At 57.5% G+C, this 104,159-nt stretch carries 94 protein-coding genes and 1 tRNA gene; 42 read left to right on the forward strand and 53 right to left on the reverse strand.

Annotated features, from left to right (window positions below; all coding sequences use genetic code 11):
- Nucleotides 1-445: 445 nt before the first annotated feature.
- The 4 genes from msrQ to clpB form a co-directional block, all read right to left on the reverse strand.
- Entirely contained in the window at nucleotides 446-1,057 is a 612-nt protein-coding gene (msrQ, locus tag WG622_RS15500) for a protein-methionine-sulfoxide reductase heme-binding subunit MsrQ (RefSeq protein WP_339404422.1), read from the reverse strand.
- Nucleotides 1,057-1,962 (reverse strand): protein-methionine-sulfoxide reductase catalytic subunit MsrP, encoded by a 906-nt coding sequence (gene msrP / locus WG622_RS15505; protein ID WP_339404423.1) that lies wholly within the window; start codon nucleotides 1,960-1,962, stop codon nucleotides 1,057-1,059. The genes msrQ and msrP overlap by 1 nt, the downstream gene beginning before the upstream one ends.
- A 111-nt stretch (nucleotides 1,963-2,073) precedes the next feature.
- Complete coding sequence (locus WG622_RS15510; protein WP_339404504.1) at nucleotides 2,074-3,543, reverse strand: FMN-binding glutamate synthase family protein; 1,470 nt, start codon at nucleotides 3,541-3,543, stop codon at nucleotides 2,074-2,076.
- A gap of 147 nt (nucleotides 3,544-3,690) precedes the next feature.
- Nucleotides 3,691-6,306: an ATP-dependent chaperone ClpB gene (gene clpB, locus WG622_RS15515; protein WP_339404424.1), complete on the reverse strand. Its 2,616-nt coding sequence runs from the start codon at nucleotides 6,304-6,306 to the stop codon at nucleotides 3,691-3,693.
- Between the two features lie 198 nt (nucleotides 6,307-6,504).
- Here clpB and WG622_RS15520 point away from each other — a divergent pair, with 198 nt between their 5' ends.
- Both WG622_RS15520 and pyrF read left to right on the forward strand, forming a co-directional pair.
- The gene (locus WG622_RS15520) at nucleotides 6,505-6,768 is read left to right on the forward strand and encodes a hypothetical protein (RefSeq protein ID WP_339404425.1); all 264 of its coding nucleotides are present in this window, start codon (nucleotides 6,505-6,507) and stop codon (nucleotides 6,766-6,768) included.
- Between the two features lie 75 nt (nucleotides 6,769-6,843).
- The gene (gene pyrF, locus WG622_RS15525; protein WP_339404426.1) at nucleotides 6,844-7,539 is read left to right on the forward strand and encodes an orotidine-5'-phosphate decarboxylase; all 696 of its coding nucleotides are present in this window, start codon (nucleotides 6,844-6,846) and stop codon (nucleotides 7,537-7,539) included.
- Here the strand turns inward: pyrF and WG622_RS15530 are convergent.
- Nucleotides 7,536-7,994 carry an NUDIX domain-containing protein gene (locus WG622_RS15530; RefSeq protein ID WP_339404427.1) on the reverse strand — a complete coding sequence of 153 codons (459 nt, stop codon included), beginning with the start codon at nucleotides 7,992-7,994 and terminating at the stop codon, nucleotides 7,536-7,538. The two genes, pyrF and WG622_RS15530, sit on opposite strands and share 4 nt — an antisense overlap.
- Between WG622_RS15530 and WG622_RS15535 the strand changes: the two genes are divergently transcribed.
- Nucleotides 7,993-9,246 carry a DNA polymerase IV gene (locus tag WG622_RS15535; RefSeq protein ID WP_339404428.1) on the forward strand — a complete coding sequence of 418 codons (1,254 nt, stop codon included), beginning with the start codon at nucleotides 7,993-7,995 and terminating at the stop codon, nucleotides 9,244-9,246. The genes WG622_RS15530 and WG622_RS15535 overlap by 2 nt on opposite strands.
- A gap of 60 nt (nucleotides 9,247-9,306) precedes the next feature.
- On the opposite strand, the gene WG622_RS15540 is transcribed toward WG622_RS15535, so the two are convergent.
- Nucleotides 9,307-10,167, reverse strand: a complete 861-nt coding sequence (locus WG622_RS15540) for an N-formylglutamate amidohydrolase (protein ID WP_339404429.1) — start codon at nucleotides 10,165-10,167, stop codon at nucleotides 9,307-9,309.
- A 150-nt stretch (nucleotides 10,168-10,317) separates the two neighbouring features.
- Between WG622_RS15540 and WG622_RS15545 the strand changes: the two genes are divergently transcribed.
- Nucleotides 10,318-10,392, forward strand: a tRNA-Val gene (locus WG622_RS15545).
- A gap of 77 nt (nucleotides 10,393-10,469) precedes the next feature.
- The gene (gene ykgO / locus WG622_RS15550) at nucleotides 10,470-10,595 is read left to right on the forward strand and encodes a type B 50S ribosomal protein L36 (protein ID WP_012177066.1); all 126 of its coding nucleotides are present in this window, start codon (nucleotides 10,470-10,472) and stop codon (nucleotides 10,593-10,595) included.
- Between the two features lie 75 nt (nucleotides 10,596-10,670).
- Here ykgO and WG622_RS15555 read toward each other — a convergent pair whose 3' ends face one another.
- The 9 genes from WG622_RS15555 to WG622_RS15595 form a co-directional block, all read right to left on the reverse strand.
- Nucleotides 10,671-11,660, reverse strand: a complete 990-nt coding sequence (locus tag WG622_RS15555) for a Hint domain-containing protein (protein WP_339404430.1) — start codon at nucleotides 11,658-11,660, stop codon at nucleotides 10,671-10,673.
- Between the two features lie 119 nt (nucleotides 11,661-11,779).
- Nucleotides 11,780-13,399, reverse strand: coding sequence for a peptidoglycan-binding protein (locus WG622_RS15560; protein WP_339404431.1), 1,620 nt, complete (start codon nucleotides 13,397-13,399; stop codon nucleotides 11,780-11,782).
- Nucleotides 13,400-13,507: 108 nt separating this feature from the next.
- Nucleotides 13,508-14,731, reverse strand: coding sequence for a phenylacetate--CoA ligase family protein (locus WG622_RS15565; RefSeq protein ID WP_339404432.1), 1,224 nt, complete (start codon nucleotides 14,729-14,731; stop codon nucleotides 13,508-13,510).
- A 41-nt stretch (nucleotides 14,732-14,772) separates the two neighbouring features.
- Nucleotides 14,773-15,597, reverse strand: a complete 825-nt coding sequence (locus WG622_RS15570; protein ID WP_209358089.1) for an ABC transporter ATP-binding protein — start codon at nucleotides 15,595-15,597, stop codon at nucleotides 14,773-14,775.
- A gap of 64 nt (nucleotides 15,598-15,661) precedes the next feature.
- Nucleotides 15,662-16,942 (reverse strand): ABC transporter substrate-binding protein, encoded by a 1,281-nt coding sequence (locus WG622_RS15575; protein WP_339404433.1) that lies wholly within the window; start codon nucleotides 16,940-16,942, stop codon nucleotides 15,662-15,664.
- A gap of 71 nt (nucleotides 16,943-17,013) precedes the next feature.
- Nucleotides 17,014-18,090, reverse strand: a complete 1,077-nt coding sequence (locus tag WG622_RS15580) for a branched-chain amino acid ABC transporter permease (protein ID WP_339404434.1) — start codon at nucleotides 18,088-18,090, stop codon at nucleotides 17,014-17,016.
- 2 nt (nucleotides 18,091-18,092) lie between these two features.
- Nucleotides 18,093-19,079 carry a branched-chain amino acid ABC transporter permease gene (locus WG622_RS15585; RefSeq protein WP_339404435.1) on the reverse strand — a complete coding sequence of 329 codons (987 nt, stop codon included), beginning with the start codon at nucleotides 19,077-19,079 and terminating at the stop codon, nucleotides 18,093-18,095.
- A gap of 89 nt (nucleotides 19,080-19,168) precedes the next feature.
- Nucleotides 19,169-19,987, reverse strand: coding sequence for an ABC transporter ATP-binding protein (locus tag WG622_RS15590; RefSeq protein WP_209358085.1), 819 nt, complete (start codon nucleotides 19,985-19,987; stop codon nucleotides 19,169-19,171).
- Between the two features lie 12 nt (nucleotides 19,988-19,999).
- Entirely contained in the window at nucleotides 20,000-21,973 is a 1,974-nt protein-coding gene (locus WG622_RS15595) for an AMP-binding protein (protein ID WP_339404436.1), read from the reverse strand.
- A gap of 195 nt (nucleotides 21,974-22,168) precedes the next feature.
- Between WG622_RS15595 and WG622_RS15600 the strand changes: the two genes are divergently transcribed.
- From WG622_RS15600 to WG622_RS15610, 3 genes are all read left to right on the forward strand, one after another.
- Entirely contained in the window at nucleotides 22,169-24,094 is a 1,926-nt protein-coding gene (locus tag WG622_RS15600) for a hybrid sensor histidine kinase/response regulator (protein ID WP_339404437.1), read from the forward strand.
- Complete coding sequence (locus tag WG622_RS15605; protein WP_339404438.1) at nucleotides 24,091-24,795, forward strand: response regulator transcription factor; 705 nt, start codon at nucleotides 24,091-24,093, stop codon at nucleotides 24,793-24,795. Before WG622_RS15600 ends, WG622_RS15605 begins: the two co-directional genes overlap by 4 nt.
- A gap of 354 nt (nucleotides 24,796-25,149) precedes the next feature.
- Nucleotides 25,150-25,395, forward strand: a complete 246-nt coding sequence (locus tag WG622_RS15610) for a WGR domain-containing protein (protein ID WP_209358083.1) — start codon at nucleotides 25,150-25,152, stop codon at nucleotides 25,393-25,395.
- A gap of 59 nt (nucleotides 25,396-25,454) precedes the next feature.
- Here WG622_RS15610 and fdhF read toward each other — a convergent pair whose 3' ends face one another.
- Nucleotides 25,455-28,229 (reverse strand): formate dehydrogenase subunit alpha, encoded by a 2,775-nt coding sequence (fdhF, locus tag WG622_RS15615; RefSeq protein WP_339404439.1) that lies wholly within the window; start codon nucleotides 28,227-28,229, stop codon nucleotides 25,455-25,457.
- Nucleotides 28,230-28,442: 213 nt separating this feature from the next.
- On the opposite strand from fdhF, the gene WG622_RS15620 reads away from it, so the two are divergent.
- Entirely contained in the window at nucleotides 28,443-29,102 is a 660-nt protein-coding gene (locus WG622_RS15620; protein ID WP_339404440.1) for a histidine phosphatase family protein, read from the forward strand.
- A gap of 7 nt (nucleotides 29,103-29,109) precedes the next feature.
- Here the strand turns inward: WG622_RS15620 and WG622_RS15625 are convergent, their stop codons facing one another.
- Together WG622_RS15625 and WG622_RS15630 are read right to left on the reverse strand one after the other, a co-directional pair.
- Complete coding sequence (locus WG622_RS15625; RefSeq protein WP_339404441.1) at nucleotides 29,110-29,292, reverse strand: zinc-finger domain-containing protein; 183 nt, start codon at nucleotides 29,290-29,292, stop codon at nucleotides 29,110-29,112.
- 121 nt (nucleotides 29,293-29,413) lie between these two features.
- Nucleotides 29,414-30,991, reverse strand: a complete 1,578-nt coding sequence (locus tag WG622_RS15630; protein WP_339404442.1) for a DUF5928 domain-containing protein — start codon at nucleotides 30,989-30,991, stop codon at nucleotides 29,414-29,416.
- Between the two features lie 144 nt (nucleotides 30,992-31,135).
- On the opposite strand from WG622_RS15630, the gene WG622_RS15635 reads away from it, so the two are divergent.
- Nucleotides 31,136-31,954: a sulfotransferase family protein gene (locus WG622_RS15635; protein WP_339404443.1), complete on the forward strand. Its 819-nt coding sequence runs from the start codon at nucleotides 31,136-31,138 to the stop codon at nucleotides 31,952-31,954.
- A gap of 165 nt (nucleotides 31,955-32,119) precedes the next feature.
- On the opposite strand, the gene WG622_RS15640 is transcribed toward WG622_RS15635, so the two are convergent.
- Nucleotides 32,120-33,106, reverse strand: a complete 987-nt coding sequence (locus WG622_RS15640; protein ID WP_339404444.1) for an adenosine kinase — start codon at nucleotides 33,104-33,106, stop codon at nucleotides 32,120-32,122.
- On the reverse strand, nucleotides 33,103-33,747 hold the full coding sequence (gene nth, locus WG622_RS15645) for an endonuclease III (protein WP_339404445.1): 645 nt from the start codon (nucleotides 33,745-33,747) through the stop codon (nucleotides 33,103-33,105). Before nth ends, WG622_RS15640 begins: the two co-directional genes overlap by 4 nt.
- A gap of 131 nt (nucleotides 33,748-33,878) precedes the next feature.
- Between nth and WG622_RS15650 the strand changes: the two genes are divergently transcribed.
- The 3 genes from WG622_RS15650 to WG622_RS15660 all read left to right on the forward strand — a co-directional run bounded on the left by WG622_RS15650 (nucleotide 33,879) and on the right by WG622_RS15660 (nucleotide 36,189).
- A complete protein-coding gene (locus WG622_RS15650; protein ID WP_339404446.1) occupies nucleotides 33,879-34,730 on the forward strand; it encodes a methylated-DNA--[protein]-cysteine S-methyltransferase in 852 nt (283 codons plus the stop codon).
- Nucleotides 34,731-34,847: 117 nt separating this feature from the next.
- Nucleotides 34,848-35,504, forward strand: coding sequence for a YiaD family glycine zipper/OmpA-like lipoprotein (locus WG622_RS15655; RefSeq protein WP_339404447.1), 657 nt, complete (start codon nucleotides 34,848-34,850; stop codon nucleotides 35,502-35,504).
- A gap of 145 nt (nucleotides 35,505-35,649) precedes the next feature.
- The gene (locus WG622_RS15660; protein WP_339404448.1) at nucleotides 35,650-36,189 is read left to right on the forward strand and encodes an NADPH-dependent FMN reductase; all 540 of its coding nucleotides are present in this window, start codon (nucleotides 35,650-35,652) and stop codon (nucleotides 36,187-36,189) included.
- Nucleotides 36,190-36,217: 28 nt separating this feature from the next.
- On the opposite strand, the gene WG622_RS15665 is transcribed toward WG622_RS15660, so the two are convergent.
- A complete protein-coding gene (locus WG622_RS15665; RefSeq protein WP_339404449.1) occupies nucleotides 36,218-37,252 on the reverse strand; it encodes an NAD(P)/FAD-dependent oxidoreductase in 1,035 nt (344 codons plus the stop codon).
- 71 nt (nucleotides 37,253-37,323) lie between these two features.
- Between WG622_RS15665 and mnmC2 the strand changes: the two genes are divergently transcribed.
- From mnmC2 to WG622_RS15680, 3 genes are read left to right on the forward strand one after another with little or no spacing between them, the layout of a single operon-like run.
- Nucleotides 37,324-37,995: a tRNA (5-methylaminomethyl-2-thiouridine)(34)-methyltransferase MnmC2 gene (gene mnmC2, locus WG622_RS15670; protein WP_339404450.1), complete on the forward strand. Its 672-nt coding sequence runs from the start codon at nucleotides 37,324-37,326 to the stop codon at nucleotides 37,993-37,995.
- 3 nt (nucleotides 37,996-37,998) lie between these two features.
- Entirely contained in the window at nucleotides 37,999-38,865 is an 867-nt protein-coding gene (locus tag WG622_RS15675; protein ID WP_339404451.1) for a DMT family transporter, read from the forward strand.
- Nucleotides 38,866-38,868: 3 nt separating this feature from the next.
- The gene (locus WG622_RS15680; protein ID WP_339404452.1) at nucleotides 38,869-39,609 is read left to right on the forward strand and encodes a sulfite exporter TauE/SafE family protein; all 741 of its coding nucleotides are present in this window, start codon (nucleotides 38,869-38,871) and stop codon (nucleotides 39,607-39,609) included.
- On the opposite strand, the gene WG622_RS15685 is transcribed toward WG622_RS15680, so the two are convergent.
- Nucleotides 39,606-41,549 carry a lytic transglycosylase domain-containing protein gene (locus WG622_RS15685; RefSeq protein ID WP_339404453.1) on the reverse strand — a complete coding sequence of 648 codons (1,944 nt, stop codon included), beginning with the start codon at nucleotides 41,547-41,549 and terminating at the stop codon, nucleotides 39,606-39,608. The two genes, WG622_RS15680 and WG622_RS15685, sit on opposite strands and share 4 nt — an antisense overlap.
- Before the next feature lie 186 nt (nucleotides 41,550-41,735).
- On the opposite strand from WG622_RS15685, the gene dapA reads away from it, so the two are divergent.
- Nucleotides 41,736-42,611, forward strand: a complete 876-nt coding sequence (gene dapA, locus WG622_RS15690; protein WP_339404454.1) for a 4-hydroxy-tetrahydrodipicolinate synthase — start codon at nucleotides 41,736-41,738, stop codon at nucleotides 42,609-42,611.
- Nucleotides 42,612-42,760: 149 nt separating this feature from the next.
- Here dapA and ubiB read toward each other — a convergent pair whose 3' ends face one another.
- Both ubiB and ubiE read right to left on the reverse strand, forming a co-directional pair.
- A complete protein-coding gene (gene ubiB, locus WG622_RS15695) occupies nucleotides 42,761-44,293 on the reverse strand; it encodes a 2-polyprenylphenol 6-hydroxylase (RefSeq protein ID WP_339404455.1) in 1,533 nt (510 codons plus the stop codon).
- Nucleotides 44,294-45,046: a bifunctional demethylmenaquinone methyltransferase/2-methoxy-6-polyprenyl-1,4-benzoquinol methylase UbiE gene (gene ubiE / locus WG622_RS15700; protein WP_339404456.1), complete on the reverse strand. Its 753-nt coding sequence runs from the start codon at nucleotides 45,044-45,046 to the stop codon at nucleotides 44,294-44,296.
- Nucleotides 45,047-45,184: 138 nt separating this feature from the next.
- Between ubiE and mutM the strand changes: the two genes are divergently transcribed.
- The 7 genes from mutM to gyrB all read left to right on the forward strand — a co-directional run bounded on the left by mutM (nucleotide 45,185) and on the right by gyrB (nucleotide 54,333).
- On the forward strand, nucleotides 45,185-46,036 hold the full coding sequence (mutM, locus tag WG622_RS15705; protein WP_339404457.1) for a bifunctional DNA-formamidopyrimidine glycosylase/DNA-(apurinic or apyrimidinic site) lyase: 852 nt from the start codon (nucleotides 45,185-45,187) through the stop codon (nucleotides 46,034-46,036).
- Nucleotides 46,037-46,099: 63 nt separating this feature from the next.
- Nucleotides 46,100-46,876, forward strand: coding sequence for an acryloyl-CoA hydratase (gene acuK, locus WG622_RS15710; protein WP_339404458.1), 777 nt, complete (start codon nucleotides 46,100-46,102; stop codon nucleotides 46,874-46,876).
- Nucleotides 46,877-47,174: 298 nt separating this feature from the next.
- The gene (rpsT, locus tag WG622_RS15715; RefSeq protein WP_209358063.1) at nucleotides 47,175-47,438 is read left to right on the forward strand and encodes a 30S ribosomal protein S20; all 264 of its coding nucleotides are present in this window, start codon (nucleotides 47,175-47,177) and stop codon (nucleotides 47,436-47,438) included.
- 503 nt (nucleotides 47,439-47,941) lie between these two features.
- On the forward strand, nucleotides 47,942-49,330 hold the full coding sequence (gene dnaA, locus WG622_RS15720) for a chromosomal replication initiator protein DnaA (RefSeq protein ID WP_339404459.1): 1,389 nt from the start codon (nucleotides 47,942-47,944) through the stop codon (nucleotides 49,328-49,330).
- Nucleotides 49,331-49,487: 157 nt separating this feature from the next.
- Nucleotides 49,488-50,606: a DNA polymerase III subunit beta gene (gene dnaN, locus WG622_RS15725; RefSeq protein ID WP_209358061.1), complete on the forward strand. Its 1,119-nt coding sequence runs from the start codon at nucleotides 49,488-49,490 to the stop codon at nucleotides 50,604-50,606.
- A gap of 61 nt (nucleotides 50,607-50,667) precedes the next feature.
- On the forward strand, nucleotides 50,668-51,771 hold the full coding sequence (gene recF, locus WG622_RS15730) for a DNA replication/repair protein RecF (RefSeq protein ID WP_339404460.1): 1,104 nt from the start codon (nucleotides 50,668-50,670) through the stop codon (nucleotides 51,769-51,771).
- Nucleotides 51,772-51,915: 144 nt separating this feature from the next.
- Entirely contained in the window at nucleotides 51,916-54,333 is a 2,418-nt protein-coding gene (gene gyrB, locus WG622_RS15735; protein ID WP_339404461.1) for a DNA topoisomerase (ATP-hydrolyzing) subunit B, read from the forward strand.
- Nucleotides 54,334-54,405: 72 nt separating this feature from the next.
- Here the strand turns inward: gyrB and WG622_RS15740 are convergent, their stop codons facing one another.
- The 7 genes from WG622_RS15740 to WG622_RS15770 all read right to left on the reverse strand — a co-directional run bounded on the left by WG622_RS15740 (nucleotide 54,406) and on the right by WG622_RS15770 (nucleotide 61,930).
- The gene (locus WG622_RS15740; protein ID WP_339404462.1) at nucleotides 54,406-54,732 is read right to left on the reverse strand and encodes a DUF3775 domain-containing protein; all 327 of its coding nucleotides are present in this window, start codon (nucleotides 54,730-54,732) and stop codon (nucleotides 54,406-54,408) included.
- Nucleotides 54,733-54,817: 85 nt separating this feature from the next.
- Nucleotides 54,818-56,101: a DNA recombination protein RmuC gene (locus WG622_RS15745; protein ID WP_339404463.1), complete on the reverse strand. Its 1,284-nt coding sequence runs from the start codon at nucleotides 56,099-56,101 to the stop codon at nucleotides 54,818-54,820.
- The gene (gene mutL, locus WG622_RS15750; RefSeq protein ID WP_339404464.1) at nucleotides 56,101-57,996 is read right to left on the reverse strand and encodes a DNA mismatch repair endonuclease MutL; all 1,896 of its coding nucleotides are present in this window, start codon (nucleotides 57,994-57,996) and stop codon (nucleotides 56,101-56,103) included. The genes WG622_RS15745 and mutL overlap by 1 nt, the downstream gene beginning before the upstream one ends.
- 48 nt (nucleotides 57,997-58,044) lie before the next feature.
- Nucleotides 58,045-58,971, reverse strand: coding sequence for a metal ABC transporter permease (locus WG622_RS15755; protein WP_339404465.1), 927 nt, complete (start codon nucleotides 58,969-58,971; stop codon nucleotides 58,045-58,047).
- Nucleotides 58,968-60,170, reverse strand: coding sequence for a metal ABC transporter permease (locus WG622_RS15760; RefSeq protein WP_339404466.1), 1,203 nt, complete (start codon nucleotides 60,168-60,170; stop codon nucleotides 58,968-58,970). The genes WG622_RS15755 and WG622_RS15760 overlap by 4 nt, the downstream gene beginning before the upstream one ends.
- On the reverse strand, nucleotides 60,170-60,973 hold the full coding sequence (locus tag WG622_RS15765) for a metal ABC transporter ATP-binding protein (protein WP_339404467.1): 804 nt from the start codon (nucleotides 60,971-60,973) through the stop codon (nucleotides 60,170-60,172). The genes WG622_RS15760 and WG622_RS15765 overlap by 1 nt, the downstream gene beginning before the upstream one ends.
- A 3-nt stretch (nucleotides 60,974-60,976) precedes the next feature.
- Nucleotides 60,977-61,930 (reverse strand): metal ABC transporter solute-binding protein, Zn/Mn family, encoded by a 954-nt coding sequence (locus WG622_RS15770; RefSeq protein ID WP_438839176.1) that lies wholly within the window; start codon nucleotides 61,928-61,930, stop codon nucleotides 60,977-60,979.
- Nucleotides 61,931-62,143: 213 nt separating this feature from the next.
- Here WG622_RS15770 and deoC point away from each other — a divergent pair, with 213 nt between their 5' ends.
- From deoC to WG622_RS15785, 3 genes are read left to right on the forward strand one after another with little or no spacing between them, the layout of a single operon-like run.
- A complete protein-coding gene (gene deoC, locus WG622_RS15775) occupies nucleotides 62,144-63,136 on the forward strand; it encodes a deoxyribose-phosphate aldolase (RefSeq protein WP_339404468.1) in 993 nt (330 codons plus the stop codon).
- Nucleotides 63,123-63,926: a polysaccharide lyase family 20 protein gene (locus WG622_RS15780; RefSeq protein ID WP_339404469.1), complete on the forward strand. Its 804-nt coding sequence runs from the start codon at nucleotides 63,123-63,125 to the stop codon at nucleotides 63,924-63,926. The genes deoC and WG622_RS15780 overlap by 14 nt, the downstream gene beginning before the upstream one ends.
- 3 nt (nucleotides 63,927-63,929) lie before the next feature.
- Nucleotides 63,930-66,284 carry an aldehyde dehydrogenase family protein gene (locus WG622_RS15785; protein ID WP_339404470.1) on the forward strand — a complete coding sequence of 785 codons (2,355 nt, stop codon included), beginning with the start codon at nucleotides 63,930-63,932 and terminating at the stop codon, nucleotides 66,282-66,284.
- A 58-nt stretch (nucleotides 66,285-66,342) separates the two neighbouring features.
- On the opposite strand, the gene WG622_RS15790 is transcribed toward WG622_RS15785, so the two are convergent.
- The 10 genes from WG622_RS15790 to WG622_RS15835 all read right to left on the reverse strand — a co-directional run bounded on the left by WG622_RS15790 (nucleotide 66,343) and on the right by WG622_RS15835 (nucleotide 77,123).
- Nucleotides 66,343-66,795 (reverse strand): MarR family winged helix-turn-helix transcriptional regulator, encoded by a 453-nt coding sequence (locus tag WG622_RS15790; RefSeq protein ID WP_339404471.1) that lies wholly within the window; start codon nucleotides 66,793-66,795, stop codon nucleotides 66,343-66,345.
- Nucleotides 66,782-67,927, reverse strand: a complete 1,146-nt coding sequence (locus WG622_RS15795) for an Acg family FMN-binding oxidoreductase (RefSeq protein WP_339404472.1) — start codon at nucleotides 67,925-67,927, stop codon at nucleotides 66,782-66,784. Before WG622_RS15795 ends, WG622_RS15790 begins: the two co-directional genes overlap by 14 nt.
- Nucleotides 67,928-68,066: 139 nt before the next feature.
- Nucleotides 68,067-69,362: a M16 family metallopeptidase gene (locus tag WG622_RS15800; RefSeq protein WP_339404473.1), complete on the reverse strand. Its 1,296-nt coding sequence runs from the start codon at nucleotides 69,360-69,362 to the stop codon at nucleotides 68,067-68,069.
- Nucleotides 69,359-70,696, reverse strand: a complete 1,338-nt coding sequence (locus WG622_RS15805) for a M16 family metallopeptidase (RefSeq protein WP_438839177.1) — start codon at nucleotides 70,694-70,696, stop codon at nucleotides 69,359-69,361. Before WG622_RS15805 ends, WG622_RS15800 begins: the two co-directional genes overlap by 4 nt.
- Nucleotides 70,697-70,778: 82 nt before the next feature.
- Nucleotides 70,779-71,297, reverse strand: coding sequence for a DUF3035 domain-containing protein (locus WG622_RS15810; RefSeq protein WP_245168781.1), 519 nt, complete (start codon nucleotides 71,295-71,297; stop codon nucleotides 70,779-70,781).
- A 51-nt stretch (nucleotides 71,298-71,348) separates the two neighbouring features.
- On the reverse strand, nucleotides 71,349-71,819 hold the full coding sequence (gene lspA, locus WG622_RS15815; RefSeq protein WP_339404474.1) for a signal peptidase II: 471 nt from the start codon (nucleotides 71,817-71,819) through the stop codon (nucleotides 71,349-71,351).
- Between the two features lie 28 nt (nucleotides 71,820-71,847).
- Nucleotides 71,848-73,437, reverse strand: coding sequence for a bifunctional phosphoribosylaminoimidazolecarboxamide formyltransferase/IMP cyclohydrolase (purH, locus tag WG622_RS15820; protein ID WP_339404475.1), 1,590 nt, complete (start codon nucleotides 73,435-73,437; stop codon nucleotides 71,848-71,850).
- Between the two features lie 16 nt (nucleotides 73,438-73,453).
- The gene (locus WG622_RS15825) at nucleotides 73,454-75,196 is read right to left on the reverse strand and encodes a heparinase II/III family protein (RefSeq protein WP_339404476.1); all 1,743 of its coding nucleotides are present in this window, start codon (nucleotides 75,194-75,196) and stop codon (nucleotides 73,454-73,456) included.
- A 139-nt stretch (nucleotides 75,197-75,335) separates the two neighbouring features.
- A complete protein-coding gene (locus WG622_RS15830; protein ID WP_339404477.1) occupies nucleotides 75,336-75,821 on the reverse strand; it encodes a flavodoxin family protein in 486 nt (161 codons plus the stop codon).
- Between the two features lie 33 nt (nucleotides 75,822-75,854).
- Nucleotides 75,855-77,123, reverse strand: a complete 1,269-nt coding sequence (locus tag WG622_RS15835; RefSeq protein WP_339404478.1) for an RsmB/NOP family class I SAM-dependent RNA methyltransferase — start codon at nucleotides 77,121-77,123, stop codon at nucleotides 75,855-75,857.
- A gap of 90 nt (nucleotides 77,124-77,213) precedes the next feature.
- Here WG622_RS15835 and WG622_RS15840 point away from each other — a divergent pair, with 90 nt between their 5' ends.
- Both WG622_RS15840 and WG622_RS15845 read left to right on the forward strand, forming a co-directional pair.
- Nucleotides 77,214-77,393, forward strand: coding sequence for a DUF1674 domain-containing protein (locus tag WG622_RS15840; RefSeq protein WP_339404479.1), 180 nt, complete (start codon nucleotides 77,214-77,216; stop codon nucleotides 77,391-77,393).
- 62 nt (nucleotides 77,394-77,455) lie between these two features.
- Complete coding sequence (locus WG622_RS15845; RefSeq protein ID WP_339404480.1) at nucleotides 77,456-77,839, forward strand: DUF983 domain-containing protein; 384 nt, start codon at nucleotides 77,456-77,458, stop codon at nucleotides 77,837-77,839.
- A 3-nt stretch (nucleotides 77,840-77,842) separates the two neighbouring features.
- On the opposite strand, the gene dapB is transcribed toward WG622_RS15845, so the two are convergent.
- The gene (gene dapB / locus WG622_RS15850) at nucleotides 77,843-78,652 is read right to left on the reverse strand and encodes a 4-hydroxy-tetrahydrodipicolinate reductase (protein WP_339404481.1); all 810 of its coding nucleotides are present in this window, start codon (nucleotides 78,650-78,652) and stop codon (nucleotides 77,843-77,845) included.
- An 83-nt stretch (nucleotides 78,653-78,735) separates the two neighbouring features.
- Between dapB and rbfA the strand changes: the two genes are divergently transcribed.
- The 8 genes from rbfA to WG622_RS15890 all read left to right on the forward strand — a co-directional run bounded on the left by rbfA (nucleotide 78,736) and on the right by WG622_RS15890 (nucleotide 84,351).
- A complete protein-coding gene (gene rbfA, locus WG622_RS15855) occupies nucleotides 78,736-79,128 on the forward strand; it encodes a 30S ribosome-binding factor RbfA (RefSeq protein ID WP_339404482.1) in 393 nt (130 codons plus the stop codon).
- A complete protein-coding gene (locus tag WG622_RS15860) occupies nucleotides 79,125-79,847 on the forward strand; it encodes a phosphodiester glycosidase family protein (RefSeq protein WP_339404483.1) in 723 nt (240 codons plus the stop codon). The genes rbfA and WG622_RS15860 overlap by 4 nt, the downstream gene beginning before the upstream one ends.
- Nucleotides 79,848-79,907: 60 nt before the next feature.
- Nucleotides 79,908-80,819: a tRNA pseudouridine(55) synthase TruB gene (gene truB / locus WG622_RS15865; protein ID WP_339404484.1), complete on the forward strand. Its 912-nt coding sequence runs from the start codon at nucleotides 79,908-79,910 to the stop codon at nucleotides 80,817-80,819.
- On the forward strand, nucleotides 80,816-81,325 hold the full coding sequence (locus WG622_RS15870; protein ID WP_339404485.1) for a DUF1643 domain-containing protein: 510 nt from the start codon (nucleotides 80,816-80,818) through the stop codon (nucleotides 81,323-81,325). Before truB ends, WG622_RS15870 begins: the two co-directional genes overlap by 4 nt.
- 24 nt (nucleotides 81,326-81,349) lie before the next feature.
- Entirely contained in the window at nucleotides 81,350-81,616 is a 267-nt protein-coding gene (locus tag WG622_RS15875; protein ID WP_339404486.1) for a DUF5665 domain-containing protein, read from the forward strand.
- Nucleotides 81,617-81,705: 89 nt separating this feature from the next.
- Entirely contained in the window at nucleotides 81,706-82,617 is a 912-nt protein-coding gene (locus WG622_RS15880) for a calcium-binding protein (protein WP_339404487.1), read from the forward strand.
- A gap of 125 nt (nucleotides 82,618-82,742) precedes the next feature.
- A complete protein-coding gene (gene rpsO, locus WG622_RS15885; RefSeq protein WP_209358031.1) occupies nucleotides 82,743-83,012 on the forward strand; it encodes a 30S ribosomal protein S15 in 270 nt (89 codons plus the stop codon).
- Between the two features lie 136 nt (nucleotides 83,013-83,148).
- A complete protein-coding gene (locus WG622_RS15890; protein ID WP_339404488.1) occupies nucleotides 83,149-84,351 on the forward strand; it encodes a GTP-binding protein in 1,203 nt (400 codons plus the stop codon).
- A 70-nt stretch (nucleotides 84,352-84,421) separates the two neighbouring features.
- Here the strand turns inward: WG622_RS15890 and WG622_RS15895 are convergent, their stop codons facing one another.
- Entirely contained in the window at nucleotides 84,422-86,029 is a 1,608-nt protein-coding gene (locus tag WG622_RS15895; protein ID WP_339404489.1) for a BCCT family transporter, read from the reverse strand.
- A 248-nt stretch (nucleotides 86,030-86,277) separates the two neighbouring features.
- Here WG622_RS15895 and WG622_RS15900 point away from each other — a divergent pair, with 248 nt between their 5' ends.
- On the forward strand, nucleotides 86,278-86,991 hold the full coding sequence (locus tag WG622_RS15900) for a sterol desaturase family protein (protein ID WP_209358028.1): 714 nt from the start codon (nucleotides 86,278-86,280) through the stop codon (nucleotides 86,989-86,991).
- 264 nt (nucleotides 86,992-87,255) lie between these two features.
- Entirely contained in the window at nucleotides 87,256-89,400 is a 2,145-nt protein-coding gene (pnp, locus tag WG622_RS15905; protein WP_339404490.1) for a polyribonucleotide nucleotidyltransferase, read from the forward strand.
- Nucleotides 89,401-89,467: 67 nt separating this feature from the next.
- Here the strand turns inward: pnp and WG622_RS15910 are convergent, their stop codons facing one another.
- Nucleotides 89,468-90,118 (reverse strand): peroxiredoxin, encoded by a 651-nt coding sequence (locus WG622_RS15910; RefSeq protein ID WP_339404491.1) that lies wholly within the window; start codon nucleotides 90,116-90,118, stop codon nucleotides 89,468-89,470.
- Nucleotides 90,119-90,234: 116 nt separating this feature from the next.
- Here WG622_RS15910 and WG622_RS15915 point away from each other — a divergent pair, with 116 nt between their 5' ends.
- Nucleotides 90,235-91,659: an aldehyde dehydrogenase family protein gene (locus WG622_RS15915; protein ID WP_339404492.1), complete on the forward strand. Its 1,425-nt coding sequence runs from the start codon at nucleotides 90,235-90,237 to the stop codon at nucleotides 91,657-91,659.
- 119 nt (nucleotides 91,660-91,778) lie between these two features.
- Here the strand turns inward: WG622_RS15915 and WG622_RS15920 are convergent, their stop codons facing one another.
- Together WG622_RS15920 and rarD are read right to left on the reverse strand one after the other, a co-directional pair.
- Entirely contained in the window at nucleotides 91,779-92,432 is a 654-nt protein-coding gene (locus WG622_RS15920; protein WP_339404493.1) for an RluA family pseudouridine synthase, read from the reverse strand.
- A gap of 31 nt (nucleotides 92,433-92,463) precedes the next feature.
- Nucleotides 92,464-93,363 carry an EamA family transporter RarD gene (rarD, locus tag WG622_RS15925; protein WP_339404494.1) on the reverse strand — a complete coding sequence of 300 codons (900 nt, stop codon included), beginning with the start codon at nucleotides 93,361-93,363 and terminating at the stop codon, nucleotides 92,464-92,466.
- A 133-nt stretch (nucleotides 93,364-93,496) separates the two neighbouring features.
- Between rarD and WG622_RS15930 the strand changes: the two genes are divergently transcribed.
- Nucleotides 93,497-93,811 (forward strand): hypothetical protein, encoded by a 315-nt coding sequence (locus WG622_RS15930; protein ID WP_339404495.1) that lies wholly within the window; start codon nucleotides 93,497-93,499, stop codon nucleotides 93,809-93,811.
- Here the strand turns inward: WG622_RS15930 and WG622_RS15935 are convergent.
- The 6 genes from WG622_RS15935 to WG622_RS15960 all read right to left on the reverse strand — a co-directional run bounded on the left by WG622_RS15935 (nucleotide 93,808) and on the right by WG622_RS15960 (nucleotide 101,903).
- Entirely contained in the window at nucleotides 93,808-96,261 is a 2,454-nt protein-coding gene (locus tag WG622_RS15935) for a GcvT family protein (protein WP_339404496.1), read from the reverse strand. The two genes, WG622_RS15930 and WG622_RS15935, sit on opposite strands and share 4 nt — an antisense overlap.
- Nucleotides 96,262-96,285: 24 nt before the next feature.
- Nucleotides 96,286-97,308 carry a GlxA family transcriptional regulator gene (locus WG622_RS15940; RefSeq protein ID WP_339404497.1) on the reverse strand — a complete coding sequence of 341 codons (1,023 nt, stop codon included), beginning with the start codon at nucleotides 97,306-97,308 and terminating at the stop codon, nucleotides 96,286-96,288.
- Nucleotides 97,301-98,182, reverse strand: a complete 882-nt coding sequence (locus WG622_RS15945; protein ID WP_339404498.1) for a homocysteine S-methyltransferase family protein — start codon at nucleotides 98,180-98,182, stop codon at nucleotides 97,301-97,303. Before WG622_RS15945 ends, WG622_RS15940 begins: the two co-directional genes overlap by 8 nt.
- 85 nt (nucleotides 98,183-98,267) lie before the next feature.
- Nucleotides 98,268-100,718: a GcvT family protein gene (locus WG622_RS15950; protein ID WP_339404499.1), complete on the reverse strand. Its 2,451-nt coding sequence runs from the start codon at nucleotides 100,716-100,718 to the stop codon at nucleotides 98,268-98,270.
- Nucleotides 100,719-100,755: 37 nt separating this feature from the next.
- On the reverse strand, nucleotides 100,756-101,325 hold the full coding sequence (locus WG622_RS15955) for a helix-turn-helix domain-containing protein (protein WP_339404500.1): 570 nt from the start codon (nucleotides 101,323-101,325) through the stop codon (nucleotides 100,756-100,758).
- A 119-nt stretch (nucleotides 101,326-101,444) separates the two neighbouring features.
- The gene (locus tag WG622_RS15960) at nucleotides 101,445-101,903 is read right to left on the reverse strand and encodes a free L-methionine (R)-S-oxide reductase MsrC (RefSeq protein WP_339404501.1); all 459 of its coding nucleotides are present in this window, start codon (nucleotides 101,901-101,903) and stop codon (nucleotides 101,445-101,447) included.
- 122 nt (nucleotides 101,904-102,025) lie between these two features.
- Between WG622_RS15960 and ggt the strand changes: the two genes are divergently transcribed.
- The gene (ggt, locus tag WG622_RS15965; protein ID WP_339404502.1) at nucleotides 102,026-103,603 is read left to right on the forward strand and encodes a gamma-glutamyltransferase; all 1,578 of its coding nucleotides are present in this window, start codon (nucleotides 102,026-102,028) and stop codon (nucleotides 103,601-103,603) included.
- 36 nt (nucleotides 103,604-103,639) lie between these two features.
- Here the strand turns inward: ggt and hspQ are convergent, their stop codons facing one another.
- Nucleotides 103,640-103,966: a heat shock protein HspQ gene (gene hspQ, locus WG622_RS15970; protein ID WP_339404503.1), complete on the reverse strand. Its 327-nt coding sequence runs from the start codon at nucleotides 103,964-103,966 to the stop codon at nucleotides 103,640-103,642.
- Nucleotides 103,967-104,159: the final 193 nt, after the last annotated feature.

Below are 104,159 nucleotides of genomic sequence, written 5' to 3' on the forward strand. Positions count from 1 at the left end.
TACAAACCAAACCGCCCGCATATCTCTTCGATATCATCACAATGTCAAAAAACGTGGCCAGCTAAAAAACCAACCGAAGAGACAAACAAGACCAGATGCGCCCTAACTTCCGGCGCGCCCCGCCTCAAATTCCCTAGATGACCAACCAACCAGCGTCGCTGCCCCGTCGGTGAAGCGGGTTCTATGCTTAGTCTCAGAGAGTCGCAACACCCTTTTTCAAACTTTCTGAAAAAAGTTCACCAAAAGGTATTAAGTTGAATAAATTCAGATGATTAAGGGCATGAAGAACATTCAAAATCTTCACCCCGGAACGAATACGGCCCGACAGAATTGCCGGGCCACATCGCATAACACCTATATATTGCGGCAAACCTTTACGACTCTACTAGAAAACCAGAACGTCCGAGTCGCCTCATTCTCAGAATCTTTGTGGGATTCGCCTGACTTACGCCTTTTGAACCCCCGCCATGCGCTTGCTGCTTTTTGGCAGGCGCATCGCCAAAAGCCCAACGATCAAGCCAAGATAAATCAAAGGTTCGAGCTGAAAGCCTTTCACAAGCCAGACGAAGTGCACACCCCCTAAAAGACAGGCCGCATAGGTCAGCTTATGGAGCCTGCGCCATGTCGGCCCCAGTTTGCGCACGGACCAGTTGTTCGACGTCACCGCCAGCGGGATCATCACGAGGAAACCAGCCATGCCAATCGTCAAATAAGGACGCTTCAGGATGTCCGCCCAGACTTGCGAGAGGATCTGAACATCCAGCACCAGCCAGACCAAGAGATGCGCGAAGACATAGAAGAACGCAATCACACCAATCGCGCGGCGGAATTTCATGAGGTTCAGCCCAACACGCTGACGCAATGGCGTGACCGCCAACCCTAGGATCAAAAGCTGCAGGGCACGTTCACCCAATGCATGCTCCATAACCTTGACCGGGTCTACGCCAAGGCCGCCAGTCAGACCTTGGTACAAAAGCCAAACAGGATAGGCAGCCCCAAGGACGTAGAGAACCCAGGTGGGGATCTTGCGCAGATATGTGTTGAGCGTATTGACCATCAGTAGAACTTCGCCAGATCCATGCCTTCATAAAGGCTCGCGACCTCGTCCTCATAGCCGTTGAACATCAGCGTTTCTTTGCGGCGCGCGAACAGGCCTCCGCCAATGGTGCGTTCAGACGCCTGAGACCAGCGCGGGTGATCCACATTCGGGTTCACGTTGGAATAGAAGCCATACTCGCGGGAATTGGCTTTGTTCCAGCTGGTCGGAGGCTCTTTATCGGTCAGAGTGATTTTCACCACGGATTTGATCGACTTAAAGCCGTATTTCCATGGCACCACCAAACGCATCGGTGCGCCGTTTTGGTTGGGGATGTCTTGGCCATAGATGCCTGTCGCCATAATGGTCAGCGGATGCATCGCCTCGTCCAGACGGAGGCCTTCCACATAGGGCCAATCGAGCGTGCGGAACCGTTGGCCCGGCATTTCCTCAGGACGGTAGAGCGTCTCAAAGGCCACGTATTTCGCGCCGGACTTCACTCCGGCCATGTTCAAAAGATCCGCCAGTTCAAAGCCGTTCCATGGCACCACCATCGACCAGGCCTCGACACAGCGGAACCGGTAGATGCGTTCTTCGACGGTCATCTGGGACATGATGTCCTCAAATGAATAATCGCCGGGATTGTCCACCATCCCATCAATCGTCACGGCCCAGGGCTTGGTGGTCAGCATATGCGCGTTCTTGGCCGGGTCATCCTTGCCCGTACCAAACTCATAGAAGTTGTTGTAGGTCGTGATGACCTCAAAGCTATCTGGTTCCAGCGTGGCAGCGCGCGCTTGCCCAGCGCCCAAGGTTGTTGCAAGACCGGCCCCCGCAATCCCCACCATAATCTGGCGGCGGTTCAGAAACGCCGCGTGGGGCGTGACGTCGTCATGGGTCAGGTCATTCTTCCAACGGTGGGCCATAGCTGTCTCCTCTTTCGTGTTGAGACTGATGTAGGCGGAGGTGTCGCGCAAGACAAAGCACGATGGGTCACGAAGAGGTGCAGGGATTGTAACAATGCAGGTTCTAAGGCGTTACCGAGCCAGCACGTCTCCCAAAGGTTCCGACTTTCCGGCGTCACCCACAATGCGCACGTGATGACGGCGTAACTTGCGCGGCTCACTAACGCCGACGGAGTGCGCAATGGTTTCGACATCGGAAATGATGCCTTCGGCATAACGCGCGACTTTCTTGTATTTGTCCTCAACAACCAGCCCCTTTTGGAACCTTGGATCATGGGTTGTGATCCCGGTCGGGCAGGTATTCTTGTTACATTTCAACGCCTGAATGCAGCCCAAAGAGAACATAAACCCACGCGCCGAGGTCACGAAATCAGCCCCTGCAGCCAGCGCCCAGGCGACGTCTCCGGGATTGACGAGCTTACCACTGGCAATCAGGCGAATGCGGTCTTGAAACCCATAGGCCTTGCGCAGATCTGCCAGCATGGGCAGAGCTTCTCGCACTGACATGCCAACCAGATCCATGAGCGGCATTGGGGCCGCGCCCGTGCCGCCCTCGCCGCCGTCAATCGTGATGAAATCAGGCACATCATCTGGTCGCGAGGCGAAAGCCTCAAACATCTCTTCCAAAACCACCCGAGACCCAGCCACCGTCTTTATGCCTACTGGCAGACCACCGACCTCTCTTAGATGCGCGACGAAATCCAAGAGCGCGCTAAATGAGTCGACTTCGCGGTGACGATTAGGGGACAGACTGGCCTGACCTTCCGGGATACCCCGAATTTTCGCGATTTCAGAATTGACCTTAGCCGCAGGCAGGATGCCACCCTTGCCGGGCTTCGCCCCCTGCGCAAGTTTCAGCTCGATCATCTTCACCTGAGACGTTGCGGCGACCTCTTTTAGGCGATCGTCAGATAGGTTCCCCTCAGCATCGCGCACCCCGTATTTTGCGGTTCCGATCTGATAGACGATGTCGCAATTGCCCTCGAGGTGAAACGGAGACATGCCGCCTTCTCCGGTATTCAGCCAGACACCCGCTTTGGCCGCGCCTTTGCTGAGCGCGGTTACGGCGGGCCGCGACAGTGCGCCATAGCTCATACCCGAAATGTTAAAGAACGACGGCGCTGCGTAGGGATGTCGCGCGGTCGGCCCAATCAACAGGGGTTCTGATTTGGCGAACTCATCGTCCAGTGGCGGGAATGGGGCGTTGGCAAAGATGGGCGTGCCGGGAACAGAGGTGTTTCGCGTTGACCCGAAGGCGATTGAATTCGACTTGCCCGAACTCGCCCGTCCAATCCACTCTCGTTGCGCGCGGTTGAACGGCATTTCCTCGCGATCCATGGCAAAGAAATACTGGCGAAAGAACTCGCCCAGTTCGGAAAAAATGTGACGGAAGCGTCCGATGACAGGATAGTTCCGCCGGATTGCGTCCTGTGTCTGAGAGCGGTCGATGATGAACAGGATCACCGCGACCAAGGCCAGCAGTCCCACGGCCCAGACAAACATAAGGCCGAGAAATTCCACGACATAAAAGGCGCGTTCCATGGACATCGCAACTCTCTCCAACTGACAAAACTAAGGTCACTGTGAGAGATGCCACCCCGACGAGCAAGTCACGATGGGCGCAAGCGCGCGAGCAATTTCGTGAGCTTTGTTGCAAAAACGGCGGACCGAAGCCCGCCGTTTCGAGTGTTAGTGTACGACCGCATCATCCGGTCTGGGTGACCCCGAGGATCCAACCCGATCCCCGATCATCAAACCCTCGGGGCTTGCGGTCACTGGGATCGTCTCGCCGTCTTTTACGTCTCCCGCCAGCAGCATTTCCGCCAGTGGGTTTTGCAAAGCACGCTGGATCACGCGTTTCAGAGGCCGCGCGCCAAAGACCGGATCATAACCTTCATCCGCCAACCATTTGCGCGCATCCTCATCCAGAGAGATCTCGATCTTGCGAGCCGCCAGACGTTTGATCAGACGCGCGAGCTGGATATCGACGATGCCGTCCATATCCGCGCGACCCAGGCGATCAAAGATGATGGTTTCATCCAGCCGGTTCAGGAACTCGGGCCGGAAATGGGCGCGCACCGCATCCATCACATCACGCTTGGCCTGAGAAGCGTCTGCACCATCGGGCAATTGGCTCAATGCCTGTGCGCCGAGGTTAGACGTCAGGATGATCAGCGTCTGTTTGAAATCAACGGTTCGGCCCTGACCATCTGTCAAAACACCATCATCGAGCACCTGCAGCAGCACATTGAAGACATCCGGATGCGCCTTTTCGACCTCGTCAAACAACACCACCTGATATGGCCTGCGCCGCACCGCTTCGGTCAACACGCCGCCTTCGTCATAGCCGACGTAACCCGGAGGCGCGCCGATCAGGCGGGCGACCGCATGTTTCTCCATGAATTCAGACATGTCGATGCGAACCATGGCGCTGTCGTCATCAAAGAGGAATTCCGCGACGGCTTTGGTCAATTCCGTCTTGCCGACGCCGGTTGGGCCAAGGAAGAGGAAAGAGCCCAAGGGGCGGTTTTCATCGTTTAGCCCAGCGCGCGCCCGACGCACAGCGTTTGAAACGGCGCGGACCGCCGGGCTCTGCCCGATGACGCGCCGGTGCAGATCATCTTCCATGCGCAAGAGCTTCTCACGCTCGCCTTCCAGCATCTTGGACGTTGGTATTCCGGTCCAGCGCTCGACCACGGCCGCGATCTGTTCAGGGCGCACGGCTTCTTCGACGATCAGATCGTCCTCAGCCTCTTCGGCCTCCGACAGTTGTTTTTCCAAGGCTGGGATCACGCCGTAAGACAGCTCTCCGGCCTTTGCCAGATTGCCGTCGCGCTTTGCGATTTCCAGATCGGCGCGCGCCTGGTCCAATTGTTCTTTCAGATCCCGAGCCGAGGCCAGCTTGTCCCGACCTGCCTGCCACTTCGCGGTCAGCTCGGCAGAGCGATCCTGCAGATCCGCAAGATCTTTTTCCAATTTGCCCAAACGATCCTTGGACGCAGCATCATCCTCGCGCCGTAAGGCCTCGGCCTCGATCTGCATTTGCAGGATCTGACGGTCCAAAGCATCAAGTTCCTCTGGTTTTGAGTCCACTTCCATCCGCAAACGGCTCGCGGCCTCATCCACCAGGTCGATGGCTTTGTCCGGTAAGAACCGGTCGGTGATATAGCGATGGCTCAGGGTCGAGGCCGACACCAACGCGCTGTCAGAAATCCGCACCCCGTGATGCAGCTCGTATTTCTCTTTGATGCCGCGCAGGATCGAGATCGTGTCTTCGACTGTCGGTTCCTCAACCACCAAAGGCTGGAACCGCCGTGCGAGGGCCGCGTCTTTTTCCACGTGTTTGCGGTACTCATCTAATGTGGTCGCGCCCACGCAGTGCAACTCTCCGCGCGCCAAGGCCGGTTTGATCAGGTTCGCCGCATCCATCGCACCATCGGTTTTGCCGGCCCCAACAAGCATATGCATCTCGTCGATAAAGAGGATCACATCGCCCGCGGCCTCGGTGACTTCGGTCAGAACGGCCTTCAAACGTTCCTCAAACTCACCACGATATTTCGCACCGGCAATCAAAGCGCCCATATCCAGCGCCAAGAGTTGTTTGTTGCGCAGCGACTCCGGCACGTCGCCATTGACGATCCGCAGTGCAAGCCCTTCGGCAATCGCGGTCTTACCCACGCCCGGTTCCCCAATCAGAACTGGATTGTTCTTGGTCCGGCGGCTGAGGATCTGCATAGACCGGCGGATTTCATCATCTCGGCCAATGATCGGGTCAATCTTGCCCTCGCGCGCACGTTCCGTCAGATCCTGCGCGTATTTCTTAAGCGCGTCATAACCCTCTTCGGCCGTCGCAGAATCCGCTGTGCGCCCTTTGCGAATGTCATTGATCGCGCCATTCAACGCCTGCGCGTTCACCGCGCCCGCTTCCAAAGCCTCGCGCGCCTTGGACTTCACCAAGGCCAAAGCCATCAGAATGCGCTCCACGGGAACAAAACTATCGCCTGCCTTCTTGGCAACCTTCTCGGCCTCATCCAGAACCCGCACCGAAGCATTGTCCATATAGGCCTGCCCCGCATCGCCCGAGACCCGCGCGATCTTGCTTACTGCCAGATCCACAGCCTCTACTACGCGGTTCGGTGCCCCGCCCGCGCGTTTGATCAGATTGGACGCAAGCCCCTGATCATCATCCATCAATGCTTTGAGCAAATGTTCGGGCATCAACCGTTGGTGATTTTCCCGCATCGCAATGGTCTGCGCCGCCTGAATGAATCCGCGCGACCGCTCCGTGAACTTGTTCAAGTCCATGGTTCTCTCCTTCTCTAAAGCGCCCCAGGTCGGTCTGGCGCCCGCTTTGCGGCACGCCCCAGTCTTGGGCCTCTCTCTTAATTTGGCAATTGTCTGTTACAATTCAAGAATACCCTGCCCCATAGTGGCATATTTTTCGCCGCTAGGGGTTTGTTAATGATGGCCTGCCATACCGATCTGTAAGGTACGGAGAATTTTATGAAAGTTGTTCGCGTGGATCTGCTGGAGCGAGAGATCACCCCATGCGGGCGCTGCATTGGCAAAGCGCGTATCTGCTTGTCAACGGGCGAGAACATCGTAGTGGACTGCACCTTTCCCTTCGCGGGCGTTGGGGGATTGCATGGGCTCAATAGCCTGTTTGCGCGCGCCGCCATTCGTCAGATGAAACGCCTGCCCGAATTCGCCGGAACCTCCTTAGAAATCGCCAAACACGCGATGCCTCGGGCGATGGAATGGGCCTGACAGGGTTGCCCCCACGCGCTGAGGCTCTTAGAGAGAGACAATTTTGTCCACACGCCAGATCCCGGAGCCCTACCCATGTCAGATGACCGCCTCATCGTCGCCCTCGATGTCCCAAACGCCCTGCAGGGGTTGAAACTGGCTGAACAGATCGGCGAAGCGGTGTCTTTCTATAAAATAGGCTTGGGCATGCTGACGGGCGGAGGCCTTGCGCTCGCCAACGAGCTGAAGACAGAGCACGGCAAACGCATCTTTCTGGACATGAAGCTTTTTGACATCGGCGCGACCGTGGAAAACGCGGTGCGTGGCCTGGCGCAGTTTGATCTGGATTTTCTGACGGTGCATGGGGACCCCTATGTGGTGAAAGCTGCCAAAGAAGGTGCTGCAGGCAAAGGCCTCAAGATCCTTGCGGTCACCATTCTGACGTCGCTGGATCGTCAGGATCTGGATGGGGCCTTGATCAAAGACGGAGAGATCCGCGATCTGGTACAGGAACGCGCGGGCAAAGCCTTTGAGGCGGGTGCAGATGGTGTGATTGCTAGCCCACAAGAGGCCGCTTTGATCCGGGCATTGCCTGAGGCCGAAGGCAAACTGATCGTGACGCCCGGCGTGCGTCCAACAGGCGCGGCGCTCGGCGATCAAAAACGTGTCGCGACGCCTGCAAATGCGATCAAAGACGGCGCAGACCATATCGTCGTGGGCCGCCCTGTCTGGCAAGCCGCCAACCCGAAAGGCGCAGCACAAGCGATCATTGACGAACTCAGCGCGCTCTAAAGGCCCGCAATCCAATCCGCCAAGCGCTGCTGAAACTGCGGCACGGCCATCTCATGAGACAAATATGCATCGGGCGTCATCCGCCCGAGCGCTTTGCCTTCGTCCTGCAAAGAAATGGAAGCGGCACGCTCAACCGGCACGGATGCCACAAAGAACCAAACGTTTTTGCCGCGCGAATTGACGTACTGACGCGCCCATAGCAAATCGCTTGGCTCCAACTCCAAGCCGCTTTCCTCTGTCGCTTCACGCGCCGCACATTCCCAAGGGCTCTCGTCCCCCTCGCGACCTCCTCCCAAAACATCCCAATGTCCCGGCCATGGAATCGTCGGAATATCATCCCGCAGCAAGCAAATGATCTCGCTCCCGACAAAAACTGCCACCTTGGCCCCGACAAAGCGGATGTGCGCGCCCGCCTCAAATGCTATGCTGGGGATCTCATCACCCGAGTGAACCATGCCTGCCCTCTGCCGCGATTGCCTCTCTGACGTCTCCGATGCCCGCCGCTGCCCAAACTGCGGCAGTATGCGGATCGTGCGCCATGAGGAACTCTATGATCTTAGCATCGCTCATATGGATTGTGATGCCTTCTACGCAAGTGTGGAAAAACGGGACAACCCGGAACTGGCCGACAAACCTGTCATTATCGGAGGCGGCAAACGCGGCGTTGTCTCCACCGCCTGCTATGTCTCGCGCATCCGAGGCGTGAGATCGGCGATGCCGATGTTCAAAGCGCTGGATCTTTGCCCGGACGCCGTGGTCGTGAAACCCCGCATGTCGGTTTACGCAGAGGTCAGCCGCCAGGTGCGCGCCCTCATGGATGAGCTCACACCGGCGGTTGAACCCCTGTCGCTGGACGAAGCCTTCATTGACCTGACCGGCACCGAAAAACTCCACGGAGCCCCGCCCGCCGTCATGCTCGCCCGCCTCGTCAAACGAATGAAGGACGAGCTAGGCATCACAGGCTCCATCGGCCTCAGCCACAACAAGTTCCTCGCCAAGGTCGCCTCTGACCTCGACAAGCCCCAGGGCTTTGCCATCATCGGAGCGGCTGAAACAGCGGATTTCCTGCATGACAAACCCGTACGTTTGATCTGGGGCGTCGGCCCAGCGGCCCAAGCGGGCCTCGAAAGCGCGGGGATCCACACATTCTCAGATCTCCTGCGTTGGGATCAACGCGAACTCACAGACCGGTTCGGCTCTATGGGCTTTCGCCTCTGGCACCTCGCGCGCGGCGAAGACCGGCGCAAAATCACCGCCCGCGCGCCGGTGAAAAGCATCAGCAAAGAAACCACTTTCTTTGAAGACACGTCCGATCTTGATATCCTAGACGGTCACCTATGGCGATTGGCCGAACAGGTTGCAGACCGCGCCAAGGCAAAATCCAAAGCAGGCCGCGTTGTGACGCTTAAACTCAAACGCAAAGACTTTACTCTGATCAGTCGCCGCCAAAGCCTGCGCGATGCCACGCAAATGACCGACACGATCTACACAACGGCGCGCGCCCTTTTCGACACTTGCGCACGCAAAGGCCCGTTCCGGCTCATCGGCGTTGGCATCTCAGATATCGTCGAGGACTCTGCTGCCGACCTAAGCGCAGATCTACTCGACCCAAAGGCCGCCCAACGCCGCGAAGCTGAACGCGCAACCGACAAAATCCGCGCGCGATTTGGCAACGACGCAATCCTCAAAGGCCGCGCGATGCGTTAAGCCTTTCTCTTGTCAAAAATATCCTGGGGTGAGCGACGCATGACGCGAGGGGCAAAGCCCCTATTCTGCCGCCAATTGCTGTGAAGGCCGCCCAATAGCAACTACATCAGAAATGACCCGAGACAATCGTTCCCGCACCTCATCAAACCCGCCATGCGGCTCAATCAGCTGTTCATCCATATAGATCGACCTATCAATTTCGATCTGAATCGCATGTTGATTGCGTCCCAAGCGCCCATAGTGCTGGGTCACATAAGCGCCGGCAAACGGGGCATTGCGAGCCACGACAAAGCCAGCCGCAGCAAAAGCCGCCTCAACTTGCTCTACGATCTCGCCACTCGCCGAGGTACCAAAGCGATCCCCAAGCACGATCTCTGGCCGCGTTCCGCTCTTGTCGCGCAAACTGTCCAAAGCCTCTCGCGGCATGGAGTGACAATCCAACAAGATCGCCTGACAGAAATTCGCAAGCGCGTCATTCAGCAAAGATTGCAACGTCTTATGGTAGGGACGCCAATAGGTTTCTAAGCGGCTTTCCGCCTCATCCAGCCCGATTTTGCCGCGATAGATCGCACGTCCATTGGACACCACCCGTGGAATCACCCCGAGTCCAGAGGCCACACGTGGATTGTTCCCAATGCCCCTCACACCGGTGATCAAGGCTGGATCAAGCTCATCTGCACTGCGATTGTAATCGACAAAGGCACGCGGCACCCCGGCGCGCAACAGAGGCGCTCCAAACTTGGGCGCAGCGTCAAAAAGCCTGTCTACAAAGGCGTCTTCCGAGCTTCGGATCGCATGCGCGTTCAAAATCGAGCGTCGCAGGAGCGCATCAGGATAGGCGTTGCCGCTATGGGGCGACGCGAACACCACAGATGAGGTGCAAGGATCTGGGCGATCCAGCATATAGGCCTGACTGCTCATGGACTCTCCTGTTCCATGCATAAGATAGCGCGAAAAAGATATTTTTCGAAAGCCCTTGATCCCCCCTGCGACTCCTTTTATAGACGCCTCCACCAGCGCGGACTTCCGCGCTCCTTTTTCTTGAGGAGCAGGGATTTGCAAAGGTTTCATGGGCGATTAGCTCAGCGGTAGAGCACTTCGTTGACATCGAAGGGGTCACTAGTTCGATCCTAGTATCGCCCACCATGAATTCATCGCTTGGATCAAGGTCCAGGTAGCCCGCTAACCAGGCGCATGTCGCGCCGCGAAATGAGGAGAAGGCCATGAAGGTCAAGAACTCGCTCCGCTCGCTCAAGCAGCGTCACCGCGACTGCCGTGTTGTGCGCCGTAAGGGCCGCGTTTATGTGATCAACAAAACGCAACGCCGGTTCAAAGCACGTCAGGGCTAAGCCCAAAACGGACTTGCTTCGTAAAAAAGGCCGCTCTTTTGGGCGGCTTTTTTGATTCTGGGATTCCGGTTCCTGCTAGGCTTTCCCGGCCTGTGCAACGATCGGGCGATTGTTCTTCATATGCCGCGCCATCAATTTATTCGTCCGCTTGCGAGACGGAATTGGGCGTGCCGGCATCGTATAGACTTCGCCGCCACCGACATGCGGGAACAGGGAAATAAGCTCTTTAACAGCCTCCGCCCCGAGGGATTTCATAATGCCTGGCCCGATCAAAAGGCTTTCCGTCTCGGCGCCCTCGGCAAGGATGATTTCATGATCATCAAAGACCAGATGAAAATAGCCGACATCAGTCAGAGAAGAGTCCACAAAGACCCCCGGAACCTCCAACAGCTTGGCCGCTGCAACCAAAACCTCGGCCTGCCCGAACATGCGCTGCGCGATGGCTGATTTGATCACCATGCGATGCTGCCGAGACACCAAAAGATCCCGAGTCGGCATGCCGCCACCAAGCGCCCCGGCGACAATGCGGATAGGACGCAGATGCGGACTTCGCACCTGTCGTTTTTGCGAAACAGTGGTCGACATCACCCCGCGCAAGGTCAGAACACGCCCATCGGCGGCGCAAATCTTGTCGCCTTCTTCCAAATCTTGAACAGCGCGCGGTCCGTTCGGAGTCGCAACCCGTGTTCCTGCAACCAGACACGCAGGACCTAGCAGATCTACATCCAGAGACCCCGAGCCTGTGACGTAGGTCGTAGACACGAGCGAAGACTCTTTAAGCACAGTGCCGTCCGTCGGCGTGAACACTTCGCGCCCGTCTGCCAGATACAGCGTGGTACCTGTCACCGTCGTTTGGCCGCCGCCCGGCAGGCGCACTGTGATTGTATCGCCCGGATAGGCTCGGATCACATCGCTGCCATCGATGCTATCGCCGCCCTCACGACCGATGTCGCCATCATCATCGGCATCGATCATGTCAAACGTATAGACATGCAACGTGTTCCCCGCTGGAGGCGGAGAAAACGCGTCAATCAGCCAGAACTGATCGGTATAGGACGCTGGCATAGCTGCTCTCTTGCTCAACCGGCCCAGATTTGCGGGCTCTTTGTCTAATTAGAACAGCGAATACCACGCCCGGACGGAAAAATCGAGGCGTGGCAGCAAGTTACAACCAACGGGAGAACTCAACCTCCGAGCAATAACCTTACCATTGTGGCTTGGTCGATATAGCCAGTCACGTTCAACCCACGTGCCTTTTGAAAGCGCCGGATTGCGCGGCGGGTTGAAGCATCGAACTCTCCGTCCACTGTCCCAGGATCCAATCCCAAACCAGAGAGTCTCCCTTCGATCAGCAGGCGGGTGGCCGAATTGCGCGCTACGGCGTTTTCGGTCGCGCCAAATTGCGCGCGCAGCTGTTCCGAACGGGCTTCTTCTTCCAGCTCTGCAATCCGAGTTTTCGCAGTCTCTGCAAAGGCCCCGTCGGGGTAGTCCGCAAGGAAATCCTCATAGGCTTGAATCGTATTATCCGCCTCAGCACGATCCCAAGCGGCGCGTTCCCGACCGCTCAGCTCGGCACGCCGTTCGGCTTCAAAATCCGCAATACCGTCGCGGGCGATATCGGCGAAGATTCCGTCAGGATAGCGATCCAGATACAGGCGGTAGTCTTCTTCCAGACCGGTGATGCCGGTTGCATTCCAATAGGCACGGTCCCGCGCCTCTTCGACCAGACGACGACGGCGGGCTTCTTCTTCAAGCTCGGCTGCGCGACGGGCTGCGACTTCCGTCAACAATGACAGTTGGTCGCGATCAAGAAACCCATGCGGCTCGAGGCGATTGTCTTCTTGCCACGCCACGATAGCGCGCCGCGTCGCAGGGCCAAAGACGCCATCAATGCCGCGCGGGTCATAACCCAACAGCGCCAGAGACCGTTGGATTTCTTGGCGCTTAGACCGGTTCAACCGCAGATCCGTCTCAGCCTGTTTGATGGCCGCCTCGCGGTCTTGCTCAGTCCCGATGATCGCCTGCGCGGCTTGATCCGCAAACAGACCGTCGGGATAGCGATTGAGATAGGCGTCATAGGCCTCTGGTGTGCCGATGTCGCGCACAGCGCTCCAATAGGCCAGCTCACCGATATCCTCAGGCGGCTCGCTTTCGGCCACCGTAAAGGCCGTTGTGCTGGAGACGTACCCGTCGACCGTAGCGCCAGATGAGGCCAGTTCTGCCGTCGTCGATCCTGGCCTTAAAAGCGCGTTGATCGCCCGTTGCACCTGACGAGATGTTCCGGACACAGAGGTCACGCCCTGCGGTAAATTCAGCGCACCAAGGCCGTTTTCAAGGTCAACCAATCCATCCAGCGGGCGCGGGCTGGGAATGGTCGCCAGAACGGCGCTGCCGGCAGAGGATCCAAGCGCGCGGTCCAACAGATAGAAGGGCAGAGCCTTGCTTCCCAGATCATAGCGATCCGGCGTGCGCCCGCCTTGCGACATGATCCACGTGCGCTCATCATCATGGACGATATGCCCCCGCAACAGGATAATCGTACGCCCCGGTTCTCCTTGGGTTGCGGCCTCCAGTGCAAAGACGGCCGCGCGCATCCGTGACAGGGTCGGGTTGTCGAGCCGGTCGACCTCGAAGCCTTCGGAAATCAGGCGCGACCGGATCGCATTGATCCGCCCGTCACTCGGCAGATCGGTCAGATGTTTGTAATTGCTCAGATCCACGATCAAAGCGCGATCTTTGGCACTGGCGGCAGAGGCCAGCAACGCGGTAACCATCGCGGCAACGGCCGCCCACTTCATACGCATAAATAGAACTCCTTACATGCGTTTGCATGCATCCCCAGACACAGTCTGCGCCAGAATCGGGCGTTTGGGAAGGTTCTTACGACGTCAGCTCAGGGGGAAAATCGCGGATCAACTGTCGTAGCTGCGTTGGTCTTCGATCACCAGACCATCGTTAGGCAGGCTGCCCGGCGCCACCAATTCGACCTTGCCGCGCAGTTTCAAAACGCTGGCGATACTGTCCTCATAGGCACCTGCGTCCTGCGCCTCGGTCTCTATCTGGACTGTCATGATGTCTTTCTCGTCCGCGCGGCTCGCGATGACGCGCGCACGGCGGACGTCTTCGTGTTTCGCGACCAAAGCGGCCACCTGTTCGGGGCGCACGAACATGCCTTTGATCTTGGTGGTTTGATCCGCACGACCCATCCAGCCCTTGATGCGCATATTGGTGCGGCCACAGGGGCTTTGGCCCTCAAGCACGGCGGACATGTCGCCAGTGGCAAAACGAATGAGCGGATAATCTGGGTTCAATGTGGTCACGACGACCTCGCCGACCTCACCCGGAGCCACCGGATTGCCGGTGCCGGGGGTGACGATCTCGACGATCACGCCTTCATCAACAATCATGCCCTCCATCGCGTCGGACTCGTAGGCGATATTGCCAAGATCCGCCGTGGCATAGCATTGGAGGCAGGTAATGCCTCGATCCGCATACTCCTGACGCAAACTTGGGAAAAGCGCCCCACCCCCGACAGCGGCTTTCGTGATCCCAAGCGACACGCCCAATTCAGCAGCCTTGTCCAGAATGACCTTCAGGTAATCTGGCGTCCCCGCATAAGCCGTTACGCCCATCGCTGCCGCGGCTGAGACCTGCAGTTCCGTCTGACCCGTTCCAGCTGGAAGAACCGTCGCCCCAACAGCCCGCGCGCCGTTTTCAAAGATCATGCCAGCGGGCGTGAGATGATAGCCGAAACAGTTCTGCACCACGTCCATCTCAGTCACGCCGCAGGCATGCAAAAACCGCCCCATCCGCCACCAATCGCGTGTCATTCCGCCCGGTTCATAAATTGGGCCCGGAGACTGAAAGATATGCGCGAACTCGGTCACAGGAATGGCGTTGAACCCACCCAACGGCGGCTTCTCACTCTGCGCTTGCACCAGATCCGACTTGCGCAGGATCGGCAGCTTAGAGAGCGCCTTCGCATCCGTCACATTCGCCGGGTTCACCTCTGCAAACCGCGCCGCATAGCCCGACAAAACCTTAGCCCGCGCAATCTGTTGCGGCAGCGCCATGGCCAAATCATTGGCGCGCTGATCGGCGGTTCTGGTCTCTAGGGCATCGAAGTAGCGGCTCATGGTGTCTCCTGTCGCTCGTGGGTTGGGGTGAAACGCGGGGCTTAGCTCAGCCAGCGTTTGCGGCGACGATACGAGCGCACATCGCGGAAGGACTTGCGGCCTTCGTCTGACATGCCGAGGTAGAATTCTTTGACGTCCGGGTTCTCGCGCAGCTCGGCGGCGGGGCCGTCCATCACGACGCGACCGGATTCCAGAATGTAGCCGTAGTGCGCAAAGCGCAGCGCCACATTGGTGTTCTGTTCGGCCAAAAGGAAGGTCACGCCTTCATTTTCATTGACCGACTTCACGATCTCAAAGATCTGCTCCACCAGTTGCGGCGCAAGGCCCATCGAAGGCTCGTCCAAGAGGATCGTCTCAGGCCGGCTCATCAAGGCGCGGCCCAGCGCGAGCATCTGCTGCTCGCCGCCCGAGGTATAGCCCGCTTGGCTCTTACGGCGCTCTTTGAGGCGGGGAAAATATGTATAAACCATCTCAAGATCCTGCTGGATCTCGGCCCCAGAGGCGCTGCGTGTATAGGCACCGGTCATGAGGTTTTCTTCGACTGTGAGGTGTTCAAAACAGTGACGGCCTTCCATCACCTGAATGACCCCGCGCTTGACCAAAGCCGCCGGATCCAGATCCTGAATACGGTCACCGCGATAGGTGATCTGGCCTTTGGTGACTTCACCGCGCTCGGAATGCAGCAGGTTAGAGACCGCCTTAAGCGTCGTCGTCTTGCCCGCACCATTGCCGCCCAGCAAAGCGGTGATGCCGCCCTTGGGGACGCTCAGGCTCACGCCTTTGAGCACGAGGATCACGTGGTTGTAGATCACTTCGATGTTGTTGACCTCAAGCAGGGTCTCATCTTGTGGGGCCGCATCCAGCATGAGTTTGAATTCCTTAATAGGTTGGATGCCCCGGCCCGCATTTGGCAGGCCGGAGCAATGTCACTTAGCTGCAGTTAGACGCGATGTTGTTCTCAGCCGCGTAGGCCGCGCTGTCTGCTTCGACCAGCGCGCCGATCACTTCGCCGTCTGTCGCCGCAAAGTCAGAGATCAGAGACCAAGTCTTGGACCCAGCATCCCACTGCGCAACGCCCACAAGGCCTTCGCCGCCGTGGTTCTCACAGGAGACGTCGAAGGAAGGGCCGAAGTTAGGCATGCCCAAAGCCGCCATCTTCTCTTCGGTGATCGAGAGCGCTTCCATACCGTCGCGCATCATGCCCGGGGTGATGTCTGCCACGCCGTGGATGCCCTGTGCGGTCTTGATCGCCTCGGCTGCGAGCATCGCGGCATAGAGACCACGGTTGTAAAGCACGTTGCCAACTTGATCGCCTGCACCTGCCGCTTTGCCCGCATCAACGACGTATTTGTTGATGTCGTCAAAAACCGGGAAGTCACGACCCACGTTGTGGAAGGCCAGCGCCTTATAGCCGTTGGACTTGTCGCCCGCTGGCAGCACGTCATGCTCTGCACCGGACCACCAGATGCCGATGAAGTTCTCCATTGGGAAACGGATGTTCGCCGCTTCTTGGATCGCCACCTGGTTCATCACGCCCCAGCCCCACATCAGGACAAAGTCAGGACGGTCACGACGGATTTGCAGCCACTGGGACTTCTGTTCCTGACCTGGGTGATCCACTGGCAGGAGGCTCAGCTCGTAGCCATGCTTGGCAGACAGCTCTTCCAGAGTACGGATCGGCTCTTTGCCGTAAGCAGAGTTGTGATAGACCAGCGCGATTTTCTTGCCGGACAAGTCACCGCCGTTTTCCGCGAGCAGATAGTTGATCGCGCCGGACGCGCCGTTCCAGTAGTTGCCAGGGTAGTTGAAGGTGTGGCTGAACACGTCGCCGTTCGCGGCAGATGTCCGGCCATAACCCATAGTGTGCATTGGAATGTCATCCGCGGTGGTCTTTGGGATCAGCTGATAGGTGATACCGGTAGACAGCGGTTGATAGACCAGAGCGCCTTCGCCCTTGGTGGACTCATAGCATTCAACGCCTTTTTCGGTGTTGTAGCCGGTTTCGCATTCAATCACACGCACAGGCACGCCGCCGATGCCACCGTCACGCTCGTTGAGCAGGGTGAAGTAATCTTCATAGCCATCCGCGAACGGGATGCCACCCGCTGCGTAAGGGCCGGTCCGGTAGCTGAGCGACGGGATCACAAGATCCGCCAGAACCGGGCTTGCCGCCATCACGGCGCCGACTGCCAATGTTGCTAGTTTCTTCATAGGGTGTCTCCTCCCATTGGTTGACCCATGATTAGGTGGCGGGTTGGCCCGCCTTGTCAGCTTGGCCCCTCTTAGTGAGGGAAGGGCCAGAGCCGTAGTTTCTCCTTGGCGACGCGCCAGAGTTGCGCGAGGCCATGGGGTTCCGCGATCAGGAAGATCACAATCAGTGCTCCGATGATCAGGAATTCGAGATGCGCTGCGAGGTCGGTTGGCCAGCCCAGACCGCCCACAAGCACGTTTTTCAAAAGGACGGGCAGCAGGACAAGGAAAGCCGCGCCAGCAAAGCTGCCGAAGATGGATCCAAGGCCACCGATGATAATCATAAAGAGGACAAGGAAGCTTTTGTTGATGCCAAAGACTTCGCCCACCTCAACCGCGCCCAGATAGACCGAGAAGAACAGCGCGCCCGAGACACCGACAAAGAAGCCCGAGACCGCAAAGGCCGAGATCTTGGCTTTCAGCGGGTTCACCCCGATGATTTCCGCCGCAATATCCATGTCGCGGATTGCCATCCAGGTCCGGCCTATTGTGCCGCGTGTCAGATTGCGGGCGATCAGAGCCAGCACGGTCAGGAACACGAGGCAGAAGAGGTATTTCGCCCAGGCGTCCGCATTTGGACCGGTGATGGTGATGTCAAAGAGGCTGCGCTCCGGCGAGTTGATCTGACCCGAGGCCGAGTAATTGTAGAACCATGGCACGCGGTTAAAGAGCCACACGAGGAAGAACTGCGCAGCCAGCGTCGCCACCGCGAGGTAGAAGCCTTTGATCCGCAGGGATGGCAAGCCAAAGAGGACACAGACAAAGGCCGTGATCCCGCCCGAGATGATGATGTGGAAGAACAGGTTGATCTCGGGAAATCCGGTCATCAGCTTGTAGCATGCATAGGCGCCCACAGCCATGAACCCGCCGGTCCCTAGGCTGACCTGACCGCAGTAACCCACGAGAATGTTCAGACCGATTGCCGCAATCGCATAGATCAGGAACGGCAGAAAGATCGCGTTGACCCAGTAGTCGTTGATCAGGAAGGGAATGACCGCAAAGGCTGCGAACATCACCGCGTAATACCGATAGCGATCAAACTTGATCGGAAAGGTCTGGTTGTCGTCTTTATAGGTGGTTTTGAAGTCACCGGCTTCACGATAGAACATGCTCAGACCCTCTCGATGATTTTTTCGCCAAACAGGCCCTGCGGCCTAAAGACGAGGAACAAAAGCGCCAGTACATAGGCGAACCAGTTCTCAGTTGCGCCGCCCACCAGAGGGCCGACGAGGAATTCAAACATCTTTTCACCGACACCGATAATCAGACCGCCCACGATGGCTCCGGGGATCGAGGTGAAGCCGCCGAGCATCAGAACCGGAAGGGCTTTGAGGGCAATCAGTGACAGCGAAAACTGCACGCCGGATTTGGTGCCCCACATGATGCCTGCAACCAGCGCGACGAACCCTGCAAGAGTCCAGACCATGACCCAGATGAAGTTCAGCGAAATGCCCACGGACAGCGCGGCTTGGTGATCATCCGCCACGGCGCGCATGGCGCGGCCCTGTTTGGTGTATTGCGCGAAAATGATCAGCGAGATCACAAGGAGCGCTGCAATGACCGTCGCCACAAGATCGAGGTTGTCGATAAAGAAGCCATAGCCGAACCAGCCATAGGTGGTCTCATCAATCAACAGGTTGATGCCTTGAGGCAGACCCACGTCGAGTTTCTTAATGTCAGAGCCCCACATCAGGTCGCCAAATCCTTCGAGGAAATAGGCCAGACCGATGGTCGCCATGAAAAGGATGATTGGTTCCTGACCCACCAGATGGCGGAAGATGAACTTTTGCACGCACCAGGCAAAAGCTGCCATGACTGCGACGGTGAAAGCGATGCCAAACACCGCTGGCAAATGCCAGCCAAAGTGGTGGATATGCGTACCAAAAATCGCGTTGATCAGATGGCTAAAGGGTACACGGCCCTCCATGATCCCAACCAAGGTCATCGCGGCAAAAAGCGCCATGACACCCTGGGCATAGTTAAAGATGCCCGAGGCTTTGTAGATCAAGACAAATCCCAGCGCGACAAGAGCATAAAGCACCCCGGCCATCAGGCCATTGAGGAAGACTTCCATGCCAAAGATAAAGGTATCAGGCATAAGCGCCTCCCTTTGAGGTCAAGTGTTCGAATTCTTTGAAAGAATTCGGCGCGGAGTTTTTGAAAAACTCCGTTTGGCGGGGGGTGAAATCAGTCATGTGACACCCCCAGATAAGCGTCGATAACCGCCTGATTGCTTCGCACTTCATCAGGCGTGCCGTCACCGATCTTTTTGCCGTAGTCCATCACAACCACACGGTCGCTCAGATCCATAACCACGCCCATGTCATGCTCGATCAGGGCAATCGTGGTGCCAAATTCGTCGTTCACATCGAGGATAAAGCGGCTCATGTCCTCTTTTTCTTCGACGTTCATCCCGGCCATAGGCTCGTCCAGCAGCAGTATCGAAGGTTCCGCCGCCAAGGCGCGCGCAAGTTCGACGCGCTTTTTCAGACCATAGGGCAAGCGGCCAACGGGCGTTTTGCGGATGGATTGGATCTCGAGGAAATCGATGATCTTTTCCACGACCTCGCGGTTCGCGACCTCTTCGGCCTCGGCCTTGCCCTTCCAGATCGCTTGCGCAAAGAGGCCCGCTTTCATGTGGTTCAAACGACCGGTCATGATGTTGTCGAGAACGGTCATGCCCTCAAACAACGCAATGTTCTGGAAGGTCCGAGCAATGCCCTGTTGTGCCACCTGATAAGGCTTCATCGGCGGACGCAGCGCGCCTTTATAGTAAACGTCGCCTTCCTGCGGGTTATAGAACCCCGAGATCACGTTCAGCATCGAGGACTTCCCTGCCCCGTTCGGTCCAATGATCGCGCGGATTTCGCCCTCACGGATATCAAAGGAAATGTCCTTGATCGCCACCACGCCGCCAAAGCGCAGGGTGATGTTTTTCATCTCCATCACCACACCGCCAATGGTACGGCCGTCCTCGGTGACGTAGCTGTCGGAATTGTCTAGCATCTCTGTCTTTCCTTATTCCGCAGCCACTTTTTGCGCCGCCGTCGGCACCACTGCCGCATCGCGCAATTGTAAGGTCGCGCTGATTGCGCCCTTGCGGCCGTCCTCATAGGTCACTTCCGTGGTCGTCGAGACCTCAGAGCTGCCGTCATAGAGCGCGGTGACCAGGTCGTTGAACTTGTCCGCCACGATCACACGGCGCACCTTGCGGGTGCGGGTCATTTCACCGTCGTCGGCGTCGAGTTCCTTATGCAACACGAGGAAGCGGTGGATCTGACAGCCCGAGAGCATCGGGTCTTCGGCGACAGATTTATTCACGGTTTCAACATGTTGCTGGATCGTATCCAGAACCTTCGGGTGGCCCGCCAGTTCCTGATACGACGCGTAAGCGATGTTGTTGCGCTCGGCCCAGTTGCCGACCGCTGTCAGGTCGATGTTGATGAAGGCCACACAGCGATCCTTGCCATTTCCAAACAACACGGCTTCCAGAATGTCTGGGTAGAACTTGAGTTTGTTCTCGACATATTTCGGGGCAAACATTGCACCATCGGCCATCTGACCCACGTCTTTCGCACGGTCGATGATCCGCAAATGCCCCGTCTTTTCTTCAAAGAAACCTGCGTCACCTGTCGCAACCCAGCCCTCGCTATCTTTGGTCGAGGCCGTGGAGTCTGCGTTCTTGTAGTACTCCACAAAAACACCTGGCGAGCGGTAAAAGATCTCGCCCTTGTCGTCGATCTTGATCTCAACATCAGGTGCTGGCACGCCGACCGTGTCTGCGCGGACCTCGCCATCGGGCTGTAGAGTGATGAACACCGAGGCTTCGGTCTGGCCATAAAGCTGTTTCAGGTTAATGCCCAAGGAGCGATAGAATTCGAAAATCTCCGGTCCAATCGCCTCGCCCGCGGTATAACCCACACGCACGCGGCCAAAGCCCAGCGTATCCTTCAAGGGGCCATACACCAGCGCATTGCCGATGGCATACTGCAGCCGATCCATCGCGCCAACGGATTCACCATCCAGAATTTTGCCGCCAACCTTCTTGGCGTGCTCCATATAGCGTTTAAACAGCCAGCGTTTGAACCGACCTGCGTCTTCCATGCGGATCATGACGTTGGTTAGCTGGTTTTCGAACACACGCGGCGGGGCGAAATAATATGTCGGGCCGATCTCGCGCAGATCGGTCATCATCGTGTCGGCACTTTCCGGGCAGTTCGTGCAGAACCCGCTCCAATAGGCCTGACCAATCGAGAAGATAAAGTCGCCAACCCATGCCATCGGCAGATAGGCGAGAATTTCCTCGTCCGGGCCGAGTTTATCGAACTCGCAGGCGTTTTTCGCGCTCTCAATGATATTTCGATTGCTCAGCACCACGCCCTTAGGCTTGCCGGTGGTGCCCGAAGTATAAAGCATCACGCAGGTGCTGTCGTAAGTCAGCTTTTCGCTACGCGCTTTCAATTCAGCGGCATGTTTCGATTTCGCGGCGCGGCCTTGTTCCTGCAGCTTGCTGAACTGATGCAGCTTGCCGTGGTCGTATTTCCGCATGCCGCGTGGATCCAGATAGACCATCTGATCAAAGTCGCTCAGTTGGTCCTGAACATCGATGACTTTGTCGACCTGCTCTTGATCCTCGGCCACGACGTATTTCGCACCGCAATGGCCCAGGACATAGGCCATCTCTTCGGCAGCGGAGTCCTGATAGACCGGAACCGGCACGGCGCCCACTGACTGAGCGGCTACCATGGTCCAATAGAAATATGGGCGATTGCGTCCGATGATCGCGATGAAATCGCCCTCGGCCACGCCCATCTCGAGAAACCCAAGCGCAAGCGCTTCGATCTCGTCAGCGGTTTCCGCCCAGGTCCAGCTTTGCCAGATCCCGAATTCTTTTTCACGATAGGCCGGTTTGTCGCCGAATTGCGCGACATTACGGTTCAAGAGCGCCGGGATCGAAGCCAATCCCTGCGTCGCTTGCGACAGCTGTGTCAAATTTTTTCCTCCCTGAGCCTGCTTGCGCAGGTCCACCGCCCTGAAAGCGATTCCTCACATCCATTAGGCGATAGGGAAAACTAAACCGTCAACTTTTTCCTGAACATTTCTCAATCCTTACGAATTGTAACAGTCGACATTATTCCCTTTTCGACCCAACCGTCCCGATGCTAGCCCTAGGAGAGGAGACGGATCATGACACCTCGATCAGGACTATCGCAAACCGTTATTCAGGCCATGACAATAGCCGGTCTGAACCTGATCAAACAGGCTCTGTCGATCTATGACAGCGAGTTGCGCCTTGTGGTGGCCAACGAGCGTTTTCGCGAGATGTTTGAGATCCCCGATCACCTGATGCGCCCCGGCGCGAGCTTTGAGGAAACCATTCGTGTCATCGCGACACGCGGCGAATATGGCGATGTGGAGGACATCGAAACGCTGGTAAAAGAACGCGTCGAACGCGCACTTGCGTTTGAGCCACATTACATGGAACGCGAGCGCGAAGACGGGCGCTGGATCAGCGTCGAAGGCTCTCCCTTGCCCGATGGCGGATGGGTGGCCGTCTATACTGACATCACGAACGTAAAGCGGCAGGAAGAATTGTTGCGCGGCAGGTCCGAGGAACTCTCGGAGACATTGCTCAAATACTCCGAAGATCTGGCCAGCGCGAACCGCAAGCTTGAAAGCACGGTCATTGCTTTGGAAGAAGCCAAACGGCTGGTATCAGATTCTGAGGCCCGCATGCGCCTGACCACTGAAATGATGCCCGCCCATATCGCGCATGTAGGGCCCGACTATCGCTATACCTATTCAAACAGGCGACTGTCGTCAGTCATGCCCGGGCGGCCGCGCAATATCGTGGGCACGTTGATCAATGAAACGCTCGGCGCATCTGCTTACGCGCGTCTTGAGCCGCATCTGGAGACGGCTTTTGGCGGAGAACCGTCGGTCTTTGAATTCACCGATCAAGACAGCCAACGCCGCATCCGCGTCGCCCTAACCCCTGACGGAGAAGCGGCCGAGCGGCGGGGTGTCTACATCCTCTCCATGGACATTACCCAAGAAGCCCAGACCCGTGCCGCACTGCAACAAACACGTCGCCGCGAATTGGCGGCGCAGATGACCAGCGGTTTGGCGCATGATTTCTCAAACCTGCTGACCATCATTCTCGGCACCCAAAGCAAGCTGGAGAAGATGGACCTTGATGGGGCCGCCCGCGAGCTTGTGGACACGACGTTGACGGCGGCACGGCGCGGCGGCACGCTGCTCAATCAACTGGCCGATATGACAGGGCAACGCGCCCCGAAACTCGCGCGCCATCAGATCCGCGATCTTTTGCTGAACCTTCAATCTTTGGCGAAACCTGCGCTTGATGGGCAGGTCAGCCTGATGGTTAAGAACTATGTGCCCAACCGCGCGCTTTTGCTGGATGCGGGCGTGGTACAAGACAGCCTGTTGAACCTCATTCTGAATTCGCGCGACGCGCTGAATGGTGTTGGGCAAATAACCCTGACCGTTGATGTAGTGCAGGACATCTGGCTCAGGCTCGAAGTCCGCGACGACGGACCCGGGTTTAGCGAAGAGGCCTTGGCCAAAGGGCTAGATCCGTTCTTCACCACTAAAGGGTCCGAGGGCTCAGGCCTTGGCCTTCCGATGGTCTATGACATGGCCAAATTGATGGGCGGAGACGTGCGCCTGTCAAACACCGGCGAAGGCGCCGCCGTCTCGATCCGCCTACCCTTGCGGTGGGCGCGCGGGGCCGAGGCCCCGGGGCTCGTGCTCTTGGTCGAAGACAACCCCGATCTGCGCGGCGCAATCCGCGAGATGTTGACCGAACAGGGCCACACTGTAATCGAAACCGCTGTTGTCGAAGAGGCCTTGGCCCTGTTGGAGAACGTCCCAGATATCTCGCTGGTTTTGTCCGATATCAAACTAGAAGGCGTGGCGACCGGCGTGGATCTGGCACGCAACGTCAATGGATCTTTGCCCTTGTTCTTGATGACCAGCCTGCCCGAAGATGATCCCCTATACCTGCGCGCCGCCGCCCTAGCGCCTGTGCTGCGCAAACCTTTCGTCGCCAAGGATCTGGCCAGCTTTTTGAATGCCGAGGACTCAGAATGAGCGCCCCATTGATTACAATTCTGGATGATGAGGCTGGTGTGCGTCAGGTCCTTTCGGACGCTTTGGAAGAGGCCGGCTTTCAAACCATGGGCTTTGGCCGTGCAACCGAGTTTGAAGCCGCCTTGCGACGGGTGACGCCCGATGTGTGCCTCGTTGATCTAAGCTTGCCTGACAAAGACGGACTGACGCTCGTGCATCGGCTGGCGCTGGAGCTGGGGGCGGCTGTCATTATCATTTCTGGCCGTGCGCAGGTTCAGGATCGGGTTACCGGATTAGAGCTGGGGGCCGATGACTATATCACCAAGCCTTTCGACCCTGCCGAAGTGGTGGCCCGCGTACGCGCACGCCTGCGCAAGGACCGCGCACAACCCCTCAACAGCTCGAACACAGCGAAGTTTAACGGCTGGACCGCGCATTTTGATCGCTATGTGCTGGAAGATCAGCACGGGGATGAAACCACCTTTAGTCACGCAGAAGGCGAGGTGCTGCGGTTGTTTCTGGACAGCCCCAAGCGATTGATCAACCGCGCGCAGATGCAGGAAACCTTGGGCGGGGCTGCGGGTGAAAGCTTTGATCGGGCGATGGATGTGCGGATCAGCCGATTGCGCACGAAGTTGCAAGAAGACCCGAAAAATCCGCGACTTATCAAGACGATCTATGGGGCCGGCTATATCTTTCTGGGCGATGTGTCTTGGGTTTGACCGTCAGAATTACGCAATATAAGCGGTAGGAAATGCCCCACACCCACAATATATAGACAACTCGCCCTAAACGGGATATGTTTGAGGCAGGAGTTTCAGATACCATCTCTTCCTGGGTATCACTTCAGGGTTTTGCAGCGTTTCATCAGTGACCTGACTGAGAAGCGCGCGTGCAATTCACATCACACTCCCACTCCCCCGTGTGCGGGTCAGACGCCACGGGGGCTCTTTTTGGAAAGTCCGCCCTTGCCGAAGCGCACCACAATCAGCAGTGAAGATGTCTATATTTAGGCGGCAACCCTACCAGCACAACTATTTGTTGATTCGCACGTAAACACATGCCATAAACAACCTATGGCAGAGTGCTTCCTGTATAGACACCTCCCCTCAAGCCCGCCGCGTTTCTATCGCGTCGAGATCGCTTATGATCTTTTTGATGATGTTGCCGTGATCTGCGAATGGGGTGTCGTCGGTGGGCTAAAACACAGGACATCCCAAAGCTTTGCCAACCTTCGCGAAGCCTCTCAACTGGCCGACGGGCTTCGCGAAGACGCGGTTCAGCGGGGATATCAGGAAGACGCTCTTAGCTGGCAAATGTAGGTAACTGCCGCCAGAGGGGGGTGCCTCCGGCGGGAGTATTTTCGGCAAGATGAAACCAGTTATTCCGCTGCGATTTGCTGGTCGATTTTCTCGACTTTGACGGCGGAGAACTTGAACTCTGGAATTTTGCCATAGGGGTCGATGGCCGGGTTGGTGAGCACGTTGGCGGCGGCTTCGACATAGGCGAAGGGCACAAAGACCATATCCTCGGCAATCGCGCGGTCGGCGCGGGCCATGATCTCGATGGAGCCGCGGCGCGTTGAGAGCCGCAGCATCTCGCCCGGCTGAATACCTAATCGGCGCAGCGTCTTGGGGTGCAGCGAGCAGTTCGCCTCTGGTTCAACGTGATCGAGCACCTGCGAGCGGCGGGTCATCGAGCCTGTGTGCCAATGTTCAAGCTGACGGCCCGTGGTCATGATCATCGGGAAGTCCGCATCCGGCGCCTCATCCGGTGGAATCACGGCGGCAGGGGTGAACTTGGCGCGGCCCTCTTCACGGGGGAAGCCATCGCCAAAGACAATCGCCTGACCGGGATCTTCGGGGGAGAGCGATGGGTAGGTGACGGTTTCAGTTTCCAGACGCTCCCAGGTGATATTATCCAAGGATTTCATATTGAGCTTCATCTCGGCAAAGACTTCGGAGACGTCTTTGTAGTCCCAAGGCAGGCCAATGCGCTGGCCGAGCTCAACTGTGATCGCCCAATCCTCGCGCGCCTCGCCCGGAGGAGTCACCGCCGGACGCACCCGTTGCACCTGACGGTTGGTGTTGGAAACCGTGCCGTTTTTCTCATAAAGCGCAGAAGCTGGCAGGATGATATCGGCATAGTTGGCCGTTTCCGTCAGGAAGATATCCTGCACGATCATCAGATCGAGTTTCGCGAAAGCGTCGCGTGCGTGTTCCACATCGGGGTCCGACATCGCGGGGTTTTCACCTTGGATATACATGCCCTTGATGTTGCCCGCGTAGACCTGATCGACGATCTCGGTGACGGTTAGGCCTTTCTCGTTGGAGAAATCTCCGCCACCCCAAACATCGGTGAAGCTGCGCCGCACATCGTCGCTGGTCACCGTCTGGTAGTCCGGCAGGAACATCGGGATGAGGCCCGCATCAGAGGCGCCCTGCACGTTGTTCTGGCCACGTAGCGGGTGCAGACCTGCGCCCGGTTTGCCAACGTTGCCGGTCATCAGCGCAAGGCTGATCAGGCAGCGCGAGTTATCGGTGCCGTGGATATGCTGGGAAACACCCATACCCCAGAAGATGATGCCTGCCTTGGCATTCGCGAAGGTGCGCGCCACGCGGCGGATCTGTTCGGGATCAATGCCCGAGATCTTCTCCATCGCCTCAGGCGTGAAGTCCTTGAGATGGGCTTTCTCAGCCTCCCAGTTCTCGGTCCAGCGGTGGATGTATTGGCTGTCGTAGAGTTCCTCTTCGACGATCACATTCATGATCGAATTGAGCATCGCCACATCGGCACCGGGGCGGAACTGCAGCATTTCATCCGCAAAACGCCGCAGTCCGACGCCGCGCGGATCCATGACGATCAGCTTGCCGCCGCGTTTGGTGAACTGTTTGAAGTAGGTCGCGGCAACAGGGTGGTTCTCGATTGGGTTGGCGCCGATGACGATGGCCACATCCGAGTTCTTGACCTCATTAAAGGTCGCGGTCACAGCACCCGAGCCGACGTTCTCGATCAAGGCCGCCACAGACGATGCGTGACAAAGTCGCGTGCAGTGGTCGACGTTGTTATGCTTGAACCCCTGACGGATGAACTTCTGGAAAAGGTATGCCTCTTCGTTGGTGCATTTGGCCGAGCCAAAACCTGCGACGGACTTAGGATCCTCATCGCGCAGCTTGATCAGGCCCTTGGCGGCCAGATCCATTGCCTCTTCCCAAGTGGCTTCGCGGAAGTGGGTCGAAAGATCGCCGGGGTCTACGTTCAGCCCCTTGGCCGGTGCGTCATCGCGGCGGATCAGCGGCACGGTCAGGCGGTGTTTATGGTGGATATAGTCAAAGCCAAAGCGGCCTTTCACGCAAAGGCGGCCTTCGTTGGCAGGGCCATTGATGCCCTCGACGTATTTAACCTTGTTGTCTTTGACCTTGAGCGAAACTTTACAGCCAACGCCACAAAACGGGCAGACGGATTCGGTTTCCGTGTCAAAATCCTTGCGGTCGCCGACTTGGTTCTCGTCGACCACAGTGGCTGGCATCAGAGCGCCGGTTGGGCAGGCTTGCACGCATTCGCCGCAAGCCACGCAGGTCGAGTCGCCCATCGGGTCGGCAATGTCAAAAGTCGGATAAGCATCATGCCCACGACCGGCCATTCCAATCACGTCATTGACCTGCACTTCACGGCAGGCCCGCACGCAGAGGCCACAAGAGATACAGGCATCCAGGTTCACGCTCATCGCGACATGAGAGTCGTCCAAGAGCGGAATGCGGCCCTCTTCCAGTTTTGGAAAGCGCGACTCGGAAACGCCATTCAGGTCCGCCATATCCCAGAGGTGGCTGGATTTATCGTGGCTTTCTTCACGCGACGGCTGATCCGCGACCAACATCTCCACCACCATCTTACGCGCGCTTTCCGCCCGCGCGGTGTTGGTGTGAACGACCATGCCCTCAGAGGGTTCACGAATACAAGACGCCGCCAGCACACGCTCGCCTTCGATCTCGACCATACAGGCGCGGCAGTTGCCGTCGGGGCGATAGCCCGGCTGAGGCTTGTGACACAGATGCGGGATCACCAGACCGCGGCCATTCGCGATCTCCCAGATCGTGAGGCCTTTGTCAGCCTCAACTTCCTGGCCATCCAATGTGAACTTAATACGCTCGGACATGCTGGGTCTCCTTAGATTCCACGACACAGTAGCCCAAAATCCGTATCTGCCTAGGAGCTTTAACCGACAGCCGAGATGCGTTTTGCGCCAACGGGGAATTTCAATTCCACCACAGGTTTCCGATACACACGCAACCGCCTTTACAGAAAATTCACTTTTCGCAGCCTCTGGCCTGCCCTACAAGTCTGTCTTCTAAAAGAAAGCGGGGCAAAGATGAGCCAGATGATGTTGGTGCGCCATGGGCAGGCGAACTCGGGTGCACGGGATGAAGAAAGCTATGATCGGTTGTCGGATCTTGGGCATCAACAGGCGGCTTGGCTGGGCGCCTATCTGCGAGACACAGGTCAGCATTTTACGCGGGTTTATTGTGGGTCGATGCGGCGCCATCAAGAAACCGCGCAGGGCATGGGGGCTGAGCAATATGGATCGCTGCAGATCGACGCGCGCCTTAACGAGTTCCCATATTTCTCTTTGGCGCAGGCCTATGAGCGTCAAACAAGCGAGCCAATCCCAATGACGCGCGAAGGCTTCGCGATGCAGCTGGAGCGCGTGCTGGCGGCATGGGCGGCAGACGAGCTAGAAGATATTGCCGAGCCTTTCGCGGATTTTGCCGCGCGGGTGGATGCGGTGATTCAGGATATAGCGAGCGGTGACGGCCCGGCTTTGGTTGTAACATCCGGTGGTTTGATCAGCACGGTATTGCGGACCACATTGGCGTTGAACACCCCCGCATGGGCACAGATGTGTCTGGCGATCCACAATACGTCGCTACACCATTGGCAGGCTTTCATGGGGCGGCAATTGTTGACGCAATTCAATAGCGTCCCCCATCTAGACACACCAGAGAGACGCCACGCTTTAACGCATCTGTAAGGGTGGCTTAGGCCAGTTTGTCCGCAAAGTCGCGATGCACATATTTGCGACCGCAGTAAGGGCAGACCACATAGCCAACTTCGCGCGGGATCGTCAGATAGACGCGCGGATGACCCAAGGCACCTTCTCCACCGTCACAAGCCACACGATAGCTGTCCACGATGATGGTTTCGGGCGCGTCAGTGGTCATCGTCTAGATCCTTTGGCTGGCTTTGATCGCTTCGGTCGTTTCGCGCGGACTATGGGGCAAGCGGGCAGCGCTCGCAAGAGCGCGTTAAGTTCTGCCCTGCGGCTTTTGGTCAGACCTGTGATTAGTCGGCAAACATATGCGGCGTTGCTGCGATATCGCGCGCCTGATCTTGCGAGACCGACAAGAAGGCCTGCAAAGGGTCCAAGAAGTCGTCAAACTCGTCCTGTTCGCGGATGTAGTGGTAATTTTCAAATCGCGCATCGCGAATGGCGTCGCTTTCGTCGTCGATCCCACGACGAATGGTTGGTAGGATCCGCTCAAACGTATCCTTGGGCGTGCTTTCCCCAGCCAGTCCGATGCGCGCGGCATGGCCTTTGAGGTAGTCGTCACTGTAGTTGCATTGAATTTCCAAAGCCCGCGTTGTCGAGCGATCCGCATAGAAGTCTTTCAAAAGCTCAAGGCCTTGCGGATCCATACAGATGATCATCCGGTTGGTTTGGAAATAATCAAACATCATCCGCAACAACGCGCGGCGATGGCGGTGACGTTTTGCAACCGTGCTTTGGATGCCGCCAAGATCGGGCAGCTCGGTGTCCTCTTCTTGGAACAGGAATTCCACAGCGGGCACATTGGTGACCTGTTTGATCTTGGCCAGAACGCGTTTGGCCACATGCCACTTCTTGCACACCACGATCATCAGCTCGCGGTCGCGGCCCAGCGTGGTTTCGACCTCCCAGAAACGGTTGCCATAGCGACGGCTGATCCGGCCACGTTCGGTGACGAATTTGAAAAGGCCGGGGCCCTCGTCAGAAATCTCAAAGGACACGCCTTTGGCCGCATACAAATCGCCGAGCCTTGCTTTCAGTTCGTCCGCTTCGGGGCTGATCTTGCGCGCGAAAAGGAAGTTCTGATTGATCAGCATGTCATAGTGATCGTTGTAGAACACCAGCGGCATGCCGTAATCAGTAAACATCAAAAACGTCAGAGTGCGGCTTTCGATTTCCTCAGCAGGCACCACAAGGCGAATGAGCGTTTGAAAGAAGGTCTCGTCTGGGATCCAAGTGAATTTGAAAAACCGCACCAGATCGCGCCGCTCGCGCACCAAATCCATCAGCTTTTCCATGGTCGGACGCCGCAAACACCACCATTGGCTGCCGATATGCACCTGAATATCCTTGGGAATTTCCCGAGACATGCCGAAACGCTTTTGCAGGTTATAAAGCCGATAGAACAGATCTTTGCGCCCACGCTCATTGACGAAATGGCGATAGATCAGACGGTCTTCTTTCATACCCGTCTTGATCCAGTCGCTTTCGAAAAAGTCGTGGCTTTCGATGAAATCGGCGTCCTGTTCGGCCAGAAATTCTTGGATATACTCCGAGGTTTTGATCGGCATGCAATCGCCAGACAGCATGTAGAAATGCGTGGCCTTCGGGAAGGCATCCAGCGCGGCACGCACCGCGCGCAGCGTGGCCTCGACCAGAGACCATTCGCCCCAACCGCACTTCACACGACGCCTCACCAAAACGACGTTTGGATTGTCTGCCAACTGAGATTGTATCTCGCGAAAACCTGCGGGATCCGCGCTTTTGTCGTAGTGGATGGAAATACAATCACCAGTTGCGGTGAGCCGCATAGCTTGTTCCACAACAGCGCCAGGGTCTTTGTGACAAAGCAAAATAAATGCAATTTTTGCCATTGTAGAAACTCTTGCCCCGTATACCGCTCGATCATTATTCTTAACGCCCAGTATATCAAAACGAGCGATTTGCGAAATTTGTTTTTTACTCTTCCCGGATTTGCCCTAAAAATAATCACAAAATACTAAGAGAGGCCAAAGCAGATGGGATTTCCCGGCGTCTGGATGACGGAAAGTCAAAGCGTGGTGTACCGCGTTGTGCCGAAATGCGCCTGCTCGACCATCGGGCAGATCATGTATTATTCCGACAACGGCGACTATTTTGACGGCGACATCCACGATGCAACCGCAGGGATGCACAAGTGGGCACTGGATGACAGCAAACCGCTGATTACCGATGCCGTGAAAGCGGGTGAAACCTATGCGTTTACCTGCGTGCGCAACCCCTATACGCGGATCCTCAGTTCGTTCTTTGACAAGATCTGCGGCATCCAGCGCAACGGGCGACGCTATCGCGGCAATATGGTGCCGATGCTGATCCAGAAATACGGGATTGATGTTGGCGGCGAGGATGGCACCGAAGACTTTGACCAGATCAAAAGCTTCCGCCGTTTTCTGTTATTTGCCCGCGACACTATTCGCTTTCGCCGCCCAATGGATCCCGACATTCACTGGTCAGCGACGTCTGGCCATGTTTCGACCTTCATTCAGAATGGCGGTCGCTACAATAAGATCTTTTGGACTGAGAGCTTTAACGACGGGATGCAGGATGTGCTGGATCACATCGAGGTGCCCAACGCAATCAAGCTGAAGGACGTGCCGCGGTTTAATGAATCCGAGGGCCACGGCCCCAAACGCGCGCATCCGGTTGAGGAGTATTTCGACGATCTCTCAATGCATCTGATGTATGAGATCTACAAACGCGACTTCAAACTCTTCAAATATGATTTCGAGAATCCGGCCAATAAGATGCCCATCGGGGAAATCGATCTGGATGAAGTGCACGCGAAGCTCGGTGACTAGAGCCCAGTTTTCGCCACCAGATTTCTCTAATGGCCTAAAGGCTTTGTTAACTAGAATCGCTGTTAAGTCGGCCTTGCGCATCGTCCAGGGGGTCGTGCGCATACTCAAAGTGTCTTGCTGGGGAACGGGTTCGACGGGGGCCGATACGTCCCCCAGCAAGAGCTTTTAGAGCAGGCCTTCTTTGCGGAACAAGGCCTTCAGATCTGCCTCGGGACGCGCACCAAAGTGGCTGATGACTTCGGCAGCCGCGACACAGCCCATACGGCCCGCTTTCGCCAAAGGTTGGCCGGTCGCATAGCCATATAGGAACCCTGCCGCGAACAGATCGCCAGCGCCTGTGGCATCCACAGGGACAATTGTGCGGACAGGTGCCGTCGCGGTCTCGCCGCCTTCGACCATGATCACGTCTTCGCCGGAACGTGTGCAAACGATCAAACCAGTCTCTTGGGCCGCTTGATCCAGCGCTTCTTGGAGGTCTTCGGTCTGATAGAGCGACTTCCACTCGTGGTCATTGCCGATCACATAGTCCAGCTCTTTCACAAGGCGACGGAAGTCATCGCGGTGACGGTCTACGCAGAACGGGTCAGACAGGGAAATCCCAGCCTTGCCACCACCTGTTTTGCAAAGCTCTGCAGCCCGTTCAAACGCCTGCTTGCCCTGTGGCTTGTCGTAAAGATAGCCCTCAAGGAACAGAAGCTTCGCATTGCCAGCCACATCCTCGGATACGTCCTCTGGTCCAACCTCGGATGAAATCCCCAAGTAGGTGTTCATCGAGCGCTCGCCATCCGGCGAAACAAAAATCATCGAGCGAGAGGTCGGCAGTTCACCGCCCGCAACAGGCGCGTTCGGGAAGTCCGTGCCACCTGCGACCATTTCGGATTGGTAAAACTTGCCCAGTGCATCGTCATTCACGCGCCCGATAAAGGCAGTGGTCAGGCCCAGCGCCCCAAGGCCCGCGAGCGTATTTGCGACAGAGCCACCCGGCGCCTGCACGCGGTTGGTCATCCCGCCATACAGCACTTCGCCGCGTTCTTTCTCGACCAGCTGCATAATGCCTTTTTGGATGCCCATGAGGTCCAGAAAGCTATCGTCACATTGGCTGATGACATCAACAATCGCATTACCGATGCCGACGACTTGATATTGGGTCATAAGTTTTTGTCCTCAAATAGGCAGAGATCTCGAATCAGGCAGGTGCCGCACAGGGGTTTACGCGCTTTGCAGGTGTAGCGTCCATGCAGGATCATCCAATGATGCGCATGTTGTTGGAAATCGGTCGGGATATGGTCTTCGATGGCGCGTTCGACAGAAACGACGTCCTTGCCGGGGCACACACCTGACCGGTTTCCAAAGCGATAGATATGCGTGTCCACCGCCTGCGCGGGGTATTGCCACCACATGTTCAACACCACATTGGCGGTCTTGCGCCCAACACCCGGCAGGCTCTCTAAAGCAGCGCGAGAATTGGGGACAATTCCATCGTACTCATCAACCAGAATACGGCTCAGCTTCATCACGTTCTTCGCTTTATTGCGGTAAAGACCGATGGTTTTGATATGTTCAATCAGCTGCTCTTCGCCTAGGTCCAACATCTTTTGCGGCGTGTCGGCGATGGGAAAGAGGTTCTTTGTCGCCTTGTTCACTCCAACGTCTGTCGCCTGCGCGGACAGGGCCACTGCGACCACCAAAGTATAGGCATTGACGTGATCAAGCTCTCCTTTGGGCTCGGCTTCGGCGGCTTCAAATCGGGTAAAGATCTCGCGGATCGTGTGGTAATCAAGTTGCTTGGCCATGGGCTGGGTTTAGCCCGTATGGCACCTGCGTCAAACCCTTCCTGAGAAAAACCGCAACAAACGGGTCGTTTGAGCAAGGCATGCGGCTTAAGTTACCCTAACGAAGAACGCCCGAAGGAAGCGATGAGCACATGAGCGATATGGAACAAAGCTACCACTATGGCGTAATGCGCCGGGCAATCGAGATGATCGATCAGGGGCAGGACGCGCTTTCCCTCGAAGACCTGGCCGCAGCGCAAGGCATGAGCCCCGCGCACTTCCAGCGTCAGTTTTCCAAATGGGCGGGTATTTCGCCGAAACGGTTCCAACAATATCTCACGCTCGGGCATGCGAAATCGCTTTTGCACGAGCGCTTTACCACATTGGACACTGCCCATTCGCTTGGTCTTTCGGGCACCGGGCGACTGCACGACCTGTTCCTCAGATGGGAAGCCATGAGCCCCGGCGAATACGCCCAAAAAGGCGCGGGCCTTGTGATCTCTTACGGCTGGTTTGATGGTCCCTTTGGCGAAACTCTTGTCATGGGGACACCTAAAGGCATTTGCGGCGTGGCTTTCGCCTCCGAAACCGGTCGAGGCAACACATACGCCGATTTGACCTCCCGCTGGCCCAACGCTGAGTTTATCGAAGATCCAGACATGCTGTCACCCTGGATCGCCAATGTCTTTGGTACGTCAGACGGTGAAACCCCGTTGCTGCTGATTGGCACGCCTTTGCAGATTAAGGTTTGGGAGGCGTTGATGCGCATCCCCTCAGGACAGGTCACAACCTATTCCGAGATCGCGCATGCCGTGGGCTCGCCTAAGGCAGTGCGGGCTGTTGGAACGGCGATTGGGAAAAACCCGATCAGTTGGATCATCCCCTGTCACCGCGCGCTTCGTAAATCTGGCGGTCTTGGCGGCTATCATTGGGGCCTACCGGTCAAACGCGCCATGCTGGCCTATGAGGCCGCCCAGTCCGAAAGCCTTGCTCAGGCCTCCTGAACACGGTGTTTTGAGCAAAGCCTTGCCGAATTCCCCCTTGTGAACCATGGCAGGAAGCCTCAGACTCGCTTTAGCAGTAAACCCATCACGACTAAGCGAACCGAAAGGGGCATGAAGATGGCTCGAGCAAGATTTTCACTGGCATTGGCCGCTGGCGCAGCATTGACGCTCAGCGCTTGTACAGATCCTCAATACGCGGGCATTGAACGCGACAACACGCGTCAGGGAGCGACTATCGGCGCGATCCTCGGCGGCGCTATCGGAGCAATTACCGCAGACGACAAAGTGGGTGGCACCGTGCGGGGTGCTGCGATTGGCGCGGGCATCGGCGCAATTGCAGGCGATATTCTGGACCGCCAAGAAGCAGACCTGCGCCGCGATCTGGACAATTCTGACGTCGACATCACCAACACGGGTGACCGCCTGATCGTGACGATGCCGAACAACATTCTTTTTGCCACCGACAGCTACACCGTACGCGCCGATTTGCAGCGTGACCTGCGGTCTGTCGCAAGCAACCTCTTGGCCTATCCGAACTCTACCATTCAGGTCATCGGCCACACCGACAACGAAGGTGACGCGACCTATAACCAGACCCTGTCTGAGCGCCGCGCAAACGCGGTCGCAGATGTGCTAATGGCCGAGGGCGTCCCATTCGGCCGGATCGACGCGATTGGCCGCGGAGAAAGCCAGCCGGTGACATCGAACCTCACACCAGAGGGCCGCGCGCAGAACCGCCGCGTTGAGATCGTGATCCTGCCGACTGCAGGCTAAGGTCGAAACACTTCGAAACCCCGCGTAGAGGCCATCTGCGCGGGGTTTTTCTGTGCGTGATCAGCTTGACTCCTGTGCGCAATCGCCAGTTGCCCCGCTGGTTTGTCGCTATACCTTAGCCCCAACGCACAGACTGGAGGCCATCATGGCAACGAAGATATTGGGCATTTCGGGTTCCCTTCGCAAAGACTCGGTCAACAGCAAGCTCATCCGGGAAGCCGCGCGTTTGTACGGCGAGTGTGAGTTTCTGGAAGCCGACCTCAATATCCCGCTCTACGACGGAGACCTTGAGGACGAGCACGGTCTGCCAGACGTGGTTGAGACACTGGTGTCTCAAATTGCCGACGCTGAAGCGGTCATTATCTCGACGCCTGAATACAACGGCGGCATAACCGGCGTTCTGAAAAACGCGCTCGATTGGGTGAGCCGCGCAAAACCGTCCCCTTGGGCGGGTAAACCTGTGGCGGTCATGAGTGCTGCTGCTGGCCGCGCCGGAGGCGTGCGCGCGCAAACCATGCTGCGTACCTGTATGACACCTTTCAGCGTGCGCATCGCAGCAGCGCCGGAAGTCGGTATTGCCTCGGCGGGATCAGAATTTGACGATGAAGGTCGTTTGGTGTCAGAGCGATATCAGGCGTCGGTGGAACGCCTCATGCAGGCTTTGAAAGTCGAAATCACAGGATAATTTGAGTATTTCTGGCAAGATGAATAGGTCAGAGTGAGGCTTCAGGGCGGAAGCCTTCTGGGATCTTGTCGCGGCTTTCCAGGATCAAATCCGCCATCACCTCGCCTGCTTTTGGTGCCATTCCAAAGCCGATTTTAAAGCCACCGTTGGCGATGAAGTCACCCGCGCGCGTAGGATGGTTCCCGAGCATGGGCGCTCGACTTTTTGCACGCGGGCGCACGCCGGCCCAGCGCGTGAGGATTGGTGCATCTCTTAGAGCGGGCACTGCGTCTATCGCGCGCTGATAGATCTCGTCCAACTGCGTATCTGTCGCGTTTGGATCCTCAAAGTTACGCTCAGAGGTCGAGCCGATCGCAACTGTCCCATCCGCATGAGGGATCACATGCAACGCATCTGCATAGAGCTGAGGCATCCCAGCGCGATTGAGCTCTAGCAAGATCGCTTGCCCTTTGACCCCATTGCCGATTGGGCGCTCCGTTTCCTCTGAAAGTTCAAGCAGCCCACGCCAGCCCGTCGCCCAGACAATGTGACCCCTGGGCGCTCCATCCGCAGTGATCTCTACACCTTTTGCCCCAAGAGCCGCTGCAAGCGCCGTGCAGGCCTGACGCGGATGAATGCGGGCTGAGAGTGTGTCGTGAATGACAAGGTCTGTGGGGCTTTGGGGGCACCAACCTTCGAAATCGGCCGCAAGTTTGATCTCCCAAATGGCCTTGCCGCGCCAGAGATCCGCCGCCTCTTGTTGGCGCTTGAGCGCAAGATCGTGAGCACGCTGATCGGCGATGGGTTGCAGACGACCTGATCTTGCATAGCCGGGGGACTGTCCACTCACCCCGGCGACCTCGGCCCAGTAGTCCTCTGCCATGATCAGGCTTTGAAACTGGAACTCTTTCTTGTCGTTCCAATTCTCTGGCGTGTGAGGGGCCAGCGCGCCGACAATACCACCAGAGGAGCCAGTGGCGACACCATTTGGATCGATCACCTGCACCTTGGCGCCACGTTTGACGCAAGACCAGGCGACCGAAAGCCCAAAGATCCCAGCCCCATAGACCGTCACATCCACCATTGCCAAATCACCCCAAGCTGCGTCACAGTTGCGCGTCGGACCACGCGTCCCTCTCTTTAAGGCAATCCGCAATGAGCAACCAGAGTGCAGAGCTGATCTGGCGCGATGGCACGATCCCCGTGTCGACGCGGTTTGATGACCCCTATTTCAGTTTGGAAAACGGGTTGAATGAAACGCGCCATGTGTTTCTGGATGGCAATGATCTGCCCGCACGGTTTGTCGATGGGTTTCATATCGCAGAGTTGGGTTTTGGCTCTGGCTTGAACCTTTTGGCTGTTTGGCAGGCTTGGGAGGCAGCGGGGATGGAGACACCGCTAAGCTTCACAAGCTTTGAAGCCTTTCCAATGAGCGCAACAGAGATGCGCCGCGCGCATGAGGCCTTTCCCGAGCTCGCGCCCTTTGCCGCGCGGCTCTCTGCGGCTTGGGAAAAGGATCCGACGCTGGCGAAGCTCGATGGGATTGAGGCACGCGTGATCCTGGGTGATGCGCGCGAGACCTTGGCGCAGCAAGATTGGCAGGCGGATGCGTGGTTTTTAGACGGGTTTTCGCCTGCCAAGAATCCAGAACTTTGGGATGTAGACCTGATGCAAACTGTCGGGGATCTCACAAAAACTGGCGGAACCTGCGCGACCTATACGGCGGCGGGTTTTGTGCGACGGGGGCTTGAAGATGCTGGCTTTGCGATCGAGCGCGTTCCGGGGTTTGGGCGCAAGCGGCACATGACCGTCGGCGTGAAAGGATAAACCATGGCACAAGCGTCCAACCGTCTTGGTATTCTTCTCATGTGCCTGACGACCTTCGTCTTTGCCATGCAGGACGGGATTTCGCGGTTTCTGGCGGAAGAATACAACCTCTATCTCGTGATCATGATCCGCTATTGGTTCTTTGCCGCCTTCGTTCTGGTGTTGGCTCAGCGCAGCGGAGGTATCCGCAAGATGGCCCGCACGAAGTTCCCCCTGACGCAAATCTTTCGCGGCGCGCTTTTGGCCGCCGAGATTATCGTGACCGTCTTGGCCTTTACCCTGCTCGGCCTCACCGAGACCCATGCGATCTTTGTCTGCTATCCTCTGATGATCGCCGCCCTGTCTGGTCCAATTCTGGGCGAAAAGGTCGGCTGGCGCAGATGGGCGGCGATTGGCGCGGGCCTCGTGGGCGTTCTCATCATTCTGCAACCCGGCGTGGGTGTATTCTCTCCACTTGCTACGGTGCCTTTGCTGGGTGCTGCCATGTTCGCGGTTTATGGGCTGGCGACGCGGTATGTCGCGCGCGAAGACGATGCGATGACGAGCTTTTTCTATACAGGCGTTGTGGGCTGCGTTGTGATGACGGCGATTGGAGTGTTTCACTGGGAAGTCATGACAGGAACGCATCTGATCTGGATGGGCATCCTCTGTTGCAGCGGCGTCTTTGGACATTGGCTTTTGATCAAGACCTATGAGGTGGCCGAAGCCAGTGCGGTGCAACCCTTTGCCTATCTGCAGCTGCCCTTTGCGGCGTCCCTCGGGATCCTCGTCTTCGGGGAAACCCTTCGCATCAACGTCGCGGTGGGTGCAGCGATTGTCGTGGGCGCTGGGTTGTTTACGCTTTGGCGCGAGCGGGTGTCGTCGGAATAATCCATGGACCCAATGATCCTCATAACAGTCGGTCTTGGCGCCTTTGTGGGTGGCTTTATCAGCGGCTTTGCGGGGTTTGGCTTTGCGCTTGTGGTGTCAGGCATCTGGTTCGCCGCGCTCCCGGCCTATCTGGTGCCGCCATTGGTCGTTCTGAGCGCTACCGCAGGGCAACTGACGGGACTTGCGAAACTGGCGAAACATATCTCTTGGCCCAAGGCCTGGCCTTTGATCTGGGCGGGTATTCTCGGCATTCCTATCGGTACAGCCCTTGTCGCCTACGGTGCGCCCGAAAGGGTCAAACTCATCGTGGGTGTTTTCTTGATCGCCTATACGCTCTGGCAATTCATGGCGCGGCGCTCGGTGCCGCAAATTCGCGTAACAGGGCTGATCTGGGATCGTATCATTGGATTTCTCGGTGGCATTCTCGGTGGGCTTGCTGGCCTGTCCGGAGCCCTGCCAGTTGTGTGGTATCAGATGCGAGGCCTGCACCCCGCCGAACAGCGCGCACGCTATCAGCCCTACAACCTTGCGATCTTGGCGCTGTCTACGGTGTCGATGCTCGCCTTTGAGCAACTGACATCTGAAGTTCTGCGCCTGTCACTGGTCTCGATGCCGATTGTGATCCTCGGAGCCCTTGCGGGCGTCTGGATGTATGATCGCGTCACAGCCAAAGGGTTCAAACGCGCGGTGCTGACACTCTTGCTGTTCTCGGGGATCATGATCCTCGTGCAATCGCTGGGTTAATTCGCCAGAGTGCTGCCGCGAATTTCCTCAGAAAATGGGATCGGCAGAGGATCTTTCCCCAACCGAGCGCGATAGATCGGCAAGCTTTCGGACACGCGCATCACGTAGTTCCGCGTCTCTGTGAACGGGATATGTTCAATCCAGTCGATCATATCTGGCCCGCCCGCGCGGCGAGGGTCACCGAGCCGCGCCATCCAGGCTTCGGGCCGACGTGGGCCCGCGTTATAGCCCGCGGCCATCATGATCACATTCCCCTGAAATTCCTCGCTGAGCCCATCCAGATAGGCCGCCCCAAGGGTCACATTATAGGCCGGATCACTCAGCAGTTTAGACCGGGAATACCCCACGCCCAACGCGCCTGCGACGAGCTTTGCTGTACCGGGCAAGATCTGCATCAACCCATAGGCATTTGCGTGGGAGACAACTGAAGGATCAAACTCGCTTTCGCGGCGGGCGATGGCGAGCGCCAGCTCTTTTGGAACAGGAAGATCCGTGCGATTGGCCAGAGGGTGCAGCGGGTAATAGGGCGCGTGGATTTCTATGCCTTGGCTGGCAAAATACTTACCAAGCTTCACCGCGATATGAGGGTCATTCAACTCAATCGCCATCGCGCCCAACTGCGCCATTCCAAGGACATCCTGTGTTTCAGCCAGATGCAGCCAAAACCTCTCGGCAAGAGCTCCTTCGCCAGATGCCAAGAACATCTTTGCAGCCTCGTGCACCGTTGAGCGCGCAAAGGCAGCCCCACGCCAGTTCGGGACATTTGATTGCCCTGACAGGGAATGATCGACCGGCAGTCCCGCCTTTTCGGCCGCCAAAAGCCCGTAGAATGTGGTTTGATAGGCTCCGCCTCCGGCATAGGCCCGTTGCGCCGCAGCTTGATCGCCCATGGCTTCATAGGCACGGCCGATCCAATACCCTGCGCGGCCAAGGGAAATCGGGGTCTGCACAGCCTGTTCAAAGAAAACGAAATGTTGAAGCGCCAGCCAGTGTTCGTCGAGATACCTGAGGGCGATATATCCCGCGAGCCATTCAAGTTGTGCAAAGTCACTGCCGCCAATCAACCCATGCTGAGCGGCAATATTATAGGCTTGCGCAGCGCGCCCTTCCCGCATTTCAGACCGCGCGAGTGCCAGACGCCGCTTGGCCCAGGCCTCGGGATTGCCCAAGGTTCTCGCCTCGCTCCGCGAGAGGATCAATTCGGCGGCCCCTGCATCTCGGTCTTTTCGCATGCGCCACAGAAACCGCTCGTAGGCCAACCCCGGATCGTCGGAGAGGCTTGAGGGCACCGCGTTGATCAATACATCTACGCCCGTACGGTTCTCGCGCAGCGCAAGCCGCGCGGCACCCAGCTTGCGCCAACCATCTGGTACAAGCGGGTACATCCGCTGAGAGTTTTCCCGCCAGCCTTTCCAAAGCATCGCATCTAGGCGGTCCACATGGCGCGATTTCAGGACATCGCCATAGCGCGCGAGATAGGCCACATGTTCCTCGTCGCTCATGGCGCGTTCCAACCAAGCCTGCGTGATTGTCGCATTGGCTTCGTCGCGCAACCCTCGCGCCTTCAACGCATCAGCTAGTAGAAGCGCGCCTTCAGCGGTTTGCGCTCCGGTTTCGGCAAAGACCTGATAGATCGCATCGGCGGGCGCATCGGCGAAATTGGGTTCCTGTTTACGACGCAACAAGGGCAACCCTGGCCAATCCCCATTGCGGCGCAGGAAACTCTGTGCATCGCGCCAAGTGCCGTCGCCCGCGCGCAAACGGTGCCATTCGACGATATCCTGAACCACAGGACCATAACTGCGAGATTGCCGCGCAGCTTCGCTCCAGTTTTGAGACTGGATAGCCCGCATCACAGGCGAAATATCCACCGCCTGCTGTGCCCAAGCTGCACTGCTGACGATGAAAACCAAAAATACTGCCCAAATCCGCTGCATCATCTCTTGCGTTTTCCACCTCGCTGCGGGTTATAGGGCAAACATAGATGCGGATTGCTCATGGTCCAATGAGTAACTTGGCAACCTCGCCACTTCCGGCTAGGGTCCGCGCGAAATTCAACCTGGGTCGGCGACTTCCGGCCTGTCACTTGGGCGTCCTGCCCAGATCGCACAACAAAGGAGCGTGTTATGTTCAAAGGGTCTATGCCTGCACTCATCACGCCGTTCAAGAACGGCGAGCTGGATTTGGATACGCTCAAGAAGCTGGTTGAGTGGCATATTAGCGAAGGCTCTCATGGTTTGGTTCCGGTTGGGACGACGGGTGAAAGCCCGACATTGACCCATGAAGAGCACGAGACCGTGATCGAAGAGGTCGTCAAAGTGGTGGCGGGCCGTATTCCTGTGATCGCGGGCGCTGGGTCAAACAACACCGTTGAAGCCGTACGCTTTATGCAATTCGCAGAAAAAGCCGGCGCGGATGCGGGCCTTGTTGTGACGCCTTACTACAACAAGCCAACGCAACGCGGATTGCTGGCGCACTACCGCGAGCTGCATGACTGCTGCGATCTGCCGATCGTGATCTACAATATTCCAGGCCGCTCGATCATCGATATGACGCCTGAGACCATGGGTGAGCTTGCGAAACTGCCTCGGATTGTGGGCGTGAAAGACGCCACTGGAGATGTTGCCCGCGTAAGCGACCAACGCGAGATGTGCGGTGCGGACTTCATTCAGCTCTCTGGCGAAGATGGCTCGGCACTTGGCTTCAACGCACATGGTGGTGTGGGCTGTATCTCTGTTACAGCCAACGTCGCGCCGCGTCTTTGCGCAGAGTTCCAAGAGGCCACTCTGGCAGGTGACTACAGCAAGGCGCTGGAACTGCAGGACCGATTGATGCCTCTGCACCGTGCGATCTTTGTAGAGCCCGGTCTGGTTGGTGCGAAATACGGTATGTCTCAGCTGGGTCTGTGCTCGGATGAGGTGCGCTCTCCGCTGACAGGGTTGCTGGACAGCACCAAGGCGCAGATTGATGCGGCCATGCGTCATGCGGGGCTGATCAACTGATCTGATTTCTTTTTGCTAAAAAACGCCCCGGCCATTGGTCGGCGCTTTTTGTAGCGATGCCTGGATTTAAGTATTTCTGGCAAGATGAAACCAGCCGTGCAACGCGGCGGGCACGCAGTGTTGCCAAATGCGGAATGGTTGACCCGCCGCTAGAGCAGGGTCACCGCGAGGTACACGGCTCCAATCCCAAGGCCCGCGCCGAGCACCATGCTGCTGGCGACAATGGGCCAGATGCGACGGCGTGGTTCTGGTTCTTCGGAAATCTGTTTGATCAGCGCAGATTCAACGAGGCCTGGCAAACGCGGGCCGAAACGTGACAATACCTGCGCCGTTTTCCAAAGATCACGAGCAAGCGCTTTGGGGCCAACAGAGTCGCGGATGTAGTCGCCGACGACCGGTTTGGCGACGTCCCAGATGTTGACGCTTGGATCCAGCGAACGGGCGACGCCTTCGACGACAACCATTGTGCGTTGTAGAAGGATCAGCTCGGTGCGGGTTTCCATGCCGAAGCGTTCGGTGACTTCAAAGAGGTAGTTCAGCAGGCGCCCCATCGAAATCTGAGTGGCGTCCATGCCAAAGATCGGCTCGCCGACGGCACGCAGGGCGCGGGCGAATTCGTCGACGTCTTGATCGGCGGGCACGTAGCCTGCCTCGAAATGGACTTCGGCGACGCGTTTATAGTCGCGTTGGATGAATCCAAAGAGGATCTCGGCGTAGACCCGACGGGTGTATTCGTCGATATGGCCCATAATGCCAAAGTCATAGGCGATGATATCGCCATTCGCGGCCACCTTAAGGTTACCTTGGTGCATGTCCGCGTGGAAATAGCCATCACGCAGCGCGTGGCTAAGGAAGAGCTGCAATACGCGTGCCCCAAGGGCGTGCAGGTCGTGTCCTGCAGCGCGCAGAGCGTCGTTGTCGCCCATGGCCGCGCCTTCGGCCCAGCTCATGGTCATGACGCGGCGGGCGGAATGGTCCCATTTGATGGTTGGGACTTGGAAGCCTGCATCATTCACGGTGTTTGAAGCAAACTCGCTGGCGGATGCACTTTCTAGGCGGAGGTCCAGTTCGCCGGTGACGACTCCGTCGAAATGTTCAATCACATCATGCGGGCGCAGACGCCGAGAGAAAGGAGCTACGAATTCGATGAAATCTGCCGCGAAGTAGAAAGCATCCACGTCCTTGCGGAAGGCGCGTTCGATGCCGGGGCGCAGCACTTTGACTGCGACGACCTCGCCGGTGTCAGCAAGTTTGGCTTTGTGAACCTGCGCAATCGAGGCAGCCGCGACGGGCTCTGAGAATTCCGAGAAGATCTCATCAGGCGCGACGCCAAGTTCTGATTCAATCGCGGCTTTCGCCTCGGCGACGGAAAACGGCGGCAAGCGATCCTGCAGGACCCGCAGTTGCGTCGCCATTTCAGAGCCGACCACATCTGGACGCGTGCTAAGAACCTGACCGAATTTGATATAGGCCGGCCCCAAGGCGGTCAGGGCCCGCACAACAGGCGGCATATTCGGGTCACCCTTGATGCCAATCCAGCGAAACGGCCAGACCAAAGTGCGCGCCAGAATGCGCAAGGGTTTGGGCGCCTCAAAGGCTTCGAGCACCACGCCCATTGCACCTGTACGTTCAAGCGTTGCGCCGGTTCGGATCAGGCGCCAGATATTGTGAGGTCCGCGCACTTAGAGTTTCCAACCCGAATGCAGCGCCGCGATGCCCATTGTCAGATTGCGGTATTTCGCGTTCTCAAACCCGGCCTTGCGTAGCATGGCAAGGAAGGTGTCCTGATCTGGGAACTTGCGGATGCTTTCCACCAGGTATTGATAGCTGTCGCGGTCATTTGCGATGGCCTGACCCATGCGAGGAATGACGTTGAAGGAATACAAGTCGTAGGCCTTCTGCATCATGTCATTCGGGATCTGGCTGAACTCCAACACCATCAGACGGCCACCGGGTTTCAACACGCGGTAGGCCTCGTTCAGGGCCTCTTGCGGGCGGGTCACGTTTCGGATGCCAAAGCTGATCGTGTAGACATCAAAGGTGTTGTCCTCAAACGGCAGCGCCATGGCATCGCCCACAACCCAATCCAGCTGATCCGCCATTTTGTCTGCTTCGGCGCGCTTGCGGCCCTCGACCAGCATTGGTTCGGTCAAGTCGCAAACCGTGGCATGCCCCGCACCTGCGCGATCCAGAAACCGGAACGAAATGTCCCCTGTGCCGCCCGCTACATCCAAAAGCTTTTGCCCCGGGCGTGGTGCCAGCCAATCCATCATCGCGTCTTTCCAGATGCGGTGGATGCCCATGCTCATGACGTCGTTCATGATGTCGTATTTTGAGGCAACCGAGCCAAAAACGCCCTGCACACGCCCGGCCTTTTCGGCTTCTGGCACGGTTTCAAACCCGAAATGCGTGGTGGTTTGGTCAGCTTGGCTCATGTCGCGGCCCCTCAGAAATTCCCTGCCTTACATATAGAGCCAAAGCCGCGCTTACAATGCGATCTATTGGCTCGGTGGACGCGGGCTTTGCCTGTCCTATCTGAGCCGCTAAGAAGAGCCAAAGAAGGAGCGGATCCCATGCCTGAATTGCCCGAAGTTGAAACCGTCCGCCGAGGGCTTGAACCCGCGATGACGGGGGCTGTGATTGCAAAAGCTTCGGTAAACCGCCCAGACCTGCGTTGGCCGTTCCCAGAAAACATGGCGGGGCGGCTGACCGGGCAAAAGGTTTTGGGGCTGAGGCGCCGGTCGAAATACATCCTTATGGACCTTGCCAGCGGAGAGACCTTGCTGGTGCATCTGGGCATGTCAGGACGCATGACGGTCTCTGGCGACCCACTGGGGCAATTTGCGCATAACCATCCTCAGACTGAGAAACACGATCACGTGGTCTTTGACATGGACAATGGAGCTCGGGTTACGTTCAATGACCCGCGTCGCTTTGGAGCTATGGATCTGCTGGAGACTGCAACAGCTGATGCCCATAAGTTGCTTTGCGATATTGGCCCCGAACCTTTGGGTAATGATTTCAATGAGGACTACCTGGTCGAGCAGCTCAAGTCCCGCAAAACGCCGATTAAATCGGCGCTCTTGGATCAGAAAATCGTCGCTGGCCTGGGCAATATCTATGTATGCGAGGCGCTTTATCGTGCTGGCATTTCCCCCAAACGCCACGTCAACAAAATTTCCGCGCCTCGGATCGCCGCTTTGGTGCCAATCATTCGTGAGGTGCTGTCAGAGGCCATCGAAGCAGGCGGCTCCAGCTTGCGTGATTTCCGCCAAGCCGATGGAGAACTTGGATATTTTCAGCACAGCTTTGATGTCTATGGGCGCGAGGGCGAACCCTGCAAAACGCCTGATTGTGACAAGGTGATTCTGAGAATCACGCAGTCTGGACGCTCATCTTTCTACTGTGCGCAATGCCAAAGATAACTTGATCCCCCCTTCCGACATGGTAAGGAATCGAGCTTACTTGGAACAACAGAAAGCGGATCCATGGCTTTTGAGACGATCATCGTCGAAGTTGAAGACCACGTAGCTCTTATCAAACTGAATCGCCCTGATGCATTGAACGCTCTGAACTCAGAGCTGCTGAAGGAATTGGGCCAAGCTCTGTCTGAGGCCGATCAGAATGACAAAGTCCGCTGCATTGTAATCACAGGCTCGGAGAAGGCCTTTGCCGCCGGTGCCGACATTAAAGAAATGAGCGAGAAGACATTCGTTGAAATGTTCCTCTCTGACTTTTTTGGCGACCACGGTGATGCGATCACTAAGATCCGCAAGCCGATCATCGCGGCCGTCTCTGGCTACGCGCTTGGTGGCGGCTGCGAACTGGCGATGATGTGCGACTTTATTATTGCGTCGGACACCGCGAAATTCGGCCAGCCCGAGATCAATTTGGGCGTTATCGCGGGCCTAGGCGGCACGCAGCGCCTGACGCGCTATGTCGGCAAATCTAAATCCATGGACATGCATCTGACCGGACGCTTCATGGATGCTGACGAAGCCGAACGTTCGGGTCTCGTGTCTCGTGTTGTGCCGGGCAAGAAGTTGATGGACGAAGCCATGGGCGCGGCGCAGAAGATCGCCGAGAAATCCATGCTGAGTGCGATTGCCGCGAAAGAAGCCGTAAACCGCGCCTATGAGACAACCCTGACCGAAGGCCTGCTTTATGAGCGCCGCCTGTTCCATTCGCTCTTTGCGACGGAAGATCAGAAGGAAGGCATGGCCGCCTTTGCAGAAAAGCGTCAGGCTCAGTTCCGCGACAAGTAAATTGTCCGAACCTGTTCTAGGCCGTCCGTTTCGGGCGGCCTTTTTCATGGGCGCACGTCAGCGGTGCAATTTTTTTGAGCATTGGGATTCGATCGGAACGATTCGCTTTGCTGCAGGTGCAAAATCCTCGCTTGGATTTTTGCTATTCCATTCACCAGTAAAACTCTGTAAAGACCGCCGTCATACATGCGCGTGATGCCCGCTTAGGCAAGAATCGGACCCGGGAAACCGGGCAGACCCGTTGTCTTTGGTCTCACGCAGAATAGAGAAACGAACACGAAATAAAGGTCTGAGATTCATGGCAAACTCACCACAGTCCAAAAAGCGCGCACGTCAGAATGAACGCCGTGCTCTGGTCAACCAATCCCGTCGCTCCCGCATCCGCACCTTTCTGCGCAAAGTAGAGGAAGCGATTGCGTCTGGCGATCACGCCGCAGCCGCAGAAGCCCTCAAGGCAGCTCAACCAGAAGTAATGCGCGGTGTGAACAAAGGTATCTTCCACAAGAACACGGCATCCCGCAAAATCTCTCGTCTTGCGGCACGGGTCAAAGCTCTGGGCTAAACCCTTATCAAACAGTAAAAAAAGGCGCCTCCCCTATGTGGTTGGCGCCTTTTTTTATGAAAATTTGATCTCACTGAGAGAGATTCTTTTCGACCATTTCATGAGTCAAGTTCGAAGATCAGTTGCGACTCTCATTCCGAAATTGCTAGCTTCATAAGTGCGATTCATATCGCCGCTTCGGGGGGCGGACAGCATTCGGGAAAACCGAATACCGACAACCAAGCTCAACCAAAGGTTGTAGTGCATCTTTCTGTGTGCAAACATGGTGATGTTCTTGAAGAATCTGGTTGAGGGCTTGCGTGTCCGATCCTTTTTTGAACGCACAAAGGTGCGCAAGAAACTTACGCTGTGAGGGTGGGGACTTTCACGGAATGGGACGTATTGTTTTTGCAAGGTGCTGACTGCTCAGCATCCAGCCAAGGTGTGAGTGCGGAATTGGGTTGCGAAACTGGCAGGTTCGACTCTTTCGGGGTCGATTGAATTGGACGCGGAATCGGGGACAAATGACACTAGATCAACTGGGGGCTTTCCAACGTGAAATGTTGGAAACGGTCGGGCAAAATAACTACAAGGCGTGGATCGAACCGCTTGAGTTTGCTGATATTCAGGACGGCGTAGCAACGTTCAACGTTCCGACGAACTTTATCGGCAACTATGTGTCCCAGAATTTTGGCGACCTTCTTATTCACAAACTGACCTCTCTGGGCGAAACCGTTCAGCGCGTGCATTTCCGGGTCGCGAATTCCGCCGCAGCGCCACGGGTAACTTCTCCGTCCATCGAGACCGCAGCGCCTGTCTCAGAAACAGTGCGCCCTTCTCCACAAACGCGCCTTGAAACCTCTAAGGCCGAGCTGCCGGGCGCCCCGCTTGATGCGCGCTTCACCTTTGACAGCTTTGTGGTTGGCAAACCGAACGAGCTGGCCAATGCCGCCGCCCGCCGTGTCGCTGAAGGTGGTCCTGTCAGCTTCAATCCGCTGTTCCTCTATGGCGGCGTTGGCCTTGGTAAGACCCACCTCATGCACGCGATTGCATGGGAGTTGCAAAACCGTCGTCCAGACCTGAATGTCCTTTACCTATCTGCTGAACAATTCATGTATCGCTTTGTTCAGGCCCTGCGTGATCGCAAGATGATGGACTTCAAAGAGCTGTTCCGCTCTGTAGACGTTCTAATGGTCGACGATGTGCAGTTCATCGCGGGCAAGGACTCCACCCAAGAAGAATTCTTCCACACGTTCAATGCTTTGGTGGATCAGAACAAACAGATCATTATCTCTGCCGACCGCGCTCCTGGCGAAATCAAAGGCATGGAAGACCGCATTCGCTCTCGCCTGCAATGTGGCTTGGTGGTGGATTTGCACCCGACCGACTATGAGCTGCGTCTGGGCATCCTGCAAAGCAAGGTCGAGCAGTACCGTAGCCAATATCCAGATCTGGTTCTTGCCGATGGCGTACTGGAATTCCTCGCGCATCGCATTTCCACCAACGTGCGCGTGCTTGAAGGTGCTCTGACCCGTCTGTTTGCATTTGCCTCCCTCGTAGGTCGCGAAATCACGATGGAATTGACGCAGGATTGTCTGTCCGACGTGCTTCGTGCCTCTGAGCGTAAGATCAGTGTCGAGGAAATCCAGCGCCGGGTGGCTGAACACTACAACATCCGCCTGTCCGACATGATCGGCCCCAAACGTCTGCGCAACTTTGCGCGCCCGCGTCAGGTTGCCATGTTCCTTTGCAAACAGCTGACCAGCCGCTCCTTGCCAGAAATCGGGCGTCGTTTTGGCGGACGGGATCACACCACCGTCATGCACGGGGTGCGCCGTATCGAAGAGCTGCGTAGCTCGGACGGTCAAATCGCCGAGGATCTCGAACTTCTCCGCCGCGCCTTAGAAGCATAAAGGCGGGGCACTCCCCACCTTACAGCGGGCTTTTGGGCCCGCTTTTTCTTTGGGTGCTTGACGGCCCCGTAAATACAGCCGAAAAAACCAAAAAGAGCTTGAGCCTAAGGGTGAACAGGCTAGTCTGTCACCCCCGGCTACTTCGGAGGACGAAGGGATGAAAATCAGCATTGAACGTGGCACCCTGCTTAAGGCCGTGTCTCAGGCGCAATCGGTGGTCGAACGCCGCAACACCATCCCGATCCTAGCCAATGTGCTGATCGAAGCGGATGGCGCGAATGTGTCCTTCCGCGCGACAGACCTTGATATCGAAGTGGTCGACAAAGCGGCCGCGATGGTTGAACGCGCGGGTGCAACGACCGTTTCTGCAAGCACTCTGCATGAGATCGTACGCAAGCTGCCGGATGGCGCGTTGGTGACTCTGTCTGACGACGGGACCGCTGGGAGGCTGACCGTCGAAGCAGGTCGGTCGAACTTCTCTTTGGCGACGCTGCCGAAAGAGGATTTTCCGGTCATGGCGACCTCGGAATATGCCTGCAACTTTACGGCCAAGGCGGCGAATCTACGTCGCTTGTTTGATAAATCGAAGTTCGCGATTTCGACGGAAGAGACCCGCTATTATCTGAATGGCGTCTATATGCATGTCTCTGATGCGGATGGCGGTCAGGTGTTGCGCTGTGTGGCCACAGACGGTCACCGTCTGGCGCGGATTGATTCTGATCTTCCGGATGGCGCGAGCGATATGCCGGGCGTGATTGTGCCGCGCAAAACCGTTGGCGAGCTGCGCAAGCTCTTGGACGACGATGATATGGATATCGCGGTGAGCGTCAGCGACACCAAAGTTCGCTTTGCAACGCCAGATATTACGCTGACCTCTAAAGTCATCGACGGCACCTTCCCTGACTACACACGCGTTATTCCAGCGGGCAACACGCGTCGTCTAGAAGTGGATGCTGCAGAATTCGCACAGGCTGTGGATCGTGTGGCCACCGTTTCTTCAGAGCGGTCTCGCGCGGTGAAACTGGCATTGGATGAGGACCGTTTGGTTCTGTCCGTCAACGCGCCTGATTCCGGTGCTGCGGAAGAAGAGCTTGCGGTGGCCTATGGCGATGAGCGTCTAGAGATTGGCTTTAACGCGAAATACCTGCTGGAGATTGCCAGCCAAGTGGATCGCGAGAACGCTGTCTTTATGTTCAACTCCGCAGGTGATCCGACATTGATGCGTGAAGGCAATGACACCACGGCCGTTTACGTCGTGATGCCGATGCGCGTGTGAGGCAGGGCGGAATTTTCCAAAAATTCCGCGCCGTTTTCTTTGAAAGAAAACGAGGCCGGTCATGACACAGCTTGCGCTGACCAATCTGAAACTCAGTCATTTTCGCAGCCATAAGGCCAGCGAAATAAGCTGTGACGCGCGTCCAGTCGCGATCTATGGGCCCAATGGCGCGGGCAAAACCAATATCCTAGAGGCCGTATCACTTTTCTCGCCCGGTCGGGGTATCCGCCGCGCCTCGGCGCAGGACATGATGCGCCGTCCCGAGGCTTTGGGATGGAAACTCAGCGGCATTCTGACGTCATCTGAAGGCACTCAGGAAATTGAGACGTGGTCGGAAAGCGGCGCGGCCCGTCAGGTTAAAATCAACGACAAAACGGCCCCACAGACCAAACTCGGCGCGCTCTGTCGTGTGATATGGCTTATTCCCGCAATGGATCGATTATGGATCGAAGGCGCGGAAGGAAGACGACGGTTTTTGGACCGAACAGCATTGTCTTTCTTTCCAGACCATGCCGAAGCGTCACTGACCTATGAAAAGACCATGCGGGAACGCAACCGGCTTTTGAAAGAACAGATTCGCGATGCACATTGGTACAAGGCGCTCGAGGATCAAATGGCGAAATGCGCCACTCAGATCCATGCCAATCGCCTGGCCACACTCGCGCAACTCACTGAGGCGCAACGGAAAACCTCGACCGCCTTCCCCATTGCCGACCTGGACCTACTGCAAAGCGAAGGCGAGAGCCCGACCTCTGAGGACGCTTTTCGCGAGGCCTTTGCAGAAAGCCGCAGTCGAGACCTGATCGCCGGTCGTACGCTGGTCGGCCCGCATCGCTCTGACCTTTCTGCGACCTATATCGCCAAGAATGTTCCCGCATCAGATTGCTCGACAGGCGAGCAAAAAGCGCTCTTGATCTCGTTGATCCTCGCCAATGCGCGCGCGCTTGCCGACACGCTTGGCACCCCGCCGATCCTGCTCTTGGACGAAGTCGCCGCCCATCTGGACGCGGATCGGCGCGCTGCGCTTTATGATGAGTTGATTGACTTAAAGGCTCAGGCCTGGATGACCGGAACCGAAGACCACCTATTTGATGCGCTCGGCGACCGTGCGCAGTATCTTACAGTGTCAGAGGACGACGGGATTTCCGCCCTGTCAAAGGCCTGATTTCATCTTGCCAAAAATACTCAAATTCGCTCGGTTCCCGTGCTCGCGACACGACCGGGATTCCGCCCAAAAAAACACGTCAATTGCGTGACACTCCCCTCCAAAACGGCTATAAATTGGGCAAGAAATAAGGGGTCTCATCACATGAGCGACGACGCGCAAAACACCGAGCAATACGGCGCGGATTCTATTAAAGTTCTCAAAGGCTTAGAGGCGGTTCGCAAGCGCCCTGGCATGTATATCGGTGACACCGATGATGGCTCGGGGCTTCACCATATGGTCTATGAGGTCGTGGACAACGGCATCGACGAGGCTCTGGCAGGTCACGCCGACTATGTGACCGTGAAAATTCACGCGGATAGCTCTGTGTCAGTCAGCGACAACGGGCGTGGTATTCCAGTCGACATCCACCCCGAAGAGGGCGTCTCGGCGGCCGAGGTCATCATGACCCAGCTGCACGCGGGCGGTAAATTTGACAGCAACTCCTATAAGGTCTCCGGCGGCCTGCACGGCGTGGGTGTGTCTGTTGTGAACGCGCTTTCGGATTGGCTGGAACTGCGCGTCTGGCGCAATGGGAAAGAGCACATTGCTCGGTTTGAACGTGGTGAAACCGCCAAGCATCTTGAGGTTGTCGGCGACGCGGGTGACCACACGGGGACCGAAGTGCGGTTCCTGGCCTCGACGGACACCTTCAGCAATCTGGAATATTCCTTTGAGACGCTGGAAAAACGTCTGCGCGAGCTGGCCTTCCTGAATTCCGGCGTCCGCATCATCCTTGAGGACGAACGCCCCGCCGAGCCACTGAAAACCGAGCTTTTCTATGACGGCGGCGTTAAGGAATTCGTCAAATATCTCGATCGGTCAAAAACCGCCATGATGCCCGAGCCGATCTATGTGCGCGGCGAAAAGGACGACATCGGTGTCGAAGTCGCCATGTGGTGGAACGACAGCTACCACGAAAATGTGCTGCCCTTTACCAACAACATCCCGCAGCGGGATGGCGGCACCCATATTGCGGGCTTTCGTGGGGCTCTGACGCGGACCCTGACCAAATACGCGCAGGAAAGCGGGATCGCGAAAAAGGAAAAGATCAACTTCACCGGTGACGACGCCCGCGAAGGTCTAACCTGCGTGCTCTCGGTCAAAGTGCCTGACCCGAAATTCAGTTCTCAGACCAAAGACAAGCTCGTCTCATCCGAGGTCCGCCCCGCCGTCGAAGGCTTGATGAACGAGAAGCTGACCGAGTGGTTTGAGGAGAACCCGAATGAAGCCAAGATGATCGTGTCTAAGATCATCGAAGCCGCTATGGCCCGCGAAGCCGCCCGTAAGGCGCGCGAGCTGACTCGCCGCAAAACCGCGCTGGATGTGAACTTCTTGGCAGGCAAGCTTAAGGATTGTTCGGAAAAAGACCCGTCCAAGACCGAAGTCTTCTTGGTGGAGGGGGATTCTGCTGGTGGATCCGCCCAAACCGGTCGGGACCGGGGTACGCAGGCCGTCCTGCCTCTGCGCGGGAAAATCCTGAACGTCGAACGCGCGCGGTTTGACCGTATGCTGTCGTCTCAGGAAATCGGCAACCTTGTGATGGCGCTTGGCACCGGAATCGGGCGCGACGAATTCGACGCAAGCAAGCTGCGCTACCACAAGATCGTCATCATGACCGATGCGGACGTCGACGGTGCGCACATTCGGACGCTCTTGCTGACCTTCTTCTATCGTCAGATGCCAGAGCTGATTGAACGTGGGCATCTCTATATCGCTCAGCCGCCGCTTTATAAAGTGAGCCGCGGCAAGTCCGAAGTTTACCTCAAGGACCAAGCCGCGCTGGATGATTATCTCGTAGAACAGGGCGTCGAAGGCGCGATCCTGAAGCTGGGATCGGGCGCGGATATGGTCGGCGCTGATCTGGCGCGCGTTGTGACCGAGGCACGTCAGCTCAAGCGCGTTCTTGATGCCTTCCCGACTCACTACCCTCGCCACATTCTGGAACAGGCTGCCGTCGCGGGTGCCTTTGTGCCGGGCGCGGTAGACGCAGACCTCCAAGGCGTCGCCGATAAGGTGGCCAAACGTCTGGACCAGATCGCGTTGGAATATGAGCGCGGCTGGCAGGGTCGGATCACACAGGATCACGGCATCCGACTGGCGCGTATCCTGCGTGGTGTCGAGGAAGTCCGTACGCTGGATGGCCCAATGCTGCGTTCTGGCGAGGCCCGCAAGACCGGCAGCTTTACCGAGAGCCTGCAAGAGGTTTACGGCGTCGCAGCCACTTTGGTGCGCAAAGACCGCACACAGGTCATTCACGGGCCGCTGGATCTCTTGCAAGCGATCCTCACCGAAGGCGAACGTGGTCTGACATTGCAACGCTACAAGGGTCTGGGCGAAATGAACCCGGATCAGCTCTGGGAAACCACGCTGGATCCGGATGCGCGTACGCTGTTGCAGGTCAAGGTCGAGGATATGGCCGAGGCCGATGATCTCTTTACCAAGCTGATGGGCGATGTGGTGGAGCCACGACGCGAATTCATCCAGAAGAATGCGCTGAGTGTCGAGAACCTGGATTTCTAAAAGATGATGGGCCCCGCTTGGGGCCTTTCATATTTTATGGGCGCTCGGCGAAGTGCGCTTGCAGGACTGCTGTTACCCTCGTCGGATCAGCGAGTCTTCAGCGTCAATCAAAGAAATGCCAAGCGCTTCCATGCCGTTTTCCAGATGATCCGACAAATGGGGTGTGCCAATCAAATAGTCGACCGTCGGAGTCGTGGCGTGCTCCTTTGCCGACTGAATGGCCTGTGCAAGGTCCTCTGGCTCAAAGCTCTCACGGCCGATCCACATCACCGCGACCAAACTCGTCAGTTCTTCTTCGTTCAGGCGATCAAAAAAACCGCGTAGCTCGCCCTCGGCCCGGTCCAATTCACGGCCCATCAGAACGATCTGAGCGACTTTCCTCGGTGTAATCTCAAGCATGAGAATCTCCTTCCATGAGGAAAGAGTGTCACCGCGCGCCGCAGATGGGCTTTGACTTGCATCAATTTAAGGCAAAAACACTAGGCTACTCACCCGGCTGTTTGGCCAGCGGAACCACGTTATCAGCCTCAGGCGCCAGTTCCTCGAAATCAAAGTTATCGAGTTTATGCGCCCTTTTGCTGGCCCGAGAGCTGGCGGTCAGGATCCCGGCAACGTCCTCGCCCGCCTGCCGAAGATGGGTTTCCAGCTTTCCGGCGCGTTCGCCAACAATCTCAACATCGCGATGCAGGTTTTTCAGAGCCTTACGGATCTCCCCCGCCTGCTCACGCATCCGAGCGTCCTTCAGGATTGCGCGCATTGTATTCAACGTCGCCATGCAGGTGGTCGGCGAGACAATCCAGACCCGCGCCTCAAACCCCTCTCGGACAAGATCAGGAAACTTTGCGTGCAGCTCGGCGTAAATAGCCTCCGAGGGCAGGAACATCAGCGCGCCATCTGCGGTCTCGCCTTCGATGATGTATTTCTCTGAGATATCCTTGATGTGCTTCCTCACAGAGGTCTTAAACATCTGGATCCCAGCCTTGAGCTCAGCCTCAGACGTCGACGCCAGCATCGCCTCATAGGCCTCAAGCGGGAACTTGCTGTCGATCACAATCGGGCCCGGCGGGTTTGGCAAATGGATCAAACAGTCCGCCCGTTTGCCGTTACTGAGCGTGACTTGCAGCGCATAGCTGTCTGTAGGTAGCGCCTTGCCGACGATGTCATTGAGCTGGATTTCTCCAAAGGCACCACGGGTCTGTTTGTTGCTAAGGATATCCTGCAGGCTTAGCACGTCGCCCGAGAGCTTGGTGATATTCTCTTGTGCTTTATCGATGGTCGCGAGCCGCTCCTGAAGCTGGGTCAGACTGGTGGCAGTCTGTTTCGCATTGCCCATCAGGCTCTGGTTCAGCTTTTCCTGCAAATCCGCCAGCGATTGGTTGGTCCGCAGCTGCATATTCGCGAGGTTTTCCTGCAGCTTTAACTGTTGCGCGCCAAGATTATCAGCCATCTGCTGCTGCATCTTGGCCAAATTCTCGCCCGTACCACGCTGCACTTTGGCGAGGTTTTCATGCATATTGATCTGCACCTCGCCAAGCCGTTGCTCGACCAATGTACCAATCTGCCCCTGAGACTGCGCAAGCGTCGCCATATTGCCGTCCAGCTGCGCCTGCCCGGTCGCCAGTTGATCCACACGCTGCGCCATCATGGCGACTTGATCTGCGGATCGGGAGGACGCGCGCAGAACCGACCAGAGCATTAAGATGATCACACCCAGAACGACGGCTCCGACCATCACATAGGTCTGCATTTGCGGGTCAGAAAAATCCATCACGTCCGTCCAAACAGCCGTTCAATATCGGCCAGTTTCAATTCCACATAAGTCGGGCGGCCATGGTTGCATTGGCCAGAATGCGGCGTTGCTTCCATTTCACGCAAAAGCGCATTCATCTCTTCGCCCCGCATCCGGCGACCAGATCGGATCGACCCGTGACAGGCCACGCGACTTAGAATTGCTTCGATCTTGGCCTGCACCAACAGGCTTTCGCCCTGATCATCCAACTCATCCAGAATATCGAGCACCATCGCGCGGGCATTGACTTCGCCCAGAATGGCTGGAGTTTCTCGCACGGCGATCGCGCTTCCACCAAAGGGCTCAAGCGTCAGGCCGAAATTTGATAGTTCTTCGGAGACCGCAAGGATCCGTGCGCAGTCGCCTTCTGACAGATCAATGATCTCGGGGATTAAAAGCGCCTGCGCCGCCACGCCATTTTCCGCCATCTGGCGTTTCAGCCTTTCATAGACCAGCCGTTCGTGCGCCGCATGCTGGTCCACGATGACCATGCCGTCGGCCGTCTGCGCGATGATATAATTCTCATGCACCTGCCCACGTGCCGCACCCAATGGTTGAGCCTCGGCACTCTCTTCAGTCCCTTGCGGTTCCTCATCGAGCGCATCAACCCGGCCCGCAACAGGCGCCTCCATCAACCCCGCGCCGGGGGCGCTGTCCCAAGCCGTGGGCGCCTCGGCCAGACCCGGCGCTTGCGCGTGGTAGGCTGCCGTCCGTGCTCCCAAAGACGGACGGTCCATCTGGTAAACCCGCGCACCACCGCCTGCAGGGATCGGCTCGGGACGCATCGCGCCCAAAGTCGCCCCCGCCACCGTCGTTGAGGCGCGATGCCCCGCCTCGGCCAGAGCATGCCGCAGAGCCGAAACGATCAGCCCCCGCGCCAGACCCGGATCACGGAACCGAACCTCGGATTTCGCCGGATGCACGTTCACATCCACAAGCTGCGGGTCGCAATCGATAAACAAAGCCGCCGCCGGATGACGATCTCGGCTGAGGAAATCGAAATAGGCCCCGCGCAGAGCGCCCACGAGCAGCTTGTCCTTCACAGGCCGCCCATTCACGAACAGGTATTGCGCCACAGACGAGCCCCTCGAATAGGTCGGCAGCGCTGCATATCCGATCAATCGCAGCCCTTCGCGCTCTGCATCAATCCGCAGCGCGTTCTCGGCAAACTCCGCCCCCAAAATCCGCGCCAAACGGCCATGCAGCGCGTCAAACAGATCTCCGTTTTCGGGATCCGCGCGAAACGAAACACGCCCGTCGCCGCCGCCCGTCACATCGCGCAAGGTAAATCCGACGAAAGGTTCCGCCATCGCCAAGCGTTTGACGACATCGCTGATCGCCTGAGATTCCGCGCGATCCGAGCGCATGAATTTCAGCCGCGCCGGTGTCGCGTAAAACAAGTCGCGCAACTCGACGATCGTGCCTCCGCCCAAGGCCGCGGGCCTCACCGCAGACATCTCGCCGCCCGCAACGGAGATGGAGAACGCACCCTGCCCTGCAACCCGCGAAGTGATTGTCAGACGCCCGACCGCACCGAGGGACGGCAGTGCCTCACCGCGAAACCCGAAGGTGTGGATATCCAGCAAATCCGAGCCATCGATTTTCGACGTGGCATGGCGGCTCATGGCCAAGGGCAATTGCGCCTCAGAGATACCGCAGCCGTCGTCCGTGGCGCGGATCAGCGTTTTGCCGCCATCAGCAATCGCCACCTCGATCCGGCGCGCACCCGCATCAATCGCGTTCTCGACCAGTTCTTTCACCGCGGAAGCCGGGCGCTCTACCACTTCGCCCGCCGCGATCCGGTTGATCGCGCCATCGTCCAATTGACGAATAACCGGTAGATTTTCGCTTATTTTGCGGTCTTCTTGTAGCATACCGCCAAATCTAGCACGCCCAGCCGCGATTCTGCCAGCCCTTCCGAGTTAGGCGACAGGGGCTCCGCTGCGCGTACGGCAGGGGCCGAAGACAGCCGCCAACCCCAGTAAAATACCGGAAACCGTCGCGATCATTCCAGCGGCGGAGACCGCGTTGGCCGCGCCGAACCAAAGTGGGCCATAGCCAGCGAAAACATATCCCAGAACGGCAGAAAGCACCGCGAAAACCACGCTCCAAAACACTTGCCGCTCCAGGCTATTCGTCATCATACGCGCCGCAGCCGGAGGGCAAATAAACATCGCGATCACAATGATCGAGCCGACCGCATCAAAGGCCGCAACCGCTGCAATCGCCGAAACCACAACCAACCCCAATCCCACCGTGCCGGTCGGCACGCCGACGGCTTCAGCGAAGCCTGCATCGAAGGTCGAGATCTTTAGTGGTCTCCACAGAACCCAAGTGAATAGCCCAACGACCAGCAGAGTAATCGCCATCCGCAAAAGCTCGTCAGGCAGACCTGCCAAAGCGACCGGATCCCAGAGGCTCTGCCAGCCCGTCGCGTCTAGCCAGATCAAGCTTTCCAGATTGCCATAAAGTGCGTGTTCAACGTCCAGATGTACCGAGGACGTATCGCTTTGCTCCAAGAGCAAGACACCACCCGCAAACATCGCCGTAAACACAACACCCATCGCCGCGCCCGGTTCAATACGGCCAAGGCGGCGAATGGCTTCGATCAAGCCGACAGCGACCAAGGCCGCAAGCGCTGCGCCTATCATCATGGGCCAGGCGGACACCACGCCAGTCACCAGGAAAGCGACGACGATCCCAGGCAGGACGACGTGGCTTATGGCGTCTCCGATCAGGGCCTGTTTTCGCAGGACCAGAAAGTTCCCGGGCAAGGCACAGGCGACAGCCGCCAAGACCCCGATCACGAGGGGGGGCAAACTGAGGGGGACGAACTCTGCGCCGCTCATGCCAGGGCCTCGGGTGGGGCAAGTTTGGCGTCGACCTCTGCGATTTGGTCGACCGTCAGCACAGTTTCCAAGGCGCGCATGCCGTCATAGAGCGCCGCCGCGCCCTCCATCGCCTGATCAGCACGCACAATCTCCCAACGCTTTTCGTCAAGCAGCGCCTTCGCGGCGCGGGCACGGCCTGCTTCGGTGGCGACACCGTCAGCGGACACAAGACCTGCGCGTTGCAATATCCGAGACGTGTAACGTTCGTAGATGGGTTGCCCCTGCGCCAGCGCCAAAAGCCCTTGGCGCAGATGCACCCGCGCCTGAAAGCGACGGTGGCGCAATACGGCGGCGAGCACCCCCCGGTTGGGCGCAAGTAGCAACGAGACGACGAAACCCGCGAAACTGACCAAGACGATGATCGGCCCCGTCGGCATCGAAGGAACGACGGCGGACCATGCCGCCCCGAGATAGGCCGCAAGCCCCCCAGCAGCGCCGGAAATAACCACCATCGTGTCGGTGCGGTCAGTCCAAAACCGCGCGGTCACCGGCGGAATAATCAGCATTGCAACGATCAGGATCAGACCGACGATTTTTAACCCGATCACGGTCACGGCCATGGCCAAACCCATGATGGCAAGGTCGATCTGGGCCACATTGCGCCCCGTTGCAGCGGCGTATTCGGGATCAAACGCCACCAGAGTCATTGGCCGCCGTAACGCTACAACCAAGGCCAAAGTCACCGCGCCTCCGAGGGCGATCACCATGGCTTCGTTCCACAGCATGCCGGCGGTCGAGCCCAACAAGAAGCCTTCGAGCCCGGCCTGACGGCCAGAGGACATGGTCTGAATAACCGTCAGCAAGACGATCCCAAAGCCGAAAAACACTGAAAGCACCGCGCCGATGGCCGCGTCTTCTGCCAAACGGGTGCGACGCGTCAGCCAGTTCACACAAAGCAGCCCGATCCCGGCTGAAACAGCGGATCCAAGAAGCAAGCCGATCAGATTTCGGCCGTCCCCTCCAAGGGCGACCATAAGCATGAAGGCCAAGCCGACTCCGGGCAGGGTCGCATGGCTGATTGCATCGCTGACCAATGCGCGTTTGCGCAGAAACAGGAATGTCCCTGTGACCCCAGCCGCCACGCCCAAACAGGCCGCGCCAAGCATGACAAGCGTGGCGTTATAGCCCAGCTGTAGCGTCACCGCCTGCCAGAACATCAGCCCGCGGCCAGTTCCAGCTGGTCGATCTGCGCCATCGCAAGACGGCCGCCATAGGTTTTATTAAGATTTTCCGCGGTGAAGGTGGTCTCGACCGGGCCTTCTGCCACTTTGCGTGTGTTGATCAGGAAAATGTCGTCAAAATATTCCGTCACAGTCGCCAGATCGTGGTGCACGGCGACCACGGTTTTGCCCTCTTCACGCAGGGATTTCAGTACGGCGATGATGGCGCGTTCTGTGGCGGCGTCTACACCGGCAAAGGGCTCGTCCAGCATATAGAGATCAGCATTCTGCGACAAAGCGCGCGCCAGAAACACCCGCTGTTGCTGGCCTCCGGAGAGCTGGCCAATCTGGCGATCGGCGAAATCTTGCATGCCAACACGGTCCAGACAGGCCAAAGCCCTTTCCCGATGATGGGCACGGACACGCCCCAAAAGGCCAAGCTCGCGCTGCAAGCCCATCAGCACCACGTCAATCACACGGGTCGGGAAATCCCAATCCACAGAGGCGCGCTGAGGCACATAGGCAATCCGGTGACGCTGGGATTTCAGCGATTTCCCATGCACCAAAGCCTGCCCCGCCAAAGGCGAAATGATGCCAAGGGCCGCCTTAAGCAATGTGGATTTGCCGGCCCCATTGGGACCGACAATGGCCGTCATACGACCTTTGCTCAGAGTCATGTCGACCGAAAAGACAGCTGGCTTTTCGCCATAGGACACGGTCAAACCCCGCACAGCCAATGGGCTGATGGTTGGATCTTCTGCCTGAGACCGCCCGTCCAAAGAAGCCAGCGTCATTGCCATCGTTTAAGACCCCGCACTCAACTTGTTGTTCATGCCACGCAAAGGTGCATTACCGCCAAGCGCGTTGGTGATCACCGTCGCGTTGTGATCGATCATTCCAATGTAGGTACCCTCATAGGTGCCATCCTCACCCATAGCATCCGAGAAAAGCTCGCCGCCGATAGAGACCTTGTGCCCCTTGGCCGCAGCACCTTCAATGACGGCACGCATGGAACGATCCGACACAGAGGTCTCGACAAAGACCGCGCGGATGTCGCGGGTTACCAGAAGGTCAACCAATTCAGAGATGCGGTTCAAACCGGCCTCGGACTCGGTCGAAATGCCCTGGATACCAAGGACTTCGAACCCGTAGGCCTCACCAAAGTAGCCGAAAGCGTCATGGGCAGACAAAAGGACGCGCGACTGTTCCGGCACGGATGCCAAAGCCGATTTCGCATAGCCCGAGAGACGATCAATCTCTGCGAGGTGCTCTTGCGCATTGGCTGCAAAAACATCCGCGCTTTCAGGTTGCGTTGCCGTCAAAGCGCTTTGCACTTGCTCTACAATCAGTGCCCAGATGTCCGGGTTCATCCAGACATGCGGGTCAAACTTGTCGTCATAGTCATCATGGCCGCGCAGCAGGGATGTATCCAGTCCAGCGGCGACCTCAACAACGTTACGTTTCGCGGAAAGATCGGTGAAGAAATCTTCCATCTGCGCTTCAAGATAGAGACCGTGCCAAAGCACCAGATCCGCGCGAGTCATTGCAACGATATCGGTGCGGGTCTGGCGATAGGCATGCGGGTCCACGCCCGGCCCCATCAGGCCCTTGACCTCGACAAGATCGCCCCCGACTTGACGTGCCGCATCAGCGATCATGCCAGTGGTCGCAACCACATTCAAACGATCCATCGCAAAGGATGGAGCAGCCAAAATGGCCATTACAAAAGACAAGAGAACACGACGATAGAATCGCATTGGGTTTCCTTCGATTTCAAATTGAATATGAGAACCATTCTCAACTCTGTCAATGTTATTGAGAATTATTCGCAATTAAGTCAAGCAACTTGAGAACCATTCTCAAATAAATTTTGACTTTTTGGTCAAATTAGAAGCTGTACCAAGCGTCACACCGCTTGAACTCTTAAAACACGCATGAGACGGTAGTTCGGAATTTGCGAAGGACGAGTCATGGAAACTACGACCATCGAGGCAGCGACGCATCAACTGCCTCAGGCGATCGAGCCGCGCAATCCGGGCATGGATCTGGATTTGGATTGGGTGCGCGCCGTACAGGTAAATACCTCGGCCGTAGAACGGCGCGCGGCGACTTTGCCGGGACGGCGCTCGGTTAAGAAAGACTATCAGGCGGCTTGGCTGTGTCGCGCGATTTCCTTGATCGACCTAACCACCCTGTCTGGTGACGATACCGAAGGCCGGGTCAAACGCCTTTGCGCCAAAGCCAAACAACCGGTGAACCCTGCCCTTTTGGCCGATCTCGACCTTCCCGACCTCACAACCGGCGCGATTTGTGTTTACCACGACATGATCGAAACCGCGGTTCAAGCTCTGGAAGGCACCGGCATACCTGTGGCTGCTGTATCGACCGGCTTTCCTGCGGGCTTATCGCCGTTCCACCTGCGAGTCGAAGAAATCCGCCAATCCGTGGCCGCTGGGGCCTCCGAAATCGACATCGTTATTACTCGCCGTCATGTACTGCAAGGCAATTGGCAGGCACTTTATGATGAAATGAAAGCTTTCCGCGAAGCCTGCGGCGACGCTCATGTCAAAGCCATCCTCGCAACTGGAGAACTGGGCACCCTTCGCAACGTCGCCCGCGCCTCGTTGGTGTGCATGATGGCGGGCGCTGATTTCATCAAGACCTCGACCGGCAAAGAGAGCGTCAACGCCACCCTACCCGTCTCGCTGACCATGATCCGCGCGATCCGCGATTACTATGACCGCACCGGTTATCGCGTGGGGTACAAACCCGCGGGCGGGATTTCCAAGGCCAAAGATGCGCTGGTCTATCTGGCCCTGATGAAAGACGAACTTGGCGATCGCTGGTTGCAGCCTGATCTGTTCCGTTTTGGAGCCTCGTCGCTGCTGGGTGATATCGAACGTCAACTCGAACATCACCTGACAGGCCGCTATTCCGCGGGGTACCGCCATGCCATGGGGTAAACGCATCGCATGGGTGCTGTCCCTTGCTCTGGCCACGACGCTTGTCACAACGGATGCAGACGCCCGACGTCTGTCCGGCGAGCGGTCGCTTAGCAAAACTAAATGGGGTTATCAGATCGTGAAATCCCCGGTGCGCGCAGGTAAGCGCGCGCAGCGTTTCGAAGTGCGCCCCGGCGATTGCGCCAGCGAAGGCAGCTGGAGCGATTGCAAAAACGACAGAGAGCGCAGCGAAATTCGCCTGAAGCAGGTCTGGCGCTATGGGTCAACGCAATGGATCGGCTTTTCGGTCTACGTGCCACAGGATTTCAAAACGAGCAGTAAGGTCAACACGACGGTCGGTCAGATCCACCAACGTGGTGGGCCCTCGGGAACGGCAGGGGGGCTTCCGTCGTTCCCTCCGCTGATGCAGCTCGAAATGCGGGGCAATTCCTATGTCGCGGGCGTTCACATCCTGACGGGCAGCGCTGACAATGTGCGCGACAACGTCAAGAAATTCACGCTGGCGAACATAAACACGATGCGCGGGAAGTGGACGGATGTGATGATCCATCTGGATACGGACAACGACCGCGAAGTTCTGGAAGTCTATGTGAACGGAACCCGCAAGGCGGCGATCAAAGACTTCATCAATTTTGTACCCCGAGAGTTCTACTTCAAATATGGGATCTACCGGTCTTTCGTAAGCCGTCATAGCGGACCGATGCCGACACAGGTCCTATATATCGACGAGGTGAAACTCGGGAAAAGTGCAGACAAAGTACGCGTCAACGACGCCCGGCCAATGGATTGAGACATGACCGTAAAAGAGATTTTTGACACGATGGACTATGGCCCCGCCCCCGAAAGCGCTGGTGATGCGCTGGCCTGGCTTGTGGACCAAGGGGCCTCGTTCGGCCACTTCATCAACGGCGAATTCACCGCACCGACGGCTGACTTTGAATCTAAGAACCCAGCCAATGGCGAAGTCCTCGCCCACCTCAGCCAAGCCACGCAAGCCGATGTAGACTCTGCTGTTATGGCGGCGCGTGCTGCCTTTCCGGATTGGTCCGGTATGTCGAGCCATCACCGCGCACGCTATCTCTATGCCATTGCGCGCCTCTTGCAGAAACACAGCCGCCTCTTTGCGGTTCTGGAAACGCTCGACAACGGCAAGCCAATCCGCGAGAGCCGCGACATCGACATCCCACTGGTGCAACGGCATTTCTACTACCACGCAGGCATGGCCCAACTGATGGCCAGCGAATTACCTGATCGCGAGGCGCTTGGCGTGTGTGGCCAGATCATCCCCTGGAACTTCCCGCTGTTAATGCTGGCCTGGAAAGTTGCGCCAGCGCTGGCGATGGGCAACACCGTGGTGTTGAAACCTGCCGAATATACGTCCCTGACGGCTATCCTCTTCGCAGACATCTGCCGCCAGGCGGGCCTGCCCAAAGGCGTCGTTAATATCGTCACCGGAGACGGTTCTGTTGGTGAAAAGATCGTCACCCATGAGGATATCGACAAAATCGCCTTCACCGGCTCCACCTCTGTCGGCCGCAAAATCCGCGAAGCGACCGCAGGAAGCGGCAAGGCCCTAACGCTAGAGCTGGGCGGCAAATCCCCATATATCGTCTTTGACGACGCCGACATCGACAGCGCCATCGAAGGGCTGGTGGATGCGATCTGGTTCAACCAGGGCCAAGTCTGCTGCGCCGGATCGCGCCTTTTGGTGCAAGAAGGCATCGCAGATCGCTTCTACGCCAAGCTCAAGGCCCGCATGGCCAACCTGCGCATCGGAGACCCGCTGGACAAATGCATCGACGTCGGTGCCATCGTTGATCCAGTGCAGCTAGACACAATCACCTCCATGGTCGCCGCCAACACAGCGGGCGAAACCTATCACGCGCCGTGCGATGTGCCAGAAGACGGCTGTTTCTATCCGCCAACCCTGATCACCGGCCTCGCGCCCTCTGACCTATTGATGCAAGAGGAAATCTTCGGGCCCGTGCTCTGCTCAATGACCTTCCGCACACCTGCAGAGGCCGTCGAGATCGCGAATAACACACGCTATGGCCTCGCCGCGACGGTCTGGACCGAGAACGTGAACCTCGCCCTCGACATCGCCCCAAAACTGGCGGCCGGTGTGGTTTGGGTCAATGCGACCAATCTCTTTGATGCGGCGGCAGGCTTTGGCGGCATCCGCGAAAGCGGCTTTGGCCGCGAAGGCGGTTGGGAAGGGCTTATGGCCTATACCAAGCCAAAAGCCGAAACCGAGGCTTTGGACAAAATCGAAGCCTTCCCGGGTGACACAAGCGAAATCGGGTCTATCGATCCCCTGGACCGCACACCAAAGCTCTATATCGGTGGCAAGCAGGCACGTCCTGACGGTGGCTATTCGCAGAACATCTATGGACCGGATGGCCAGCTTTTGGGCCAATCCCCAATCGCCAATCGCAAAGATGTGCGCAATGCTGTCGAGGCAGCAGCAGGCGCAAAAGCATGGTCTAAGACCACAGGCCATCTGCGCGCGCAAATCCTCTACTACATCGCGGAAAACCTCGCTGCGCGATCTGAGGAATTTGCCGCGCGGATCGACAGCCTAACCGGCGGTAACTCCGGAGCCGTTGAAGTCGACGTCGCGATCTCGCGTCTCTTCACCTATGCCGCTTGGGCCGATAAGTTCGACGGCCAAGCCCATAATGTGCCAATCCGAGGCGTTGCCCTTGCCATGCGCGAACCCGTCGGCGTGATCGGAGCCATCTGCCCCGATGACACCCCGCTTCTGGGCCTTGTCTCGCTCATGGCACCGGCCATCGCGATGGGCAACAGGCTGGTTCTTGCGGCCTCAGAGGCCTTCCCCCTGGTCGCGCTGGACTTCTATCAGATCCTCGAGACATCTGACGTCCCTGCCGGAGTTGTAAACATTCTCACAGGGCCACATGCGGACCTCGCAGGCCCAATGGCGGATCATCTGAATTTGGATGCAATCTGGAGCTTCTCGTCTTCTGACTTGTCCGGATCCATCGAAGCCAAAAGTGCTGCCAACCTGAAACGGACCTGGGTGAACAATGGCCAGGACCGCGACTGGCTGGGCGATGCGGGCGAAGGGCGCGAATTCCTAGAGGCCGCGACCGAGGTCAAAAATATCTGGGTACCTTACGGCGAATAGGCGCCCCGTTTCATCTTGCCCTAAATACTCAAACAAACCCGGCCCAAGGCCGGGTTTTTCAATCGCGTGCCGCGTCCATATAGCCGCGCAGACGCTGTAAAAATGGCAGGGCGGCGGCGAATTCATCTGCTGGAAAATCACCCAAGAGCGTCTGAAACTCGGGCATGATCGCAGCGATTGCCTCGGCATGAAACCTGCGCCCCGCATCTGTCAGCATCACGCATTTAGACCGTGCGTCTTTTGGATTTGGCGCGAACTCAATAAGCCCTGCTTTCTTTAAGCCGGCTAACGTATGGGTCATCGTGGTTTTAGGCACCTGATGCGCCGTCGCAATCTGCAATGGCGTGCGCCCGTCACCCAAGCGCATCAAGTGATTGATCACCCCGAAATGCGAAATCAAAAGACCACCCGGCAATTTGCTTTCCAGCTGCCGCGTGGCCAATTGATTGATGATCCCGACTTCGTTGAAAAAGCCGAAAACAAGTTTTCCGATTTCGTCAGCTTGCGACAATCTTATGTTCCAATGACCAGCGCGGGCTAGGCGGCAGATCCGGACCATAGCCAATACGTCCAAACATTTGAACCGTTCCGCCCTCGGGCGCAAGTCGTGCGTGAATATCTCGGTAATGCGCGGCCATTTCGGGATATTCTTGCAAGGCCTGGCTGAGCGGATGAATCCCAAGACCCATCCCAGTCGCCGCAAGATTCACCCGTACCCAGTTCCGACCGGCGTTCAACTGGTCAATCCGCGTATTCGTGGCCGTCGTGAGCCAGACATACCCCATGGCAGTTTCACAATATCCAGCGACCATATCCAGCCCAGCCTGAAAGGACATGGACGTCGGATCGGCCGCTTGTTCCCGATCAAACAGACCTGCCAATTTCAGACTCTCAAACATGGGCCCAGAAAGATCGATCCCATCGGGCGAGGCATCAACCTCTTTGTGGCCGATCCGAAAGACTTCCACACTTTCCATATGGGTGCGCGGTGTGTTGAGTTCGACGAACAAGGCCTTCGTTGTGAGATCCCGAAAGTAAGCGATGTCTTCGGCATCCAAAGTGCTTCCAAAAGCAAGGTCGCTGCTCGCAGCCTTCAAAACCTCGACCGTTGACCCCGAAACTGGCCGCGAGGTGTCATAGGGCTCTTTATTGGACCGTCGCGTCAGAACATGCGCGAAAAGCGGATCGGGGTCTTGCGCCGCATCCTTTACAAAGACCGCCCGCGCGATCGGACGTGTATCCAGCGCTTTGGCGTCAAACCCATCTGGAAAATAGTCCAGATCAACGCGAAACCCATCCTGTGCCGCTGCAATACGCATCACCTCTAGAAAGGCCCCCAGTCCAATCGTGATTTGGCGGCTCATCGGATCAGTTTCGGGCAAGAGCTTGTCCGGATTGGCATAGAGCACGACCGTGTCTGGCTCGGACAGATCCACGAGCCAAGGCTGAAGGTTATGCGGGTTGGGGGATAGCAACGCGAAGGACAGCGCTTTTTGCCGAGGTTCGGCGTAGGTGCCCGCGAGTTCCCATGGTTTCACCGCGGCCTGCGGGCTGCGCGTCACGCGATAGCCGGTTGTAGCCGCTGCGGCGAGAATGACGCCGCCGCCGACAAGGGCGATGGCTTTGCGACGGGAAATAGTCATCTGCTTACTCCATTTTAATGCGACATCGTACTATTTAGTTCGATATCGTATTAAATGGAGATTCTGTCAACCCATTTCACAAAACAAAAAACCCCAGCGGACATCGCTGGGGTTTTCAGTGGCTTAAATTAAAAGGAAATCAGCTTTCAGGCTGCCCCACGATCACAAAATGCAGATCCTCTGGCCGCATCAGCCGCGCCGCCACACGCCGCACGTCCTCTAGCGTGACCGCGCGCACCTTGTCGTTGCGCCCCGCGATATAGTCGAGGCCCAAATCATCCATCTGCATGCCGACCATAATATTCGCAATCGCGGCGTTGCCATCAAAGCGGAGCGGATAGGCCCCGGTCAGATAGGCCTTTGCCGCGTCGAGCTCTTCAGGTGTTGGCCCTTCAGACGCCATCCGCGCCCATTCAGATTTCACCACATCCACCGCCTGCATCACGCGATCATTGGCCGAGGCCACAGAGCCCAGATAAAGCTCGGCTTGATCCATCGCGATCAGATAGGTGCCGATGCCATAGGTCAGTCCGCGTTTCTCGCGCACCTCTTCCATCAAGCGATTGTCAAAGCTGCTGCCACCCATGATCGTATTCAGCAAAAAGGCTGCAAAGAAATCAGGATCATCTCGCTCGATCCCTTCGTGGCCGAAGAGTGCGACCGACTGAGGCGTCGCGAAATCGACGATGGTCTGACCTCCGGCGAGGCTGAATTCCGCCGGTCCGGCAAATGCTGCGCCTGTTTCTGGGAGGCCCATCAGCAAATCATCCAGCATCACGCCCAGTTCCTCGGCGGTGATATCCCCGACAGCAGAAACATAGACCCGATCCAGTGCCAGAGCACCGCGATGCGCGTCTATGATATCGTCCCGCGTCAGGCCAAGAACGCTGTCCTCGGTCCCATCCATCGAAGACCCATAGGGGTGGTCCCCAAAAGCCAATTCATCAAACTTGGCCGATGCAATCCTGTTTGGATCTTTGGCATCCGACCGGATCCCACTCAGCACCTGTTCGCGCACACGGTCGATAGACACTTGATCAAAGCGCGGCTCTACGACCGACTTGCGGAACAGAGCAATCGCTTCATCACGGTTCTCGGTCAGGAATTTGGCCGAGAGCGCGATGGATTCATCATAAGCGCGATAGCCAAATTGCGCGGCCAGTTCTTCGGTCGCCTTGGCAAAGTCGCGTGCATCCATATCGCCGGTGCCTTCCTCCAGAAGGCCGACCATCAAGTTTGTTGCACCACGCTTGCCCGGCAAATCGAGCGTCCCGCCGCCTCGGAACCGCAGTTCCAGCGCCACGAAGGGGATCGACGGTTCTTCGACAAGCCATGCTGTAATCCCGCCGGGGCTGGTCACCTCTTTGATGTCGATTTCAGCCCGCGCAGGCAGGGCTGCAAAGATCATCACAACGCCTAGGACAAAACGGATCATTGGGTCACCTCCTCAGCAGGTTTACGCAACCAGCCGGTCACAGAGTTCTCGATTTTGAACACGCGCTCTGCCGCAGCAACAATTTCTTCGCCGGTGATCGATTGAAGGATATCCGGCCAGTCTTGCACGTCTTGAATGGTCAATCCGCTGGTCAAAGCGCGCCCATAGCGGTTGCCGACCGCATCCGCATCGTCCCGCGCATAGATCTGGGCCGCACGCAGCTGCATTTTGATGCGCTGCAAGTGATCCTCATCCACGCCATCTTTGATGAATTGGCGCACCGAGGCATCCATCGCGTCCTCGGCCTCTTGCAGGCCCACGCCTTCGGACGGCACGATCACCAGCCCAAAGGTTGTGTCATCCAGCGACATGCCGCCGTAGAAGGCCGTTGTGTAGACCGCTTGCTTGCTGCCAAATTGCAGATCGCGTGGCAGAACCGCCGTCGGGCCATCGCCCAGGATCGCGGCCAACAACGTTAGCGCCGCCGCTTCTCGCTGATCGCCTGCATCCCGTTCCGGCGCGAGATAGCTGCGGGTCACATATTCCTGTGCCACGCGGGCATCGCGATAGACCATACGACGTGCCGACAATTGCGGAGGCTCTTGCGTCCGGGCACGTGGTTTCAGATCAGGATTGGCCGGGATCACGCCGTAGTATTTATCCGCCAACGCGCGCACGTCTTCGGGTTCGACATCACCAGCCACGATCAGAATCGCATTATTCGGCGCATAGAATTCTTCGTAGAAGGCCAGCGCGTCGGCCATATCCAAGGTCTCCATCTCATGACGCCAGCCGATAATCGGCACGCCATAGCGATGGTTCATATATTGCGCGGCCATGCGTTGTTCGCGGAAGAGGGCGCCTGCGCTGTTTTCGGTGCGTTGGTTGCGTTCTTCGATGATCACATCGCGTTCTGTCAGGATATCCTCTTCGGTCAGCCGCAGATTGACCATGCGGTCGCTCTCCATCTGCATCATCAACTCCAGTCGATCCGCTGCGACGCGTTGGTAGTAGGCCGTATAGTCATAACTGGTGAATGCGTTGTCCTGCCCACCTTGGGCGGTCACGGTCTCGGAAAACTCACCCGGGGCGAGGTTTTCCGTCTGCTTGAACATCAGATGTTCCAGAAAATGCGCGATGCCTGAGGTGCCAGCGGGTTCATCGGCAGAACCTGCTTTGTACCAGACCATATGCATGACAACGGGGGCACGATGATCCTCGACCACCACGACCTGCATCCCATTGTCCAAGGTGAAATCCGTCACCGCTTCTTGCGCGCGGGCCGGAAGCGTCGCCGCAATGGCAAGCCCGGCCAGCAAGATCATGCGCCGCATGGCACTCTCCTCTGTCGTTTGAACAGATAGTTACGCCGCGCGGGGCGCGCTTCAACCGGTTTTACGCGATTGTGAGCGAAGATTACTGAGGCGGCGTAGGGGCCGTCGGCGTTTTCACGCCGGCGCGACGCCAGCGGGCGAGCTCGCGATAGGCGTTCAGGTGATAGCGGCGATAGATTTCGTTGTAGCGGTCGTTAGACCCAAGACGCCAGGACACAAAGCGGTTGAATTGACCTCGGACGGCCTCGTCATCCTGCGCCAGTTGCTCGCGGATATTTGGGTTCGTGCCATTGCGAGATGCATAGCTGACAAGCGCGCTGTCCGTTGCGGGGAAGGACGACCCAGCCGAGGCCGTGGTACGATTGCCGCCCAAGGCCGCTGCGCCTTCAGCCAATGGATCAACGTCTGCAAGGTTGGTGCCCCCCGGCGTTGGTTCCGGCAGACTGGAATAACTTGCAGGCGCTGCGAGTTCCTTGGTCGGCATGATCGCGAATTCATCCGGGCCTTCGTCGCCAGAAGACAGCACACGGATGCCTTTCTCGTTGGCACAACCGGCCAAGACCAGAACCATTCCCAAGATGACTGCGCGCATTCCGCCCATTCAGACGTCTCCTGTCGTTTCGCTTATGCTTAACGGATCGGATCCGATCCGTCACGCCTGCTTTTGAGCCCCGCCCCAAAAAGCCAACCCCAGTGCGCCGATAAACACAGAGATATCGGCCACGTTGAAGGCATATGGATTGTCAAAGCCACAGCAGCTCATGTTCAGAAAATCCGCCACGGCTCCGTAGATAAACCGGTCCACAACGTTGCCCAAAGCCCCGCCAATCAGCAAGCCCGCAGAGACCAGTCCCTTTATCTGAGGTCGATCCCGCCAGATCCAATAGATCACAAAGGTGCAGATCGTCAGCGCCACAAAGATCAACGCCCAGCGCGCGACGTCACTGTTTCCAGCCAAGAGGCCGAAGTTCACGCCGGTGTTCCAGGCCATGTGAAGGTTGAGGAAGGGCGGCCAGACCTCGATCCGCGTGACACGATCCAGTTCCAGCATATGGACGACATAGAATTTGGATGCCTGATCCAGCAGGAAAATCCAAAATCCGATCCAAAATACCAGCCGCATCTGCCGCCCCTTAACCTGTGCCTCGCCCTTAGTGGCGGAAGTGACGCATGCCTGTAAAGACCATTGCGAGTCCGGCTTCATCAGCGGCGGCAATCACCTCATTGTCGCGCATGGATCCGCCCGGCTGGATGACACAGGTGCCACCGGCTGCAGCGGCCTCAAGCAGACCGTCGGCAAATGGGAAGAAGGCGTCAGAAGCAACCGCAGAGCCTTTCGCGAGGCTTTCGTCCAGACCCAGCTCCGCCGCCATGCGCTCGGCTTTTGCGGCGGCGACATTCGCGCTATCCACACGGCTCATCTGGCCCGCGCCAACGCCGACGGTTGCGCCGTCTTTGACATAGACGATTGCGTTGGATTTCACGTGTTTCGCGACTTTCCAAGCAAATTGCAGATCGGCCATCTGCGCATCACTTGGCGCTTTCTTGGTGACGACCTTCAGTTCGTCCTCGGCCACGGAGCCTACGTCTTTGTCCTGCACCAACATGCCGCCTGCAACTTGCTTATAGGCCATGATCGGCTTTTTCGGATCCGGCAGACCGTCGGTCAGCAACAGACGCAGGTTTTTCTTGCTAGCAAAGATTTCTTTCGCCTCGTCAGACGCTCCGGGCGCAATCACGACCTCGGTGAAAATCTCCACGATCTTGGTCGCGGTTTCGGCATCCAAAGGCTGGTTCAAGGCGACAATACCGCCGAAGGCCGAGGTGCGGTCACAGTCAAAGGCCTTTTGATAGGCTTCCACGAGGGTCGCGCCCACGGCCACACCACAAGGGTTGGCGTGTTTAATGATCGCGCAGGCTGGGCCGTTCTCTGGTGCAAACTCTGCAACAAGTTCGAACGCGGCATCAGTGTCGTTGATGTTGTTGTAGGACAACTCCTTACCCTGCAACTGCTGAGCCGTCGCAACACCCGGACGACCGGAGCCATCGGTGTAAAAGGCCGCCTGCTGGTGGCTGTTCTCACCATAACGCAGGGTTTGCACCAACTCGCCTGCAACAGCGCGGCGACGTGGGGCTTCTTCGCCAATCGCCGCCGCCATCCAATTCGACACAGCCGCGTCATAGGCCGCGGTGCGCGCATAGGCGATCTGAGCTTGCTTGCGGCGGAAAGCGTAAGTCGTCTGACCGTCATTGGCATCCAGTTCTGCCAGAAGGCCGTCATAGTCCTGAACGTCCACAATCACCGCCACATCATCGTGGTTCTTCGAAGCCGCGCGGATCATCGCAGGGCCGCCGATGTCGATGTTCTCGATGCAGGTCTCGTAATCACCCCCCGCAGCCACGGTGGCCTCAAACGGGTAAAGGTTCACGACAAGCAGATCGATGCCGCTAATGCCATGCTCTTCCATTGCGGCGACATGCTCTGGGTTTGAGCGCAGCGCCAGAAGGCCACCGTGCACCTTGGGGTGCAACGTCTTTACACGCCCATCCATCATTTCAGGAAAGCCCGTGACATCCGCCACATCCACAACCGTCAGACCCGCATCACGCAGCGCTTTGGCGGAGCCACCGGTGGACAGCAGCTCTACACCACGATCGCTGAGGGACTTTCCGAGCTCGATCAGCCCCGTCTTGTCAGATACAGAAATCAGGGCGCGGCGGATCGGCGTCAGGTCGGTCATCGGTTTTGGGGTCCGTTCAATGGGTCAGGTCAAGCTCTTCCCGGTGAAGATCCCTGATTGCCATTGCAGAGTCCTGCGCCTTGGCCAGAGACCACCGGATGCGCGTCGCATACTCCATCGCGACCCCAGATAAAACTATCTGTTTGGCCGCACGTGGCTTTAATCGGCCTTTTTCTAAATAAACTGACGGTTCCACGGACAAATGCGCGCCAGAATCATGGCGGAATATCCAGATCTCCCCGCTTTTCAGCGCAACTGAGACGGCCGCTCCGCCCATATCGATCTCGGCACTCGCGTCAGGATGCAGGTGGAATCGCGCCTGATAGGGGATGCCTTGCAGCTTTTTGGCGTCCATCACGCGATCAAATTGACGTTTCGCGTTGTCTTGCAAGGCCAAGAGCAAGTCTTCTCCGGCCAGACCGCGCCCGTCAAACGTCAGCTCCAGCGTGCGCGCATGGGTCAGGCCATGCGTCGCGACAAATCCGTCATGGCCGCCTTCAAAGCGGATGCCATCTGCGACGGGGCTCATCTGGATCGGCACCTCTCTGGGTGCGTCAATCAGCTGTTCATCCCGCCAACCACGACCACTTTCGCCCAAGCGCGCGGAGCTGAAGCCATCTAAAGCCACCGTCGAGTGGCTTGGCGTGGCCCGCCCGGCGCGCCGCCAGTCCTCGCCGAAACTGACGCCAGAGCCGCAGTTCACAATTACAGGCCGGCGTCCGCTGGTCATCTCAAAGGCCAAGGTTGACGCATGGGCGTTCTGGGATTCCTCGCCAATGGTCGGAGAGCTAGCATCCACGATCACCGAGGTCCGCCCGCCAGACAGCCGCGCAAATCCCATCGCCAGACCATCCGCCTGCCGAGATTTCACATCGCTTGCTGCCAAGGCCGCGTCCAGACGCCCTTCCAGACCACGCCCACCGCCATGAAACCGTGCCAATCCCCCGTCGGAATGGCGCAAGGTGCGCAAGGTGGGCGCGATCCGTTCAATCGCCACCTGATGCGGGGCGGTCAGCGGTTGATCCGCGTCCGTCAAAGCCGCGCTTGCCCAGGTGAGCAACGTAAAGACTTCGAGAAGCTCTTCCGGATTGCGCGACGGCATCCCGCCCTCGGCATCGATCCGCGCCTGACATTCGCGGCCCAAAGCCTTCACCGCGGGCTTCACATGTTTACCCATGCCCTCAAGCGCGAGGCCAGCATAGACGAGCCCCGTCAGCGCTTCAAACCGCTGCAAGCCCGGCTGCGCCTTGTGCCAACGGCGGGACAGAAAGATCGTCTGCTGCGCCAAAGACCGATAGAACCGCGCCTGCTGATCCTTGTCCTGACGTTGCAGCAAGAGCATCGCGTGGTTGATCCAGCGAATAAGCCGCCGCCCCGTGAGGTCCGGCGTCCACCCGGGCCCATCGCCCTTGCCGTAACGATCAATCCACCGCCACACCCAAAGCTGAGCCTTTTCACGGCATGGCGTGTCGCCAACGGCTGCGAAATCATCGAGCCAGGCAAAACCGTGCAGGTCTTCTTCGAATTCGGGATCGGGTGTGTCGAGATCCCAAATCGAGGTCTCTGGTGCGACAACCAAATGACCTGCAAACAGGAAATTGCCTGCCAAAAGCTGCCGACCTTTGGCAAAAACACCGATGGTGCGCGGCTCTGGTGTCGAGGTAAACGCCGTCGCGGGCCGAGCACGGGTGCTCAGCCGGGCATGAAAACGGTGCATCGCCCGCGTGTATCGCGCGCTCAGACTATCCGGATTGAACATCTCGATCTGCCTCTACGCTCTTTGGCGTTTGCACCAGAGTCTACTCCTCTCAACTGCCAAAGTCACCTGCAATCGCTTTATCGCGGCTTGGCAAAGGTTCGGTTAAAACGGGCGATACAGCGACCCGTTCGACATCTTGTTAAAATACACCCATGGACAGGCCCGCCCCAAAGGCCTCGCCCAGGTCTTTGCACGGCGCCAGTTGGGCGTCGGTCAAAGTCTTTGGGGCCAGTATCGCCTCAGGCGTTTGCGCATCCGTGTTCACAATGATCGGCTCTTGGGCTTGACGCAAGCGTAAGCCCGTCGCGATGCGCGACATTTGGCGCACGGCGCTCTCTCCGTCGCTGCCTGCGCAGACCATGAGAGCATAGGCGCGGCCTTCGATCCTGCCCAGCAGGGGGTAGTAGCTGCGGTCAAAGAACTCTTTCATTTCGCCGGTGATGGCCGCGAGGTTTTCGGGGCAGCAAAAGATATAACCCTGCGCGGTCAGCAGGTCCTCGGGCGTGGCATCCTTTGCGTGCACAATCACCGCATCACATTCGCTCTGCGCGGCCTCAAACGCGGCCTGCGCCATCGATTTGGCCCCGCCTGTTCGGGAATGGTAAATGATAAGAAGCCTGCTCATGTGCGCCACCCTAACGCGGGGGGCGACGCGGGCCTAGTCCTTGCGAATGCAGACGATGTAAAACCCGTCCATGCCGCCTTGATCCGACCAATAGTCTGGACGCAGACGCAGCCCGCCTTCTTCAGAGCGCCAAGCGGGGTCGATGCCCTCGATGTCCAGCGCTTCGGCGTCGACGCGCAGACCTTCATGGCGTTCGAGTAGTTCTTCCACCTGAGCTTCGCCTTCGTCCGGCAACAGAGAGCACGTGCAATAGACCAACCGTCCCCCGGGTTTCAGCAGGTGCACCGCGTGATCGAGCATTTGCGCCTGAAGATTGAACAAATCAAAGAAATCACTGCCGTCCTTGGCATGAGGCAAATCGGGGTGACGACGGATGGTGCCTGTGGCAGAGCAAGGAGCATCTAGCAGGATCGCGTCCCATTGGCCCTCTTCGGCCAGAGCGTCTCCGACCACGAGGTCCGCCTCAAGTTTCGTGCGCTTTAGGTTCTCCGCGACGCGCGCCATGCGGGATTCACTCGTGTCCACAGCACGAACCTTGGCCCCAGAGGCTGCGATCTGCATGGTTTTACCGCCCGGCGCTGCGCAGAGTTCCAGAACCGCCTCGCCCTCTTTCGGAGCCAAGACCTGCACCGGAATCGCAGCAGCCGCGTCCTGCACCCACCATGTGCCTTTCTTAAAACCCGGCAACATTGAGACCTGACCCGCCTCTTTCAAACGCACAGACCCCGTTGGCAAAAGCGCGCCTTCGGTCGCGCGTTGCAACGCGCCTTGGTCGGATTTCGCGGTCAGGTCCAGCGGAGCGCCCGCGAAATGGGCTTCTTCGATGGCGGCGACTATCTCGGGGCTATAGGCTTCAACCAGCGGACCACGCAGCCATTTCGGCAGGCGAGGCGTGCGCAGGGTCGGATAGACCTCGGCTCCGTTGGCGGCCACTTTGCGCAGAACCGCATTCACAAGGCCCTTCATCGAGCCATGGCGTTTGCTGCGTGAGACGATCTCGACAAAGGAATTCACGACGCCATGGGCCGCGCCACCGATGCAAAGCTCGTAAGCGCCGATCCGCAGCGCGTTACGCACGGTGATCGGCGGGTATTTCTGCAAGTGTTTCTGCAAGATGCGGTCAATGCGTTCGAGGCCGCGCAGAGTTTCCGTCGCCAGACGTTGCGCCGTGGCGCGGTCGGCGGGATCCAGACGCTCCAAGGCTCCGCCTCCGATGGCTTCGGACAAAAGACGCCCTTCGCCCAGAACCTGATCCAGCAGGAACACGGCGGCGCGGCGCGCGGGCAGACCGGCTTGAGGCATCAGGGACTCCTTGTCTCACTTGTGCAGGGGTGCGGCGGGCGTATATCAGGGGTGATGTGGGAAAGAAACCCCGCCAAAGGAGCGCATGCGATGTCCGAATCTGAGAACAAAGACCTGCCCCCCGCCGCGCACCGTGCGCTGGCTGAGGCCGAAGCGCGCCGCAAAAAGGCCGAAGAGATGGAACTGGCACCAGAGCTTGGCGGTCGCGATGGGCCCGAGCCTGTGCGCTATGGCGATTGGGAAAAGAAGGGTATTGCCGTCGATTTTTGATGCAAACCTTTGGTCCAAGGCTGGGGCTCTGCCCCAAACCCCGGGATATTTGGAGCAAGAGAATGAGTGACTTGAGTGTGAACGAGCCAGATGATCGCCCTTTGATGCCATCACTGATGAAAGGCTTGCAGTGCCGCTGTCCGAATTGCGGCGAAGGGCGCTTGCTGCACAGCTATCTCAAGGTTGTGGATCACTGTCCCGAATGCGGCGAGGATTATACGCCTCAGCGCGCGGATGATGGACCCGCCTACCTGACGATTCTGGTTGTCGGCCACGTGGTGATCTTTTTCCTGACCACCATGTGGGAATACATGCGTCCGTCGCCTTTGACTTTGGCCGTGTCGATGTGCGCGCTGGCCACGGTTGTGGCCTTGCTGGTCTTGCCGCGGTTCAAGGGCATGATTGTCGCCTGGCAATGGGCCAAGCGGATGCATGGGTTTAAGTAGAGCTTAGAGCCCCAACACATCCAGCATGTCATATTGGCCGGGCATTTTGTCCTGGCCCCAGAGCGCGGCCTTCAATGCGCCGCGCGCAAAGATCGCGCGATCGGTGGCCATGTGGCGCAGAATGATGCGCTCGCCTGCGGCTGCAAAGAGCACGTCGTGTTCGCCGACAATGTCTCCGCCACGGATGGCGGTGAAGCCGATATCGCCTTTTTTGCGCGCGCCGGTGATGCCATCGCGACCCGAGTCACGCACGTCATTGAGCGCTACACCACGTCCTTCGGCGGCGGCTTCGCCCAGCATGAGCGCGGTGCCTGACGGGGCATCTACTTTGTGATGGTGATGGGATTCGATGATCTCGATGTCAAAATCCTCATCCAGAGCAGCCGCGACCTTTTTGGTCAGCTGCGTCAGCAGATTGACGCCGAGGCTCATATTGCCCGCGCGCACGATCACGGCGTGGTGGCTCGCGGGTTCAAGTTGCGCGATTTCCTCGTCGGTCATGCCGGTGGTCCCAATGACATGCACCGCGCGGGCTTGCGCCGCCAATTTGGAAAAGGCGATTGTGGCTGCAGGTGCTGTAAAATCAATAACAGCATGCGCTTTGACAAAGGCTTCCAGAGGTTTGTCGGTTACAGACACCCCAACCGCAGCACCGCCCATGGCGACGCCAACATCCTGGCCGATCCAGTCATGGCCCTCGCGTTCCACAGCCCCGACGAGACGCGCCTTGTCGCTCTCAAGCACGGTCTTGATCAGCATTTGGCCCATACGACCTGATGCTCCGGTGATCACAATGCCTGGCAGCTCTTCCATATCCGTCTCCTTTGGGCTATCCGCCTGCCCTTACCTTATAAGCCTCGCTTGGCAAAGACCCTGAAAGGACATAAGTCAGTCATATGGGAAAGAACAAGTTCCACGACGGCCCCGGCCCATCTCAGCGCCAGCTTCGCGTTGGCGAATTGATCAGGCGTACCCTGTCGGAAGTCCTGCAGCGTGGCGATATCCATGATCCGGACCTCAACCGCATGTCGATCACTGTGGGCGAAGTCCGCACGAGCCCGGATCTCAAGATCGCGACGGCCTATGTGCTGCCTTTGGGTGGCAAGGGGCAGGAGAATGCTCTGAAGCTGCTGGCGGCAAATAAGGCCGAGCTGCGCCGGGTTGTTGGCAAGAAACTTGGCCTGAAATTCACGCCAGACCTGCGGTTTCAGCTGGATCAGACCTTTGATCAGATGGATGACACGCGGCGTATGCTGAACCTTGATAACGTGAAACGCGATATCGAATGAGGATTGCGGCGGTTCTCTTAGCGCTGTTTTTGCCGGGAGTGGCCTCGGCCGTCACCTGTGAGAACGCGCGCTATGAAGGCAATCGCTATACGATCTGCACGGTCCGGCCTGCTGAGGAAAATCTGCGCCTGTTTCTGCGGGATGATGCAGGTGAAATTCTCGGCCAATTTTCCTCGATTGAAGCCCATTTGCCTGAGGGCCAGACCCTTAGCTTTGGCATGAACGCTGGCATGTATCACTTGGATCGCCGTCCGGTTGGGCTTTATCTGGAAGAGGGTGAGCAAGAGTCCAGACTCTATCCAAACTCGGGCCCCGGCAACTTTGGCCTCGTGCCCAACGGCGTTCTCTGTATCCGCAGCACCCGCGCTGATGTAATTGAAAGCCTTGAGTACCAAGCGGATACGCCGGACTGCACTTATGCCACGCAATCAGGTCCCATGCTGGTGATCGACGGCCAATTGCATCCTCGGTTCCTGCCTGACAGCACGTCGAAATTCGTGCGCAATGGGGTGGGCACTTCAGCAGACGGCAAGACGGCGATCTTTGTGAAATCTGAAAATTCCGTCAATTTCCACGAATTCGCGCGGTTTTTCCGCGATATCCTCAAGCTGCCTCAAGCGCTCTATTTCGATGGCAAGATCAGCCGGCTGCATGCGGCGGATCTGGATCGCTCGGATCCGGGGTTCTGGATGGGGCCGATTGTCGGCGTGGTCGAGTAGCCGTTGACGGGCGCTTCAGTTTTGCCTATCCGGCGCTTTCGTTGAATTCAGAGGTCTAAGATGGCGCGCAAACGCAAAGGTCGGGATATTTCGGGCTGGCTCGTGGTGGACAAACCGGCAGGGATGACCTCGACTGCGGTGGTCAACAAGGTGCGCTGGGCGATGGCTGCGAAAAAGGCAGGCCATGCTGGCACGCTGGATCCAGAGGCGACAGGCGTTCTGGCCGTGGCACTGGGCGAGGCGACCAAGACGGTGCCTTACATCACTGACAGTCTGAAGGCCTATACGTTCACGGTGCGGCTGGGGGCTGCGACCAACACGGATGATGCCGAGGGCGAAGTGATTGCGACCTCGGAAGCGCGTCCCACGGACGACGACATCAAAGCCGCGCTTGCCCAATTCGTTGGCGACATCATGCAGGTGCCGCCCAAGTTCTCGGCTGTCAAAATCGACGGCGAGCGGGCCTATAAGCTGGCGCGCGACGACGAAGACTTTGAGATCGCTGCGCGCCCCCTTTGGGTCGAGGAACTGGTGATGATCGACCGAGAGGACACAGACCACGTCACGCTTGAGATGACCTGCGGGAAAGGGGGCTACGTGCGCTCGATTGCCCGCGATCTGGGCGAGGCTTTGGGATGTTTGGGCCATGTGCGCGAGTTGCGCCGGATCTGGTCGGGGCCTTTCACGGCCTCTGATGGCATCTCCATTGAACAGATTGATGAGATGGCTAAAACGCCAGAGCTCGACGCCTATCTGCGCCCTTTGACCGAGGGGCTGACCGAGCTGCCCGAGGTCAAGGCCACTGCCGAGGGCGCTGTGCGCTTGCGCAATGGCAATCCGGGCATGGTGATCGCAAGCGACGTGGACTACGGCGAAGAATGCTGGGCGAGCCTTGATGGCGAGCCCGTGGCCGTGGGCGTTTTCAAAGCAGGCGAATTGCACCCTTCGCGGGTCTTCGTCCTGCCTGAATGATCACGCGGAGCCATCAAAAAGACGACGCGGCCTCGACCGCCGTCTATTCTGATTGCGAGACCTATCGCTATGCACTGACCCGGATTTGGGATGACACCGGGCGCAAAGTTGCGTTCATCATGCTTAATCCATCAAAAGCGACAGAGATTCAGAACGATCCCACGATTGAACGCTGCGAGCGTCGTGCGCGCGCCCTTGGATTTGGCGGGTTTCGAGCGGTGAATATTTTCGCGCTGCGTGAAACCGATCCGCACAAGATGCGGAAACATAAATCTCCCGAAGGTCCTGAGAACGCAGCCTTTATTACGGAAACCTGCGATTGGGCCGATGTAGTGATCGCAGCCTGGGGCGCCCATGGAGATCATTTGGATCAAGGATTTAAGATCCGAGACCTCTTGGCGCAAAGCGGTCGTGCGGTGCATAGTTTCGGTCAAACCAAAGCGGGCCATCCGCGTCACCCGCTCTATATCGCCTATGCGCAGCAGCCGGAACTCTGGCCGCTTTAGCCCATTGATCAGAAAGTGATTTTCATGGAATCCAACTCCCAAGAGACACTTGAGAAACTGACCGCCGAGGTCGAAAAGCTGAACCAGCATCGGTTCATTCGCATTCATAACTCGGTCTGGCGCATGATGTTGTTTCAACTGGGGCGCGGGCTGGCCTTTGGCCTTGGATCGGTTCTTGGCGCAACCATCGTAGTTTCGATTTTAGCGTGGTTTATCAGCCAGATAGAGTTCATCCCTCTGATCGGCAACTGGGCGTCCGAGATCCTAAAACAGATCGATACCACGCAGTAGCTTGCGTTAACCAGTTAACCGAGAGTCCAGAGTCTTCTGTCTCTAACGCTCTGAAAAGAATAGGATCTTCCAGCTTTCAGGAGGAGCCTATGTGGGTTTTTGCGACATTGCTTGGTATGGCCGCTTTGGGCGCGGCACTGTGGGATACGGGGCCAGAGCCTGAGGACGACAGCGACGACGCACCAGAAGATGACGGTCTGATCACCGATCAGATCATCCCGGGTTCTGACATCGCGGATTTCCTTGAAGGCGGTGCAGGCAATGACCAGCTCAACGGCTATGGCGGCGCGGACACTTTGGTTGGCAATGACGGCGACGATGTCCTAATCGGCCAAGATGGCTCGGATGAACTCTACGGCGGCCTCGGCGAGGACCGACTGGAAGGCGGGGACGAGACCGACACGCTCTTTGGCGGTGAGGATGCGGATCTGTTGCTCGGCGGTTTGGACGATGATTGGCTGTCGGGCGACCCGGGGAACGACACGCTGTTTGGCGGGCCAGGCGCTGACCAGCTCTTTGGCGGCGAAGGCGCGGATTTTGTCTCTGGCAATCATGGCAACGATACGATCACAGGGGGTCTGGGAGCAGATGATTTTTCCGGTGGCTCAGGCGATGACGTGTTGATTGGTACGGTCCTGAACGCGCAGGGCGAAGACATTGATGCCGGTGACACTCTGGTCGGCGGACAAGGCAATGACATCTTGATCGCAGGCGCGGGCGACCAGATCGAAGGCATCAGCGGCGCGGATCAGGCCATTGTCAGCCATTGGAACGCAGGCGGGAATGCAGCGCTCTGGGCTGATTTTGACGACACTGAAGACGGCGTCGCGTTTTATGACGAGACGGGCACGTTGGATCCCGGGCGAATAACGGTCTCGGCCGACGCATCGGATCCGGCGATTGGACATGTGATGCTTGACGGTGAAACCATCTTAACCGTTGTCGGGGGTGGCGCGCTTACACCAGCTGACATCGCGATCATCACCAGCCTGCCCGGTTGACCCCTTCCCTTTTCACGCCAAACCGCCTATACGCGCGCAGTCGCGTGGAATCACGTGATACTCCATAGGACCCTGCTGGACGACATCCCGGCTTGCGCCCTGAACCCTTAACCAAGGAGACCCCGATGTCGATCACTGTTGAAGAAAAAGCACGCGTGATGAAAGAATACGCAACCAAAGAAGGCGACACCGGTTCGCCTGAAGTACAGGTTGCCATCCTCTCTTCCCGCATCGCGACCCTGACCGAGCACTTCAAAACCCACAAAAAAGACAACCACGGCCGTCGTGGTCTTTTGAAAATGGTTGCTCAGCGCCGTAAGCTGCTGGACTACCTGAAGGGCAAAGACGAAGCGCGTTACGCTGATCTGATCAAGCGTCTGGGCCTGCGTCGCTAAGACGACACCGAACCCTCGGTATCAATAAACCCCTGCACGATGGGTCGTGCAGGGGTTTTTGTTTGTCTGGCACTCAGCCTCTTGAAACTTTTCTCATTGCATGATTGTTACGATATAACATTTCTAGGAGAACCCCATGAATGAGTCCCGCCTTCCGGTGACGGTCCTGTCAGGCTTTCTTGGCGCCGGCAAAACCACACTCTTGAACCGTATTTTGAACAACCGCGACGGCCTGAAAGTGGCCGTAATCGTGAATGACATGTCCGAGGTCAACATCGACGCTGACCTGCTGCGCGAAGGCGGTGCAGAGCTGAGCCAGACCGACGAGACCCTCGTTGAGATGTCCAATGGCTGCATCTGCTGCACCCTGCGCGATGACCTTCTGGCCGAAGTGCGTCGTCTGGCCGAAGAGGCGCGCTTTGACTATCTGCTGATCGAGTCCACCGGGATCTCCGAACCCTTGCCCGTCGCCGCGACCTTTGAATTCCGCGACGAAGGTGGGGACAGCCTCGACGACCTCGCGCGTCTGGACACGATGGTCACGGTGGTGGACGCGGTGAACCTGCTCAATGATTTCTCGAGCCACGACCTTTTGGCGGACCGCGGCGAAACCATGGGCGAAGAGGACGAGCGCACCCTTGTTCACCTGCTGACCGATCAGATCGAATTTGCTGATGTGGTCATCCTGAACAAGGTCGAGGACACGACGCCTCAGAATGTCGACGCCGCTTTGAAAATCATCCGCAGCCTGAATGCGGATGCCAAGATCATTCAGACCAGCCACAGTGTTGTAGAGCCGAAAGAGATCCTCAACACGAACCTCTTTGATTTTGAGAAAGCCCACGAACACCCTATGTGGGCCAAAGAGCTTTACGGCTTTGAAGACCACACACCAGAAACCGAAGAATACGGCATCGCGTCTTTCGTCTACCGCGCGCGTGCGCCGTTCGATCCGGTCAAAATCCACGCCTTCCTGAACGGAGATCTTCCCGGCGTGATCCGCGCAAAGGGTCATTTCTGGATGGCAACACGGCCTGATTGGGTGGCGGAATTCTCGCTGGCGGGGGCTTTGTCGTCTGTCACGCCTCTCGGCACATGGTGGGCTTCGGTGCCGGAAGATCGCTGGCCTGATCACCAGCAAGCGCGCGACTATCTGAAATCCCATTGGTCTGAACCCTTCGGCGACCGCCGCCAAGAGCTGGTGTTCATTGGATCAGGCATCGACTGGGCGTGGATGACGGCTCAGATGGATGCCTGTTTGGTCAAAGACGCAACCTTGGAAAGCCTCGAGAATTATCCTTACGAGGATGACCCATTCCCTCTTTGGCGTCGAAATTAGTCCTCGCCAAAGAAAACGCCCGCGCTTTCCCCGGCGCGGGCGTTCTTGTTTTTATCGGCAGGGATAACCCCTAGCCGTTCTGTTTCTTGCTCTCAGACCGCAGCGCCAGCCACAGGCAGTAGCACATGATCAGAACCACCAGCGTGAACGGAATACCGGTCGAGACCGCCGCCCCTTGAAGCGCGGACAGGCCACCACCCAACAGAAGCGCAATCGCCACGAGGCCTTCCAGCGTACACCAGAACACACGCTGCACCGGAGGCGCATCCATCTTGCCGCCTGCCGTGATCGTATCGATGACCAGCGAACCCGAGTCTGAGCTGGTCACAAAGAAGATTACAATCAGAACCAGCGCAATCGGCGCGACGATGCTGTAAAGAGGCAGTTCTTTCAGGAAGCCAAACAGCGCACCTTCAGGCTTGTAGGCGTCGATGACGGTCGCCTTAACGCCCTCTGCACCACCTGCGTTCAGCATATCGATTGCAGCGCCACCGAAGGTGGACATCCACAGTGCACAAACCGCAGTAGGCGCAACCAGCGCACAGATCACGAATTCACGGACGGTCCGGCCACGCGAGATCCGCGCGATGAACATGCCCACAAATGGGGACCAAGCGATCCACCAGGCCCAATAGAAGGTCGTCCAGCCGTGGAAGAAGCTCGTGTCTGTTCGTCCAAACGGGTTGGACAAGGCCGGCAAGAGAACGATGTAGTCCACCATCACGTTGAAATAGCGCGAAATCGCAGAACCAACGCCGGTCACCAGGATCACAAAGATGAACAAGCCAACCGCCATGATCATATTGATCTCGGACAGACGTTTCACACCCGCATCCATGCCCAGCAGAACAGAGCCCAGCGCGATCACGGTGATACCGATGATCAACAGAACCGTCACAGTCGGAGTCGGCGTGATGCCAAAGACTTCGTTCAGACCCGCAGCCACCTGCTGTGCACCCAGACCCAGAGATGTGGTCAGGCCAAAGAGTGTCGCGAACACCGCAAGCGTATCGATGATGTGACCCCACCAGCCCCAGACGCGCTCGCCCAGAATTGGATAGAACGCAGACCGCAGCGTCAGCGGCAGACCGAGGTTATAGCAAAAGATCCCGAGGCTCAGGCCAACAGCCGCATAGACCGCCCAGCCTTCAAGACCCCAGTGGTGGATCGTGCCGACAACACCGATATATTCGTTGCCCGGCTGCGACTGATCGATGCCCAGAGGGCTCGCGCCGCCTCCTTCAGAGAACTGGTAGTAGACCGGCTCAAGAACGCCGAAGAACAAGAGACCGATACCGATACCGGCCGCGAACATCATCGCAATCCAACCGGCATAGGAATAATCAGGCTTGGCGTCTTTGCCCCCGATCCGCACCTTGCCCACAGGCAAGACAATCAGCGCCAGACAGAACAGGGTGATGGCGTCTACTGAGAGCACCAAGAACCAGTCAAACGTGCTGGTCAGCCAAGGGCGCAGCCATCCAAAAAAGGCCGCCGAGGCCTCTTGGTTGGCCAAAGACAAAAGAACAAACCCTGCAATGACAATACTGGACACCAGGAAAACTGGATTGTGAATATCAAGCCCCATCGGCCTGATATTGTCTTGTCCCAATTCATAGTCCGTTTCGAACTCCAGGGTTTGGTCGCCCGTCCCTGGGGAATTATTTGTGTCAGACATAAAATCCTCCAACTCTTTAACAAAAACCAGGCGACTGGAGGCCATAAACCAAGAACAACCGCCGGGTCGGCGATCCCCCTACCGTATGCGACACTTTGTTTCGCAATCCACTAAAATCGACATCTTTTGTTTCGAGGGCGACGACAAAAGGTGGTTTCCACCTAACCTAATGAGACAAAGTTGACGCTATGTCAGATTTGACCACCCGATGGCGAGTCCGTCATGCTTGGCCAACTTGGAGGATCACGATGAAACAAGCTCTGTCTGTTCTGATCAATATGGGAAGCCTGCATAGGCTGGCCCCTCTTTGGCTCTTTGGCGTTGTTTTAATTATACTTTTTCCGAGTTGGTGGGTTATCCCTGCGCTGGCGTACGGAGCCGTGTTGCAGTTCTTTGTGGAATATGTGATGCACCGTTTTCTCTATCATCGCGAGCCTCCGACGGACCAAGGGGTCTTTAACGACCTCTATCGCACGCATATCGCGCACCACGAATTCCCGACCGACGCAGAATACTTCACGGGCGACGATCACTGGTTCGCCGTACGCTTCGGCCTGGTCTCGGTCGCCATCCATGCGCTGATCATGTGGCCCTTTCTGGGCTTTACCTCGGCGCTCTACTTTGCGGTGATCATGCTTTTCGTGGGCTCAGTCTCGGCCTTCACCTTCTACGAATATTGCCACACTCTGGCGCATCTGAACGTAAAGAAGGGCTGGTTCGGCCAGCGCGTCACTCGCAAACACATGGCACACCACTACCAAGACCACCATGCGACCTTCCATGTGAGCCTTGGGATGGAATGGATCGACCGGCTCTTCGGCACTGCGCATGACCGCGACACCGCGCGCGAACGCTTTGATCGAGAGACGATGCTGTCCTTGGGTATGGATCCGGAAGACCTCCGGCTTGTGACGGCGCGCAAGGCGTTCGGCATCACGCGGATGCCGGGCGAAAAAGCGTAACACTTTCATCTTGCCAGAAATACTCTGGGGTGAACGAGAGGGATTGCCAGTAATCCCTTTCAGAGGGGCAAAGCCCCTTAACCCCGCGCTTACGACTCTGCCCTTTCCAAACCCCTTAAAATCAGCTATGCGCGCCCTATCTGAGACGTGACGCCTGAGGCCCCGGGCGCGTGCAAGAGGATAAGGGGTCGGTGGCAATGGGGCCACCATCAAAATCAGGAGACCCGGGAGGGCCCGGGAGTGCTCCGACTTAGGAAACGATAGATGTTTAACGAATCTAAGAAAACGATGCAGTGGGGCGAAGAGACCCTCACGCTGGAAACGGGCAAGGTTGCCCGTCAGGCCGACGGCTGTGTGATCGCCACTTTGGGCGAGACCTCGGTTATGGCCGCTGTGACCTTTGCAAAGGCACCAAAACCCGGTCAGGATTTTTTCCCGCTGACCGTGCACTACCAAGAGAAATACTATGCGGCCGGTAAAGTCCCAGGTGGCTTCTTCAAACGCGAAGCGCGTCCGACCGAAAAAGAAACCCTGACCGCGCGCCTGATCGACCGTCCGATCCGCCCGCTGTTCGTCGAAGGCTTCAAGCACGAAGTCCTCGTGATGTGTACCGTTCTGTCCCACGATCTGGTCAATGACCCAGACATCGTGGCGATGATCGCAGCAAGCGCGGCACTGACCATTTCCGGCGTTCCCTTCATGGGCCCGATTGCAGCGGCACGTGTTGGTTACGTGGATGGCGAATATATCCTGAACCCAGAAATCGACGATATGGACGAGCTGCGCACCAAGCCAGATCAGCGTCTGGACCTCGTCGTCGCGGGCACCAAAGACGCCGTGATGATGGTGGAATCTGAGGCATACGAACTGTCTGAAGCAGAAATGCTCGACGCGGTGAAATTTGCCCACGACAGCTTCCAGCCTGTGATCGACCTGATCATTGATCTGGCCGAAGACGCCGCCAAAGAGCCGTTTGACTTCCAAGCGCCTGATTACGCGGATCTCTATGCCGCCGTGAAAGCCGCTGGCGAAGAGCAAATGCGCGCAGCTTTCGCGCTGACCGACAAGCAAGAGCGCACAGCCGCTGTGTCCGCAGCGCGTGACGCGATCAAAGAAGCCCTCACAGAAGAGCAGCTTGAGGATGCGAACCTCGGCTCTGCGATGAAAAAGCTCGAAGCCGGCATCCTGCGTGGCGACGTTGTGAAAACCGGCAAGCGCATCGACGGTCGTGACACCACCACTGTTCGTGCGATTGAAAGCCAGGTTGGCTTCCTGCCACGGACCCACGGTTCTGCTCTGTTCACGCGCGGTGAGACCCAAGGTCTGGTTGTCACCACCCTGGGCACCGGCGACGACGAGCAAATCATCGACGCGCTGCACGGTAACTTCCGCAGCAACTTCCTGCTGCACTATAACTTCCCACCCTATTCGGTTGGCGAAGCAGGTCGCGTGGGCCCTCCAGGTCGCCGCGAAATCGGTCACGGCAAACTGGCATGGCGCGCACTGCAGGCGGTTCTGCCAGCGGCAACCGACTTCCCATACACCGTGCGTGTTGTCTCGGAGATCACCGAATCCAACGGATCGTCCTCCATGGCATCGGTCTGTGGTGGCTCTCTGTCCATGATGGACGCAGGCGTTCCGCTGAAATCCGCGGTTGCGGGTGTCGCTATGGGTCTGATCCTTGAAGACGACGGCTCCTATGCGATCCTGACCGACATCCTGGGTGACGAAGACCACCTGGGCGACATGGACTTCAAAGTGGCGGGTACCGAAAACGGCATCACGTCCTTGCAGATGGACATCAAAGTCGCAGGCATCACACCTGAGATCATGGAAAAAGCGCTGGCCCAAGCGAAAGACGGCCGGATGCATATCCTGGGCGAGATGAACAAAGCGCTCTCTGGCGCCTCAGACTTCTCGGTTCACGCGCCGCGCATCGAGACCATGAACATCCCAACCGACAAGATCCGCGAAGTCATTGGCTCTGGCGGTAAGGTCATCCGTGAGATCGTTGAGGTTTCTGGTGCGAAAGTCGACATCAACGACGACGGCGTGATCAAGATCGCGTCTCCGAACGGTGAGTCGATCCAAAAAGCTTACGACATGATCCACTCGATCGTGGCAGAGCCAGAAGAAGGCCAGATTTATAACGGCAAAGTCGTTAAGATCGTCGACTTCGGTGCCTTTGTGAACTTCTTTGGCAAACGCGACGGTCTGGTGCACGTCTCCCAGATCGAAAACCGCCGCCTGAACCACCCATCTGACGTTCTGAAAGAAGGTCAGGAAGTTAAGGTCAAGCTGCTGGGCTTTGACGATCGCGGCAAGGTTCGCCTGTCGATGAAAGTCGTCGATCAGGAAACCGGCGAAGAGATCAAGCCTGAGCCGAAAAAGGAAAAGGCTGAGGACTAAGCGCCTCTTGGAACGAAAAGAAAAGCCCCGCAAACTGCGGGGCTTTTTTGTTGGACTTTCGTCGGCCTTACTCAGGCGCTTTCGTCTTCCGCAAATACGGAAAAATCGTCTCAAACTCCCCAAATTTCGCCGTCGCGTCTTCATTGGACACGGTCGGCGGAATGATCACATCCTCACCCGGCACCCAATTTGCAGGCGTCGCAACGCCTTTGGATGACATCTGAAGACCATCCAAAGCGCGCAGGATCTCGGCAAAATTCCGGCCCACGGTCATCGGATAGGTCATCGACAGTTTCAACTGTTTATCCGGGCCAATGATAAAAACAGACCGCACCGTGGCACTGTCAGCAGGAGTGCGGCCATCCGGCAAGTAAGCCTCAGCTGGCAGCATATCAAACAGCTTCGAGACCTTAAGACCCGCATCCGCAATGATCGGGAAACCGGCTGGTGCATTGCCATAACTCGCGATGTCTTCCTTCCACTTTTTGTGATCGTCAACACCATCAACGGACACACCAATCACTTTGGTGCCCCGTGCGGCCCATTCGTCGGCTAATTGCGCGACGGTGGAAAACTCGGTCGTGCAGACCGGCGTAAAGTCCTTTGGGTGGGAAAACAGGATCGCCCAGCTGTCTCCTATCCAATCGTGGAACGAAATCTCGCCCTGATCGGTGTCGGCGGTGAAATCGGGAACAACATCGTTAATTCTGAGAGCCATGGGGCATCCTCCAAAAGAGACCTAGTTACGTCGCGTTTCTGACATTGAGACTCGCGATGTGCACATAGATATTTCTACACTCCAAAAGTGGCAATCTTATCTGAGAGTTCAACCCAATGCTTGCAAAACGCCAATTCTATATCAACGGGTCCTGGGTGGACCCTGTCGCAGCCAAAGATCTGGAGGTGATCAACCCAAGCACCGAGGAACCCTGCGCGGTGATTTCGCTGGGCGATCAGGCCGATACGGACGCCGCGGTTGCTGCGGCGCGCGCGGCTTTCCCGGCCTGGGCTGCGACCCCGATGTCAGATCGCATCGCATTGATCCGCAAATTCTATGACATCTACAACGCGCGACAGGCTGAAATGGGAGACGCCATCAGCCAGGAAATGGGCGCGCCGATTGACATGGCCACGAACTCTCAGTGGGGCTGCGGGCCTTGGCATATGGACGGCTTCTTTGAGGCTCTAGACAATTTTGAGGTCGAGCGCCCCTATCGTAGCGAGCGCATTCATATGGAGCCAATTGGCGTCTGCGGGCTGATCACGCCTTGGAACTGGCCGATGAATCAGGTGGTGCTCAAAGTGATCCCGGCCCTCGCGGTCGGATGCACTATCGTTCTGAAACCTTCGGAAATCGCGCCGCTGTCGGGCCTGTTGTTTGCCGAGATGATCGACGAGGCAGGCTTTCCTGCTGGCGTCTTCAACCTCGTGAATGGCGATGGCATGGGCGTGGGAAGCCAGCTTTCTACGCATCCAGACGTGGACATGATAAGCTTTACCGGATCGACCCGCGCAGGTATCGCGATTTCCAAAGCCGCAGCCGACAGCCTCAAGCGCGTGAGCCTTGAGCTTGGCGGTAAGGGCGCGAATATCGTCTTCGCGGACGCGCCAGAGAAAGCCGTGCGCAACGGGGTGCTTCACTGCATGAACAACTCTGGCCAGTCCTGCAATGCGCCAACCCGCATGATGGTGGAACGTAGCTACTACGCAGAGGCGCTCGAGATCGCCAAAGCCACAGCCGAGAAGGTCACGGTGGATCTCGCATCAAAACCCGGACGTCACATTGGTCCGGTCGTCTCAGAAGCGCAATTCAACAAGATCCAGGGCCTGATCGAAACCGGCATCAAAGAAGGTGCGACGCTTATCGCTGGCGGCCTAGGTCGCCCTGAGGGTCTGAACAAAGGCTATTTCGTGCGCCCCACGGTCTTTGCCGATGTCACGCCTGACATGACGATCTATCGCGAAGAAATCTTTGGCCCCGTGCTCGCAATCACGCCGTTTGATTCAGAGGCTGAGGCCATCGAAATGGCCAATGATACGGTCTATGGTCTGACCAACTACATCCAAACCGAAGACGATGAAAAACGCCTGCGTGTGGCACGCTCCGTGCGCTCAGGCATGGTCGAAACCAATTCGGTTGGCTTTGGGCACGGCATCCCTTTTGGCGGCATGAAACAGTCCGGCAATGGCCGCGAAGGAGGCCCTTGGGGGCTCGAGGAATTCTGCGAGGTCAAAGTGATCTCGGGATGTGCGTTCTAACCTGCCCTCGTGGGTTTTGAGTATTTTTGGCAAGATGAAACCGGCTTTTCTCTTGCCAGAAATATCCCGGGGTGAATGGGGCGGTTTGCGCAGCAAACAGGCTCAGAGGGGCAGCGCCCCTAAAACGGTGCCTTGGCGCGGAAACTCATGCCCTTCCCACTTTCTGGGTGGTTCAGGCGCAGCTCTTCGGAGTGCAGCATAAGGCGCGGATGGTCTAAGGCCTCTCCAGTGGCATAGAGCGGATCTCCAAGGATCACATGGCCAAGCGCCAGCATATGGACGCGCAGCTGATGGCTGCGACCCGTTTTAGGGGAGAGGCGCACGCGGGTTTCCCCGCCACCGACTTTCAGTACGCGCCAGTCCGTCACAGCAGGCTTACCGGTTTCATGGCAGACCTTTTGCAAAGGACGGTTCGGCCAATCCACGATCAGTGGCAGATCAACGGTTCCGGTTTTCTCGGCAATCTCACCAGACACGCGCGCGACATAGGTTTTCTTGGTGCTGCGTTTCTCAAACTGCATCGAGAGATTACGTTGTGCGTGCGCCGTCAGGGCAAAGACCATGACGCCCGAAGTGTCCCGGTCCAGACGGTGCACCAGAAGCGCATCAGGAAATGCGGCCTGCACACGAGAGATAAGACAATCCGCCAAATGTTCCCCGCGCCCCGGCACAGACAAAAGCCCCGAGGGTTTGTTGACCACAATGATATGGCCGTCCTCATGCAGGACATCCAGCGGATCCATCGGTGGATTATAGGGCGTGATCTCTACCATGCTCGCTCTCTACGCGGATGGCAGGACGGCCTCAACCCTTGCGCATCTCGCGGATCATTGAGGTGGTATAGATGATCAGCGCCAACCAGATCAGAGGGAAGGCAATCATGCGGCCGGTGTCGATGGTCTCTCCAAAGACAAACACAGCGATAATAAAGATCATCGACGGCGCGATGTATTGGAGAATGGCAATAGTGCTAAGGCGCAAGAGCTTGGCGCCATTGGCATAGACGATCAGCGGTACCGCCGTGACAACGCCGCAACCAATCAGCAACCAGGTATTGCTGACGTCAGTCAGAAAATACCCCTGACCCGTTGAATATAGATAAGCGACATAGGGGATCGCCGGGATTGAGAGGATCAGAACCTCGAGCATGAACCCTTGGTTTGGGCCAATCGGCAGGGATTTTTTGCAATAGGCGTAAAATCCCCAGGTCAGCATCAAGCTGATCGGGATCCAAGGCGGGCGCGAGGCGGTCACGAACAGCACCAGAACGGCAAGGCCAGCAAGTCCGATGGCCACACTTTGCGCGCGCGTTGGGCGTTCTCGCAGCAAGATCGCGCCCAAAAGCACCGAGAACAGTGGATTGATGTAATACCCAAGCGCTGAATCCACTGCGCGATCGGTGGCAATCGAATAGACATAAATCGCCCAGTTCACCGAAATCAGCGCCGCCGTCAGCGCACCAAGCGCCAAGGTTTTCGGCGACGTCAGAGCCTCAAGCAGAGCATCGGTGCGGCGCAGGATCACCAGCAATAGACCGGCAATTGGTACGGACCAGATGATCCGATGGGCGACGACTTCGACCGCCGGAATATGCGCCACAAGCTTCATGTAGAGCGGCAGAAACCCCCACATGAAATAGGCCGAAACCGCAAAACCCAGACCTTGCGGGGTGTCTTTGTTCGTGACTGTCGCGTTTTGAGCCATGTCGCTCCTCCGGCGGGTATTAGCGCAGGTCTGGGCGGTTATGGAAAGCGCTCGGTTGATGAATTTTTGTGATCCCCGCGACGGAATTTCGTGATGGGTCCGTATCACTCCTGAGCAGACCAAGGAGGACATCATGCGCACTCTCGTTTACGCCGTTATCTTCGTCGCCGGAGGCCTCAGCCTCGCCAGTGCGGCCATTCCGAATGCCGAACGCGGAAATCGGCCGACCGATTTGATCGCGGCCGATCTCAATATTTCTGAGGAGGTCTTTGTGCAGTGTTTTGCCGACGTGCAGCCCGCCAAAGACAAGAACCCCAGCGGGCAAAGGCAGCGCATGAACAAAGCCGTGCTGCTGCCCTGCCTACAGGTGGAAAATCCCGAGATTACCAACCAGATGCTGGATCAGGTCATGGATCGCTACCGCCCTGAAGGGCCAATGAAGCACTAGACCTTGACGCGCTCGGATTTTGGGTCGTACATGGGCTTCAGCGACGCCTCAGCGCGCACTTTTGTGCCCATGACGTCGATCTCATAGGTCGAGGCCAGAACATCCGCAGCTTTCTCGCCTTCGCACGGCACATAGCCCATACCGATCGCGCCACCCAGCGTGTGGCCATAATTGCCAGAGCTGACATAGCCCACATATTCGCCGTCACGGATGATGGGTTCATTGTGGAAGAGTAGCGGCTCTGGATCGGTTAGTTTGAACTGCAACAGACGTGCCTTGGGACCGAATTCCTTGCGATGCACGACAGCTTCGCGCCCGATGAAATCGCTGCCTTTGTCGACCTTGACCGCAAAGCCCAGCCCGGCATCGACCACGTGATCTTCACAGGTGATGTCGTGGCCAAAGTGGCGGAAGCCCTTCTCGATCCGGCAGCTGTCCATCATATGCATACCGCAAAGTTTGAGGCCCATGTCTTGGCCCGCCTCAAAGAGCGTCTCAAAGACATGGCCTGCCTGATCAGCGCTCGCATAGATCTCCCAGCCGAGCTCGCCGACATAAGTTACCCGGTGCGCACGAGCGAGGCCCATGCCGATCTCGATCTCTTGGGCGGTGCCAAATGGGTTAACCGCGTTGGAAAAGTCATTGGGCGAGACTTTTTCAAGCAGCTTGCGGGCGTTTGGCCCCATGACAGCCAGAACGCCTTCGCCTGCGGTGACGTCGGTTAGCACGACGTTGAAATCACCCTTGTGGCGCATCATCCAGGTTTGATCTGCCAGACGTGTGGCCGCTGGGGTCACGACGATATAGGCGGTCTCCGACAGGCGGGTGACAGTGACGTCGGCCTCAATGCCGCCTGTGTGGTTCAGGAACTGCGTGTAGACGATCTTGCCCACCGGCACGTCATAATCGCCGCCGCCAATGTAGTTCATGAAGGCCATGGCATCGGGTCCTTCGACGCGGATTTTGCCGAAACTAGACATATCATACATGCCGACATTCTCGCGTACGGCGCGGTGCTCGGCGGCGGAGTTTTCAAACCAGTTCTGGCGTTTCCAGCTGTATTGATATTCGCGTTCTTGGCCCGGATTTGCGAACCAATTAGCGCGCTCCCAGCCGGCGAGTTCTCCCATCACAGCGCCATTGGCCATCAGGTGATGGTGGAAGGGCGTGCGCCGCACGCCGCGTGCGGTTTCTTTCTGGCGATAGGGGAAGTGGTCGGCATAAAGCAGGCCCAGCGTCTCTTTGGAGCGTTCAAAGAGATATTTTTTGTTGCCTTGGAACGGCTGCATCCGGCTGATGTCGACATCGCCCAGGTCAAAGGGTTTCGCGCCAGTGTCCATCCATTCCGCCAGCGCCATGCCAGCACCACCAGCGGATTGAATGCCGATGGAATTGAAACCTGCGGCGACCCAGACATTGTCCATCTCTGGCGCAAGGCCGAGGTGGTATGCGTCATCCGGCGTAAAGCTCTCGGGACCGTTGAAGAAAGTGTGAATACCTGCCTCGGCCAGCATCGGCATGCGGTTGACGGCATTCTCAAGGATCGGCTCGAAGTGGTCGAAGTCTTCGGGCAGCTGGTCAAATTCAAAGCTGTCGGGAATTCCGTCCATGGCCCAGGGTTTGGCGTTGGGCTCAAAGGCACCAAGCAGCATCTTTCCCGCGTCTTCTTTGTAATACGCGCATTCATCCGGCACGCGTAAAACCGGAAGCTGAGTGAGTCCCTCGATGGCTTCGGTCACGATATAGAAGTGCTCACAGGCATGCAGCGGGACGTTGACACCTGCCTTGCGACCGACTTCATGACCCCACATGCCCGCGCAGTTCACGATCATGTCGCATTCGATATGGCCGCTGTCCTTGCCGTCGTCTGACACCCAATCAACACCCGTGACCTTACGGCCAGACTTGACGATCTCGGTTACTTTGATGCGTTCCTTGACGATGCCGCCTCGCTGACGCGCGCCTTTGGCCAGAGCGAGTGCGATATTCGCGGGATCCCCTTGCCCATCAAGCGGCAGATAGACCGCGCCTTTCACGTCTTCGAGGTTCAGATGCGGATACATCTCGGCCACGCGCTCATTGGTGATTTCTTCGACCTCAACGCCAAAAGCGCGCGCCATTGCAGCCTGACGATAGATCTCTTCCTTGCGCTCCTCAGTGAGGGCTACGGTGATCGAGCCGACCCGTTTAAAGCCCGTCGCTACACCCGTTTCTTCTTCAAGCGAACCATAGAGTTCTTGGGAATACTTCGCGAGCTTGGTCATATTTGCCGTCGCCCGCAGCTGCGCAATCAGGCCGGCCGCATGCCATGTGGTGCCTGACGTTAGCTGTTTACGTTCCAAAAGGACCACATCATTCCACCCCTTTTTGGTCAGGTGATAGGCCACGGAACAACCGATAACGCCGCCACCGATAATGACGACACGGGCTTTGGTAGGGAGGTCAGCCATCTTAGGGTCTCCTGATTGAACTCGTCACGGACTAGCAGGGTTGCTGGCCGCGAAATCTTTCGTTTCCGTCAAATTTGACGTGTTTTTGCAAGTGTCGGTCTGAACTCGTTTGCGCACTTGATTGGGCGTGACGCCAAAGACCTTTTTGTAGCGGTTGGAAAATCCGCTGCCAAAGCCGCAGGCCACGCCAATATCTGTGACGCTCATGGTCGTATTGACCAAGAGATTATTGGCGCGATGCAGGCGGATTTTTCGGTAGAACGCGCTCGGTGAGGTGCCGACATGGGATTTGAATTTCCGCTCAAGCGCGCGAGGAGAGGTGCCGATATTGTCGTTGATTTCGGCAATGGACAGAGGGTCGTCGATGTGTTGGTGCATAAGAGCGATGCTTTGGTCGAGCTCAAAATCACCGGTCGCACGCGAGACGCTTTCCTGACCCGGCTGCAAAGTTCCAAAGCCACGCACAGATTCATGCAGCATGATGTTTGCGACGTTGATTTGCACGGCTTTCCCCAAGAGATCCCCGATCAAAACCAGCATGACGTCGACAGTGGCTCCCATACCGGCACAGGTCACGATGGCTCCGTCATCAACTGCCAAAGCGTTTTCGCTTTCGAACGTGCCGTATTTCTCCCAGAAGAGATTTGCGTTTTCCCAATGGGTTGCGCGTTGAGACAGGCTGTTATCCCGTGCAATGAACTGTGCGGCGGCCTCAGCCAGAAGATACACTTTGGCGCCGCGACTTACGTACGAGCGAATGACTGAGGACGGGGCCAAGTCGCAGCTCTCGGCATGCGCATTGCCCAAGACGAAGAGAAAGTCGGCCGTCGGAGTCGCTGGCACCTCTTGGGTTTCCACAGAGATCTCACTCGGGTTCTTCCGCGTGCCGCCACCAATGGAGCGATGCGTCCAAGAGAAATGCTGCGTCGCTAAGGTCCGGTTGGTGATCCGCAAAATATCCGTCACGGCCGCCAGCTCTGACAGCACAAAGCCATCGCTGAGCAGGACATCAACGTGCCAGGTATCTTGCTTCATCGCCTCAGCCATGGCGGAACCTTTTGGCGACCTCAGCAATATGCGCGGGCCCCACTTCGCAGCACCCGCCGATGATCGTCGCGCCCATCTCCGCCCAGCGTTCTGTGAAGTCGGCATAGGCCGCAGGCGTCAGATCCTGACGCGCTTGCAAAAGGTCGACCGAAGTTTGCCCTGATGCAAACTCTTTGGTGATCTTGGTAAAGCCATTGGCATAGGCGCCGGTCGGAATGCCTTTGTTTGAAATCAGAGGCAGCGCCTGACTGACGGCTTCGGGGATCGAACAGTTGATCAAGACCGCTGCAGGATCGTATTTTTCAGCAAGTTTTAGGATGCCATCAATAGGGTCGCCATTTCGGAACTGAGTGCCGTCTTCGTCATCGACAGAGCAACAGATCCAAACCGGTTTATCGCCCTGCGTTGCGCCCTTCAAAGCACCCTCGGCCTGATCCAGTCCAGACATGGTTTCGCACATGATCATGTCGACCATCGGCGCTTGCAACACCGCGATTTCCGCATAGAGCGCTGCGGCCTCATCAATGGGCGGGGCCATATCTGCGCGATAGGACCAGCCGAGCGGACCGATAGAACCTGCAACCTTTCCCGACCCATGGGCATCCCGCGCAGCGATAGCGGCATTGCAGGCTGCATGGTGGAGCTCATGGAAACGATGATCGAGATCGTGCTTTTCGAGACGATCGTGCAATAGGGCATAGCTATTGGTGGTTGCAATATCAGCGCCAGCCGCAAAGTAATCCGCATGCACATCCGAAACGATCTGAGGATGATCTATCAGGATCTGGGTCCCAAACAGAGGGGTCGGCTCATCGGGCGAGCGCGAGATGAGCTCCTGGCCCATGCCTCCGTCGAGGATCGTGATATCTGACATGTCGGTCTCCGGTTGTGGTCCGGGAGGGGGCGCTGCCCCTCGGGCCTATGGCCCCCCCCCCGGGATATTTATAGCAAGAGAAAGCCTAGGCCCGCAGTCGCTCGTTTGCAGGATCCCAGAGCGGTTCGTCTTTCTGCACGGTCGCTTTGTATTTTTGACCATAGATCTCGACTTCGAGCTCTGTGCCTGGCTCGGCGTGTTCAGGCTTGATCATGCCCAAAGCGATGGAAGCATTCACACGATAGCCCCATGCGCCAGAGGTGGTTTCACCGATGATCTCGTCACCTTTCCAGATGCAGGACATGTAAGGCGCGTCTGCATCACCTGCCTCAACCACCAGCGTGACAAAGGTCTTTTTGACGCCTTGTTGCTTCTCGTTGAGGATCGCAGCTTTGCCGGGGAAGTCCTGAGGTTTGTCGAGTTTGACGAAGCGACCAAGACCGCCTTCGAGCAAGGAGTAATCGGTCGAGAGATCGCCCTTCCAAGCACGGTAGCCTTTTTCCAGACGCAGCGAGTTCAGCGCATACATGCCGAAGGGTTTTGCGCCCGCACCAATAATGGCGTCATAGATCGCCGGCATATGTTCATTCAGCGCATGAACCTCCCAGCCGAGTTCTCCGGCGAAGGAGACGCGGATGAGGTAAGCAGGCTGACCCGCGACGGTCGCCGCTTGATGGGTTAGCCAACCCGTTGTGAGGTCGGCGTCTGTTAGACCGGCCAGAACATCACGTGAAGTTGGGCCCGTGACAATCAGCGTGTCGCGGGTGGTGGTCACGTCTTCGATGCTGGTCGTCGCGGGCATCGCCGCTTTCAGGATGTCACGATCGTGCCACTGGGCCGTGGCTGCAGTGATCATAAGGAACTCGTCATCGCCCATGCGGATGCAGGACATTTCTGTCAGGATGCGACCCCGGTCGTCAGAGATATAGACGAGGTTCATGCGGCCGACTTTCGGCAGACCACCGGTCACAAGGCCACGAAGCGCTTCGGCGGTTCCGTCGCCTGTCACCATGAAACGTGAGAAGCCCGGCAGGTCGAGCACGCCGCAGCCGTCGCGGACCGCTTCGCATTCTTCTTTGACGCGCTGCTCCCATGGACCAGACCGGCCCCAGGTGTGGGTTGCTTCCAGCGAAGTGTCATCGCCCTCTTTGGCGTACCAATTCGCGCGCTCCCAGCCGTTGTAGACGCCCATCTGGCCGCCAGCCGCGATGACGCGGTCATGAACAGGCGAGAGTTTCTTGTCACGAGCCGCTGGCCATTCGTGGTGCGGATAGTGCATGGCGTATTCGTTGCCGTAGACTTCCATGCCTTTTTGGTTGCAGTAGTCCTGATCGGTGTAGTCGGTGTAGCGACGTGGATCGACCGCCCACATATCCCATTCGGTAAAGCCATCGACGATCCATTCCGCCATGACTTTGCCAGCACCGCCGCCCTGCGCGATGCCAAAGGTAAAGACGCAGGCCTCGAACGCGTTGTCTACGCCCGGCATTGGGCCGATCAGAGGCAACCCGTCGGGGGCGTATGGAATGGGTCCATTGATCACACGGCTGACGCCAGAGGTCGCCATCAGTGGCACGCGTTCCATGGCGTCGGTGACGATGTCTTCGATGCGGTCCAGATCATCGGACCAGAGCTGGAAGCTAAAGTCATCGGGCATCGGATCGCTGTCGTCCATCCACTCGCCCTTACAGTTGGGCTCATAAGGGCCGAGGTTATAGCCGTGCTTTTCCTGACGCAGGTAGTATGACACATCAACGTCGCGCATCAGAGGCAGTTTCACGCCGCCATTGGCTTTGGACCATGCTTCGACTTCGGGGATTTCTTCCGTCAGCAGGTATTGGTGGCTCATAACCATCATTGGCACGGTACGACCGCCGTAGGGCAGGAACCACTCACCGACGCGCTGCGCATAGTACCCCGCCGCGTTCACCACATAATCGCAATCGATGTCGCCCTTCTCAGTGTGGACCGTCCAAGTCTTGTCCGCATGCTGAGTTACGCCAGACGCCGGGCAGAAGCGCACGATTTTTTGCCCCATATCCCGCGCGCCTTTCGCAAGCGCTTGGGTCAACTGAGCCGGATCGATGTCGCCATCGGTTGGGTCATAAAGCACGCCTTTGAGGTCATGGGTCTCCATGAACGGATAGCGCTCTTTTGTTTCTTCAGGCGTCCACATCTCCATCTGGATGCCTTGGTAGCGGCCCATAGAACAGGCGCGCTCAAATTCCTGCATGCGCTCGTCAGTGTGCGCCAGACGGATCGAGCCCGACTGGTGGTAGTTCATCGGGTAATCCACCTCTTCGCCCAGACGCGCGTAGAGTTCTGTGGAATAGCGCTGCATGTTCATGATCGCCCAAGAGGTGGAGAAAGTTGGAACGTTGCCTGCCGCGTGCCAAGTCGAGCCCGCCGTGAGTTCGTTCTTTTCGATAAGAACGCAGTCGGTCCAGCCCTTCTTCGCCAGATGATACAGTGTCGAGCAGCCCACAACGCCGCCGCCAATAATCACCACGCGGGCTTTTTTGGGTAGATCTGCCATTTTGTTTTCCTCACCTATAACCGCCGCAGCGGAGTACTCAGTAGACGGGCGGCGCGATCACCCAGATCACCACCGCCGGTTCGTTATGTGGATTGTGCCAATCGTATTCTTCGCCACGGATGCGAAAGCTATCGCCCGCTTCGACCGTGAATTCGCGATCACCGATCCGCAGGTTCAACCCGCCAGACATCACGTAGCCAACTTCTTGGGTGGGTCGAGACGCGGGGCGTTCCATGCGGCTTCCGGGCTCGAAAGTGGAATGCACCACTTCGAAATCGTCTGTCAGATCGGGCGACAGCAATTCTTCGGTCAGACCGACATCGCCCGAGCCCAGTTTCCGTCTTGCTCCGGCACGCACGATATATCCGACCTCTTCGGCAGGCACGTGCTTATGCGCAAAGAGCATCGACATCGGCACGTCGAGCGCTTTTGCGATAGCACGCAAGTCCCCGATCGAGGGATCCGACTTGTCGCGTTCAACCTGGCTCATCCAGCCGACGGAACGCCCAAGAGCGTCCGCGACCTCGACCAGCGTCAGCCCGCGCGACTTGCGCAACGCGCGCAGATCTGCGCCGAGCGTCTGAGGTGTCTGACTGCCTTGGTACATGGACCGGGTTCCGTGAAATTTTCATCTATTATTTCACCATGACTCGGAATCGTGAAATTTCAAGAAAAATTTTCACGCGAAGGCGTGTTTCCGGAAACTTCATTCAAAACCGACAAGGTTTATGTCGCGTTTGAAAAGCTTGCTTTCAGGATCGCTGCCATTTGGGTGGCATCGTCTTGGGTGAAAGCGGCGGGCTGATCGCTGTCGATGTCAAAAACACCCAACAAGGTGCCCGCCTGATTCCAAACAGGAAGCACCAGTTCGGACTGGGTGGAGGTGGCGCAGGCGATGTGGCCTTCAAAGGCGTTCACATCATCGACCAGCTGAGCCTCTCCGGTACGTGCCGCGGCCCCGCAGACACCGCGAGAAAAGGGAATGACCAGACAGCCATGGCCGCCTTGGTAGGGTCCGATCTTCAGCAATTCCGGCGCGGTCACGCGATAAAATCCGGTCCAGTCAAAACGATCATCAGCGTGATGCACTTCGCAGGCCACGGTCGCCATCAGGGAAACCACGTCTGTTTCGCCCTCGGTCAGAGCAGCAAGTGTCGTCGCGAGCTCATTGTAATTGACGCGCATGGGGGGGCTCCTTTGTTCCAAGCCTGTTTTCGTCATTTTCGTGGCAATGGTCAATCGACCCGATCGCAGGGATGGACAGTATCCGCAAGAGGCCTATTGTTCACCCAAAGGGAGACACCATTATGAGAGATTTTCACCTGCCCGGGCGGTCCCCGGTTCTGGCCACAAATGGCATGTGCGCCACATCGCATCCTTTGGCGGCGCAGGTGGCTGTCGACATCCTGAAACGGGGCGGCAATGCGATGGATGCGGCCATTGCCGGAGCCGTGGTGCTTGGGATCTGCGAGCCTCAGATGACTGGGATCGGCGGAGACTGTTTCGCGCTGTTCTCGCCAGCGGGCACGGATGAGACACTGGCGTTCAATGCGTCGGGCGTGGCTCCGGCAGGCGCGGATGCGGCTGATCTGAAGGCGCGCGGTTTGGACAAGGTGCCTCTGAACACGCCCGACGCGGTGACGATGCCAACAGCGATTGCAGGCTTTTGTGAGATGTCAGAGCGTTGGGGAAAACTCGGTCTTGATGCGATCCTCGCGCCCACGATCCACTATGCAGAAGAAGGCGTGCCAGTCGCGCCACGCGTGGCCTTTGATTGGGCGGTCGCGCAGGATGATCTGCAGGGCCGCGCACGGGATCTTTACCTCATGAACGGTAAGGCGCCTGTGGCTGGACAGGTCTTCCGCGCGCCGGGTCAGGCAGAGGTTTTGCGTCGCATCGCAACCCAAGGCCGCGACGGGTTTTACATCGGCGAAGTCGCCGAGGATATGGCGCAAAGTTTGGCGGCTTTGGGTGGTACGCATACCGTCGAAGACTTCGCGAACACCCGTGGTTTCCAGACCGATCCGATCTGTGGCGACTACAAGGCCCATGATCTGATCGAACACCCGCCAAACGGCCAGGGCGCGACGGCGATCCTATTGTTGAACATCCTCAAACAATTCGACATCGCGTCGATGGACCCCTTCGGTGTCGAGCGCACACATATCGAGGCCGAAGCAACGAAGCTCGCCTATGACACCCGCAACCGTTTCCTCGCGGATCCGGATCATATGACCAAGCTGGACCACTTCTTGTCGATGGACACGGCTAAGGCGCTTGCGGGCCTGATCGATCCAAACCGAGCGATGGCCTCGGCGACAGATATCAGCGAAGCGGTGCACAAAGACACGATCTATATCACCGTGGTCGACAAGGATCGCATGTCCGTGTCGCTGATCTATTCGATCTTTCACAGCTTTGGGTCCGGCATTGCGTCCGACAAATTCGGCATCCTGTTTCAGAACCGCGGCGCGGGGTTCAGCCTGCAAGACGGACACCCAAATCTCTTGGCCGCAGGCAAGCGCCCGATGCACACAATCATCCCCGGAATGCTCGCCAAAGACGGAGCCCCGATCATGCCATTTGGCGTCATGGGCGGGCAGTATCAGCCCAACGGCCACGCCCGCCTGCTGAGCAATATTCTGGACTTTGGGATGGACCCGCAAACCGCCATCGACGCGCCGCGCGTCTTTGCCGAAGGCGCCACGCTCAAGATCGAACGCGGCTATGCGCCTGAGGTTGTTCAGAAACTTTCAGACATGGGTCACAAGATCGAAGTTCCAGAGACCGCGATCGGCGGCGCTCAGGCGATCATGATGCATGAGAGTGGCGTTCTAGAAGGCGGGTCTGATCCGCGCAAAGACGGCTGCGCGCTCGGCTACTAACCACAAAAAAGGCGGCCCTCAAAGCCGCCTGATATATCAGTTCATGTTGAAATGAAGCGGGTATTGCCCGTCCTCAAAAGGGCCGAAGAGATCGCCGATATCAGGATGATCGACCGGCTCGCCAGAGTAGTCCGCAATCAGATTCTGCTCGGACACATAAGCCACGTAATAGCTCTGATCGTTCTCGGCCAGCAGGTGATAGAAAGGCTGTTCTTTCGCAGGACGGCTGTCCTCCGGGATCGCGTCATACCATTCCTCGGTATTTGCGAACTCTGGGTCTACGTCAAACACCACACCCCGGAACGGGTGTTTGCGGTGTCGGACGACTTGCCCCAAGTGATATTTTGCACGCGTCGTATTCATAACAGTCAGCCCCTACCCGCCCACTTTACCGCCTACAAGTGGGCACTGTCCATTTTTAGGTAAATTTTAAAGCGTCCGACCGAAAGATTGAATCATTTGGGATTCCCTTGAGGCTTGATTTGTGATTCCTCTTGTTTGGGAGGATGGATCATGCCAGCACCATTGCCGGATGCGCTTCGGGCGCGGTTTCAGA

The sequence above is a fragment of the Cognatishimia coralii genome (genome assembly GCF_037478305.1).
GTDB classification, from domain to species: Bacteria; Pseudomonadota; Alphaproteobacteria; order Rhodobacterales; family Rhodobacteraceae; genus Cognatishimia; species Cognatishimia coralii.

Excerpts from the sequence above, each read along its gene's own strand:
- msrQ (WP_339404422.1), bottom strand. The coding sequence starts at position 1,057 with ATGGTCAATACGCTCAACACATATCTGCGCAAGATCCCCACCTGGGTT.
- msrP (WP_339404423.1), bottom strand. The coding sequence starts at position 1,962 with ATGGCCCACCGTTGGAAGAATGACCTGACCCATGACGACGTCACGCCC.
- WG622_RS15510 (WP_339404504.1), bottom strand. The coding sequence starts at position 3,543 with ATGGAACGCGCCTTTTATGTCGTGGAATTTCTCGGCCTTATGTTTGTC.
- clpB (WP_339404424.1), bottom strand. The coding sequence starts at position 6,306 with ATGGACTTGAACAAGTTCACGGAGCGGTCGCGCGGATTCATTCAGGCG.
- WG622_RS15520 (WP_339404425.1), top strand. The coding sequence starts at position 6,505 with ATGAAAGTTGTTCGCGTGGATCTGCTGGAGCGAGAGATCACCCCATGC.
- pyrF (WP_339404426.1), top strand. The coding sequence starts at position 6,844 with ATGTCAGATGACCGCCTCATCGTCGCCCTCGATGTCCCAAACGCCCTG.
- WG622_RS15535 (WP_339404428.1), top strand. The coding sequence starts at position 7,993 with ATGCCTGCCCTCTGCCGCGATTGCCTCTCTGACGTCTCCGATGCCCGC.
- WG622_RS15530 (WP_339404427.1), bottom strand. The coding sequence starts at position 7,994 with ATGGTTCACTCGGGTGATGAGATCCCCAGCATAGCATTTGAGGCGGGC.
- WG622_RS15540 (WP_339404429.1), bottom strand. The coding sequence starts at position 10,167 with ATGAGCAGTCAGGCCTATATGCTGGATCGCCCAGATCCTTGCACCTCA.
- ykgO (WP_012177066.1), top strand. The coding sequence starts at position 10,470 with ATGAAGGTCAAGAACTCGCTCCGCTCGCTCAAGCAGCGTCACCGCGAC.
- WG622_RS15555 (WP_339404430.1), bottom strand. The coding sequence starts at position 11,660 with ATGCCAGCGTCCTATACCGATCAGTTCTGGCTGATTGACGCGTTTTCT.
- WG622_RS15560 (WP_339404431.1), bottom strand. The coding sequence starts at position 13,399 with ATGCGTATGAAGTGGGCGGCCGTTGCCGCGATGGTTACCGCGTTGCTG.
- WG622_RS15565 (WP_339404432.1), bottom strand. The coding sequence starts at position 14,731 with ATGAGCCGCTACTTCGATGCCCTAGAGACCAGAACCGCCGATCAGCGC.
- WG622_RS15570 (WP_209358089.1), bottom strand. The coding sequence starts at position 15,597 with ATGCTGGATGCGGCCCCACAAGATGAGACCCTGCTTGAGGTCAACAAC.
- WG622_RS15575 (WP_339404433.1), bottom strand. The coding sequence starts at position 16,942 with ATGAAGAAACTAGCAACATTGGCAGTCGGCGCCGTGATGGCGGCAAGC.
- WG622_RS15580 (WP_339404434.1), bottom strand. The coding sequence starts at position 18,090 with ATGTTCTATCGTGAAGCCGGTGACTTCAAAACCACCTATAAAGACGAC.
- WG622_RS15585 (WP_339404435.1), bottom strand. The coding sequence starts at position 19,079 with ATGCCTGATACCTTTATCTTTGGCATGGAAGTCTTCCTCAATGGCCTG.
- WG622_RS15590 (WP_209358085.1), bottom strand. The coding sequence starts at position 19,987 with ATGCTAGACAATTCCGACAGCTACGTCACCGAGGACGGCCGTACCATT.
- WG622_RS15600 (WP_339404437.1), top strand. The coding sequence starts at position 22,169 with ATGACACCTCGATCAGGACTATCGCAAACCGTTATTCAGGCCATGACA.
- WG622_RS15605 (WP_339404438.1), top strand. The coding sequence starts at position 24,091 with ATGAGCGCCCCATTGATTACAATTCTGGATGATGAGGCTGGTGTGCGT.
- WG622_RS15610 (WP_209358083.1), top strand. The coding sequence starts at position 25,150 with ATGGCAGAGTGCTTCCTGTATAGACACCTCCCCTCAAGCCCGCCGCGT.
- fdhF (WP_339404439.1), bottom strand. The coding sequence starts at position 28,229 with ATGTCCGAGCGTATTAAGTTCACATTGGATGGCCAGGAAGTTGAGGCT.
- WG622_RS15620 (WP_339404440.1), top strand. The coding sequence starts at position 28,443 with ATGAGCCAGATGATGTTGGTGCGCCATGGGCAGGCGAACTCGGGTGCA.
- WG622_RS15625 (WP_339404441.1), bottom strand. The coding sequence starts at position 29,292 with ATGACCACTGACGCGCCCGAAACCATCATCGTGGACAGCTATCGTGTG.
- WG622_RS15630 (WP_339404442.1), bottom strand. The coding sequence starts at position 30,991 with ATGGCAAAAATTGCATTTATTTTGCTTTGTCACAAAGACCCTGGCGCT.
- WG622_RS15635 (WP_339404443.1), top strand. The coding sequence starts at position 31,136 with ATGGGATTTCCCGGCGTCTGGATGACGGAAAGTCAAAGCGTGGTGTAC.
- WG622_RS15640 (WP_339404444.1), bottom strand. The coding sequence starts at position 33,106 with ATGACCCAATATCAAGTCGTCGGCATCGGTAATGCGATTGTTGATGTC.
- nth (WP_339404445.1), bottom strand. The coding sequence starts at position 33,747 with ATGGCCAAGCAACTTGATTACCACACGATCCGCGAGATCTTTACCCGA.
- WG622_RS15650 (WP_339404446.1), top strand. The coding sequence starts at position 33,879 with ATGAGCGATATGGAACAAAGCTACCACTATGGCGTAATGCGCCGGGCA.
- WG622_RS15655 (WP_339404447.1), top strand. The coding sequence starts at position 34,848 with ATGGCTCGAGCAAGATTTTCACTGGCATTGGCCGCTGGCGCAGCATTG.
- WG622_RS15660 (WP_339404448.1), top strand. The coding sequence starts at position 35,650 with ATGGCAACGAAGATATTGGGCATTTCGGGTTCCCTTCGCAAAGACTCG.
- WG622_RS15665 (WP_339404449.1), bottom strand. The coding sequence starts at position 37,252 with ATGGTGGATGTGACGGTCTATGGGGCTGGGATCTTTGGGCTTTCGGTC.
- mnmC2 (WP_339404450.1), top strand. The coding sequence starts at position 37,324 with ATGAGCAACCAGAGTGCAGAGCTGATCTGGCGCGATGGCACGATCCCC.
- WG622_RS15675 (WP_339404451.1), top strand. The coding sequence starts at position 37,999 with ATGGCACAAGCGTCCAACCGTCTTGGTATTCTTCTCATGTGCCTGACG.
- WG622_RS15680 (WP_339404452.1), top strand. The coding sequence starts at position 38,869 with ATGGACCCAATGATCCTCATAACAGTCGGTCTTGGCGCCTTTGTGGGT.
- WG622_RS15685 (WP_339404453.1), bottom strand. The coding sequence starts at position 41,549 with ATGATGCAGCGGATTTGGGCAGTATTTTTGGTTTTCATCGTCAGCAGT.
- dapA (WP_339404454.1), top strand. The coding sequence starts at position 41,736 with ATGTTCAAAGGGTCTATGCCTGCACTCATCACGCCGTTCAAGAACGGC.
- ubiE (WP_339404456.1), bottom strand. The coding sequence starts at position 45,046 with ATGAGCCAAGCTGACCAAACCACCACGCATTTCGGGTTTGAAACCGTG.
- mutM (WP_339404457.1), top strand. The coding sequence starts at position 45,185 with ATGCCTGAATTGCCCGAAGTTGAAACCGTCCGCCGAGGGCTTGAACCC.
- acuK (WP_339404458.1), top strand. The coding sequence starts at position 46,100 with ATGGCTTTTGAGACGATCATCGTCGAAGTTGAAGACCACGTAGCTCTT.
- rpsT (WP_209358063.1), top strand. The coding sequence starts at position 47,175 with ATGGCAAACTCACCACAGTCCAAAAAGCGCGCACGTCAGAATGAACGC.
- dnaA (WP_339404459.1), top strand. The coding sequence starts at position 47,942 with ATGACACTAGATCAACTGGGGGCTTTCCAACGTGAAATGTTGGAAACG.
- dnaN (WP_209358061.1), top strand. The coding sequence starts at position 49,488 with ATGAAAATCAGCATTGAACGTGGCACCCTGCTTAAGGCCGTGTCTCAG.
- recF (WP_339404460.1), top strand. The coding sequence starts at position 50,668 with ATGACACAGCTTGCGCTGACCAATCTGAAACTCAGTCATTTTCGCAGC.
- gyrB (WP_339404461.1), top strand. The coding sequence starts at position 51,916 with ATGAGCGACGACGCGCAAAACACCGAGCAATACGGCGCGGATTCTATT.
- WG622_RS15740 (WP_339404462.1), bottom strand. The coding sequence starts at position 54,732 with ATGCTTGAGATTACACCGAGGAAAGTCGCTCAGATCGTTCTGATGGGC.
- WG622_RS15745 (WP_339404463.1), bottom strand. The coding sequence starts at position 56,101 with ATGGATTTTTCTGACCCGCAAATGCAGACCTATGTGATGGTCGGAGCC.
- mutL (WP_339404464.1), bottom strand. The coding sequence starts at position 57,996 with ATGCTACAAGAAGACCGCAAAATAAGCGAAAATCTACCGGTTATTCGT.
- WG622_RS15755 (WP_339404465.1), bottom strand. The coding sequence starts at position 58,971 with ATGAGCGGCGCAGAGTTCGTCCCCCTCAGTTTGCCCCCCCTCGTGATC.
- WG622_RS15760 (WP_339404466.1), bottom strand. The coding sequence starts at position 60,170 with ATGTTCTGGCAGGCGGTGACGCTACAGCTGGGCTATAACGCCACGCTT.
- WG622_RS15765 (WP_339404467.1), bottom strand. The coding sequence starts at position 60,973 with ATGGCAATGACGCTGGCTTCTTTGGACGGGCGGTCTCAGGCAGAAGAT.
- WG622_RS15770 (WP_438839176.1), bottom strand. The coding sequence starts at position 61,930 with ATGCGATTCTATCGTCGTGTTCTCTTGTCTTTTGTAATGGCCATTTTG.
- deoC (WP_339404468.1), top strand. The coding sequence starts at position 62,144 with ATGGAAACTACGACCATCGAGGCAGCGACGCATCAACTGCCTCAGGCG.
- WG622_RS15780 (WP_339404469.1), top strand. The coding sequence starts at position 63,123 with ATGCCATGGGGTAAACGCATCGCATGGGTGCTGTCCCTTGCTCTGGCC.
- WG622_RS15785 (WP_339404470.1), top strand. The coding sequence starts at position 63,930 with ATGACCGTAAAAGAGATTTTTGACACGATGGACTATGGCCCCGCCCCC.
- WG622_RS15795 (WP_339404472.1), bottom strand. The coding sequence starts at position 67,927 with ATGACTATTTCCCGTCGCAAAGCCATCGCCCTTGTCGGCGGCGGCGTC.
- WG622_RS15800 (WP_339404473.1), bottom strand. The coding sequence starts at position 69,362 with ATGATCCGTTTTGTCCTAGGCGTTGTGATGATCTTTGCAGCCCTGCCT.
- WG622_RS15805 (WP_438839177.1), bottom strand. The coding sequence starts at position 70,696 with ATGCGGCGCATGATCTTGCTGGCCGGGCTTGCCATTGCGGCGACGCTT.
- WG622_RS15810 (WP_245168781.1), bottom strand. The coding sequence starts at position 71,297 with ATGGGCGGAATGCGCGCAGTCATCTTGGGAATGGTTCTGGTCTTGGCC.
- lspA (WP_339404474.1), bottom strand. The coding sequence starts at position 71,819 with ATGCGGCTGGTATTTTGGATCGGATTTTGGATTTTCCTGCTGGATCAG.
- purH (WP_339404475.1), bottom strand. The coding sequence starts at position 73,437 with ATGACCGACCTGACGCCGATCCGCCGCGCCCTGATTTCTGTATCTGAC.
- WG622_RS15825 (WP_339404476.1), bottom strand. The coding sequence starts at position 75,196 with ATGTTCAATCCGGATAGTCTGAGCGCGCGATACACGCGGGCGATGCAC.
- WG622_RS15830 (WP_339404477.1), bottom strand. The coding sequence starts at position 75,821 with ATGAGCAGGCTTCTTATCATTTACCATTCCCGAACAGGCGGGGCCAAA.
- WG622_RS15835 (WP_339404478.1), bottom strand. The coding sequence starts at position 77,123 with ATGCCTCAAGCCGGTCTGCCCGCGCGCCGCGCCGCCGTGTTCCTGCTG.
- WG622_RS15840 (WP_339404479.1), top strand. The coding sequence starts at position 77,214 with ATGTCCGAATCTGAGAACAAAGACCTGCCCCCCGCCGCGCACCGTGCG.
- WG622_RS15845 (WP_339404480.1), top strand. The coding sequence starts at position 77,456 with ATGAGTGACTTGAGTGTGAACGAGCCAGATGATCGCCCTTTGATGCCA.
- dapB (WP_339404481.1), bottom strand. The coding sequence starts at position 78,652 with ATGGAAGAGCTGCCAGGCATTGTGATCACCGGAGCATCAGGTCGTATG.
- rbfA (WP_339404482.1), top strand. The coding sequence starts at position 78,736 with ATGGGAAAGAACAAGTTCCACGACGGCCCCGGCCCATCTCAGCGCCAG.
- WG622_RS15860 (WP_339404483.1), top strand. The coding sequence starts at position 79,125 with ATGAGGATTGCGGCGGTTCTCTTAGCGCTGTTTTTGCCGGGAGTGGCC.
- truB (WP_339404484.1), top strand. The coding sequence starts at position 79,908 with ATGGCGCGCAAACGCAAAGGTCGGGATATTTCGGGCTGGCTCGTGGTG.
- WG622_RS15870 (WP_339404485.1), top strand. The coding sequence starts at position 80,816 with ATGATCACGCGGAGCCATCAAAAAGACGACGCGGCCTCGACCGCCGTC.
- WG622_RS15875 (WP_339404486.1), top strand. The coding sequence starts at position 81,350 with ATGGAATCCAACTCCCAAGAGACACTTGAGAAACTGACCGCCGAGGTC.
- WG622_RS15880 (WP_339404487.1), top strand. The coding sequence starts at position 81,706 with ATGTGGGTTTTTGCGACATTGCTTGGTATGGCCGCTTTGGGCGCGGCA.
- rpsO (WP_209358031.1), top strand. The coding sequence starts at position 82,743 with ATGTCGATCACTGTTGAAGAAAAAGCACGCGTGATGAAAGAATACGCA.
- WG622_RS15890 (WP_339404488.1), top strand. The coding sequence starts at position 83,149 with ATGAATGAGTCCCGCCTTCCGGTGACGGTCCTGTCAGGCTTTCTTGGC.
- WG622_RS15895 (WP_339404489.1), bottom strand. The coding sequence starts at position 86,029 with ATGTCTGACACAAATAATTCCCCAGGGACGGGCGACCAAACCCTGGAG.
- WG622_RS15900 (WP_209358028.1), top strand. The coding sequence starts at position 86,278 with ATGAAACAAGCTCTGTCTGTTCTGATCAATATGGGAAGCCTGCATAGG.
- pnp (WP_339404490.1), top strand. The coding sequence starts at position 87,256 with ATGTTTAACGAATCTAAGAAAACGATGCAGTGGGGCGAAGAGACCCTC.
- WG622_RS15910 (WP_339404491.1), bottom strand. The coding sequence starts at position 90,118 with ATGGCTCTCAGAATTAACGATGTTGTTCCCGATTTCACCGCCGACACC.
- WG622_RS15915 (WP_339404492.1), top strand. The coding sequence starts at position 90,235 with ATGCTTGCAAAACGCCAATTCTATATCAACGGGTCCTGGGTGGACCCT.
- WG622_RS15920 (WP_339404493.1), bottom strand. The coding sequence starts at position 92,432 with ATGGTAGAGATCACGCCCTATAATCCACCGATGGATCCGCTGGATGTC.
- rarD (WP_339404494.1), bottom strand. The coding sequence starts at position 93,363 with ATGGCTCAAAACGCGACAGTCACGAACAAAGACACCCCGCAAGGTCTG.
- WG622_RS15930 (WP_339404495.1), top strand. The coding sequence starts at position 93,497 with ATGCGCACTCTCGTTTACGCCGTTATCTTCGTCGCCGGAGGCCTCAGC.
- WG622_RS15935 (WP_339404496.1), bottom strand. The coding sequence starts at position 96,261 with ATGGCTGACCTCCCTACCAAAGCCCGTGTCGTCATTATCGGTGGCGGC.
- WG622_RS15940 (WP_339404497.1), bottom strand. The coding sequence starts at position 97,308 with ATGGCTGAGGCGATGAAGCAAGATACCTGGCACGTTGATGTCCTGCTC.
- WG622_RS15945 (WP_339404498.1), bottom strand. The coding sequence starts at position 98,182 with ATGTCAGATATCACGATCCTCGACGGAGGCATGGGCCAGGAGCTCATC.
- WG622_RS15950 (WP_339404499.1), bottom strand. The coding sequence starts at position 100,718 with ATGGCAGATCTACCCAAAAAAGCCCGCGTGGTGATTATTGGCGGCGGC.
- WG622_RS15955 (WP_339404500.1), bottom strand. The coding sequence starts at position 101,325 with ATGTACCAAGGCAGTCAGACACCTCAGACGCTCGGCGCAGATCTGCGC.
- WG622_RS15960 (WP_339404501.1), bottom strand. The coding sequence starts at position 101,903 with ATGCGCGTCAATTACAATGAGCTCGCGACGACACTTGCTGCTCTGACC.
- ggt (WP_339404502.1), top strand. The coding sequence starts at position 102,026 with ATGAGAGATTTTCACCTGCCCGGGCGGTCCCCGGTTCTGGCCACAAAT.
- hspQ (WP_339404503.1), bottom strand. The coding sequence starts at position 103,966 with ATGAATACGACGCGTGCAAAATATCACTTGGGGCAAGTCGTCCGACAC.